Raw genomic sequence first — 101,847 nt, 5'->3', positions numbered from 1 at the left:
CGTTGAGTAATGCCATTTGTGCTAATTTTTCTTTTTCGGCTTGTTCCATTGCATGATGAGCTTCTGAACGTGCCACTAATGTTTTTAAATCGACACTTGCGGCATTAGAACGTCCACAGCCCACAAGAAAAAGGGCAACCAATGCGATTGCACTAAAACACCATGCTTTTACATTCATCTTTTGCATTTTAATTCCTCACTTTCATATCTCTCCATAAATCTTGTGATAAAAATAACAGACTGCCCTATTTACTTCATTTTAACCACCCCTTTCATAAATTGCAAGGCTTAAATAAAAATATACTCACTTCTGTTCTTTTTCAGCGATCTTTTATTCCAACAAAATATCGGGATTATGGATAAGCTCCACCAGATCTGCCGACAGTTCCGACTGCCCCATCGACTGCTGGGAACGTCCATAGTCTAAAAATAAACGCTTGAATGCCATAAAGAGATAGTCGTTCGGACGCTGCACCTGCCCTTGACGAATCTGATACATGCATGATTTAAACGTTTTCGCCAGCATTTGGTGTAAGTATGACCCGCTAGGATCAATCTCAAAGCCCACACCCAAACTATAGCCCAAGTCTTTCTCCGCCGACTGCTGTGCAAACATCACCTTATCCGCATAAAGCTTCAACGCTTCCGCATTGCCGTAGGCAAAATTCTCAAGAAGTTTTAAAAGCGTTTCGCCATAAAAATGTTTAAAACTCATATTGTCTAAATACTGGTGCACTAACTCTAAATTAAGCGTTTCTGAATTTTGACTCTCGGACACATTTTTCCAGAGGATGGAATTTTCATCGCTTGGGCGATCTTTAATCTCTTTAAGATCTTTATAGTTATCTTTATATATATAGGGCGCAAATTTTGCTAGTCCGCTTGTATCAAGGGGTTTGGTCACTTTCTCTCGAGGCGCAAATTTTGCTAGTCCGCTCGTATCAAGGGGTTTGGACCCCTTTTTAGCGTTTTTCACCATTTTTTCAGGGGGCGACACTTTTTCGTCTGCCTCATTTTTTGAGGACATTTCTTCTGAAAAATCCTCTGATTTTTCGTGTAAATGTTCCGAAGAATTTTCTAAATCATTGGATAAATGATCGTCTAATAAATTTTCTAAAGGATTTTCTTCCGCTAAAAATTCACGATCTTCATCAGTCAACCCCTCATCGATCCAATGATCGATCGCTGCCGATTCTAATACACGTTCTTCTTTTTGTAGTTTATAAACATCTGTGGCTTCCACATCTAAATCTGCTAAATATAAACGGTTAGGAAGATTACGTTTTTTCACAGGGTCAAATCCTCGTTGTTTTTGAAGCAATAACCCCTCATCAATCAACTCTTTTTTAATCCGTGAAACCGTTCGATCCGAACAATTCAATAAACATTCCAATTCTTTATTTGTAAAAACAAAAAAACTGTCCCACATCATACATACTCTAGTATTAGAGCATATTTGAAAGGTGGGACAGTTATGGTCGAACATATGATATTAAAATAGCGTGCCTTTAATATTGAAATAACGTTTGAAGAAGAATCTTCCAGCAAGTGAGAATGAACCCATTGCGATAATTACCCATGCAGGTAAAGCTGGATTAATGGCTGGAATCTTCAAGGCCAGATAGCGCATGGCACCCAGACCGACTACCCAGATTACCATGGCACCGATACTTGCCGCAAAATAAATGATAAAGCTATTTTTCTTGCCAGGTTTTGGAGCATATTTCGTGAAAATTAACATCACGACACCGCCAAGCACGAAATTCATAAGGATCTCTCCGAGACCTGCTGGTTCATATTTCAGTGCATTCGCATTCATGGCACCGACTCCATTAATCAATGCAAAGAGTCCGCCGAGTAGTAGCGCGCCATCAATATAGCGTTGCCAGATTGGTGAGGCGACACTTTCTTCTTCAGGTGCCAATTCTCCCGTTCGCAGCTTGCGCAAGAAGTCCGTTACCGTTCCAAAATGACGGCGTGCTGGAACACTTTCCTCTTGTAATGTCATGGTTTTTTCTAGCATTTCATGCAAGATTTGTTCACGTTCATCTTCGGGATATCCTTCCTCTGTCAAGCGGCGATCCAATTGGAAGAAATATTCTTCATTTTTATTAGTTAATTTTTTGTACATTAAATGATTTTCTTCTGCAATACTTAAAGTAGGCTGTGCTTGTTTTTCTTCTTGTTCTTTCATTCATTGACCTCCTATTGCATACTCTCTAGACATTAAAGCGGAAAAGCATGACATCACCATCTTGAACGATGTAGTCTTTTCCTTCTTGGCGCATACGTCCTGCTTCACGTGCTCCTTTTTCTCCATTGTATATGTCATAATCTTCATAAGAAATCGTCTCAGCACGAATGAATCCACGTTCAAAATCAGAATGGATAATACCCGCTGCTTGAGGGGCTTTCATGCCCTTAACAAAAGTCCAGGCACGCACTTCTTTTTCTCCTGCTGTAAAATAAGTGCCGAGGTTCAGCAACTCATAGGACTTACGAATCACACGGTTCAATCCCGGCTCACTTACACCTAGATCTTCCAAGAACATGTTGCGTTCATCGTCATCAAGTTCCGCAATTTCTTGTTCAATTTCGGCAGAAATACCCACGACTTCGGCTCCTTCTTTTTCAGCAATTTCTTTTACAATTTGGAAATAGTCACTTGCTTCAGGGTTAGCAATCAACTCTTCGTCAACATTTGCAATATAAAGTACTGGTTTGCTCGTTAATAAGAACATCTCGCGCACAATTTTTTCCTGCTCTTTTGTGAATTCTAGCGCCCGTGCTGGAATGCCGTCTTCAAGGGCTGGCTTTATTTTGTCATAGACTTCCAATACTTCTTTAGCACCGGGTTCATTGGCTTTCGCTTGCTTTTGAATTCGATCATATCGGCGCGTGACAGCATCTAAATCTGCTAAAGTCAGCTCAATATTAATAGTCTCAATATCAGCTGCTGGGTCAATTTTGCCAGAAACATGAGTAATCTCATCATTATCAAAGCAGCGTACCACATGACAGATGGCATCCACTTCACGAATGTTGGCAAGGAATTTGTTCCCAAGGCCTTCGCCTTCGCTTGCACCTTCGACAATTCCTGCAATATCTGTAAACTCAAAAGTTGTTGGATGAATTGCTTGAGGATGGACAATCTCGGCCAGACGTTCCAGCCGTGCATCCGGAACTTCTACGACGCCCACATTCGGGTCAATGGTCGCAAAAGGATAGTTTGCAGCCTCCACTCCCGCTTTTGTAATTGCATTAAAAAGGGTCGACTTCCCAACGTTTGGAAGTCCGACAATCCCAGCTGTTAAAGCCATTTTCTAATCACCTGAATCTTTCTCTGCTTCATTAATCATTTTTTTGAATTATTCTTTTCATTTTTTTGTTGAATTGGCGGCGCGGTAATAAGACGAGTTGACCACAACCGATACATTTGATACGAATATCGGCTCCCATGCGAATAATTTCCCATTCATTATTTCCACAAGGGTGCTTTTTTTTCATTTCGACATGATCATGCAAACCATAATCTCCTTGACTCATCTTAACCTCCCCATTTCATTAATCATCCAAGTTCAACTGCAATACATCCACTAGAATACGATGTAAATCGCTTGCGCTCGTATATTCAATTTGGATACGGCCGCTTTGCCCTTGTTCTTTAATCGTAACATCGGTGCCAAATTTATCCATCAGTTGTTCTTCATAGTGGCGCACAAAAATAGATTTTTTATTTTTCGTAGTTTTCGGTGCAACTTGAGGGCGATTTTTCATTTCTGCTACTAATTTTTCTAATTGGCGCACCGTTAAATTCTCTGCGGCTGCTTTTTTCGCTAATTTAATGATCGCTTTCTCATCAGTTAATCCGCGGAGTGTACGTGCTTGTCCCATTGAAATTCTCTCTTCATTCAACAACTGCTTCACTTCGTCTGGAAGTGTACGCAAACGTAAATGGTTAGCAATGTGTGAACGACTCTTACCCAATGCATCGGCTACTTTCTCTTGCGTTAAATCTAGTCGCTCCATCATTAAATGATAGGCATCCGCTTCTTCAAGTGCCGTTAGATCTTCACGTTGCAAGTTCTCTAAAATGGCATACTTGATCATCATCTCTTCGTCCATTTCACGAACGATTGCTGGAATTTTCTCCGCCTGAATAAGCTGGGATGCACGAAATCGGCGTTCACCCGCTACAATCTCGTAGCCTTTCACTTGAGAGCGGCGGACGATAATCGGCTGCAATACTCCATTTTCACGAATGGACTCTGCAAGTTCTGCCAGTGCTTCTTCATTAAAATGGCGGCGCGGCTGATAAGGATTGGGGCGAATTTCACGAAGTTCGATTTCGGTCACAGATTCGCCATGTGTCGGTGTTTCTTGAATTTCGATCTCTTGAAAGAGTGCTTGAATGCCTTGACCTAATCCTGTTTTTTTGCTACTCATTTGCTAACACTTCCTTCGCAAGGGCTTGATAGACTTCGGCACCTTTTGAACGAATATCATAATCAATAATCGTTTGCCCATAACTTGGTGCTTCAGAAAGGCGAACATTTCGAGGAATAATCGTATCATATACTTTTTCGTGGAAATATTTCTTCACTTCTTCTACTACTTCTGTTCCTAAATTCGTACGTGCATCAAGCATTGTCAGCAATACCCCTTCAATACGTAACGCTGGGTTGAAATGTTTTTGGACCAGTCGAATCGTATTGAGCAGTTGACTCAGACCTTCAAGTGCATAATATTCACATTGAACAGGAATTAGGACCGTATCTGCAGCAGTAAATGCATTAATCGTCAAATGCCCTAAAGATGGCGGACAATCAATTAGAATAAAGTCATACTGGTCTACCACTGATTCCAGCGCTACTTTTAGGCGACTTTCACGTGCTGGAAACTGTGTCAATTCGACCTCAGCTCCAGCTAATTGAATGGTCGCTGGAACGACTTGCATATTTTGCCGGCTCGTATCGCGAATCGTATCAACTATGGGAACATCATTTACGAGCACATCATAAATGTCTTGACCGACTTCTCCTTTTCGCACACCGACACCACTTGTCGAATTACCTTGTGCATCCATATCAATCAATAAAATGGAACGTCCTTCATAAGCGAGGGAAGCGCCTAAATTAACGGTCGTTGTGGTTTTACCCACGCCGCCTTTTTGGTTAGCGACTGCAATAATCTTTCCCATGACTTTCTCCCTTCCCAAGTAACCTTCTTTTTCAATGTTATATTTTTTTATTTTTATCTTTTAATTTTCGAGCGGTTTTTTGTTGACAAGCCCCGCCTGACGCGGATATTTTTTAGGCGTTTTTTGGATTTTTTTAATTTGAATCACGCTACGCTCACCCGCTTCTAGTGGCAATTCAAAATGTGCCACTTGCTCAACTTGTCCGCCAAATGTTTGAATGGCGCGTTTTGCAATTAGCAACTCTTCTTCACCCTTGTCACCTTTTAATGCTAGGAATGCGCCACCTACTTTTACAAAAGGCAGACAATATTCACTCAAGACACTCATGCGTGCCACAGCACGTGCTGTCGCCCAATCAAATCGTTCGCGAAAAGCCGCATTCTGTCCAAAATCTTCAGCACGTCCATGAAAAAGCTCCACATCATCCAGTGCCAATTCTTCAACTAATAACTTCAAAAAATTAATGCGTTTATTTAAGGAATCAATAATCGTTATCTGTAACGAGGGCAACAAAATTTTTAGTGGCAAACTTGGAAAACCAGCGCCGCTTCCCACATCAATTAGTGTATCCCGATCTTGAAAAGCCACATAACGTGCGACAACCACGCTATCATAGAAATGTTTTAAATAAATCTCTTCCGTCTCGTCAATGGCCGTCAAGTTGATTTTTTTGTTCCACTCCTGCAATAGTTGCACGTAGCGTGCAAATTGATCCATCATCTGCTTTGTAACAGTAAACCCTAGTGCCTCTAGCGCTTTTTTGAATTGTTCCGGTTGCATCATACCGCGCCTTTTATCTCTCGTGAAACAATCAAATGTTCCACATACACTCTCTAACTCTACTAGAAAACAGCATAATTTTCAACTATGATTATACATTTGAAAAATGCTTATAATGTGCAAATTGACCCATTATAAAAAGAGAATAGTCTCATTTAATAGGAGTAAATAAAATTACTATATCTAAAAATTTATCCCTTTTTCTCCATAAAAAAACTCGGAACACTGCCGTATTTTTACGAGTGTTCCAAGTTTTTATGATGTTATTCACTGTATAGCCTCTACTGCCTAAAACGCATAAGGATAGACAATGGCATCTTTTATTTCATTTGCTTTTTCTTTGCTTATCAATTCTTGGATAATGGTTAATGCTAGGGGAATACATGCCCCCATACTACGGCCGGTGATCGCTTTATCACTAATGACTACTGATTGATTATGATAATATGCGCCACCTAGTCGATCTTCCCAGCCTGGATAGCATGTTACTTGACTTTCTTCAAGCAGTCCGAGCTTGCCAAGTACTGTAGGGCCAGCACATACTGCTCCTAACCGTCCGCCCGCAGCGGAAAAATCTGACAAAATCTGTGAAAGTTTGGCGGATTCATACATACGTGCCACACCTTTCGCACCACCTGGAATAAATAATAAGTCATAGCCTTCTGCATTAAAGTTCGTAATAATCTGATCTGCCTTGAGCAAGATGTCATGCGCGGAATGAATTACTGCATCCGCTTCAATGGATACCGTCTGCACTGCGATACCTGCTCGGCGTAAGAGATCAATAACAATAATTGCTTCACTTTCTTCCGTTCCATGTGCTAAAAATACTGCAACTTTCTTCATATTTTTCCTCCTTATGGTGTTGACGGAAATTTCTTCTCTAAAATTGGGCGTAAAATCGGGACCAACAGACTAAAAAAACCAATATTTCCCAAACCATGCAACATGTCAAAGGGAATACCGCGCATATAATAAGCTAAAAAGCTTGGCATCTGATACATATAGACGGAAAATATAGAAATAATAAATCCATAAAGTAACCCAACTAGTCCGGCATAAAGGGTCAGTAGCATAAAATGAAGCGGGGTCTGTCGAGCATAAAGCGGGCGCAAAATTCCGGTCAGTGCCATCACGATCATATATGTGCCTATCTGGTGCAGTGTCCATGGCCCCATGCCTAGTAACATATTCGTCAACAAAATCGAAAGTATCGAGACAATGATTCCGTCCACAACACCAAAATGCAAGGTCACAAGCAACAAAATGGTGGTCATTGGCTGAATATTAGGTAAGAAGGGCACGGCAAATAACCAGCGACCAATACATCCTAACGCTGTCAAGAGCGCAAGTAAGGCAATACGCTTCGGTGTAAAATGTGATACATGAGAAGAAAGCACCCACGTGTAGGGTCCCCTATTTTGTGAATGCTTTTGTTTTTTGTTATGAGCGGTACATTCTTTGCCAGTGATGTCGGTTTTTGCGCTAGCTTTTGCTCGCTTGCTCTTTACATGGCGCTGAGAGTCCATGTCACCTTATCGCCATCTTTTAATGTCATCTCACCAGCATCCACTTCAGCCATTTTATCATTTACTGTATAGAGCCAGAATTTGCTTGCAGATGTATCTTCTTCAACGCCGTCAATGGCTTTGATATATTTTCCATAGTCCGTATCCTCAGCTTTTACTTCAAAATTAGCATCCAACACTTCAAATACTGTTGCACCTTCTTTGAATGTTACTTCTTTGTCTGCAAGTGTATCGTCACCATTTTTAATTTCAAATGTTGCTTTCAATTCTTCTTTTTGAACATCGGCGGTGGCAGGGGCTTCTTTATTTTGGGTCGCATTGTTTTTAATGTCTGTACCACAAGCGACTAATGCAAGCACAACAAAAGATGCAAAACCTAACTCTTTCCATTTTGAATTTTTCATGTGGGTCACTCCTTTAAATTTTCATTTTTTAAAATATGTCCCTCTCTTTCAATAGTAAGGGAAGCTTCTTCTTTATTTTATCAGCCTACAAAGTAGTGTCAAGTTGGAACTAAGGCTTTAAAATGAGAGATAAAAAAACAAGCAAGGGCGGGAAATAGATATTTCATTCTCGCCACTTTGCTTGTTCATCTGTTAGATCTTTATGCGCTGTCCTTTATTCTTCAATTTTAATCTTGTTTGCACTGCGGACAAATACAGCCCAAATCAAGAATGCTACGACAAAGTTCACTGCAGCTACTAAAGCGGCGGTGATGCTTCCACCTGTTGCTAAGAATGCATATAAAACAGGTGGCGTAATCCATGGAATAGATAAGAATACTGGTGGCGCAAAGCCGATAGCTGTTGCAAAGTATGCAATTCCAGCACAAATCGGTGCCACAAATAGCCATGGAATAATGTAGACTGGGTTCAACACCATTGGGATACCAAATGTTACAGGTTCATTAATGTTGAAGATACCCATTGGCAGGGACAGACGTGCGATAGTACGGTAGTCTTCACGTTTTGAGAAGACAAAGATTGCAATCAACAGGGCCAAAGTCATTCCACTACCTCCAAGTTGCGCATAAGCATCAAAAGAGCCACGCGTCCAAAGATATGGTAAGTTTGCTGTTGATTTTGTTGCTTCATAGGCTTCAGTGTTCGCAATAAGCGCTGGCATATAAATTCCGTCCATAATTGGTGCCAATACGTTATGTCCATGAAGTCCGAAGAACCAGAATAATTGAACTAGGAAGGACAGTAAGACCACGCTGAACCAGCCTTGGGATAATCCAAGCAATGGTTGTTGAATGTAGAAACTGATGAGGTCATTAATGCCTTGTCCGCTCAATTTAGTTACGATCATCGTAATCAGACCGACTGTATAAATAGCTAAAGTACCTGGAACAATTGCTGCAAATGCTTTATTTACAGCAGGTGGAACGCTATCTGGCAATTTAATAATTAAATCACGTTTGGTCACCCATACGAAAATCTGTGTCGATAAAAGTCCAATAATAAGTGCAGTAAATAATCCTGTAGCTCCTAAGAAGTTAACGGATAATCCGCCCCAGTCACTTGCAACAAGATGAGTTGCACCTTCTGCAGATTCAATCGTCAAGCCCAGTCCTTTTAAGGCTTCGATTACGCCTGCATCAGCAGCTGTCAAGTCCACATTAACATTGAACATTTGTGGAACTGTTGCAATGAATGAAGCAACGGAAACTAAACCACCTGAAAGGCCGTTCACTCCGTAACTTGTAGATAAGCTATGTCCTAAAGAAAAAGCAAAAACAAGTGCCATAATCGCAATCGTACCGAAATAAACATAGCCATTAATTTCGATAAGCGGTTGCATCGTTTCAACAAATCCTGTCATTTCAAAGGTATTTGGAATATCGCGGAAGAAAACGTTTAAAAGTACTGCAATAGATCCCGCCATTGTTAGAGGCATCAATGCAATAAATCCGTCACGAATCGCAACTAAATGACGTTGGCTTCCGACTTTTGTCGCAAAATCCATGAAACGACTTGTTAAATTACGATCATTAGACATTTTGTTCATCTCCTTTATTTATTTTTTGTTTTTTTATATTGTTCCCTAAATTTAGATGAGCAATTTGCTCAATTTTTCGCTGCACGCCTTGTTTAATTTTCTTCTTAAACAAAGTACCAATCAATAGTTCATTCCATCGCTGAAAAATATTGGCGCTCTCGGTCGTTTCCCGATATGTAATAAGTGCGCCATTATCATCCGGTGTCGGTTCAATTTCATAAATAATATGTGTCCGACCGCGATTGGAATAGATGACGGTTTCGTAGCGTTCATTCGGAAGTAATTCATGCAACTCAACGCGATAACTGCCCGCTTCGCTCTCTACTTGATAAGACATTCCTGCCTCCAATGACAGCTCTTCAGGTGCATCAGCCATTTGTCCATGATGATAAGCATATTCTAGTTGAATAGAATGCAACAAATTTTGATAAAAAGTTGCAGCAGATACATCGACATGTTGTTGAAATTGCATGAGAAATTCCTTTCTATCTCTTAACGATCAAAGCCGTTATTTTCGGAGAGTTTTTTGAACCATTCGCCTGATTTCTTAATGCGGCGCTGTCCTGTTTCAAGATCCAACTCAACTAGACCATAGCGATTTTTGTAGGCATTGAGCCAGCTCCAGCAATCAATAAAAGTCCATACAAGGTAGCCATGGCAATTAGCACCTTCTTGAATGCCGCGGTGCAGTTGTTCAAGATGTTCTTTGAAAAAGTCAATGCGATAATCATCTTGAATCTGACCATTTTCAAAAAATTGTTCTTCTCCTTCAACACCCATACCATTTTCAGCAACTACCCAGTCGATATTACCATAATTATCTTTCAAATTGAGTGCAATATCATAGAGGCTTTCGGGATAAATTTCCCAGCCGCGGTGAGGATTCATGCGGCGTCCTGGCATTTCCCATGGTTCAAATGGCAAGACTTGCGTAGTATCTGTCGGAGCTTTGACACGAAGCGGTTGATAGAAATTCACACCTAAAAAGTCAATCGTGTTCTCTTTAATAATGGTCAGCTCTTCTGCTGTATATTCAGGCATCCAGCCTTTTTCTTTTACCCAATCCACGAGTTCTTGCGGATATATACCTTTTACAGAAGGATCTAAAAAACTGCGTGCTTGGAGAAGTTCCGCCATTTTTGCTGCATGCTGATCGGCTTCATCTTCGCTTCTTGCATATGCTGGTGTCAAATTCAAGATAATACTCATTTTATTGCCACCTAGCAGTTCATGATATGCTTTGGTTGCATAAGCGCTCGCCACTTGTGTATTGTAGGCTACTTGAATGGCACGCTTCGGATCGAAAACTGCTGGCAAGTGGAATTGTCCAAGATAGCCAGCTTCGACTGGAACGATAGGTTCATTAAAGGTTGCCCACCAATCGACTAAATCGCCAAATTCCTCAAAACAAATGCGTGCATAACGATGATAGTGGTCGATTGTTTCTTTTAATTCCCAGCCGCCGCGTTCCATCAATGCCATAGGCAAATCAAAGTGATATAAGTTGACATATAAGGTAATTCCTTCTGCTTTAATTCGTTTGAAAACATCGCGGTAAAAGGCTACAGCTTTTTCGTTCACTTCGCCGTCACCAGTCGGAATCAGGCGCGACCATTGAATCGAGGTACGAAAAATGGTATGACCTGTCGCTTTCAAATAAGGAATATCTGTCTTGTAATTCTCATAAAAAGTTGAGGCTTTTTGTGGACCTACTTGATCGAAAAATTTCTCAGGCTCTTTCTCAAACCAATAATCCCAAACATTATCGCCTTTCCCGTCATCTGCTAGACGACCCTCAGATTGTGGCCCGCTTGTTGAGCTGCCCCATAAGAAATCTGATGGGAATTGAATGTCTACCATAAGACCATCTCCTTTATATCGCATAATGTAACGCTTACATTCATTATAGTGACTCTAGCATAAAAAAGGAAATCATGTTACTATTTATGTAAAGGTTTAGTTTTACATAAATAAAGCAAATGTCCCCATAAAGGAGAAAGACGATGAGCCGCTACCTAAAGATTGCCAGTGATTTAAAACATCGGATCGTCCATCAAGAATTTGATTGCCTATTGCCAACGCATCATGAATTAGCCCAATATTATAATACGAGTCGGATGACCATTTCAAAGGCTATTCAAGTATTGAAAATTGAAGGGTGGCTGATGACAGATAGAAGAAATGGGACCTTTATCCGCCCGCGAAAAATCGAACGCTATGCATATGATACTCCTATTGATCATTATGATGGTGGGACAGCTTATTATGGCTCACGCGGAACATTATCCACACGAGTAATTGCCTTTGCTATTCAGCCCGCGGAAGACCACGAGATTGACCACTTACAACTTGATGAGGGAGATCTAGTCTACAATATCATCCGTCTTCGTCTGATGAATGATCAGCCTATTGTGCTAGAATACACTGTTATGCCAGTCGATTTAATTCCGAACGTTACCGAGGAAGTATTGCACCACTCAATCTATCGCCACATTTGTAATAATCTAAACTTAATGATTGGTGCAGCATCGCGCCGAATACGTGCAGATCGTTCGGATGTCTATGATCATATGCACTTAAAATGTGCCCCCAATACGCCAATTCTTGAAATTGAGCAAGTTGTCTTTTTGGAGGACGGTCGCCCTTTTGAGTTCTCTCAGACGCGTTATCCCTATGATGTGACAGAATTCACTTATACCACATTTCACCATAATTAAAAGAGCCACGACAAATGAGATTTCTCATATATCGTGGCTCTTTTTTTATTTATTTTATTTAGCGTTTTGATTTTCTCTTTTAGCAAATTGTGGCATTACCAATCCTAACCCGATTAAAAAGAGTGGAGTCAAGATATTCATAGCAAGTTTGAATGGATCATCTGAGACCATTCCCATGACACATGCAAAAAGTGTAAAGGCAAAGCACCAACCTGCTGCCAAATAACCGGCCCATTTTTTCTTCGTGAAACGATACTCCGCTTGCGCATCTTTTGCACTTCGTTTCAACATAAAGTAAGCAAAAAATACCCATAAATAACGCAGTGGCATCACGACAGAGTTCAAACGAACAAGCCAGCGCACCAGCTCATCCATATTCGAAATACCAAAGGCTGGCAAGATAATCAAAATCGAAATAATAACAGCAATCAATTTATGACCATTTGTATAAGCCCCATATTTATTTTGTTTACGCAGTGCTGATGGAATATATTTACCGTCAGTCGATTCGATCAAAATACGAAGTGGCGCATCAATTGACAAGACCATAACAGATACTTGGCCAAGAAATTCACTGATCGCATAGATGATCATGAATAATTTTCCAACACCATAATAATTCCCTAAGCTGGCAAAGGCGTAATAGTCCCCATTTGTCATCAAGTCAGCAGGCACATTATTTGTATCATAAAAACGTGCCAATGCAATCGTTCCTAACACGGCCGTTGTGGCGACCATGACCACAAGTGCAATCATTCCAATTGGAAAATCTTTGGAAGGATTTTTCATATTGTTAACATAAGGCGAGATTTTCTCACAGCCCCCGACAGCAAATACTAAAATAGATAAGTTCAAAAAGAAGGACGAATCAAATTTAGGAATGAGATGTTCTGCCGTAATAGATGCATCATAAAGTTGTGTTGAATCGCCCAAGGCTGGTGCAGCAATGGCTAAAAGAATAAATAAGAGCGACATAACAAATGACGACATTCCTGCAACACTTGAAATGGCCTTAACGAAATTAACTCCACGACTTGATAAATATAATACGACAAAGAAAATAGCTAGCGATGCTATTTGCACTAATTTAACATTTGCCTCGCTAATGCTCGGATCCCCATTGATAATCCAACTCAACGCAATAATAATACGCGATGGTTTTTGTGAGATATAAGGCATATGGACAATCCAATAAGTCCAGCCTGCATAGTAAGCTAGCTTCGCAGTGGTCGTCTCATTGACCCACGAACTCACGCCTCCTCCAGCATCTTTAAAGGCACTTCCCATCTCGCCGACCATTAATGAATAAGGAATAAAATAAAATCCAAAAATTAATAGCCACGATACGATCGCTTTCAACCCACCATATTCAGAAAAACCATTGACAATGTTTCCGAAACTCCATACGGTAGAGAATGCCATTAAAGCAAGCGTATACCACAAGATATTTCGCGTTTCTTTCTTCGGTTGTGAATCCATTGTTCTCCTCTTTCTATTTTTTCTTGGATATAATCCGCTTTCATTATAACGCTAAGCTATAGTACTGTCTAGGTAAAACCAAAAGACACCAGTTGCGCAAATTTTCCTCCTTGCATCTGTTAATCTTTCTACTGCTAAAGCGGTCAACGGCGGTCTTTTACCTGATAGCGCCTTAATATTTCCAAATAGATGCGGTATATTTCTTTGTTTGACTTACTATCCCATATGAATTGATAAAAAAAGCCCTTTAAAAAGGGCGCAACTGCACGAACTTCTTAAAGGGAGCTATTATTTATTGGCGTTCATAACCGACAATAAGTCCACCATCTTCGGCATAAAAAGCGGTCAAACCTGTACCTGGACGGATTGTAATTTCGGCATTTGGATATTTCGCTTGTACTGCTTTTTTGAAATCTTCCGCCATGGATGGATTTAAATGTTCCGCAAGCACAATGCGTCCTCCCACGTAACCTTCTTCTTCCATTTGGGCGATTGTTTTCTTAATGACGCGAGCATTGCCACGAACGCGATGGGCTAATTCGATCGTTCCTTCATCTGTGCGGCGACCAATCAAGCGTAAATTCAAAAGACCAACAATTGAAGCGGCCACACTACTGACTCGACCATTTGTCACTAAATTATCGATCGATTGCAAGATAAATACAAGGCGCGTATGTTGATGATAGGCTTTTAGAGCATCCACGACTTCATCAAAGTCATCATATGCATCAATAAACTCAACGGCTTTTTCTACTAACATATCCATCTCTGGACCTGTTGAGCGCGAGTCAAAGACAAAAATATTCTGCTCTGGATTATCTTCTAGTGCCATTGTACGTCCATTCACTGCACTATTGTAGCATCCTGAAAGGCCTCCTGTAATCGTAAAGCAAAGCACATTGTCTGCACCCGCAAAAGATTCCGCAAATGTAGCGGGAGATGGGCATGCTGTGGTACATTTGTCTGCGGTCTTAAATTTTGCAAATAAGTCCGCAAAATCAATCTCAGAATTATCAACAATCGTTTCATCATCAATTTGTAAGTAGAAAGGGACGACTTCAAGGTCAATAGCTGCTGATGTGTCGGGTAGCTTACGGATATTCGCTGAGCTGTCCACAACGATTTTCCATTTCATCATTACCACTCCTTTATTAAGCTAGCATTATTATAGCATAGTTACACTAAATATACTCCGTTTTATATTAGTCCCATCATTTGGCAAATATTTATTTTGAAGCATTCTCTGCTATATGATAAGCATTTTAGACTTCTCTAACAAAAAGAGCTGTCGTTGACCCTAATCAACGACAGCTCTTTTTATTTTAAATATTATAGCCAAGCGCCTGACTTAGCAAATTGATACCATACACCAGCAATTTTCTCCCAGCCTATAGCCATTGCGCCTGATGATTTGAGGTAGTACCATGTGCCATCTACTTGCGCCCAGCCCGTAGCCATTGCGCCTGATGATTTGAGATAGTACCATGTACCATCTACCTTCGCCCAACCTGTAGCCATTGCGCCTGATGATTTGAGATAGTACCATGTACCATCTACTTGCGCCCAGCCAGTGGCCATTGCGCCTGATGATTTGAGGTAGTACCATGTACCATCTACTTGCACCCAGCCCGTAGCCATTGCGCCTGATGATTTGAGGTAGTACCATGTGCCATCTACTTGCGCCCAGCCCGTAGCCATTGCGCCCGAAGATTTGAGGTAGTACCATGTGCCATCTACTTGCACCCAGCCCGTAGCCATTGCGCCCGAAGATTTGAGATAGTACCATGTACCATCTACTTGCACCCAGCCCGTAGCAAATTGTCCGTCCGCTTTTTTATATTTCCAAATATCGTCTGCTTTCTGCCACCCCATATCAACGGGTGCTTGGTCAGAAGAGCTATCGCTCACTTTAGGTTGCTCTCCTGCTAAATAATTCAGATAAAAATTTGGCATATGACGACGATCATCAAAATAATCTAAGTGATAAGCTTCAATTAATTGAATTAATTTCTTACCGTAGTAGGGATCGGTACAATATGTTCCAGCTAGCGCATTCGCTTGTGCCTGATAACTATCGGCCTGAATGACCGCTTGGTAATGGTCAATATACCACTGTCCACGACTTGTTAAAAAAATCGCATGATCTTGAACAGATTCTTCTAGTGAGGAATATTTTCTAAAGGTTGATTTAAAAGGCTGTAATTTCCCATTCACATATTCATCACTCACTTTGTCATAGGTCGCCCCATTCCATTTGGTCGCCTTAATGCCGAAGTGGTTGTTTGCATATTTTGCTAAATCTGATTTTCCCCAGCCTGTTTCTAAAATCGCTTGTGCAATTGTAACTGAAGGGTAAAATACATCATCATATTTTTGTGCATAAGTACCAATTTCTATAATGTAGCGCTGTTGTGCATTTGGCGTCTGTGAGACCGCACTCACATTTCGTGGCGCCACCAGTAAAAGTATGAGCAAGCAGAAAATAGCTGCTTTTATTTTTTTCATTGTTTCACCCCTCATGAATGGTTCCGAAATGGATTACTTTATTTTTTGGACAAGCCGAAATGTTTCGCAATAACTTCAGAGATATTTTTAACGAGTAAGTCTTCATTATCTAGCAATTTCTTACTTTCATCATAACTATCATGGAATATGTGTTCCACAAGCAGTGCGCACGCTGCTTTATTATCGCGAAGCTCACCATAATAATTTTTCATGTTCTTATTCACTTGGTTGACATTATTTGTAATGTTACCCGTATAATAATCTCTAAAGCGTACACCGCGGTTTGGAACATCTAATGTTTTAGAAATGACTTCACCTAATTCCTTGGCAAAATCATAATAATCTAGGCTTTGATAAGAGAGATAAATCTCTACACCGCGACCACCGCCAGCGTTGGTATGCCATGAATAGTATAATTTAGAGCCTGCGCCATAATCTGAACGCGTCTGTAAGCTCCAATCAATGTCGCCCATTTTCGTACGAATTTCGCTGAAGCTTCCTTGATAATGCGCCGTTAAATACGCGACCATCTTGTCAGTCATCTTTTTATTTTGGTCGCCCTCATTGAAGAGGACGCCTCCACGGTTGTGTGCAGGTCCTGGTCCATGACCAGCCGAGAAGTGAATGACATCTCCTATGAGTCGTTCACCACTTGGCGCAAATTCCATAATTGTTCCGTCAACATTGACGCGACCTGTCTGCATCACACCTGATTCATCAAGATAATATTGTTTGCCATTAGCAAGTGTAATGAGGCCTTTTTTCATTAAACTATTTTCGATATAGTACCATTTACCTTTATAGCTGAGCCACCCATTGTAGCCAAGACCCTCTTCATCGAAATAATACCAATCTTTAATCCAATAATTCCAACCGACCTTTGCAGCGCCTGATGTCTCATCGAAGTACATCCAGTTATCGCCACGTTCAAGCCAGCCTTTTGTCATAATGCCAGTGCTTTTTAGATGGTAGAGCTTCTGGCCGATTTTTTTGAAGCCGGTCTGCATAATTCCATCTTCAATATAATACCACTCATCTTTATGAGAGAGCCAACCTGTACGAGCAAGCCCATCACGGTTGAAATAGTACCACTTGTTGCCCGATCGCATCCAACCTGTTTCAGCGCTTCCGTCGGTATTAAGATACATCAATGCACCGCGTACTTTCTCCCAACCAATGGCCATAATACCTGAATCATAAAGATAATACACTTTTCCATCATCTTCAATAAGACCTGTCTCCATTAGACCATCTGTAAGATAGTACCAATTATCATTATATTTAAGCCAACCATTGCGCCCGGTTCCACTTGGATTAAAGTAATACCATTTTTGATCTAATTTCTTCCAACCTGTAACCATATGGCCACTTTCGTCCAAATAAAACATGCGACCATTATCTTGAACCCAGCCACGCATCATTAAGCCGCGGTCTATATAATACCATGCATTGCTTGCTTTTGCCCAGCCACTATAGCCAAGACCATCTTCATCAAAGAAATACCAATCTGATTTCCATGCCATCCAACCTGTTTCGGCACTTCCATCCGCATTGAAATACATCCACGTTCCGTCAATTTCTTCCCAACCTGTAACCATCATGCCAGACGCATTAAGATAGTAGGTATCTCCATCTACTTTGATAAGACCCACTTGCATCATGCCGCTTTTGATATAATACCAGTGACCACCTGACTTGATCCAGCCTGTTTTGCCAGAGCCTCCTGGATTGAAATAGTACCATTGATTGCCATCTTTAACCCAGCCCGTCTGCATAATGCCTTCACTATTGAAATAATAATGATCGCCATTAATAGCATAGACTCCGCCTGTTAATTTATGACCTTCATCATAGTAGACCCATGTATTATTTTCTTTTTCCCAACCTGTCATTTCAGCAGCTGCTACTTTTTGATTTGAATATACAAAAAATAAAGCAACTGTCAGGCATAATATTGCCACGATTTTCTTAATCGACTTCATAATTTTCTCCCGTCTAAACAATTGTTTTACTTACCTTTATTTTTTATTTTTATATTATACCAACTTCATAAAAATAACGGTAGATTTTTTTGCCCACAAGAAAAGAAAAACCAATCACGTCCCCAGCTTCATCCAGCAGCGGACTCATATTCGTCAGCTCACTTTCTAAAACATGAAAATGCTGGGCGATTTTTTTTAAAATAGGAGAACGTGTATCTTGTTGATAGGTCGGGTCAAATTGACGCAATTCTTCAATAGAATCGAATTCATGAATTACCCCATCAGGATATTTTCTAATTTTCATTTTCAATACATCGGTATGTTCTAAATAAATATCTTCCCAATATTTTTCTTTTGTTGCTTCTTCAGGATATGCTTCTTCCAAAAAGGCAACATATTGCTTGCTAAAATGCTCATCGAAAAAGACATGCCCATAAAATACCCAATGCGCATTTCCACCAATTGTAACTTGCACAATATTGCCTTTCTCATCGAGTGTCGGGCACCATTCATCCGTTGCCGCCGAATGATAGACGGTTGCATAGTAGCTTCCATCTACTTCTTTTTCAAAAGGATTCTCGCTAAAATAATTATCTGATGAACAAATATATGTATTCTTCAGGGCGTGGCGAACAGCATAGAGTGATGAATGATTATTTCTCGTAGCATAAGCTTCATTTTTCACTAATTGCACGTTGAATTTCGCTTTTAAATATTCAAAATCTTCACTCTTATAACCTGTTACCACAATAATCTCATCAATTCCAGCAGCACGTAACTGGCGGATTTGACGTTCGATTAATACCTCGCCGCGTACTTCAATGAGTGCTTTAGGTTTCTCATAAGAAAGTGGCGCAAATCGACTTGATTTACCTGCCGCCATAATAATGGCATTGTCTACAATAAAATGCATCTTTCGATATCTCCTTTACTCTACCACTCAATGGCTGCCATTAATGAGCCGCCAACAACAGCTGCACCTAGGATCACCGTCTTAACGTCAATGGTGCCGCCGAAGAATATACTGAATAGTACTGCCCATGCCACATAAGTAATATTCAATGCAACTGCCTTAGATAGACCAATCTTATAAATGGCACGATAATAAAGCAAATAAGAAGCTGTACCAAAAAGTGCCGCTAATATAATAATCCAAGAAGCAGCAGACAACACTGCTCCTTTAACAATAGGAAAACCATGAATCAGCGGAATAATCACTCCAGCATAGACAATAGCCGAGCTCAGCTGACGAATTTGAAGGGCATGTTCATCCTTAATCTCTTCTTCACGCATGCCATAAGAAACGATGACCCCTTCCAAGCTCCAGCCTAAACAAGCAAGCATTGCAAAAAATAATCCAAGCAGATGATTACTACCTGTTGCAGTATCTGAGCCAAGATTTAGCAATACGACACTTCCTAGACAAATGATAAGACCGATGATACGATTTCTCGACATTTTTTCTTTTAAAAAGACATAAGAGAAAAAGACGGACAAAGCAGGATAAATTGATGAAATAATCGCCGTTAATGAGGGACCAAGATACTTAATCGATAACACGTAGCCACTCATGCCGACAGGCCCGCCGAGCAATGAACCGATCACGATCGCACGTCCACTTGATGTTTTTAAAGCACGGAGGATAGGTTGCCACTGCTTGCGAATAGATGTATAAATAATCATCCAAATGCTTGAAAAAAAGTCATGCAAAAATGTGCTAATAAGCGATGCAATAAGTGGGGATCCTAAGCCCATACGTTCGAGGAATAGCCCAATCAAGAGCGTATCCAATCCCCACAATATTCCTGAAAATAATCCGCTGGTCATAGTACTTTTTTCTCCTCTTTTAGAATTTTGTAATAATCTTTCGCATAGCGATACTGAGCAATTGAATAATCGCCAAAATCGATTCCGAATTTGCGCTTATATTCACACCAGTTACTCCATAATAAGCCAGCTGCTGCAATATAAGCATAAATAAGCGTTCTTTTTTCTTCGGGAGTTTCCCCTTCATAATAAATATCAATCACGCGATCTGTTTCTTGACGATCTAGCATCGAATAAATTGCAAACATTGCAATGTCAACCGCTGGGTCATGCATTGCAGCATATTCCCAATCAATAAGACGTACATGTTCTTTTCCGTCCGCATCGGAATAGATGAGGAAATTATCTGCATTAGCATCAATATGGGACAAGATTTTCTCGCCTGCATGGTGATCAATATAATGTTTTATTTCATAAATTTTGGCTTTTGTTTTTTCATAATCAGGATAAGCACTTGGCTGCCCCTCCCAGAGGTCCTCGTAAAATTCTAGCAGCTCAAAAATATCAAATGTATGATCGACTTTTAATGCTAATTGATGGAATTGGCGTAATTTCCCCATGCAAAGCGCTATTTGTTTTGGATCATGCGGATCGCAGACGTGGGAATCTTCCATAAAAGCAGTAATCTTATATCCACTTTCGGGCTGAATATACAATACCTCATCACAAATGCCTTGATGATTGATTTTCTCATAGACAGCTGCTTCTTCAAAGCGATTAATTAATTGATTGGATCCTTCGCCTGGCATCCGCATAATGTAACGTTTTCCATCAACTGTAAATAAGAAAGAACGGTTCGTCATACCCGCTTTCATGGTTGTAACGTCTTTAACTTCTTGTGGCGAAACATTGAACACTTCCGCAATTTTCAAAACAGCCTGTGTTTCTAGCGACTGTGAACGATCATCCGCTGCGCGCAAATCTTCATAAGTATTAATCTCTAGCACATGGTCATTAGGTGCTATATGTGCATATATGTCAAATGCTGTCTGCTCAAATAAAATCTCTTCCCAAAAAGAATGCGCAAAATCATTATCTTTTGTCGCAGCATGGATGGCATGGGCAAGCTGTTTGAATTCTTCTTTTGGGAAGTAAGCGACACCCGTTAAATAGTTACCTTCCTCTGTCAAAGTCGTTTCGATAATCTTTTGATTGTTTGCTACTTTAAATAAACTGCGCCCTTTGGCATCTGTTACAAGATACCATGCATAAAGTGCTTCTTGTAAGAAAGGATTGTCAGCCAACCAGACATCACATGGCACAACGAATGTATTCTTCATGTGGCTCATACCAGTTGCAAGTGAGTCAATATTGTTCTTATCTTTGTATTTTGTATTGACAAGTAATTTGACAGGATATTTATCCATAAGATATTCATATTTTTCTTTTTGAAAACCGACCACAATTTTAATATCACTGACTTGTGCTGCCAACAGTTGCTCAATTAATCGTTCAATCAAGCGTTGTCCTTTTACTTCAACTAAGCCTTTAGGAATTTCGTGGTTAATTGGGAGCATCCGTACCCCGAACCCCGCTGCCAAAATAATCGCCTGTTTCTCTTTAAGTGAACTGAGTGTGTCCTCAGCTTTTTGGGTCAAGGTTTGTTGCTTTAGATAATCCGCTGCACGCAACTGCTTGAGACCTTTATTAATGGCACCTAAGGAATGCCCTGTACGTTTGGCAATGTCGCGCTGATTTGTATAGCCATGTTTTTTTAGATTTATTAATAAATTGGAAGTTATAATGTTCACGATCATTCTCCTTTGGTTGTTCAGAATAATTATTTTTTTTATTTTCGTGAACATTGTACCAACTTTCATTCTCCCTTGCAATATTATTTTGTTATTTTTATATAAAAAAGGCGGCGCGCCTTCTTCATTCAACACATGAACGAAGAAGGCACCCCGCCTCTTTTAGCAATTAGTGTTCATTTGCAAATTTAACAATTTCTTTTCTAAGTTCTGGTTCAGGCATCTTAAGCAATTTCGCTGCGAAGTCCATGACCGTTTCCAATGGCACATGAGTTACGTTCCCAATAAATATCTTCTCAAAAACTTGATTGGAAACTTGTTCAGTGTTAGTCAACATTTCTTCATACAATTTCTCGCCTGGGCGAATTCCTGATTCGACAATTTCAACTTTTCCTTGTTTGCCACTGAGGGAGATCATTTTCTTCGCCAAGTCATAAATGCGTACGCGCTCGCCCATATCTAGCACGAAGATCTCGCCACCACGCGCCAACGCTCCCGCTTGAATCACTAGACGACTCGCTTCAGGAATGGTCATAAAGTAGCGGGTCATCCGGAAATCAGTAACGGTTACTGGGCCGCCATTTGCAATCTGACGTTTAAATAATGGCACAACGCTCCCGCTTGAGCCAAGAACGTTCCCAAAACGAACAGCTGAAAAAGTTGTCTCACATGTTTCATCATTAAGGCTCGTTACAATCATCTCTGCCATACGCTTCGTAGCTCCCATAACATTTGTCGGGTTAACGGCCTTATCTGTCGAAATCATGACGAATGATTTCACGCCATTAGCTTTTGCCGCTTCAGCCACATTTTTCGTACCGTAGACATTATTTTTAACGGCTTCACGTGGATTATATTCCATTAAAGGAACATGTTTATGGGCTGCTGCATGGTAGACGACAGAGGGTTGATAGCGTTCCATTACTTCAAACATACGCTCCCGATCTTTAATATCGCCAATAATAGGCACCAAATCAACGCGGTCAGCGTAACGATGTTTGAGCATTTCTTGATGAATCGTATAAATGGCAAACTCATCTTGACCTAAAAGTAAGATTCTTTTTGGAATGAATTCCATGATTTGACGTGTAATCTCAGAGCCGATCGAACCGCCCGCACCCGTTACAAGAATGGTCTGATTAATAATCTTATCTGAAATTTGTTTCGTGTCTAATTTGACTTCGGAACGTCCAAGCAAGTCCATGACGCCAATTTCTTTCATTTCATTGACTTCATAATTTCCAGAAATAACATTCTCAACGGACGGCATCTGGTTGACTTTCACATTGGCTGCACCTGTATGCTCTAAGACGCGTTCCAGATCTTTTTTCGCAAGCGATGGAATTGCAACGGTTACCTGATCCACGTTATATTGCTTGATAATCTTGTCAATATCTTCAAATGTTCCAAGTACTTCAACGCCGAAGACTTTCGTATGCAATTTGTCTACATTTTCATCGACAATACCAATAATATCCATCTCTGGTTCATTTTTCATATGTCGAATGAAGAGTGAGCCTCCCTCTCCAGCACCGACAACTAACGTCTTAATGGGATGAACGTGTGTATTAGCAAAGCGGCGTTCGCGGTCCATATGTTCGACAATCAAGCGCCAAATGATACGCAAACCTGGAAGAACCATGGCAGCAATCAAATAAGTCAGTGCAGTAAAACGCAAGCTATTAATCTCATAACGCATATAATAGATGGTCGATGAGATTAAAAAGGTCAGCGTGACTGCCAAAAAATGTGACAATGTTTCTTTAACGCTCGTGTAGCGATTAATTTTCTGATAGACCTTGAACAAGTTGGCCACTAGCAAATAGATCGCAATATTGCTCAAAATGTGGAAAAACATGCTTCTTTGATTCAACCAAATCATCGGGCTCAGAAATAAATAAGAAAGATAGCCAGACGTTAAAAGAATAAAGCTGTCCACTATCATCCATATGATTTTTTTCGTTAAACGACTCATGCGAATTCTCTTTTCTGTTAATGTTTTATATATTTTTTGTATAGGATATTTTGATTATAGCACAAAAATGAATGGCATGTTTATCGAAGATGTTGTTTATGCATAGATGTTGGCCGCAAGAAGTAGACATTAACTAGCACTTAGCACATGATTTAGGGCTTTATTACGTCTACCACTTAAAAAAGTTTGCCACTTTTAAATTTTTCGCTTAGTAATGGAAGTTTCATTAATTTTTAAGTATAATAGGAGCTAACTTTAAAGAAAGTAATAGGTATATGTCATGACAGACCAATTCTCCTTACGTGAAGTACAACATATCGAACTGCAAATATTAAAGAAAGTAACCGAAATTTGTGACCGCCATGCTATCGACTACTGGATAGACTGCGGGACACTTTTAGGGGCCGTTCGTCATAAAGGATTCATTCCTTGGGATGATGATATGGATATCGCAATGCTGCGGGATGACTATGAACGTTTTGTCAAAGTCGCACCCGCTGAATTAGGCGATGAATTCTTCCTTCAGACACGAAAAACAGATCCGAATTATCCTTTCACCTTTGATAAAGTACGCAAAAATAATACGACCTTTGTCGAGTGGGCCACGCGCGGACTGGACATGCACCATGGTATCTATATTGATATCTTCGTCTACGACAAATTGCCTGAATATGGGACGGATCGTTATCTTGATGAATGTCTAGCATTGGATCGCAAAACGATTCGCAAATATGTTCCGACCGTCGATAAAGCACCTGCTTTTACAAAAGATTACCTCATCGGACTCTTGAAGAAAAAATTGGCATACATTTATTATATGTTCAAATCGTCTGAAGCGCTCGACCGTGAGCTGCTGGAGCTATTCACAAAATATCGCAACGTGTCCTATGACAACATAAAATATACGTGCTTAAGTTTTCGTGAGAAAGATATTTTTTATCATCATGATATCTTTCCTACGCAGCCGATTGAATTCGAGGGATTCACCTTCAAAGCACCGAACAATCCAGATAAATATTTGAAAGTCTTTTATAATGACTACATGCAAATTCCTGCAGAAGAAGACCGCGCTGGGCATGTGCCTGCGCAAGTGAATACACACCGTGGCTATGATGCAAAAAAAGACGCCTTTTTTAAGACGCCTAAATTCTAGTCCGCATAACTATCAAAAAAAGCGCCGTTACCCATGCATAGCCGGGTAACGTGCGCTTTTAATTTATTCACTTATTATCTCATTTTGGCAACTTCTGTCTGGATTGTCTCAATGATGAAATCCACTTCTTCATCTGTTAATAATGTATGAAGCGGCAAAGTAATTTCATTGATATATTGTTGATAAGCATTTGGATAGTCTGCCATTTCAAAACCTAAATCATGGTAAGCTGTCAACAGCGGTAATGGCTTGTAATGAACATTTGTAGCGATACCTTTTTCGGCTACACGCTTGATTAATTCATTTCGCTCTTCCAGCGTGAAATCTTTCACGCGTAGCAAATATAAATGACCGCTCGAGGCTGCATTTTCAGCCTTATGAACTGGCGTAATAAAGTCTTCTCCCGCAAATCCAGCATTATATTTTGCAATAATTTCATGGCGTCTGGCAATAAGTGCTGGGTAACGTTTTAGCTGTTCACGTCCCAATGCAGCATGAATATCTGTCAAATTCGCTTTGAAATAAGGGGCTACAATATCATATTCCCATGCTCCTGCTTTATTTTTCGATAAAGCATCTTTTGTCTGACCATGTAAGATCAAACGCATAAAATGATTATATATCTCTTCATCATCTACGCCTGGGATGGATTGCCACGTTACTGCACCGCCTTCTGCCGTTGTCAAGTTCTTAACGGCATGGAAAGAAAAGCAACTGAAATCCGCATATGCACCCGCCATTTTGCCATTGCGCTGAGCACCAAGAGAGTGGGCACTATCACTTAAAATGACGACACGATCAAAATGTTCTTGCAACGTGCCCGCTTTTGGATGATATAAGTCTTTTTTGGACTCGGCCACTTCAAAAATCTTATCATAATCACACATCACACCTGCAATATCAACAGGAATGATTGCTTTTGTCTTATCCGTTATTGCTGCCTCAAGGGCATCATAATCCATCTCGAGAGAATCTGGTGTCGTATCGACTAGAACAATCTTCGCACCCACATGGGCAATCACGCTAGCACTTGCCGTATAAGTATATGCCGATGTAATGACTTCATCTCCTGGTCCAATGTCCAACAGACGTAAGGTCATTTCCATCGCTGCTGTTGCAGAGTTCATCGTTGCCACACGTGCAGTCTTACAAAACTGTGCCAACTTCACTTCGAAATCTTTCGTTACTGGACCTGTTGTTAACCAGCCTGATTTCAAAACATCTACTACTGCATCAATTTCCGCTTGTGTAATATCTGGCGGTGAAAAGGGTATATTCATTTTTTTCGACATATTTGTCTCTCCTTTATTCCTTCAATCTCTATCTTCATCCACTATTAAACGATGCCCTGTGCTAACATTGCTTCAGCAACGCGTTCAAAGGCTGCTAAATTCGCTCCGACATTCAAATCATACGGTAGTTGATAAGCTTCACACACTTCAACACATGTCTGATGGATATTCTTCATCAAAATCTCCAGTTGCGCATAGACTTGCGCCTCAGCTGTCGGAATAAATGATGCATTTTGTGCCATTTCATAAACTGAACATGCCACACCACCTGCATTGGCTGCTTTAAATGGGGCAATCATTTTACCTGCTACTTTGAGAATATGAGTCGCTTCACGCGTTAAAGGCATATTAGAACCTTCAACAATATATTGCCCGCGACTTTTTGCGATCGCTTCAGCTTCTATTTGACCAATTTCATTTTGCGTGGCACATGGCATATAAATATCACCTGACACATGCCAAGGTTGTTCATTCGGATAAAATGTTGCGGATGGGAATTTCTCAACAAAATCAGCAAGTGTCTTGTCGCCGTAACGAATTTCACGCATGAAATCTACTTTTTCACCGCTTATACCCTCTGGATCATGAATAAATCCTTCAAGACCAGAAATGGTGATCACTTTAGCGCCTAATTCATTTAATTTTTTAGCGGCGCCCCATGCTACATTACCATATCCAGAGAGGACAACTTCTTTAGCTGTCAGATCATCCTGATGGTAGGCTAACATTTCACGAGCAAAAAAGACGACACCATAACCAGTGGCTTCTTCACGACCAACAAGTCCGCCATCTACTGGCGACTTCCCAGTCAATGTGCCTTCAACGCGATTTGTTAATTTTTTGTATTGACCATACATATAACCAATTTCACGCTTGCCAACGCCAATATCACCTGCTGGAACATCTGTAACTGGTCCAATATGGCGATACAATTCATTCATAAAACTTTGACAAAAACGCATGATTTCCATATCGGATTTTCCGATAGGATCGAAATCGGCACCGCCTTTTGCGCCCCCAATCGGCAGACCAGTCAACGCATTTTTAAAAGTTTGCTCAAAAGCTAAAAATTTCACTTCATCAACACTCACTTCAGGCGAAAAACGCAGTCCCCCTTTATAAGGACCAATCGCACTGTTGAATTGACAACGGTAGCCCGTATTCACATGTGTAACTCCTTCATCATCAACCCAAGGCACGCGAAAGCTAATGATGCGTTCTGGTTCAACTAAAAGAGGGAGAACATATGAATCAACCAAATCTGGACGTTTCTTTAGAATAGGTTCGACCGACTCTAGTACTTCTTCTACTGCTTGGGCAAATAGACTTGCTTCACCATTTTTTTCTTTTACATTTGCAATTACAACATCCACTATACTTCCCATGGTCATCTTCCTATTTAATAATTTTCAAATCTTTTCCTTTATGGAAGTCTTCTACAATTTGGGCAATTTGATAGGAGACTTGCGGATCAATAAAGGTATTCCCCTGATGATATGTAATCTCATTCACAAAAGCGACAAGCTCATAACGGATGCCTTCACCTTCTAATTGGTAGAAATAGCGTTTGTTCTGATTTTGGTTTTCAAAGCGTAACTCAAAATAATCCGTCTTCCACCACGGTGCAGGCACATAGATGTACCCTTGCGTTCCAGTGATGCGCAGGTCCCCTTCTGATTTGATCCCTTTTCCGACTTTCATCTGTGCAACGGCATTCGGATAGATAAAGTTCAGTTGGGTGAATGCATCAAAGCGCTGTGCTTCATTTAAGAATTGAGTAACCATCGTCTTATCACAGTACTCCGTTCCAATCATCTGGAAGATCGGCAACAAAGCGGTCGGTCCCCATGCCGTCATACTGTTCCATTTTTCGGAAAAATCACTCACATCCCGATAATCTTTCCAGCTGGTGCATGTCACATCAATCGATTTGATATCTCCGATTTTACCACTTTTTGCTAAAAGAAGTAAACGAGAATAAGCTGTCGAATAAGCTGTCTTAATCGCTTCCATCAAGACGAGTTTCTTTTCTTTTGCTAAGTTGAACAATTCTTTCGTCTGCTCAAGTTTTAACGTAATTGGTGATTCAACTAAGACATGCTTGCCCGCTTCAAGCGCTTGTTTTACATCGCGATAATGATGCGATGGATGCGAAATAATATAAACTGCATCGCTTGCTTCTAGTAGCTCTTCATATGCATTGAAATAGGGTAAAGTAGACATTTTATCTTCATGATAAGCTGATTGATCGGCACCATAAATGCCGCTCACTTCGATGCCATTTACCGCAAGACTTTCTTCGAAATATTTTTTTAAGATGCCAAGCTCTACACCGCCGACCAATCCAAGGTTGAGTGCTGATTTACTCGAACGCAATTCTGAGCTAGAAATGCCTTGCGTACGATCTAAATAAACGACTTCACAATAATCTTTCAAATAGTCGAAATAACCTTCCCAGTCAGAGCCTACTGTGAATATATCAATTCCCAGACGCTGAATATCATTAATCTTTTGGCCTTCATATTCTTCGATGATAATCTCATCTGCAAGACCTGTTTTGCGAACGGCTTCTACGCGCTCCATTAGTGGCTGTTCTACGTTAATTTTTCCGCGCATCGCATCGAACCCGTCAGATGTCACACCAACGACTAAATAATCGCCCAACGCTTTGGCTCTTTCCAACAAACGGATATGCCCATAGTGCAATAAATCATAAGTCCCGTAGGTAATGACTTTTTTCACAATACATCCTCCTAATTAAATCAATCCACGTTTTTTTAAATCGTTAAATGCTGCGATTAAGGTATCATTATCTGCTGGTGTCAAATTGCCAATATGTCCCACGCGGAATATTTTCTCTGCATATTCCCCACCATTAGGACAGACCCAAATATGGTATTCATCTTTTAGAATTTGGAAGAGATCTGTCGCTTTAATAGTTGTGGGCATCAAGGGAGTTACCGCATTAGGTAAGCTTCCAGATACAACCTCAAATGGAAGCCCTTTTATCTTGCTGCGGAAATCTTCTGCTTGATGTGCCACTCGCTCAATCTCAGCTTCTACACCGCCCGCTTTTTCAATATCTAGCAAGCGTTGATGAATTTGAAGTAAAATCCCAACAGCTGGTGTAAAAGGTGTCTGGCCACGTGCTCCATTATCGAGTGCAGATTGCAAATTAAAATATAAACTCTTCACTTCATGAGCATAGATACGGTCAACCGCCCGCTTAGAAAGGACCATAATCGATACTCCTGGAGGGCAAGCAAGTGCTTTTTGTGAACCTGTCAGCAAGACGTCAATGTGAGCATCCGCCATATGAATTGGATCGCACAAAAATGAGCTGATTGCATCGACAACGAAAATTAAATCATTTTTCTGACAGAAAGCACTTAGCAAATCCAAATCATAAAGAATTCCCATAGAAGTCTCGTCCACATTGACTAGCAAGCCGGTGTAACGGCTATCCCCATCAAAAGGCGCTAGATCTTCGCTTGTCACACCTTTACCAAAAGCAGGAACAATTTCTGTATAAGGAATGTCATGAATTTGACAAATCTCAACAAAACGGTGCCCGAAACTGCCACCATTAATTACTAGCAAATGGTCATCTTTCGTAAAAACATTCATTACACTTGCTTCCATAGATGCACTTCCTGAGCCAGTAATGAATAATGCACGCGCATCATCGGCAGCTTTAGCGAATTTCTTCATTAATCGCTCATTCTCAAGCATCACTTCAGAAAATTCTGGCGTTCTAAAGTAAGGCACATCTTGCGCCCCGATCGCTCGTACGCTCTCGGTTGAGTGCACGGGTCCGACTGTAAAATTCAACATTGCGGTTCCTCCTCTATTAATGCATCAGACGTGTTAGTTTTTTTGTATTCGTCTTATTATAAATCATTGGAATTAAAGTTAACAAATGTAATAGTGCAATATTGTAATACATTGGAGAATAGCTTGCTTCTACAATCCCACGCACGACAAAAGAAACAGAAGAGACAATAAAAGCAAATTCAAAGTATGTAATATTTCCACGTAAAAATATTTTGAATCCTTCAACAAAGCGCATCACCGTATAAATTAAAAAGAATGCTCCACAGATGATGCCTCCATCATATGCCATTTGAATCCAAATATTGTGCGCATGAATTGGGATTTTGTGCTTGCGTTTGTAGTCACGATCCAGTTCCCGCTGACCTAACAATTTCAAACGGCCCAAATAATCTTGCCAAATTTTCAAACGGCCACTTAATACACGGTCGGTCGATTCTTGCTCTTCTTCAAATCGTCCAAGAAAATTTCTATTCTTCGCATCTTCTTGCGTAACGACCGACTCATAAAATAGTGGTAACTTTCTACGGTTTAACGTACGAACCGTTTCAAAATAAGGATTATGTGGTGGGGCAAATTCATTAAAATAAGTAACCCCCTCATTTTTCATTTCAATAGCTGAAATCGTGCCTAATGAAATAAATAGAATAACAATTAATTCACCGCAGCGGCGCAATAATTTCTCTTTGCTCCACTCTCTAAAGGATAACATGACACTTGCAATGGTCAATGCCACAAAAGTAATAATGATAGTTCGCGTTTCTGCTAACAAGACAAATCCAAATGATACCCCAATTATCATATATAAAAATAAATTGAGCGTTCGATTGGCATTCCGATATTTCAAAATAACTGCACATGTTGCAAAAAATAATGCAAGTGCACCGATCACATTAGGGTTAAAAGATAGTGCAGGATAACGTGCCCCAACATAAGGCATCCAAAAAAAGGATAAGACATAATAAATAGCGGCCAGCACCACATTCATATATAAGTAGCGATTAAAGAGCTTGTCATAGTTTTTGAATTGGCGGCTTTGCATATAAATTGGTACGACAATAAGTGCCACAATAATGACAAATTTCACGCGGCCAAAACCAGCAGTGAATAAGGAAATTCCCCAAAATAAAATATAGCCAATAAGCGGGAGTATTAATTTCTTATTGATCTGCTGGGGAAGATTATGGTAGTGTTCGACTTTCTCGCGAAATATCGGAAGAAACATTAGCAACAATCCGACTGAAAAAGTACCCTCCCATAAAAAGCCTTGCATTGCCCCTAAAAGTGGAATGCCTTCCGTAAATAACCACAAAAAACTCATATTGTTAAAAATCAGTTGAATGGACAAAATAAACGTTCCAATGAACGAAAGTATTGTAACCGTTCTTTCCGAAAGAACCAGACTGAGGTCGTGGTATAACTGATTCAACCGATAATAAAATTCATTTATAAAAGCCAATAACATGAGCGCCTCCTATTTTTTGAATGGCCCACCAATATATTTGGCGGCATATTCTAATGTTGTTTTGAATTCTTGGCTACGGTAGGTTCCCGCAATCCAAATCAGTGGGAAAATCACAAGAACAACCAAAAATCGCAAAGCAAAAGATGCCAAGCCATAAGCTGGGCTAATCGTACAACTTACCCAGTATGATGTTACGACACCGAGAAATGTCACACCAAATAAATAGACAACTTTTGCAAAAAAATGTCTCAATGATTCATCAAATTCATTCTTGATGACCACTGCTGCTTCCCATGGAAAATAGACAAAGAAAAAGACAAAAATTGTTGGCACAAGCACCCCAATAATACTCTGCGTTGTTTTGACCATCCAGATGCTTCCAACTAAGTTGATAATCATCCCAACATATGGCTTAAGCCAGTCAATATTCCAAAGTCCTCCCGCATTGCGATATGTCATCATCATAATACGGAACATCCATGAATAGAAATAAAGTACGACAAAATAAACAATAAAATCATTCAAGATATATTCTGGACCTGCCCATGCATAGATGAAAGGCTGATACAGACTAAGCATAAAGGCTGCCGAAACTCCGACAAGTCCCATCCATACATAATTCATCAATAAGAAGAAATGATAATTATCTTCTTTGGAATCTGTAATCAATTTATTCCCGATAGCAGACAGGCTCCCACCAGTGAATACTTGGATCAGACCATTGACTGCCACGAGAATATAATTGTAGTTACTATAAATAGAGACTGTAATCAACCCTAAGTAGCTCGAAATAATAATGCTGTCTACACTCACTAAAAAAGTGTTCCCTACATTGTGTCCAAAAAGGGTCGCAACTTTTTGATAGACCGTCTCTTTTTGTTCGGCCGTCAGATCTCCTTCACATGTAATATGCGGATACATTTTTTTTGATTCGATCAGATAGCCGACACTATTAACCGCCACCATAATCGGTAGCAAAATGGCATAGATATAGTAATCTTTAAATATAGCAAGCACTGCCGCTTGCAATGTATATTGGATAATATAGCGCACTGTCTGAATTTTTAGTATGACATCATCGCGCTGATGTGCCGTAAATAGCGCCGTATTATAGGAGAATAGAATATAATCGAACACAACTTCCATTAAGAAAATGAAAAATAGCAACTGTAAGTTGAGATCGCTAGGAACATCTCCTTTGACAAGCACATTAAGAAATGGAATGAGTGCCACGCCCATTGTCAAAATGATGAATCCTACTGTACGGTGAACTTTTTTAAAGTAGTTCAACATTGCCGATAATGCTTGGCTATCATTATCGGCCACCGCTTGATACATCATATAAACTAATGATGAGCTAAATCCTAAGTTCGTCAAGTTCAGGACAGTCAATATCGACGTAAATAGCCCATTCAGCCCATTGTATTGAATCCCTAACTCGCGGATGATAATAGTTTTAATGACAAAAGGGCCGATCAGGGTAACAATGCGATAAATGATCCCCCACAGGCTATTCCTTATGGTGTTTTTTGTTCGATTCATTACACTCTTCCTTTAACTCAAATGCAGAAGGATACGGAAATTTCTCATGTAGCACGCGCTGCATTTCTTTTTCTTTTTGTTCAAAATCAAAATCTCCTGGATCATCATTAATACAGACCGTTAGATTATGTTCATCTGCCAGCATCGCTTCAATCTCTTCAATAGTAACTTTTCCAATATTGACATATTTTGAATCGACCGCTTTCGGCTCGAACTTGCCACTTGCCAGTTGCCAGTAGCGGATTAGATATTGATTGACATCTTCCTTGCTGCGGAATTTGTTGCGACAGGTGCGGTCGAGAATGTCTGGATATTCCTCCCACAACTCTTCCAGCGTACTCTTCAAATAGCTATGTGCCGTATGAAAATTGCGAAATCCTGTAAACCCAGGCCAGACACTTAGATAGAGGTTGTATAATAAATATTTACCATATTTAATATTGAACCACTTGCCAAGGTTGTTTTTTAGCATTTCTTTTTTAGAGAAATGCTCGCTCACCATGCCTAGCATATTAAGCATAATATAAGGCATAAAGTTCTCTGTCCCATCATTTTTGATGATGCCAAATACTGCCGAGTCACAAGGTAGTCCATTTTTGAAGAAGTCTTCATCAGTCGCTGGATTCGCCAAATAAATATCATCATTAAAGTAGATGAATTGCTCAGACAAGTCTGGGATACGGTGTAAGTTCAGCTCTAGCGTATGTGAGCTGAATGTCGGTAAATATTCTTCAGAAATAAAGTCTTCATGTTTGACAATATGCAACTTTGGATGGTTGACATTCAACCACTCCGGAATATGTCCAAAGGTCACAAAATGAATGGTACGCACCCAAGGGGCATTCCATTCTATTGCACGAAACCAGTAGCGGAAGCAATCCCACGTCCGATAACGCGCCTCATCCGCATCCATCATGCTCGTTGGTTGGTACTGCTGCAAACATTGTCGCCACTGCGGATCATCGCCGTCCACCCAAGGGATGACAATGTCAATGGGTCCTTTCATTTTTTACACTCCTTATGATTTGTAAATATCAATTCCACGTTCTAAATCTTCTTTCACATTAACACTGAATCCGACAGAGAAATGCTTCTCGCGGTCTTCTACTGGCGGAATTTGCATATAATCGCCATATTGATTTTTTAAATATTCATGCGGGTTGTGTGGCATCTGAATCATCATATCTTCAAACTTCGCCTCACTTGTTGGATAATACACATCTTTTGGCATCACATGACCAAAATAATGCCCAATATCAGTCGGTACCGCCCACAAGTTGGAGTCCGCTGGCCCTTGAACGAAGCGATCAAAAAGATTCGCCCACGTTTCATAATGTGCAAATGAAAAGATAAATCCAACAAAGCAGCGCAGACGATAATTAAAGCGTCCTGCTGGTGTCTGGTAGAAGAAGTCTTTTTTCTCGGGGCTTCTAAATGTATAAAATAATGATGACACTGCAATAAATTGCAAAATAATCGCAATGCTTCCTTTGATCGCCCGCATAACCTTATTCTCAGGGACGGCATCGATCGCAAAAATATCGATATGAATGCCCTTTGGAAAAGGTGTATTAAAGGCACTGAAAGTTGCTTTTAAAGTATTCTTTTTATAGATAGCTGTAATTAAGCTCTCAATAGGATATTTTGAATTAGGGGACGTCATTTCATACTCTTGTCCAAGTGTTTCTTCGAAGATTTCCACAAACTTCTGCAAATCTTTACGTGGCATAAGGATATCAATATCGTCATCCCATGGAATAAAACCTTGGTGACGAATAGCACCTAGTGCCGTTCCACCTGCTGCCATATATGTAATGTTATGCATCTTGCAGACATGATCGATATCTTTCAATATTCCCAAAAAGCATGCTTGTAGTTGCTTCAATTCCGCATCTGTCAATTCATGAACGATATCAGTTGGCGGATTTTGTTGCAAAACTTTTCGTGTATATAGTGCATTTTTAATTCGCTTGATCATGTTTTCCCTCTTTTACTGCATAATATTTCCCGCGGTAAGCTGGGTATGGTGTGTGCATATCATAAAAATAAATATCGTGGCGTAAAACGCGCTCCTCTTCTGGTGGCAGCTGCATATAATCGCCATAAGACATTGTAAGCCACGCATCATAATCACGCGGCACGGGCATCTGTTCACCTTCAAATGTTACATATGCTGGTTGTTCGATCCAGTCTTTTGGAAAAGTCTGTTTCATAATGGTCGGTCCTTCAATAATTGATGCAACATGACCATTTGAATGGCGCCCTGCTTTAATCATCTGATCTTCGCAATATTTCCAAATCGCATAGCGTGCCTGAAAAGATGGTACGAGTTTCAAAGCAATCTTAGTCATCTCATAGATGAGTTTACTTTTATGGTTTGGCAGACGCTGGAAATTATAGCATGCAAAAAGCATTGCATGAATTTTTTGGTACAGCTGCATAAAGCGCGAAGCAGGGACATCATCAAGTGGAATGATATCAATCATCAATCCCTGATTCATATCCAAATCCTTGCTATGATCATTGATAAATGTTGTGTAATTATCACGCACTTCTGTCGCTGCATGGTGAATATTCAGTTGATCATTTGAACGCAAGATGGTATATCTGTCCGTATCGGCATACTTATTCCATAATGGAATAAGCTTCTCATAGTCCTCACGCAACATAAAAACATCCAAGTCATCATCCCAAGGAATAATGCCCCCACTACGAATAGCACCCAAGCAAGTTCCGCCAGCCAGCACAAAGCGTAAATCATGTGCTTGACAGAAATCGCTAAAATAAAGCAAGATTCCCAGTAGCTTCTCTTGAATGTCTTTAATCCCATATTTATTTTCGTGATCCATTTTCTCACCTAATCGTTTTTTCGTCTTTTTTATTATTTTAAGTGCAACATCATTTTGTTGATGGACACTTACATTCTATTCATTTTATCACACTTTTAGCATTTTAGGCTATTCATTATATTTTTTAGCCTTTTTTGCAGGGGATACTATGAGTCTTCATTGATTTTTGGCAATTTTTTTGATAGCATGAGGAAATAACGCGCGCCCTTTTTTGGCCGTATAGTAAAGGATTATGCAATATGTTAACTTCGTGGAATGCTTTGCCAAAAGCCATGCAAAATGACAATGTACGTCCCTATTACCAAGCACTTAAAAAGAAACGCTTCGCCCTCTTCATTAAAAGAATAGGCGATATCTTATTGTCACTGCTGCTATTAGTACTTCTTTCACCACTTTTTTTAATTATTAGTCTTATGATTAAATATGATTCTAAAGGGCCCATCTTCTATCGCCAAACACGTATCACGCGCGATGGCAAACCCTTTAAAATCTTCAAATTCCGGACAATGGTTACAGATGCTGACAAAAAAGGTAGTCTTGTAACGACCGATCACGATACACGCATTACACATGTCGGCCACAAAATTCGCGACTATCGCCTCGATGAAATTCCACAACTTTTGAATATCTTGCGCGGTGAGATGACTTTTGTTGGCACACGCCCAGAAGTCCCCAAATATGTCGACAGCTACACTGACGAGATGCTTGCAACGCTTCTGCTACCTGCAGGCGTTACTTCTATCGCCAGCATCTATTATAAAGATGAAAATAAATTGATTGCACAAGCATCTGACGTGGACCGCGTCTATATCGAAGATATATTACCTCAAAAAATGAAATATAATTTACACTCCTTATTAGATTTCGGGTTAATGTCCGATTTGCGCATTATGTTCTTGACCATTTTTCATGTTGTGCGCTAACGCTTAGCAGATGTTATTCACTGAATGGGCTTGCCGCCTATTTTAAGTGGCCTATCGTACTATATCATGCATCAGAAAGTAGGGAAGAAATGTCTATATTAATCACAGGTGGAGCTGGGTATATCGGTTCACATACAGCCATTAAACTCTTAGAGGCTGGTTATGATATTGTGATCATTGATGATTTTTCCAATTCACATCCCATCGTCTTAGATCGCATTCGTGAAATTACTGGAAAAGATTTTACCTTTTATGAATTTAACTTGTGTAATGCACAAAAAATTGAACAGGTCTTCGCAAAAGAATCGATCGAGGCCGTCATTCATTTTGCTGGATTTAAGGCAGTGGGAGAATCTGTCAAACAACCTATCACCTACTATCAAAATAATTTAATCGCCGTCTTGAATGTGCTACATGCCATGCATCAATTCCACGTCAACCGGATTATTTTTAGCTCAAGCGCCACTGTTTACGGTTATGATAACCCCGTACCATTTACTGAAGAAATGCCTATTTCAGCAACCAACCCCTATGGTTATTCCAAAGTATTTACAGAAATTATGCTCGCAGATATTGCTAAAGCATCCCCTGATTTTTGTGCCGTCAGCCTCCGCTATTTCAATCCAGTTGGAGCACATGCCTCTGGAAAAATTGGAGAATCACCTGTCGGTACACCGAACAATCTTATGCCTTATATCTCACAAGTTGCCGCTGGAAAACTTGACCATCTCGCCATATTCGGCAATGATTATGACACCATTGACGGGACAGGCGTACGCGATTACATTCACGTGGTCGACTTAGCACGTGGTCATCTGAATGCACTGAATTATACATTGCAACATACTGGAAATATCGCCATTAACTTAGGTACTGGCCAAGGCTATTCCGTACTTGAGATGGTTCATGCTTTTGAAAAAGCAAACCACGTAACTATCCCCTACACCATTCAGCCGCGACGTGCTGGCGATATTGCCACTGGCTATGCAGACCCAACTAAAGCAAAACAACTTCTCCACTGGGAAGCTACCCATACATTGGAAGAAATGTGCGCCAGTGCATGGCATTGGCAAAAAAATAATCCCAACGGTTATAGCGAAAATCATACCAACTAACTACCGCCACTTGACAACTTACTGCTTATCTGTCATAATGATAAACGCTTATGGGATCTTAGCTCAGTAGGGAGAGCGCCAGCTCGACAAGCTGGAGGTCGCTGGTTCGAGCCCAGTAGGTCCCATGATATGAAAACCCTTATGGTTATCATAGGATGCGATGAGCCGCAAATGAAGAGCCGCCTGACGGTTCTTTTTTTATGCACAAAAACAAGACGCTAAAGTTAAGCGTCTTGTGGTCATCATATATGATATTTATTCTTTAAACGGTATGATATGCCTCTATTTTTAGTTGCTCATTATGGATTCCCTCTGAAGTTATAAATTCTAAAGTGGGACAGTCCATTAATATTTTGCTTATTTTTCATAATTGCCTTAAATAAGTGGCTGCATCGTCCATAATATTCATTTGCATTAGAGCATTTGCTACCATGATATGGGACCGACAATTCATCTGAAATAAAAGCTATTCATACTACTGCAAGATATAATACATTTCATGCCAGACTTCATTCCCCCATGTTGACTGGGCAAGTCCTTTATCATGAAATCCCATATTTTTGTACATATTCACTTTATCATCGAGGCATGTTAATGTGAGTGTTTTTCTTTCATTATTCTTTGCTCGCACCTTATATTCTTCTACTAATCTTCTTGCAAGACCATTTCCTCGATATTTCGGAAGAACTGCCAATCCTAAAAGCATCACATGCTCTCCTTGATGGTCATGTAAGGTACTATCTGTAAAGAATTCATCTCGAAAAGCCGTCTCAGCAGTGGCGATACCATTTAAAAAGCCAGCAATCTCTCCTGTCTCACAATGCTCTGCTACTAGACACATCTGTGGTGCAGCTTTTATTGTCGCTTTCACATCATCTGGTTGACACGCTTCATGCGGTGGAAAACAGGCCGCTTCAATGGCACTAATGGCCTGCCATTCAAAGCGTTCAATATTTCTCAAGTTGAAAGTGTCAGTTGTATTGCTCATAAAAATCCTCCATATTCTTACTCCAAATGTGCTAGAACTTTTATATTCAAAGTTCTAGCACATTTGTTTTTGTCATTATTTATTATAGCACATTCCCAGCTTTCCCCTCTATTCCTTCTTAAGATTTGTGCTACCTTTAGCGTTAGAGGCTACTCCACTATAACTTTTGCATTTGTTTCTACTATTATATAAGATGCCTTTTCCTCTATAAAAAAGCAGCCGCAATATGCGGCTGCTTTATAGTTGCATTTTTTAAATATATTCTTTTTCAACATATTCGGATTGTGTCGTCATCAACATGGTTTCATACATCAGATGAAATTCCATAATGTCACCCAATTTATATTCGCGGTCACTATCTGTAACATCAATGATTGTATGGTCACTGCTGCCACCGATAACATCAATTTTTTCATCAAGTGGGCGTAAATGGCCGTAGTCTCCAATGTCTTGTTTGCCAACAGCAATCAGTGCACGCTTACGAATTCCTTTATCTTCATACTCTACTTTATCTCCAAAAGCGTTGACAGCAATTTCACCGATAGGATGACTTGGTTTGTCTCGCAACTCGACAATTTCAGCTTGCAAGGTAAGTGCTTCTTTTTCTAATGTTTCAAAATTGAAGCATTCATCTAAATCATTAATATATAAACCATCACCGATACGTAATTGTGTAATTCCTTCAGGCGTTTCCCCACGACCTACAAGTGGATAGCTAGTCGAAGCACCTCCTGAAACCACTTCAATTTTTCGTCCAATGGTTTCACTTACTAGATCTGCTAATGCAATCAATTCATTCATTTTTTCGACCGTTGGCATGATCGATCCATAACAGCCAAGGTTCGTTCCAATACCGAGTAAGTTCAAAGAGGTGAGATCTTCCTCTACTTCTTTCACAACTTCCAACAGCTCTTTCTGATCGTAGATGCCTTCACGTAAATCGCCAAGTTCGCACATAATGATCACATCATGTGTGATACCTTTTGCTTTACATACAGCATCAATTTTTTCAAGGACTTCAAGTTCAGAATTCAAGCTGATGTCGGCACTTTCAACTAATTCTTCAATTTCGCTAAGCATTGGAATGCGCAAGGCATAGGTTTTGATATGTGGGTTCATTTCTTTTGCTTTGCGCAATTGACTAAGACGCGAAGAGGCAATCGTTTTTGCACCAGCTTCCATTACAACTTCCATAATGCCAGGTAGTCCATTTACCCCTTTGACGACTGCTACCACCTCAACGCCGGATTTTTCACATGTATCAATAATATTTTTAATATTATCTCGCATGGTTTGACGATCAATCACTAACTTCGGATAACTCATATCATCTCATCCCTTTTCTATTTTACATTGTTGCAAGATCTATTGTTCCATTTAAGATTAATACCAGACTAATAATCGCTAAAGCAACAATTCCCAGAGCTATTGCTTTTTCGTAACCGACTAAGAATGCGCGATTGTTTTCTTTTCTTGCAATGTAATAAATAATCATACATGGCGCAAATAATAGTGCCGTAATGATGATATAATTCCATCCCGTTGAATACATGAGATAAGCCATGGCAATCGTTGAAATAATTCCCATCCAAGCATTTATTCCAAATTTGCCTTCAATTTCTTGTGATTGTTTTACCATTGTTAAGCTAACAAAGAAATATGGAACAAGCATTGTACTAGAAGCAAAAAGAGCCATGACATTATATATGGATTCATTAATCAAAATGGTAATAAAGAATGCTTGTTGAATTAAAGTCGAAACAAGCAGTGCATTGGATGGTTGATGATTTTTATTTTCTTTTGCAAAAAATTGTGGAACAACACGATGTTCTGCTGCAACATCCAATACTTCTCCAGTGAACATTACACAACCAAACCAGCAACCCGCTGCGGAAAGGAAGATTGCAAAATTCATCAATACTGCACCCCAACGCCCAACAACAGCTTCAAGAATTCCTCCAAGTGCTGGAACGTCCATACCAGAGATATCCATTTGGCTAAGTGCACCAAACGATAGTAATGTAATTAAAATGTAAGTGACACAGATCACAATATAAGAAACAACGATTGCTTTAGCAGCATCTGCTTTCTTTTTGGCGCGAGCAGAATAAATAAGGGCACCTTCTACCCCAACATATACCCAAATTGTCGCAGCCATCGCGGTACCGATTTGTCCGCTTGGAGAAGCTGGAAGGCCATCACCTGCAAAGGCATTCGTCCACAAATCATTAGTAAATAAATCTGTCTTGAAAGCTAGTGCCATTGCCACAATAAAGACTAAAATTGGTACCATTTTAGCAATCCAAATGAGTGTATTAACTGCCGAAGCCGTTTCTGCACCACTTGTACAAATAAAATGAAAGACCCATAACATAATAGAAGCTAAAATTAAAGCAGGCACCGTATTCCCACCGCGAAGTGCTGGGAAGAAATAGCCAAGTGAACTTACAGACAATACACCAAGGGAGACATTCCCAACAACAATTGACAGCCAATATCCCGTTGCAGATAAAAATCCAATAAATTGGCCAAATCCTTTTTCAGGGAAGCTGAAAATTCCAGCATCTAAATGAGGATAGTTGTCTTGTAAATATTTCAAACAATAAACAAAGACTGCAAAAGCAATACTTGCAATAATAAGTGCGATAAGCGCAGGACCAGCAGCAACTTGTCCAGCTAAGTCTTTAGGCAAGTTGAAGACACCTGCTCCCACAACAGTCGTAACAGTTAGCGCCACTAAACCTAACAAACTAACGCCCTGTTGTTTTGCATCGCCTTGTGTACGTGATGCACTATCTTGGGACATAATAATTCCTCCTTATTCTATGTAGGGTATCTTAAGTGTAACGCTCAATTATAAAAAAAATGAGGAAAGAACATAAATGCTCTTTCCTCACCATTCATTCAATTAAAAACGTAAGGATAAGCAGCTTAGTCCACCGTCAATTTTGCAATATTCTGAGGTATCTACTACTAATACTTCATATCCTAAATGTTCCACTGCTTTTTGTACTTTTGGATATCCTGCAGGAACAATTACTTTCCCATTAACCCAAATACAGTTTGCGGCATATGCTTCATCAGGATCTACAACAATTTTATTGAATTTTGCAAAAAGTGGATTGTCAATAAATTCCCCAGAAATGAGTAAGTTATTATCTTCGATATAGTTTACGCCCGTTTTGAGGTGTAATACTTCATTTAGCGGAACTTCAATGACTTCTTTTCCATAACTTTCAAGAATTTCACGCATTTGTTTGATACCTTCTTTATTTGTACGTGCAGATTCACCTACATAGAAAGTATCGCCAACCATCATGATATCGCCTGGTTCCACTGTTCCTGGTGCTTCAATTTCATGAATATTGGTATAGAAGCTTGATAGAAGTTCTCTGAAGTCTTCTAATTTTGTTTCATTTTGACGAGTAGCGGCTCCCGGGCGAGAAATAATAGCACATTTATCTGTACATAATGCGGTGTCTTCCATGAAGCAAGAATCAGGGAAATCATCATTTGGTTGTAAAATATTTACTTTAACGCCACATTTTGTAAGTGCAGAAATATAATGTTCATGTTGTACCAGAGCTTTTTCATAAATTGGTTTGCCTAGTTCTGGGTTTGATGTGATACCTTCACTAATTCCATGACCTGGGATACGTACAATAACATTTTTGAAGTGTGTCATTTAAAATTCCTCCTATATCTAAAATTTAATGTCTACTTACACACTAACTTACACAACGTTGTGCTAAAATTCTCCTCCTTTTTATTAATAGAGTAAGCGCTTAATTCCCCTTTAATATAGTACTTAATAGATGAGATTGCAACCTTATTTCTTCAAAAAATCATTCGATTTTTTAATATATTTTCTTTGTGAAATGTCGAAGACGTTATATTTTATGTGAGAGATTATCCTCTTAGGCAGTGTGAGTGATTTCACATTTGTAGTTAACAAATATCACAAAGGAATTTTTGATATAAAAAACAAAAACTCCCGCTGGACATTTATAATTAATTGTCCTTTTTGGGAGTGTTAGATGCATTTGGTTTTAAATATTAGCGATGATATTCAGAGTCACAATAAATACAATGATACTCTTTTGTGTCAGGATTGACGAGTTTGAATTTTTGGACGATGGATGGTTCTACAGAAGTAATGCAGCGCGGATTGTTGCATGCGATGATGTCTACGAGTTCATGCGGTAATTCAAGATGCAATTTTTCAACTAATTCATGGTTATGAACTCTGTTGACAGTGATTTTGTTGTCAAGGTAGCCTAATGCAGCAAAATCAAGCGGGATATCTTCGTCAATTTTGATAATATCTTTTTTGCCATATTTAGTACTATCCGCATTTTGGATAATGGCAACACTGCAGTCTAGGCGGTCCAATTTCAACAATTCATAAATTTCCATACTTTTTCCAGCTTCAATATGATCCAAGACGATACCGGTTGTTACACCATCAATATTCATTTAATTGTTCCTTTCTTTTTAGCCAATGCCTATTCTAGACATTTTGTGTGCCGCCTGTTGTGATACCTAAGAGGAATAAAATGAGTGCCATGCGAATATGTTTTCCACAGAGCGCTTGGAAGAAGTAGCATGCACGCGGGTCATCGTCCACTTCGGTTGCGATTTCGTTCACTCGTGGAAGTGGATGCATGATGACAAGTTCTTCTTGGGCATGACGGAGTTTGTCCAGATCCAAGATGTAGCTATCTTTCAGGCGGATATAGTCAGCTTCATTAAAAAATCGTTCTTTTTGAACGCGGGTCATATAAAGAATATCCAGCGCTGGTAATGCAGTCTCTAGATCGGTCGTTTCGGACCATTTTACTTGTGCTTCATCCATTAAATGTTTGAGATAGTTAGGAATCTGAAGCTCATTAGGTGAGATAAGTACGAATTCTACGCTGTCATAACGGGTCATAGCTTCGATGAGAGAGTGAACCGTTCGTCCGAATTTCAAGTCCCCACATAGCCCGATGGTCAGGTGGTCGAAGCGCCCTTTTTTGCGATGTATGGTGAGCAAATCTGTCAGCGTCTGTGTGGGATGAAAATGTCCGCCATCTCCTGCATTGATAATAGGAACGCTCGTACGTGAGGCTCCAACAACTGGCGCACCTTCTTTAGGGTGGCGCATCGCGATAATGTCGACATAATTTCCTACCGTTTGAATGGTATCACTAACACTTTCACCTTTTGCTGCAGAGCTGGAGTTCGCTGATGAAAAGCCTAGCACCGATCCGCCTAACTCTAGCATAGCTGCTTCAAAACTGAGTCGCGTGCGCGTACTTGGTTCAAAAAATAAAGTGGCTAATTTCTTATGCTGACAAATATCTTGGTAATGTTCTGGACGGGCTACGATATCGTCCGCCACTTGAATAAGTTCTTCAATTTCTTGAGTTGATAAATCGGTGATATTAATTAAGTTGCGAAGTTTTTCCATTGGCAAGTGCTTCCTCTCTACGCATGATGAATCCAGCGGGTATCTTGGGGATTGTCGCGGAATTTCAAGATTCTTTCGATATCTATTTCTTTTATATAGCCTTCAATATGTGCCACTTGAACAAGCGCATCCAAATTCGTCAGGCTACGCAATTGTACATGATGTTTGGCCATATTCTTTTGTGCTAGTTGCATACCATAGGTAAAGATACTCACAATTCCTAATACTTCGGCGCCAGCATCGCGTAGTGCTTCGACTGCATCTAGACTTGAACCCCCCGTTGAAATGAGATCTTCAACGACCACAACGTGTGCCCCTTTTGGTAGGCGACCTTCAATCTGGTTGACGCGACCATGACTTTTTGCTTTGCCACGTACATAACCCATCGGCAACTGCAATAAATGACCCACAATGGCAGCATGTGGAATCCCAGCCGTTGCTGTTCCCATTAAAAGTTCAACTTCTGGGAACTCTTTCATAATGAGTGCAGCTAATTGTTCTTCTATCACTTGACGGACGCTAGGACTGGTCAGCGTCAGACGATTATCACAATAGATTGGGCTTTTTATGCCAGATGCCCATGTGAAAGGCTCATCTGGGCGTAAAAATACCGCTTCAATCTCGAGCAGGTCCTTGGCAATGCGTTGTTCTACAGTTTGTTCCATTTTATTGCCCCCTTAGTATTTTTTATCATTACATTTCATCGACAAATTCTTGCACACAAAAATGGTATGCCGCTAGTGGGTCAGCACTTTGTGTAATTGGACGACCGACAACGATATAATCGGCACCGCCAGCTTTGGCACGTGCAGGTGTCATTACGCGCACTTGGTCATCCGCAACCAATGTCTGCGCTTCAAAGCGGACGCCCGGGGTGATGGTTAGGAAATCTGTGCCACAATGTTCATGAATAAGATGTGCTTCTTGTGGTGAACAGACGACCCCATCTAGCCCCGCTTTTTTCGTATTTTTCGCATAAGTGGCGACAACATCTGGTAATGGATGTGGAATTAGTAATTCTTCTTGCATTCTCTTTTCATCGGTAGATGTCAGTTGTGTGACAGCAATCAGGAGTGGTCCATCTTGACCGAGCGCTTGTTTTGCGGCGCGCATCATTTCGATCGTTCCTGCTGCATGCACATTGACCATATCAATATCCAACCGCTTCAGTGAATGCATGGCCTGAGCAACAGTGTGCGGGATGTCATGTAATTTCAAATCGAGAAATATACGCAATCCTCTTTCTTTCAGTTCATGGATAATTGCTGGTCCTTCTTTATAAAATAATTCCATCCCAACTTTTACATAAGGACGTTCTGGCAATAAGCGGTCCAAAAAGTTAAATGTTTCTTCTCTTGTTGGAAAATCAAGTGCAATGATGACATCTTTTCCCATAGTTGCCCTTCTTTCTTTTTTATCCTATATGGTCTTATATTCTACGTATTATAAGGGTATCCCAATAATATCCGTCAGCTTCTTGATTCCTAGCGCTTCCATCGTCTTTGGCAATTCTTCGATAATCTCTTGACATGCCCATGGATTGACCAAGTTAGCGGCTCCAACTTGAACTGCGGAAGCACCAGCCATCATCATCTCAATAACATCTTGTGCAGAAGATACTCCGCCCATACCAATAATGGGGATATGGCAGGCTTGACCCACTTGATAGACCATACGAATGGCCACTGGGAAGATTGCAGGCCCTGAAAAACCGCCAACTTTATTTGCCAATACAGACTGACGTGTCCGAATATCAATGCGCATTCCTAACAATGTATTAATTAAGCTCAGACCATCTGCTCCTGCTGCTTCACATGCTTGAGCAATTTCGACAATATTCGTAACGTTCGGACTGAGTTTAATGTAGACAGGCTTTTTGGCGACAGCTTTTACAGCACGTGTAACTTCGGCAGCGGATTGGGCGCTGACCCCATATGACATCCCACCATTTTTGACATTAGGACAGCTCACATTAATTTCTAAAATGCCAACACAATCCACCTTATCAAAAGCGGCTGCCAACTCTACATATTCATCAATCGAAAAGCCGCTAATATTGGCAACGACAGGTTTATGATAGACCTTCTCAAGTGCTGGAAGTTCCTGATCAATGACATGGCGATAGCCTGGATTTTGGAGACCAACCGAATTGAGCATGCCTTGCGTACATTCGGCAATACGTGGGAGTGGATTGCCTAGTCGTTCATCGCGGGTCGTGCCTTTGAAACTAATAGAGCCTAGAATATTTAAATCATATAAGTCTTTGAATTCTTGACCAAATCCAAATGTTCCACTAGCTGGAATGATAGGGTTATCCAAATGGATGCCACTGAGATTAACACTTAAATCAACCATTGCAAATCCTCCTTCCAAAGTACTGGCCCTTCCTTGCAGATGCGTTTGTAGCCGGTGGTCGTCTGCTGTGAACAGCCCATACATGCACCAAAGCCGCATGCCATCCGCGCTTCAAAACTATATTGCCCTGGGAGGGCGCCACCCATTTTCACAACTGCTTCAAGCATCGGAATTGGACCACAAGCAAAAATATAGTCATAAGTTAAATGTTCCATCACATGCGTAACGAAACCTTTCGTCCCCAATGTTCCATCAACTGTTGCAACATGGACAGTTACTTCTGGATGCATCTTTTGAAAAGTGTCAACTGCAAATACATCTTCTTCTGATTGAAAACCGAGAACAACTTGAGGAATCTTCCCACAAGCAATAAGCTGTGCTGCCAATGCAATAAGTGGTGGTGTTCCTACACCACCCCCGACAATTAAAGGGTGCGTAGTGTCGACATTAATATCGAATCCATTCCCTAAAGGCACTAATAGATCCAAAAACTCTCCTGGTGCTATCTTCGCCATCTCAGCTGTTCCGCCTCCGACAACTTTATAAATGATTATCAATTTTCCTGTTGTTTCATCGCCTAACTTCCAGTCTGCAATCGACATCGGCCGCCGTAAATAGTAAGAAGCCACTTCAATGTTGACAAATTGTCCAGGACATTTTATTGCGCGTGTATCGCCCAACAACTCCAAGCAGTAGACATCTTTGGCAATGCGCTTATTATGCAATACCTTGAATTTTTTTCGGTCAAAAGCCATACTATTCTCCCCCTCTGGCACAATTCACATAGACAATCTCACCATCACAAATGGTCATAACAATTTGTGCGCTTACTTTTTCGCCGTCAAATGGTGTTGCCTTCCCTTTTGATAAGAAATGCTTTGCACAAATGGTATCGCTAGTGCTTGGATTAAATACTACCAAGTCCGCAGGTTGTGGCTCAGGCGAGAGTGCAATAGGGCCTGACAAGTTGAATATTTTTCGCGGAGCAACGGCCATTAGTTGCACCAATTTCTCAAGTGTGATGATCTTTGTGTCAACTAAATGCGTCTTCAAAAGGGCAAATGCGCTCTCAAGCCCTACAATTCCAAAGGCACTGCCTTCAAGGCCGCGTGCTTTCTCTTCAGCACTGTGCGGAGCATGGTCGGTTGCGATCATATCAATTGTCCCATCTAAGATCCCCTCGATTAGCGCCGCTCGATCTTCTTTTGCACGAAGAGGTGGATTCATTTTGAAACGCCCATCTTCTTGTAAATCCTCATCGCATAAGATGAGATAATGTGGGGCCGTCTCACAAGTAACAGGTGCACCTTTTGCTTTTGCTTCACGAATGATCGCCACTGATTCTTTTGTCGAAACGTGGCAAATGTGATAAGGACATCCTGTTTTTTCGGCAAGTTTGACATCGCGTTCTATCTGTACCCATTCACTCTTTGAGCAAATTCCGCGATGCCCATGACTTTTAGCATAAGTGCCATCATGAATATAACCTCCATGTAGCAATGTTTCATCTTCACAATGGGCAACAATTGGTCTATTTAGCGTGCGTGCTTTATTCATCGCTTCTTCCATCAACTCTTGTGCCTGAATGCCGACCCCATCATCTGAAAAACCTACAACAAATGGTGCCAACTCTTCCATGTCGGACAGTTGTGAGCGCCCATCTTGTTGTGCTGTAATTGTGCCATAAGGGATAACATGAATGAGTGCATCCTGTTCAATAATCGCTAACTGCTGTGCCAATGCTTCTTTATTGCTTGGAACAGGATTCAAATTCGGCATAGTGCACACTGTCGTATAGCCGCCCGCCGCTGCAGCTTGCGTTCCTGATTTAATTGTTTCTTTATAAGAAAAACCCGGCTCTCGCAAATGCACATGAACATCTGTGAAACCCGGGGAAATATATTGACCATTACATTGAAAAATGCGATCAAATGAAAAAGAATCATCCGCCGCAACACGTGTTGCATCTGGCGAAATCAAATAAGCTTTATTGCCATCTATCATGACATCATATCTTTCAAATTGCTGACCTGTAAAAACATAACCATTTGCTAATAAAGTTCTCATTGCCGCTTATCTCCTTTCAATTTATACCTAAACTTCCAACATTATAATGGACGACTTTTTGCCTGTCAACGAATAACCTACCAATTTATAAATTTTTTTGTTGCCGTCATTTTTGCTCACTTCTTTGTGCTTTTTTAAAGCTTTTGGCATATTTAAAGGCACACCTATAGCTACCATCTACCAAACCCTCTATAATAAGATTAATATCGAAAAAAGAAAGAAGGGAAGAGATGTCACTCATTCGCCATTATATTTATTTGTGGAAAGATGCATTCAATTTCAAGACGGTCAATCAAATGTATGATTTATTCATTTATATCGGTGGCACATTGGCACTTTATTTTATCGTTTCGCTCATCGGCGCAATCGTTCCCAGTGCAATTCAGAGCATCTTGCGCTTTGCCACGAACATTTTCTTATGTGCTGCTATGGTGCCACTCATCTGCATGCTCATTAAGATCTTGCGGTCATAACGCTATGCACCACCTGGTTCAAACTTGCTATCTATAATAAAAGTGGACCCCTTATATGTGGTCCACTTTTTTATTTTTTCTATTAATTAATCACTGAATTTCAGTGCCAAATCATCCATAATCTCCACCAACTTGCGGAACATATGCGCTTCTGAGGCATGACTAGACTCTTCCAAAATGGAAAAACGTGCATGCGGACATGCTTTTGCTAAATCATAAGCACCCGATGGACGACAAATCGTGTCAAAACGTCCATGAACGATCGCCATCGGAATATTTTGCAACTGATAAGCATGATCCAAAATGAAATTATCGCTTTTTCCTGGGAAGAAGCCATGCGCAAAATAAGCGGCTTCAAGCAGTCCAATTGTTTTCTGCCATTCAAGCGCTACAGGACTGCCTGAGAAATCTGGTTGTAATGTAACTTGCCCACTTTCCCATTCTGCCCAACGCTTCGCTGCTTCATCGCGTTCTTGTGCTGTTCCTTCGGTCATCATCTTAAAGTAGGACTGTACCAATTGATGGCGTGATGTTTCGGGTATAAGCTGGGCAAATTGTTCATACTCTTCAGGATAGAACTCACTAGCGCCCCCTTTTTCAATCATCCAATCAATATCGCTTTGACGTCCAAGGAAGATTCCACGCAACACAAGTGCCATGACAAGTTCTGGATGCATGATGGCATAAGTCAATGCTAAAGTTGATCCATAACTGCCTCCAAATACAATCCAGCGATCAATCCCTAAGAACTTACGAATTTTCTCAAGATCTTCAACGGAATGGAAGACTGTATTGTCTTTTAATTCACGTGTCGGCGTGCTTGCCCCGCATCCGCGCTGATCAAATAATATAATGCGATATCTTTTCGGATCAAAAAAACGGCGCGACTTCTCTGAGATACTTCCACCTGGTCCACCATGCAAAAATACAACAGGAATCCCAAAAGGAACACCACACTCTTCAATCATCAGCGTATGGAGCTTGCTAACTTTCAACTGATAGGTCTTTCTTACTGGCGTGTGAAAATATCCAATCATACCATCACTCTTCCTTATTTATATTTCTCTTATAGTATAAGAAAAAAAGCTTAAATAAAAAAGAAAAATGCCAAAAGACTCCACTTCAACTGCAATATTTCAAAGTCCACCTACCCCAGCAAAAAGCAAAGAGATGCCATAAGCGACTACATTTAGCACACCGGAGAAGATAATTACCGCTATGGGGTGCCATTTCAGCCGCACTAAGGCGAACACACAAAAAACAAAAATCCCCAATAGGTGCCATGACATATGATCAAGTGCTACTACGTCTGTTGGCCATAAGGCATGTTCCATAATAGATACACCCGCTGTCGCAATCATAGCTACAACTGCCGGACGTAATGTACTCAACACGGATTGCAAACCAGCAAGGGAACGATATTTGAAATAGAGCCAACTGATACATGACACAAGTATAATGGCAGGCAACACACTGGCCACGCTTGCCAATACACCTCCAACTGGACCTGCTACACGAAGCCCTACAAAAGTCGCCGAATTGACTGCAATCGGTCCTGGCGTCATTTGCGAGACTGTTATCAAATCGGTAAATTCGCCCATCGTCAGCCACGCTCTTTGTGTTACGATCTCTTCTTGAATAAGTGGCACTGCTGCATAACCGCCTCCGAAACTTAATGCACCAATTTTCAAAAAGGCGATAAATAGCTCCCAATAAATGCTCATGCTCCGTCACGCCCTTTCTGATGCCAGTAACGAATAATCCCTAATATTATTGCACCGCCGATAATGAATAATACATTCACTTGAAAGATAGCATTCAAAATAAATGCAACGCCCATTAATAATATGAGCAGTCCATCGCGACTTTCAAGCACATTGCCGCCCATTTGAAAAACGACTGCCGCAATAACTGCCCCAACGCCCGCTTGCATCCCTTCTAAAAGCAGCGCAATCCAGAAATTACTGCGAAAAGCCGTATAAAAAAGCGACAAGACTCCAATAATGACAAATGGGGGAATAAGTGTCCCAACAACTGCTACGACAATGCCGAGAAAGCCAGCAAGTTTGTAACCAACGACTAATGCACCATTCACTGCAATAGCCCCTGGAGCAGACTGTGCAATGGCGATCAAATCCAACATCTCCTCTGCATCAATCCACCCTAGCTCATCAACGAATTTCTTTTTCATCAGGGACACAATCACATAGCCACCCCCAAACGTAAAGGCACTTAAAAAAAGTGTCGAGAAGAACAGCTGCCATAAAATATGCGAATATCTCTTTTTATGACTGTCCTCTTTTTTATTTGTGATATCTGAGGAGGTACTCCCGCTAGAATTCGAGAGTTCTAACTGTTTTGCCATCTTTATTGCTCCTTTATTCATATGAATGTCCACTCTTAGATTCGCCCGATAATAAAGGGGTGCATCATGCTGTCACCATATCTTCACCTTTTTATATTCAGCTTAAAAATAATATATATGAAATGCATCATGCCACCCTTTATATTTCTATTATACTTATCATATCACATCACACCTTGCCAAATGCTTGAATTGATGAAGGTGCTGAAGATGCAGAAGTTCCCCATATAAATTGGAATTTCAACACATAAGTGATCACCATCTGGTCAATATTTGCATTCTTTTCACTTTTGAGATGATCGCCTTTTATTATCTCAGGCTTTTCTTAAGATATTTAAAAAGCACTCACCCTTTTATCAGGCCAGTGCTTTTAAAATGATAGATATATTTAGATCCATTTGCCATATTTTTTAATATAAAGGTCTTTGATAAGTTGGACAGTGACCATATAGCCGAGCAAAAGTAAGATGAGCCATGGAATAAAATGAAGCGGTAAAATGGCCATATCTAATCCGATCGCTAATTGTGAGCAAGCGATAATCATGGCAATAATGCCGATGCTAACCGTTGAGATAATCAAGCGTTTGGAGGCGATACTTTGAATAAATGGTCTCTTCTCAGTTCGGATCATATGGATAATAACAATCTGCGATAAAGTACCATAGATGAACCAGCCCACTTGGAAATTAGCGGCTTTTTCGATGCTATTTGCTCCCATAACAAACCATAAGATCGCAAAGCATAAGATATCAAAGAGCGTACTGACCGGGCCGAGCCAGTGCATGAAATGTCTGACACTCTTAGTGTCCCATGCTTTAGGTTCTTTTAGATAGTCAGCATCTACATTATCGTAAGGCATGCCCAGCTGCGAGAAATCATTCAGCAAATTTTGCGTCAGCAGTTGGACGGGCTTCATTGGAAGAAATGGCAGGAAAATACTAGAGAGAATGACGGAAATAATATTTCCATAATTACCACTCGTTGCCATTTTGATATATTTCATAATATTGCCAAATGTTTTGCGCCCTTCGATGACTCCGCGGTCTAAGACCATTAAATCTTTTTCGAGCAAAACAATATCAGCGGTTTCTTTTGCGATATCAACGGCCGAGTCGACCGAAATGCCGACATCTGCTTGTTTTAATGCTGGGGCATCATTAATGCCATCTCCTAAGAAGCCTACAGTATGCCCTTTTCTTTGATAGGCAGTCACAACGCGAACTTTTTGTTGCGGAGAGAGCTTGGTAAAGAGTTGACTTTTTTCAACGGCTTGCCCAAGATCTTCATCTGTCATCTTCTCAATGTCACTGCCAGTATAGATGGTACCTGTATCAATTCCAACAGCTTGGCAGACGTTAATGGCGACACCTTCACTATCGCCTGTTAAGACCACTGTGCGCACTTTATATTCTTCCAAAGCACGAACAGCTGGCGTAGCACTTTTTTTAGGAGGGTCAAGGAAGCCCATGAATCCAATAAGCACCATGTCCGATTCATCTTGGATACTGAAGTGGTCGCTGTCTGGAATATGGTCTTTTTGGGCAATCGCAATCATGCGCAAGCCTTGATGATTATATTTTTCATATGTTTTTTGGGCAATGGCTAATTTCTCATCGTCCAGTGGTTGAACTTGACCATCTAATAAGATGCTTGATGAGATAGCCATCATTTCTTCGACTGCGCCTTTTGTGATAAGTTGGCGTTTGCCTTTTTTATCTCTTAAGACGACACTCATGCGGCGACGGTTGAAGTCAAATGGCACTTCATCAACAATCTTATAATCAGCAGCAATCGCATTAATCCCATAACTGTCTGCACGCCGTATAATGGCATTGTCCATCAAGTTCTTCATACCCGTTTGGAAATAAGAATTCAAATAAGCTTGTCTTAAGACTTCACGGTCATCATCGCCATACAAGTTCATATAGCGTTCGACAATAATCTCATCTTCGGTCAATGTACCTGTCTTGTCTGTACAAAGAATGTCCATCTCGCCAAATGATTGAATAGCACTTGTGTTGCGGACGATAACTTTCTCTTTGGCCATATTCTGTGCCCCAACAGCTAGTGTGGAGTTCGTAATAACAGGAAGTATTTCAGGTGTCAATCCGACAGCGATACTCACAGCGAAGATGAGTGAATCGGTTACGTTGCCCTTGTCAAGGACATTCAAAATGAAAACAATCGGAACCATAATGATCATCATGCGAATAAGCATCTTACTGATGTCTTCAACTCCACGCTCAAAACTATTCTTGGCACGGTCCCCTTGCAATGAACCGGCCATTGCTCCGAAATATGTATAGTCCCCCGTTGCAATAACGACACCGCGGGCGCTACCACTAATGACATTTGAGCCCATAAAGCCGATATTGTTCAGATCAGTTAAGCTCGTGTCTTGACGTGTAATCTCATCGGAGAATTTCTCAACAGGTACAGATTCCCCCGTAAGTGTCGCTTGGTCAATAAATGTATCTTTCGTTTGGATAAAGCGCAGATCGGCTGGCAACATATCACCTGCACCTAGATGGACGATGTCGCCAGGAACAAGCTCTTTTTGCGATATTTCGATGAGCTCATTGCCTCGATAGACATGACTCGTATTATTAATTTGGCGTGTTAGCTTCTCAACTGCTTGGCTAGAAGTCTGACTCTGAATAAATGAGATGGCACTAGAGACTGTTACAAGCAGTAAGATCACGACAAAAGTAAAGTAATCCTTCTCCTGACTGACGAGCACATCCGTTACGAGTGTAATGATTGCAATAATTATCAGAATAATATTAAATGGATTCACAATGGCATCGAACAGTCTAGACCAGACCGTATCTTTAAAGTCCTGTGAGATTTCGTTACGCCCATAGGTTTCATATCTATCTTGTACTTCTTGTTCTTCTAAGCCTGCCAGACGTGTGCGATATGCGGCAAGCACTTGGTCGGTTGTCATTCTTGCATATTCTGCACTATTAATATGCATTCTTTTCATATATATCTTCCTTTCTCAATCTTTCTGCCTCAAGAGGTAGCGTCATTTGAAAGTCTAGATGTTCCGTAACAACCGCTCTACCCGACAAGAGGCTATCTGTTTTGTTGTGATTATTTTGTGCTTCTTACAATTTGAAAAATCATCCATCCCTGTAACCCCTTTCGTAAAAATAAAAAAATCTACTCAAATGTCTAAAGGTACACACTTTAAAAATTTGGTAGATGTTTATTCAATAGTATTCTTGTTACATCGATCCGTCCAAGCTTTAACTTCGCTAGACATGAACTTACTCTAGTTGGAACCTTCGTCGATAACAACTGCTGACCAGTGCATAATGTCTCCATTATTTTACGGCGGTAATCTTAATTCTAGCGGTAGCCTCACCTACCCTCAAAATCAATACTCACTAAGTATAGGAGCCTTTAGAAGCTTTGTCAATTTTTTCATTTGCTAACTTTTGCTACCCAAACTTTTTTATCTATTCCAGATGAGACATTGCGCTATGATATGTCGCAAAATGTCATAAGAAAAATAGAACCACACCATCTTCAGCAACCGCAATGTGCATCCCTTCCATAAAAAATCCCTCGACCATTCACGGTCAAGGGATAGGTGGTATCTATATTGATAAGCTTTCTTTGTTAATATATCGCGCAATACCCGCAAGAACTCCGATACCTAGCGCTATTAAAAGTGTGCCATTCATTAATGATATATGCATCATACCAGTCTTCGGTAATTTTTTGCTAGGAACATTGCCATTTGGTTCATTTGGCTTTTTGGGTTCATGTGGCACATTTGGTTCATGCGGTACATTGGGTTCGTGCGGTACATTGGGTTTATTTGGAGGACAAGCGCTGTTCACGATTGTGTATCCGTCTTTCATTGTGCCAGTAATTGCCACATGATACCAGTTGTCGGCAATTTTTATTGTATCTTTATCCGTTGTGCCAACTTCTTTGACTGTATAGTCATAATCTACTGGATGTGCAACTGCTTCATAGACTGGCAAGTCTTTAAATGTAACGCTCCAATTATTCGCCGCATTCAATTCTACCATTTGACCCGTTGATGCACCATTACGATAAAGTTCGACTTGAATTGCATCTGTCGGCGCAACAATCGTCTGACCTTTATCATCATGCCACTGCTTAGTAACATGAAGGTCTCGCGTTGGAGGAGCAAGTGGCGTCAGTGGCTCTGATGGAACCACCGTATTCGTTAATACAAAGCCATCCGCTGCATTGCCCTCTACCGCACTTGTATAACCTTCAATCTTTTCTTCTTGAATTGAGTAATGAATTGCTTCGCCATCTGCTTGCGTTGGAAGGTCGGAAAATGTCGTCTGCCAATTATTAGCTTCATTTAATTCACGCATTTCGACAACCTTATCATCATTGGCAATCAATTTGATTGTAATAGCTGCTGGGCGTGTATGTTCAGCATTTTCATTATCTTTCCATTTCTTCTGCACAGTAACTTGCGTCTCTTCATCTTCGACTCCAATCGTTACCGTTCCATTACTGCCAATACCGCCGCCGCGCGTTGCGGAAGTGTTGCCAGAAATAATAACTTTTGCAAGACTTTGTGTGAAAGCATTGCCAGCAGAGTCTGCATATAATGAAAGGCTGGTGCCCATTGTCAGCTTCCCTTCATATTTGTCATCTTCAAGCAATGTGCCATCTGATTTAGTCCAGCGATAAGGTACACCACCAAGCATACGTTTGGATAATTTATACTCTGGAATGCCTCCATGAAGACCGCGGACTGGATCAGATAATAAGTAGAAATCTTTTCCAGCAATCTGTGTATGATTGCCATAGATGGCACCACCATCATTGACATACATTTTAGTCTTGGCAATTGGGCAAGCTGCTAGTCCTGCACCTTGCAATTTGGCAGTGTTGTCAGTGATGAGTACATTTTTTAAGTATAATTCACCATTAGCACCATTGACCCCGTACAAATTATTAGCACCATTGACGTAGATGCCGCCACCGCCGAAGTCATCATTAGTCACTCCTGTGCCACTCATCGTATTGTTTGTAATCTTACCGCTAGAGATATAAGCTTTAGAAATTCCACCTTGGAAATATTTCGCTTGGATAAATAATCCCCCGCCAGCAGCTCCTGCAGTGTTACCATCAATTGTGCCACCTGTCATATTAAATATATTGCCAGCGCCCCACTGGTTAGAGCCGATACTGATACCGCCACCGATCTCATGAGAGAAATTGTTAAGAACCGCTGCATCGCCTGACATATTGAGCGTTGAGGCTGCCTCTGCAGCAATTCCACCACCAGCAGCATAATATTGTGTTCCACTTCCAGAATTATAGCTCACAAGCTCACAACGATTATCTCTAACAATTCCGGACGAGAAATTCATAGTTGACCGATTTAAATAGATGCCTCCGCCATAAGTGCTTGGTTGCCTTCAATCAGTCCACCCATCATATTGAGGGTTGCACCAAAAATACCAAGTGCTCCACCTCTTGTTGGTAAGTCGACTGATGTTTTATTTTTATTATTTTTCAAAATGGTTCCTTCATTAATATCAACAACTGCGCCATCTCTGGCTTCAATCAACGGTTTAATTGTCGTTGTATTACCCTCAGAATTCCCATCAATCACAATATTAGTAAAAGTTGCATGCTGACCAGCATCAACTTGTAATAATTGAGCATTAAATTGATCGCCTCGCACTAATATCGCATTAGTCCCTGCAAGGCTGACCTCACCTGAAACAGTCGTTATCCCTATAACGATAATGCGCTTAACTGTCTGATGCGCTGTCGCTAATTCTTTTGCTTTGGCAAAGGTCTTGACAGCTTGTGCTTGTGTCGTGCCATCAAAAGTGTCTTGGCCTATTGCACCATTCAGATATATAACGTCAGAGATTTCGCCTGCTTTTTGAGCATCTGGCACTGTCTCTTCTTCCATCTCTAAAGCAATAGGTGCGATATCTTTTTCTTCTGTCTCTTCGGTCGCACTATCTATTTCTGACGCCTTAGCTTCTTCGCCTGCATTATCTGCTTCGGTCGCTATCGGCTTTTCTACTGTAACAGCTTCATGGTCTTCATCAGAGTTAACAACTTGTGCTACTTGTTCTGACTCTACTTGCTCATCTACTAATGCTGGCACTTCTTGTTGTGATACCATCTGATCAGTCAATGTACTGGCTGGGTCAGTCTGTGCAAAAGCAACAAGTCCAGGTAAGACTTGACTGAGCAGTAGCGCGAAAAATGCTACAATAGAAAGCAACTTGCTCTTACCATTCATACGTATCCTTCCTCTCTAACACATCTTTCACACAATAGCTATCAAAAATTAAAAGCGGTAACCATTATTCATGGTTACGCTCTTTTTTTATGATAGCTCATTGCATGCGTGCATTATATCACAAACTTTTTTCATTTACTACCTCGCATAGCATAAGAAATTGAAGAAGAATGCGTCATCACACAAAAAGGCCACTACATCAACAAGTAGCGACCATGCGCCATACATTGTGATATAGGACCTTTTGGGAAGGATATTTAAGCATAATTTGGCCAAACAATCATCTTATAAGCTTTCTGCGCTACGAGATAAATAACTAAATAAACAACGACAAACACTGCTGACACGACAGCCAGATGTTCCAAATAAACCATATGAGAACGCACTAAGAAAATGCGTAACATCACCGACAACATATGACTGGCGAACAAATTATGAACAACCGCTACAAGAATTGGCGACAAAAAGACGGACCGCATCTGTTTTTGGATCGTATGGGTCGCCATTTTCTCGCTGACTCCTAATTTTTGTAAAATGAGATAGCGGCGGCGATCTTCTTCTGCTTCATTCACTTGTTTGTAATAAAGAACAAAACTCGTAATAACTGTAAAGATAATGGAGAGCAAGATACCAATGAAGAGCAAACCTCCTGAAAAAATTTCCAAAAATTGAGCCAATTCTTTTTGAGAAACATATTCCATCTCATGTGAAGCAGCAAATGCTTGCAAAGTTTCCGATAGATGTTGGCCTGCCTTTTCGTCAATGAATAAGTCATAACGCAAAGCATTGCCGAACCCTTCATTATTTGCATTTTTAGCAATGATCTCGCCCATAGGATCATAAGTATCAAACACGAGGAATATTTTTTCAAGTGCCATATTCTTAGCGCTCTTATCTTTAATCGGTCGGGTCATATAGGTCTTGCCCCCAATACGGATGGACTGCAAGTGGCGAATTTCAGGGCGCGATGCATAGTAGTAGACTTCACCAGCTTGCAGATCAGGCAATTTTACATCGAAGGCCCGCTCATAGTAATCCTTAGTCGTAACTGTTAAATAGTTGACATGCTCAGCAGAGATCTTTTCCTGCTGCAGATCATAATCAATTACTCCATCCTGATCGATCTTAATTAGTCGTGAAGCAGTAATAAATGGACGATATGAGATATCCGCATCCAATGTCTGGGTAATGGATTGTTCCTTTTCCTCAATCATATCTTTTGTCGGAATCTCCTCCTTAGAATAATCAGGAAAATAATAAGTTAGCTCATAATCACTCTCTAGATTCGCATCTTTCAAGCCGATACCAAGACTGTAGCTTCCTGTGATCGTTAGAATAACGGCCGAACATAAGATAGCAATGGTTGCAAGGCTTATGCTGCCACTTTTCATGCGATACATTAAGTTGGATAGTGATAAGAAATTTTCTTTCTTATAGTAGATATGGGAATTAGCCCGTAACATTTTAAGGACAAAGATTGAACCTGCAATAAATAAACAATAAGTCCCTATCACAACTAACACAATGGCCACAAATAGTGTTACAATTGCTTCGAGCGGATTTTTGATTGTGAGAGCCAAATAGTAGCCTCCCCCCAATGTCAATAGCCCGAGAATAAAGAGCAGTACATTCACTTGAGGTTCTTTTTCAGCTTTTTTATCATAAGACATCAATTCTGCTGGCGACTTCCGTGCAACGTGCACAATATTCAAAAACAAATTTCCAATGCAGCCCAGCATCAAGACACCTAAGGTAATAAGTAGTGCTTTGGGATCAAATTTGAAGTGGGTCAAAGACTCTAATGTCATATGCAAAAAGCGTGTCAGTGATAAAAATGAAATGACCCCTATCACATAGCCTGTCAATGTTGTTAAGGTAGCTGTCACTAAAAAGAGGCAGAGTGATTCTTTTCCAAGCATTTCTATAATATGCTTTTTCTCAAGGCCAAGCACTTGATATAGTGACAATTCACGTGCACGGCGTTTGAATAAGAAACGTTGAACATATAATGTGAAGATTAGTGCAATAACTGAAGAAACTACAGCCCCAAAAGTGATAAAAGAGACCAAATGTTCATTGCGCGTGCGCACATATTCATTGTCAATCAATGAATAAAAGACAAAGATCAATGCATAGATAACAGCACTTGCAACGATGAAGATCCAATTATTTTTGCGGTTAGCACGCAAATTTTGGGAAACGAGTCGATTAATCATTTTCTTCGCCTCCCCCAGTGCGATTAAGTAACGTGAGCGAATTGGCAATTTTTTCGGCAAAATCAGCCGACGATAATTCCCCGCGATATATTTCGTGGTAGATAATGCCATCTTTGATAAATAGAACACGTTTGGCAGAAGACGCTGCTTTAATCGAGTGCGTAACCATCAGCAATGTATGTCCTTCTTCATTTAAACGCGAAAAAACGTCCATCACAGCATTAGCTGATTTACTATCAAGCTGTCCCGTTGGCTCATCCGCCAGTAGCAATGTTGGATCGTTAATTAAAGCGCGTGCAATAGCGACACGCTGCTTTTGGCCACCAGAGATTTCATTGACTGATTTTTCCAGAAGTGGTTCGATATTTAATTTCTGAGCGATACGGTCAATTTTCTGATCGAAGCTTTTAGGATCGACATCTGACAAGACTAGCGGCAATAAGATATTATCGCGAACATTAAAGGTCTCAATTAAGTTGAAATCTTGAAAGACAAAGCCGAGCCGTTCTCTTCTAAAGGTCGCAATCTCTGTTGGATTCATAGCTTCGATATTTTTCCCGTCAATAAAAATCTGCCCAGACGTTGGTGTTTCGAGCGTTGCGATACTATTGAGCAATGTACTTTTTCCTGAGCCACTTTCGCCCATAATGGCGACAAATTCATGAGCATCGACCGTGCAATTCACATCGCGCAGCGCTTCGGTTTGTGTCTTAGGATAGACTTTTCTTAAATGATTAACTTCCAATACTTTCATAGTCGTTACCTCCTAATATTTTAGCTATGCTTATTATAGATAACGCCCATTCTGTTAGCTTTTATCTAACCTTACAATATTGCGAAGCGAACCTTACAATTTTGAAAGCGTGGGAAAATGAATGCGAAATTCGCTAAAATGCTGTTCAACTGAAGAGAATACTTCCACTGGATGATCTAATTTTTGTGAAATTTGCTGGACCACATACAACCCAATCCCTGATGATTTATGCGAATTCATCTGATTGCCTGCTGAATATCCACGCGAGAAGATGATGGCCTGCTTTTCTTCGGCAATGCCTAGCCCTTTGTCCCTAATAAAGAAATAATCTGCCTCAAATCCGATCGTAATCTCTGTACCAGATGCATATTTCAAGGCATTATTCAATAATTGTTCGATCATAATCTCCAAATAATTCGCATCTGTTACAACCTTTTGGCAAAAAGGCTTATAGACAAGCTTAGTCCCTGATGAAATAAAATGGGTGCGATATTTTTTTAAGAGTTTGTTGACAATATGCGATATTTCAACGCTTCTAATTTCCATATCTGCAGAAAAATCCGACAATTTTAAATAAGTAAGCGCCATTTCTGTATAATTTTCAATCGCAATAATGAGCATCTTCAATGTTTCTTTTTCTTTTTGGCCTAATGATTCTGCAAGCAGTGCCAAAGATGTGAGCAGTGTCTTAATCTGATGAAGCCAAATAAGAAAATAGTCGCGTAAATCATTGCGATAGCGGATCTTTTCCTCTTCTTCTGTGCGCACTTGTCGCTTTAGCTGCACAATTTCGGCACGATAGTCGGCTTGTCGCTTATAAAAAGAAAATGAAAGGAGCGTATAATATGTCGCAATCAGTCCATAAAGGAGGAGCAACACAAAATAAGCATCTGCTGGCATCTCAAATAAATATAATATGCCCATCGTTGATAAAAGAAGCAGTGCTAGTAAAATATATTCGCCTTTTTTCTCTTTAAAATAATTAGAGATCTTCTTCATTGAATTTATACCCTACATTCTTTTTGGTTTCGATCACATCAGGTAATCCAATACTTGCCAGTTTTTTGCGTAAACGACTCATATTGACAAAGAGCGTATTATCATCAATAAATTGTTCACTTTCCCAACAAGTGTCAATAAGATCATTGCCTGAGACATAGTGATTTTTCTTCGTCCACAGTGCATTTAGTAGCAAATTTTCTGTCTTCGTTAATTCCACCTTCTTATGATGATAGGTAAGTGTCAATTTTGTTTCATCATAGTCAATTTTACTTTTTAAATCAGACGCACCATCATACATATAAGTTCGCCGCAATAATGCTTTAATTTTGGAAATAACAAGACTCATCGCAAAAGGTTTAACAATAAAATCATCTGCCCCCATCTCGATCGCCATAATCTGCGTCATCTGATCTGCCTGCGATGAAATAAAAATAATGGGTACTTGGGAGATTTTGCGTATTTCTTGCGTAAAATAATATCCATCAAATATAGGTAATTTAATATCCATTAAGACTAGTTGCGGACATTCTTGTTGGAACGTTGCCAATGTCTGATGAAAATCGTCCACTTCCGCCACTATAAAGCCCCATTTTTCTAATTCGTCCCCTAGCATCTGGCGGATAAAATGATCATCTTCAACAATTAATATTTTCATCAGGGTCCCTCCTTTATTGGCTAATTTTTGCAATATATGATTTTACTCAGGTGCCAAGCTCCTTGTGGCATTTTAATTCATAAGTTATTTCTATTTTATTATGTTTTAGCGAAATGGCAAAACTTTCTCTTATTTTTGAGCAAATAAAAAGGATTTCGCATTGAAATCCTTTGTTCTCTTATTTATGTTCAGTTTGTGCAGAAGTACTTAGTGCTAGCGCGGATGCATTGTCCCAAGCAAAAAATAGCGCAACTGCTAAAAGTAATATAATAGAGCAAGCATGAAATCTGCTATAATGTGCCATAATTGCCATTTGAGGCTGTGTCTTTATTGGCAATGTATGCGTAGGGATAGAAGCTGAATATTTTGTCGATGTCAACGATTCAACAGGGGCAGCCACTGCTTTTTGAGTCTGCACTTCAGATGAGGCAGAAAAGTCTGACACTTCCTGAGAATTCATCGCCAAACTCGTAATCCATAGCACTAATCCCGCCGCGACTACAATAGGTAATACATAGATTTGGATATATTTTTTCATATTTTATGGCTCACTTTCTAAAGGAGTTAAGAAGATGCTTATTTCAGCATGCTCCTTCTCCTATCAGGTAGCTATTTTTAATATTTAGCCTTACCTTAATTATTAAATATCTATCTAAATTTTGCAACTTTTTTCAACACATTTGAATTTTTTTCGGTCACGGTCATCGAATGATTGGCAGCCTTTTATTTTATGGTATACTACAGATGAAATCTTAAAGAACAAGTGAGGGATTGTATGAAAAAAGCATGGCGTAGAGTGTTGCAAGTAATCGGAGTTGCCTTAATTCTTATTGGACTCTTTCAACTGGCAGCACCAAGTATCTCTAATTGGCTCATTGAGCATAATATTATTAAACAAGAAGAAGTCTATGACGGACTATCAGCGGATGACCTTGCAAAAAACAAAAAAACAAAAGCGGAATTCGACTTTGGAACAGTAACCGCTATTAATCCGTCCGAAACATTGCTCGATCCTAAGAATATTGATCCAAACCTAATTATTGGCAAGCTCTATATTCCAAGTATCAGCGTGAATTTGACATTATTTAAAGGACTCGATAATAGTATCTTGAATGCTGGGGTTGGCACTATGCGCCCAGATCAAGAGATGGGCAAAGGCAACTATCCTATTGCGGGACATTGGATGGGGCGTGATGATTTATTGCTTTCAGCACTTAAACATATGCGTGAAGGGGACAAAATCTACATTACCGACAAAGACAAAATCTATGAATATGAAATGTATGAGATGAAAGTCGTCCATGAAACAGAAATTGGCTGGATTGAAGACCAAGTAGCGGAAGAACATGGCTCCCCTATTATCTCATTAATGAACTGCGTCTACGAAAAAAATAAAGGCTTCGGCTTCAGTGATACAGGCAATCGCCGCTTCGTCTTCGGTGAATTAAAAGATATTCGCGACTATGACGCTTCTGAATTTGAGAAAAAAGCAAAAAAACCAAAGAAAAAACCGCAGAAAAAAGAAGGAGCTGTATCGAATCATCCGGCTCAGACATTCTCGGATGCTGCTTAATTTAAAGATTTAAAAAAATGTCAAACCTTAAAAGGTTTGACATTTTTTAAGTTATTGAATTACTGAATGCTAATTATTGAGGCAGCTACTTCTTAAGTGCTTGACGGTCAAAGATGCCAACTGATTCAATATACACCTTGTCGCGATCGGCGGGGTTGCGCGTCAACATAAAGCGATCAGGCACACGGTCAACACCCCCTTGGTGAAAAGGATGACAACGCAAAATACGGCAAATCGTCATGATACTTCCTTTAATAGCTCCATGCTTTTTGATAGCATCTCGCCCATATTGCGAGCATGTTGGATAGTAAATGCATGAAGGTTGCTTATGTATAGACACTTCACATTGATAGAAATGAATGGCTCTAAGCAAGCCTTTTTGTAGCAAATTCATCGCATTCCCTCCTTTTTCTCTCTTCTATTATCAAACAAAGACATGGCACAATCAATATTTGCCACTTGGTTTCATAACTATTATTCCAGTCCAAAAAAGCATAGCCTGAACTCAGGCTATGCTTTGAATCACTTGGGCAATATGTCACATTAGATCTCTAATTGAAAGATATTATCTACTGTACGTTTGACATAGCGTGCACCACGTATCGCATCATACAGATGGTCGCCCTCTTTTTTGAAGACTTTTTGATTAGAAATCGTGTCCATTGCCGCTCTGACCTGCGCCTCTTCTAATTCAAGAAGCGGGTGATTAATCGCTAATGTACGTTTTTTCCCTTCAGCAGTTTGAAATTGCAACTCTAATTTAATCGTTTCATTCATCTTTTAATTCCTCCTAATGCTTATAATACATCGTCAATGCGGTAGATCTCGGAAATTGTCATGCCATCCAATTTTTCTGGACATAAGGTTGCGATTGCTCTTCCTACGGCACCCATTTGATCGGCCGTTGCATCTTGCACCACATTCCCATACCCCATTCGACGACTATTCCCTTTCTCATCTACAAAATTTAAGTTCATGCGACTGGATTGCCAAATTTTTTCCATGTATATCATCCTTTATTTTGAATTTGTCAGGCCTTGACACCCTTAACAACGAAAGAAAGCTCTAAATGGGTCGCCTTTTCTGTAATATTTTAGAAACATTTGAAACCTTTTTGCAAAATAAGCTTTTAACGGTTGCCTTTTTTTGATATACTGACTCTACAGTTGACAAAAATGTTAGAAATAAGGAAGTGTCAGTCATTATGGAAAAGGCGAAGCGCATTCGGCTTCTGCTCTTAGTGCTTGGTGTATTATTAATGGCGCTGGGCATCTATTTTCATCAAAAAATGTTTACCATGAAAAAGTGCAAGCTCGTATCGCAGAAGTAACAGAAAAAACAAAACAGCAAGATGTTGTAGAAAGTGATTTTCCCGGAATTCATATTGCAACATATGCAACGGAGTCAGAAGATTTTCGCCGCTTTATTCAAAAGCCGCTCTTTGACGAAGAAATACTCAATGCACCCGTCGATGATTATATTGAAGAAGTGGTCGCTACTTTTAATGCATCCGTTACGGACACGCTTAAAGTGGCTGGGCTGGACGAATTGGACATGATACCGAACTTGTCCATTAATTTCGAAATTTATCCATTTGGGCATAACCTTTATTCCATTGTATTCACTATTCATGAATTTTTTGGTGGGAATACACAAGATTTACGCACCAAGATTTTTCTTGTAAATTTGAATGAAAAAGAAATGCTCAACCCTAAGGAATTAGTAACTGAAGATGCCCCCGAGGCTATTTGGCATCAAGTCAAAGAGCAACTGGTCGCACAAGATGAACTCGCTGATTATTTTATGGAAGAATTCTTTGATGAGAATATAACACCCGAAGATATTCTTGAGAAAATGTATATCACTGAAGATGCTATTCATTTTATCTTTGATAAATATACTGTAGCCGCTGGTGCAGCAGGTATACCCGAAGCAGTCTTTACACTGGATGATTTTCATACTCATTTCAATGAAGCATTCAATACAATGCTTGGCTACATTAAAAATGTTCCTGGACGCGTTGCCGTCAGCGGTGCTGATCGTTGGGATCACATTGATAAACCTCATATTATCACGCATCGGCCTGAAGCGGGCAAAAAAGTCGCTCTGACCTTTGATGATGGGCCACACCCTACTAATACGTTGGCGGTTTTAGATTTGCTCGCCAAATATCATGCAAAAGGTACATTCTTCATGATTGGTACATCGGTGAATTTCTACCCAGACCTTGTCGCTAAAGTCATCGAAAATGGACATGAAGTGGGGGAACATTCTTGGACACACCGCGATTTTACAACACTTGATGCCGCAAGCATCCAACAGGAATTCGATCAATCAGATGCCGCATTCCATAAAGTAAGTCCTTGGACGCCGACACTTTTCCGTCCGCCTTATGGTGCATATAATGATGCAGTCAGTCAAGCCATTGGCGAGCGCCATATTGTGCTATGGTCCATTGACACGCTCGACTGGCAATCACACAATCCACAAGCTATTTTAGAACATGTCAAAAATAACTTGCATGACGGTGCCATTATTCTAATGCATGATGTGCATGATACATCTGTGCCAGGACTAGCCTTAGTGCTTGAATATCTTCAAAGTCAAGGCTACGAAATGGTTACAGTGTCCGAACTTTATAATGATTAAAATAAAAAAGCCACGCTATACAGCGCGGCTTTTTTTATTTTAATGATGAATTAAGTTGCAGCGGCATTGCCCTGGAATACAATGACAGTCAACTTCTGTTGGAGCCATTTCCATTTTTTTCGCTACAATATCTTGGATGACTTTCACGTCAGATTTGCTGAGCGGATGTGTTTCAATGAGATATTGAATGAGCGCTCCTGCTTCTTTGGCACATATCATAGAAAATAGCGTGTCCGCTGCTTCTTGCGCCATTTCTTCTTCTGAAATGATTGGTGTATAAATAAAGCTACGTTTTTCTTTCGCAATCGAAAGCACTTGTTTATCCACTAAGCGGCGCAATAAGGTCTTAATTGTTGCGGGCTTCCAATTCATCTTATCGCCTAAGATTTCGATAACTTCTCTACTTTTGACATGGTCATGCGCCCATACAACGCGCATCACTTCCCATTCTGCTGGACTTATAGAATGATGACTCATGACACTCCCCCCATTGATTTCTTTATTGGATTAAATTTACAAGCTATTCCACACCCTGTCAACTGTAAAACACAAATGCATTTTTTGGATCGCTCTTTTTGATTTAAGGATGCAAATAATTTGCATCTTGCAGATATCCTTCATTGACACCATGGACTATTAGAATAAGAGCAATTCTTTCAATGAATGAAAGGCACTCAGCGGGACTTTCTCAGACAAAAGACTGATTTTAAGAAAAAGGTTTGACAACTAAGTGTATTAATCATATAATACAGAAAAGAAATGTTAGAATGCATTGATTGAATTCTATTGAGGAGGGGAGCTCTAAGTTATTTTTATTATATTTTTTTGTTCATAGTGTATTAAGAGGTTGATACATTATATTATGGAATGAAGGGAGTGTGTGCAATGGCAAAACCTACATTTAATATGCGTGAACCCATCTATCAACAGATTATTCAGTACATTAAAAAAATGATGATCTACGGTCAAATCAAACCCGGCGATGAATTACCATCGCGGCGTGAATTAGCACGCTATCTCGATGTCAACCCCAATACAGTACAACGAGCATTCAGCGAAATGGAAGAACGCCACTGGATTTATACGGAGGCAGGACGCCCAAGTCGCGTGACAGAAAATCATTCATTAATTGAAGAGATGAAAGCGGAGTGGCTAAATTTAACAATTCATGAATTTTTTGAAGCGTTGCGCCGCGTGGACATTCCATTTGAAACGGTGGAACGCCAATTACAACAAGAAATGAATTGTCTAATTAAAGAGGAGGATTCACATGATTGAAATAAAAAATGTTCATAAGTCATTTGGGCGAAAACATGTCTTAAAAGGTGTGAACTTTGAAGTACCCAAAGGACAAATTACCGCACTTATCGGCGTAAATGGTGTCGGAAAAACGACCTTACTCCAACATATTATGCGCCTCACCCCAATGGATCAGGGCGAAATTCTCATTGATGGTCGCAAAATGAAATCTGATCTTTTTGAGAAAGTCTGCTTTATTCCAGACAGTCCTGTTATGTTGCCCGAAATGACCATTCGCGATTCAATGAATTTCATGGCGGATTATTATGACTGCTGGAATGAAGAGCGTGCACTGGATATCTTACGCTTTTTCAACTTAAAAGAAACGGATCGTCTTAGCGACTTATCAAAAGGGAATGTGGCAAAAGCGAATATGCTCTTTGGTTTTGCGCTTGATACAGACTATATTCTGATGGATGAACCTTTTAGCGGTGTCGATATCTTTACCCGTGAAGAGATTACCAATATCTTCTCTTCTTATCTTGTCAAAGATCGCGGGGTGCTCATCACAACACATGAAATTAATGAAATTGAAAAAACTGTTGATCGCGTAGTCATTATCGAAGAGGGACAAATTGTTACGACATTTGATGTCGAAGATATGCGTGCCGAAAAAGGAAAATCCATTGTTGATGTCTTGAGTGACTTGCACCACCGCGGGGACACACTGGCGGAGTTCGATCAGCACCTCGTCGATCCAAAAGCAAAATCGCCCTTCCCAATGGAGAACTTCTTAGATGATGACGGCTTTGAGGCATCTGCCGAAACTGATGATGCATCTCCTTTTGAGCAATCATTAGAAAAAAGCAAGCAAGAAACGATGAAAGGAGAGAAAAAATAATGAAAAAGTTTTTCAACCTTTTTGCATTTGAATATAATCGTCTGACAAAAATATTATTTCCTGGACTTTTGATCGCTTTAGGCATTGAAGGGGCTGCTTTATGCACGAAGGTCTACCAATATACACGCTCAGTAAAGCATGTCTTGCTTAGCAATCCGACACTTTCAACAGATGAGGTGCTCACACAAGTAAATGGACAATTCAGTGTAGGCGGCTTTTTTGAATCACCTTTTCTTTTCTTTCCACTTTTAGGAATTGCTGCTATTTTTGTCTTTTATGCCATTTATACATGGTATCGTGACTGGTTCGGCAAGAATACATTCATCTACCGTCTGCTCATGTTGCCAGTGCCTCGCCTTTTTGTATATTGTGCAAAAGTCTTAGCATTTCTAGTCGGTGGTTTGACGGCACTAATGGCACAATTCTTAGCCTTTTATCTTTTTGAAAAGATAGTTATATTACTCGTTGCACCAGAATATTTGGATCCTACACCGATTACGCTATTTATCACAAGCATTATGCCAAGCGCTTTATTTTATTCCAATGAGGTCATAGATATTGTTAGCTTATTCTTATCATCTATTTCATTTTTATCTGTACTCTTTACGATGATCTTGGCAGAACGCAGTTTCCGTATGAAAGGACTGTTAGCGGGCGCTTTATTATTCGGCGCTTACCTTGCGTCTTACGTATTCGTTAGCACACATTCGCTATTTTATACGGTCTTTCACTTTTATCTGTTGCCAAGTGAACAGCTGATGGGTACTTTATTGGTACATACAGTCTGGTTGATACTATCGGCATTTATCAGTCGCTACTTGCTTGAACAGAAAGTAACCGTCTAGTAGAAAGGATGACAATTATGAAACAATGGAAACTTATATTAAGCGGCGCTTTGGTCGTCAGCGGTCTATTCTTTTATCAAAAAGATATTTTTTCGGCCAATAATACGCTGAAAAACTTCACGCTAGACGTGACTTCTGGTGATGCGGCACCTATAGAGAATTTGGCGCTTTCATTTAATGATATGGGAAATACCTCTTTTTATTATCTTAATGGTAAAGCTCATTCCTCTAGAGAAAGCGGTCCTTTTAAACGTGCCGACTTAGATCTAACAGGTGGAGATCCTGACTTAATTACCATTTTAGATAAGAACCCTGGATTTTTCCGTGGAACACAAGGGGATGCCTGCATGGTAACGGATCAATATGCGATTATTTTCTATACCACTTATGACAGTCAAACTGCTACTTTAATGAGCAACATTTATAATAAGGAAACAAATGAAGTCAAATCGTTGCCACTTTCATCTGCAGCAAATGTCTTCCGTGAAATTTATAATGTGTATATCGAAGGTGATACGGCATATCTACTCTTTTGTTCGAGTGAGTTCTCTAATCAGCAAACCCATGAACAATTCATCATTGAACCGCTCAACCTTAAAACATTTGAAAAAGGAGAAGCTATTACCTTTGAATTCCCAAATTATGTTTATCCTGAATGGTTTGGTAGCATTAGACAACAAAATAATCCCTTCGTTATCTTGAAGGCAGGATGGAATGATGAAAATAATAAGGTTAATATTGTAGATGGTCGTACTGGTGAAGTACTTATTACTGAAACACATGATGCTGAAAGTAGCGATTGCTGCTACTTGCGTGATGCACAGAGCATTTATCGCTTTAATTTCTCAGGAACGCCAGAAAATACGCACATTGAAGTTGATGTTGCTCATTTATCCGAAGGGCAGACAAGTTTTGAAAAACAAGTAACACTTGAAGAGGCACCATTTTCTTATGTACAACAAGGCCCAATGGTTCCTGTTACATATGACACATCTTATAGCGAGAATGGCGAGCAACAACAGCAGCTCGCGGACAAATTCTTCTCTGCTTATTCATCTTATATAGACAATGGTATCTTATATCTTTTCCCAACTCACTTGGATCCTGCCGAAAAAGAAGGCTTAAATGGATATATCTTCGATTTGTCAAGCGGGAAATTATTGACAACTACGCGCTTAACACTTGAGACGCGTAACATTGATATCCAATATATGCTCACACAATTGAAAAAAGTAACACTTGTTACGCCATAAATATTAATGGCTGCAAAGGATCTGTCTAGTCCATCATAGGCAGATGCCTTTGCCATTTTCATATACATCTTTACGATATTGTGCTAACATGGACACTATCGAATATTATTTTAAGAGGTGACATCATGAAGAAACATATGAAAAAAATTATTTTGGGCATTGTACTCGTTGCAACCATCGCTGTCGGTGGATATTACATTTGGCACGCCTTCTTTTCTGATGCAAGTCACGAAGCCGATCCAGCAGAAGGAGGACGCGAACTCTACACCTTACATGAACAAGATCCGATCTCCGCTAAAGGGGTCGTAACACTTGAAGTCAACGATAGCTACACATTCAAAGAAGACTTAGGTAGCATTGATACTGTCCATGTGGAAGATGGCCAGTCCGTTGAAAAAGGACAAGCGCTCTTCACCTATCGTAAAACAACTGGTCCTGAACAAAAAGCAGTTAATGAAGCATCGCGCCAAGTGGATGCACTTGTTGCACAAAAAGATCGCTTAGTAGCACGTGGTCCTGCCACTGTGTCTGTCCCTAATGATGACAAGAATCCTGAAGCACAAAAAGCTGCGACACAAGCCAATCAGTCAGCACAAGATGAATTCAATTCACAAGTTGCCGACTTAAAAGCACAAATTGATTCCGCTAGTGCTGCATTGAATGATGCAACAGAGGCACTGACGACTACTATTGTCGCAGCACATCCAGGCGTTGTTAAAATAAGTGAACAAGGCCGTACCAATGCTGCTACGCCATTTATGCGTATTACTGGAAAAGAAGTCTATATTCAAGGAAGTGTCGACCAATTCGGTTTCTTCGCTTTAGGAAAAGATCGTAAAGTGACCATTAATGTCGATGCAACAGGTCAATCTGTTGAAGGCTTAATTACCGATTATGACGAAATCCCACCAGCCCAAGAAGCGGGCACTACCTCTGGAAGTGCTACTGCCTTAAACGCTCTTGGAGGAGAGGCAAATGCTCCAGCAGCTAGTGCGGGAGGTAATGCTGCTCATTTCAACTTTATCGTTCGTCCAAATGAATATTTACAGCCAGGATTTTCTGTTGAATTGTTAATTCACATTCCAGGAATCGCCATCCCAGAAGAATCTCTCGTTAAAGAAGGCGACCGTTACTTTGTCTTTGTCTATGAAGAAGGCAAAGCTAATAAACGCGAAATTAACATTCAACGCCAAGGTCTGAATTATGTCACAACGGATGATGCTTTCCAAGATGGCATGCAAATTATCATGCATCCTGAAGGGCTAAAAGATGGCGATGACATTCAAGCACCAAAAGATGCGAATATGGAAGGCCAAATGCCTGAAGAGCCTGAAAAAGAAAATGGAAAAGAAAAAGAAGAAAATAAAAAAGATGAATCATCGGAAGAAAATGAATAGAAACTGGGTGGTATAGATGACCGAACAGATGAATAAAAAACACCCATTAATTGCACTCCATAAAATAAATAAATATTACCAAATGGGTGAAAATACACTACATGTATTGAAAGACATTGATCTTACCATTCAAGAAGGCGAATTTGTGTCCATTATGGGGCCGAGTGGCTCTGGAAAATCGACACTCATTAATGTGCTCGGTTTTTTGGATAATGACTTTGCGGGAGAATATTTCTTCCAAGGGAAGACCGTTACACACCGCACCGATCGCCAAATTTCCGAGCTACGCAATCGCCGCGTAGGATTTGTCTTTCAAGATTTCAACCTTATTGAAAATATGACCGTTGCTGAAAATGTTGCACTCCCGCTTATTTATAGCGGACTCTCATCGCATGAAGCACGTCCGCGTGTACAAGAGGTCCTTGACCACATGGGAATCGGTCATAAACTCAATGCTAAACCTTATGAACTCTCAGGGGGTCAGCGCCAACGTGTCGCTATTGCACGCGCTTTGGTGAATTCGCCTGATTTCATTATTGCAGATGAGCCAACGGGAGCGCTGGACACCAAAACATCGCGCAAGATTATGGACGTCATTGCCAAGATGAACCAAGAAATGGGCGTGACAACCGTTGTCGTAACGCATGACCCGTCACTTCAACGTTATGCGACTCGCCACTTAATGATTGTGGATGGCCGTCTTCGTGAAAGTGATGTTCATGAAGCGGAACAAGTCGCTGAACAAGTTCGCCAAGAACGACTAAAACGTGAGGAGGATGCACAATGAATCCAACCGAATTACTGAAGTCCGCCCTCACCACGATGCGCATGAACAAACGTCGTACCTTTTTAACGATGTTCGGGATTGTCATCGGGATTGCCTCTGTTATTACGATTTTAAGTCTCGGAAATGGCTTTCGCCAACAAACATTGACCGATCTAGCAAAAGATGAAGGGGGACGCCGCAATCAAGAATTTTTCTTTTCAAGCAACGATTTTACGACTGACCCAGCAAAACTAGATCCTTTTTCACACACGAACCTCAGCGACATTAAAAATATGGACGGGGTCGATGAAGTCAAAATCGGCGAAAGTCACAGTCGTGGTCCAGATGATATAACATATGCAACACTCACCAGCAAGAATGTTACTGAAATGTATTCTGGAAAAACTGTAGAGTCCTCCAGCGAAACGATAATCGCTGGACGTAACTTAACGTCTTTAGATAATGAAGGAAAACGCCGCTATGTGCTCATCGGCTCCAATGTTTCAGAGAAGCTTTTCCCTGGAAAAGAAGCCGAAGAAGTCTTACATCATGCCGTCAATATTGATAAAAATAGTTATACTATTGTTGGTATCTATCAAGCACAGAATAAAGCTGATGAGGAAAATAATCCATTTATGATGTTTATGGAAGAAGCGGGATTTTATGTGCCAGCGGCAGCCTTTAAGTTGGGACAAATCGAAGATGACTGGAAAGCTTCTATTGTCGTCTACTTTAAAGATGATGCTGACATGAAAAAAGTGTCAAAAGATATCCAAAAATATCTCACTGAAAATGGAAAAGAAAAGAATACTGGAACATATTCTTACTTTGATATGAGTGAGATGATGGAAGAAATTGGCAAACAGCTGAATAATATCACTTACTTTATCACTGCCATTGCGGGCATCTCGCTCTTTATCGCGGGTGTTGGTGTTATGAATATGATGTATATTTCTGTTTCTGAGCGTACCAAAGAAATTGGTATTCGCCGCGCACTCGGGGCAACTGCTCAAAGCATTCAAGGGCAATTCCTGCTCGAAGGTGTTACCATTTCGCTTATCGGTGGGCTAGTAGGCTATAGTCTTGGCATCGGGCTGTCTTATGCTATCGCTGCAGTCTTACCATTCCCTGCAGCACCTGATGTAATGACTGCACTCTTTGCAGTCGGTGTATCGACTTTTATTGGGATTATCTTCAGTGTCTTCCCAGCAAAAAGTGCCGCAAGCAAGAATGTGGTCGAAATTCTACGTTAAGCAAGATATGCGCTATCACATTCTTATACAAGGGCAGATGCTATATTATATGAACAAATCAAAACGCATACCACAAAAAGTGGTATGCGTTTTTTGATTGGGAGGGGGAAAGGTCTAATTAGGTCATCTGAAAAAAGTAAACATAAAGTGATAGGAGAGCGCCGAGACCGACGACCAACACAACGGCACTCGTCCAAAATTGAACGGAATACTTTTGTTGGGTACTTTTTTCACGAATATAACGTGAATGCCCAAGATGAACACTTGTCAATACTAAAAAAGCAACCCAAGTTAGAAACATCACAACATCTTGAATTAGAATATGGCCAAATATAAACCATAGGATAATATAAAAGATGACTAATTCACTTAAGCATTTTGTTGTCTCACGTTCGGTATTCTTGCGAATGATAATAGCATCCAATAATCCGATGAGTAACAATAAAGTAATGCCCCATGTCATCTTGACCCTCTCCTTTCATTATGGTCTGTCTCTTTCTTCACTTCTATTATAGCAACTGCTTTGAGACTTTTGGGAGGATTTACAATCCATTAACAATCTTAACTCAATCCATAAGCAATTAAACTTTAGCAGTAGATGATGGGAGGGGGTTGGAAGCTTTTGCGGTATTTTTCGTGCAATTTTTCCGCTTCATCGGTAAAATAGAATTGTACGTATGGCAAATAATAAAGGAGGAACTTGAATGAGAGCATTAGGTATTTCAATCTATCCCTCACACTCAGATCCAGCAAAAGACAAAGCATATTTAGAAAAAGCAGCGGCACTAGGCTACACACGCATTTTTACTAGTATGTTGGAACTTGATGGCGATCGCCAAGAGGCCCGCAACAAATATCAAGAGGTCATTGAATTTGGAAATCGTCTCGGTATGAAAACGACTTTAGATATTAACCCGGGCCTTTTTGAACAATTGGGCGTGAGCTATGACGACCTCGGCTTTTTCCATGAAATGGGAGCGGCAGGCATTCGTCTGGATTTAGGTTTTGATGGCAAAAAAGAAGCGTTGATGACCAAAAATCCATATGGTTTACACATTGAAGTGAATATGAGTAGTGGAACAAAATATATCGACAACGTGATGAGCTATGGCCCAGATACTGATCGCTTAATCGCTTCACATAATTTCTATCCTATGCGTTATTCTGGTCTATCTCGTGATCATTTTATGAAGACCACACAGCAATATCAAAATTATTATCTTAATACGGCGGCTTTTATCACAAGCCAGACGGGGCAATTAGGACCATGGCCAGTGCAAGCAGGTTTATGTACGCTTGAAGAACATCGCACCTTACCACTTGCTATACAAATTACTCATATGCGCGAACTCGGCGGTATCAGCGATATTATTATTGGGAATGCCTATGCAAGTGATGAAGAATTGAAAGCTGCTGCAGAAGCTTTCTTCAGCCCTCATCTCCAAATTCCAATTCACATTCATGAACAGGCAACGGCCTTAGAACGCCAATTATTATTGGAAGAGCTACATGCTTACCGCGGCGACCGTTCCGCTTATATGATTCGCTCATCCATGACCCGCGTGAAATTCAAAGACCACAACTTCCCAATTGGGCATATCCCACATCATATTCAACCCGGTGATCTCCTCATTGGCAACAACGCTTTTGGTCAATATAAAGGCGAAACACAAATTGCACTGCTGCCAATGGAACAAGAAGGACAATTAAATGTTGTCGGCCATATTGACGAAATGGCCATGGCTTTAATTCAAGATATGCCACCATTTAGCACCTTTGAACTCTATCACGCCAACGCCTAAAGAAAGAAGGATTTAGATGATTATTGTGAATAGTCCCTTAATGCATGACGAAATCAAAACTATTTTAGCCGAAAGTACGACACCTACTTTTACATTTGAAAAAGAAGCGGGCATCAAGCTCTACTTCCAGACAGACCACGATGATGTAGAAGAAGCTGCCGCCATCGCCAAAAAATTAATCAAAGAGGGCACTGGCAATGTGCTTTATTTCTCTGTTACAACGGAAGAATATATGTAAGAAATTTTTATCATATCTGCACACAAAAACCCGGCGAGAACTAAAAGGTTCTCGCCGGGTTTTGTTATTAAATTTGTCAATTTTTAAATAAGCGTTTTCAAGAGTACAATTTTAAAATGACCGAGAATAATTTTGGACTTTAAAGTGTTTAAGTATTTTTTTGCTTTTATGTATAGTTAATAGGAAAGGAGAGTTGCTACAGATGAATTATAAAATATCATATCTTATACACCCAGATACTATTAGTACACTTTCCATTCAAGAAGCTAGGGACTTAACTGGACTAGAAATCGAAAATGTCTTACAACAGCTTGATGCTTTCGATTATCAAATAAATGGAAACCAACTGTGCATCCCCCCTATACCAATTGAAAAATGGCTCAGCAAGTTACTTAATATTCAATCCAACAAATCAGAAATCATTTTGAAAACAGATGATCGACAAGCAATGATTTATTTAATGATCTATTCGCAATATCGTCATTTTACGGTCTATCATTTTCAGGACCTGCTAGATGTTTCTAGAGGAACTATTTTTAATGATATTGCCGAATTAAAAGAAAAAATTTCAGCAACAGGACTTGATATAAAATATGATCGCATAAAAGGATATCACATTGTCGGCCGTCACAATGAAGTTTTTAAATTAGCCAAGAATTTTATCTCCAGATTGTGCTATTCCGATGAAGGGCGCTATTTTCTTTTTTACTACATTTTCTCAATGAATTATACATTATATGGCCAAGCCCGCGACTTATTAAAAAAATATATTGATGATGAAGGTTACCGTTTTGTTTTAAGTCGAACAGATGAGATTGTTTTTTTAATGATTTTATCTAAGCATATGATGAAATCCTACGACTTCACTCCCATTGACTCCTTTGATAAAATTAAAGATTTGAAAATTTTTAAATTTTGCTGCAATCTGCTCCTTAATTTTTATGAATTGGAAGAGATTTCCACCTACAACACTTGCATATTTACTATTTGTGTATTAACAGTGCTACAAGGCGAAATTCATGAACCGGCTTTCGACTTTTTATTATATTTATCTGCGGATATCATTCACCGAGTCGAACAGCTATTAGTTGTTTATTTTAGTGACTTTAAACGTTTATTATTCGATTTTTATAATCATTTAGTTCCCGCTTTTTTCAGAATTAAATATGACCTTGAAATAACAAACCCCGCAATGGCTACTATTTATAAAAAATATGACACTTTGTATAAGATAACAGCACAAGCCGTACAACCCTTAGAACAAGTGACTAAGAAAAAAACACCAGAAAATGAAATTGGTTATTTTACTATTTTGTTCGGTGGAGCAATGAACTCATTAGGGCAAAAAGAAGAAACACCTGCCAATCCGCGCGCATTAATCGTTTGTCCAAATGGCGTAAGCTCTTCATTAATCTTGGAATCAGAACTCAAAAAAACATTTCCGACCATTACTTTTACTGGTGCAGACTCTTTTTTAGAATTAGGAAATTTGTCGGAAAGCAGCTATGATTTTATCTTTTCAACTGTTTATTTAAAACATACAAAACCTGTTTACCTCGTCAACCCCATAATGACCCAACAAGAAAAAAATCATTTAATTGAAAAAGTAAGAAATGATTGGAAAATTGACGGTTACAATTTCCCAAGTGCCAATGAAATCATACATGCTATCATGCCATATATTCATTTAAAATCTGGAGTTACTGAAGAAAAGTTATATGGCGTCATTTATCATCTAATCTATGACTTTAATCACCAAAAAAATAATGACAAAAGAAAACCAACCCATTCTTTTTCCAAGCTAATCACAGAGGATAAATTTATTACATTAGAAAAAATAGATAACTGGGAAGATGCTATAACATTAGCATCTGAACCCTTGCTCAAAAATGGTTCTATCGAAAAAAGATATGTCAACGCCATGATAGAAAATGTTAAAGCATTTGGTTCTTATATCTATTTGGGAGAAGGCATCGCAATGCCACATGCTCGTCCTTCAGATGGCAGTCATGCCTTAGATATTTCAATTTTAAAAATCAAGGTACCAATAAAATTATTGGAAAATGAAGAACATCAAGTAGATACCTTCATTATATTGTCCACGTTAAATAATCAAAGCCATTTTGAATTAATCGAAGAAATTAATACGATTATAAATGATCGAAAACTTCTCATGCGCTTTAAATCTATTAATAATTATGCTGATTTAAAGCAATTACTTAATGAAATATAAAATATTAAAGGAGGGGATGTTGATTTGTTAAAGAAGGTTATGAATAAAGATATGATTCGCTTAAAGGTCGATTTAAATTCCTGGGAAGAGGCGATTAAATTCGGAGGGGAATTACTGCAAAAAGCAGGCTATATCGAAAATGAATATATCGAAAAAATGATAGAAAATGTCAAAAAAAATGGAAGTTATATTGTTGTAGCACCAGGAATTGCAATGCCGCATGCTAAAGCGGATGAATATGTTTTGAAAAATGGTGTAAGCATTGTGACACCAAAAGTTCCTTTATCTTTCGGACATGACACAAATGATCCAGTCAAACTGATCATAACGCTTGCTAGTATTGATCCGAATATACACTTAGAAATCATACAAGATGTAGTAACCCTTTTAAGTAATCATGATGCCATAGCAATGATAGAAGCATCTAATGATAGTAATGAAGTCATTCAATTGATTAATACAATTTAAATAAGGAGGATCATAATGACTTTTTCTAATCAAATAACGCAAAGGATTTCTATTTTCAATGAGATCTTAAATGATAAAATCGACTCTATCCAACAAATAGCAGATTTAATAGTAGAAACTATTGCAAATGGCGGAAAAGTTTTAACGGCCGGTAATGGCGGAAGCGCAGCAAATGCTCAACATATTACAGGTGATATTGTCGGGCGATATAAGTTAGAAAGAAGAGCATATCCATCCATTACTTTGACAGTCGACCCTAGCCTTGTAACTGCAATAGCTAATGACTATGGATATGAGCAACTCTTTGCTCGTCAAATTGATGGATTAGGAAATAAAGGAGACTTATTAATCGTAACTTCTTCCAGTGCGCATTCTCCTAATATATTAGAAGGTGTACAGAAAGCGAAAGAAAAAGGACTCACAACACTAGGTGTCCTAGGAAATAATGGGGGCATACTAAAAAATGAATTGGATTACTCTTTATTATTTGACTTCAAAGATTCTGACTTAGTTGAAGAGATGACCATGGCAATTTTCCATATGGCCCTAATAGATGTAGAAGAAAGATTAAAAAGAATGGATGATGAAAATGAAAATTAATACAGTATGTGGAAATGGACTAGGCTCTAGCCTTATTTTAAAAATAAATGTTGATAAAATCCTAAAAAAATTAGGTTACTCTGCACAAGTTGAAGCAACAGATATTGGAACAGTTAATAGTAGCGATGCTGAATTAATTGTCACCACTTCACAATTTAAGCAGAATTTAGATCATTTAAATAAAGAGATTATCTATATTAATAATGTAATGGACAATGACATCTTGGAAGAAAAATTAAAAGAATATTTTGAAAAAGGAAAGGAGTAAAAAGACATGTTAAATTTTATTTATAGTTTCTTTAATCAGCCCGCTGTTATTATAGGTATCATTGCACTTATCGGATTAGTTGCACAGAAATCATCTTTTTCTGATACATTAAAAGGAACGGTAAAAACAGTTATCGGATTCTTAATTATGTCAGCAGGTGGTGGCATTATCAGTTCAACATTGAGTAGTTTAGCACCTGCATTTGAAAGTGCTTTTAATGTGCAAGGAGTTATTCCTAATAATGAAGCAGTTATTGGTTTGGCCCAAAATTTATTAGGAACTGAAATGACTTTAATTATGGGGCTTGGTTTTGTATTTAATATTATTATTGCACGTTTTACAAAATATAAATATATTTTCTTAACAGGGCATCATGTGTTATTTATGTCAGGACTAGTGACAGCTGTTCTGGGAACGATCGGTTTTGAAGGCTGGCAACTTGTGTTAATTGGATCATTTATCGTTGGCTCTACCATGGTATTAACGCCTGCTTTAGTTCAGCCTTACTATAAAGCAGCTACAGGGACGGATGCCATTGCAATGGGACATTACAATGCATTTTCTTATGTTGCATCTTCTTGGATTGCAAAAATCACAGGAAATAAAGAGAACTCTACAGAAGAGATTGAAGTTCCAGACAAATTTAGTTTTATTAGAGATAGTACAGTAACTACCGCAATTGTGATGATCATTATTTATGTCATTGTCTTTTTAGCTGCTGACCATCAATTAATTTCTGAGCTATCAGGTGGAGATAATGCCATTATGTTTGCGATTGTTGAAGGACTCAAATTCACTGCAGGTTTTGTTGTAACACTCCAAGGGGTTCGTATGATGCTTTCTGAAATCATCCCTGCTTTCCAAGGAATTTCTGAAAGAATCGTGCCAGATGCAACACCTGCACTGGATGTTCCTGTACTATTCCCATATGGACAAAACGCTGTAATTGTAGGATTCCTTTCCTCATTAGCAGGAGCTTTTGCCACATTCTTATTACTCCCACTCACTCATCTACCACTTATTATTCCTGGATTAATTCCAATATTCTTTGTGGGGGCTGGGGCTGGCGTATTAAATAATGCTCAAGGTGGCGTTCGTGGAACGATTATCGGAGGATTTATCAATGGGGTTTCATTAATTTTACTCCCTGCTTTTATGCTTCCTCTATTAGGCGATTTAGGTTTTGCTAATACTACGTTCGGAGATACAGACTTCGCTACTGTTGGCATCATTTTGGGATACGTTGGTAATTTAGTTAGCAAAACTGGTGTATATGCCCTAGTTGGACTGCTCATCGCTTTATACTTATTTTCTGCTTTTCGCGCAACAAAAGATGAATAAAGAGGGATTTCATGAAAAATTTTATTAATGAATACAATAAAGAATTTATTCAAGTCATTCAAGCACTCGATGATCAGAAAATGATTGAACTTTATCAATTATTAGAAGAAGCTATATCTAATGAACGTAACGTATTCATCATGGGAAATGGTGGCAGTTCCGCTTCAGCCTCCCATTGGGTATGTGACTTCAATAAAGGAATTAATTATCATTACTTTCCAAGAATAAAAATGTATTCTTTATCAGATAATACACCTATTTTTTCAGCTTTGGGAAATGATTTTTCATATGATGATGTATTCATCGAGCAATTAAAAAATTATCTCACACCAGACGATCTTGTGATCGGTCTATCCGTATCTGGCAACTCAAAAAATATTGTCAAAGCTCTCAAATATGCAAATGAAAGTAATGCGAAAACTTACGCTATTATCGGTGATTATGATGGTGAGATGGGCGATATTTCAGACCATGTTCTTTATGTTCCATCACAAAATTATGGAATTGTTGAAGATATTCATATGTACATATGCCATGTCCTGTCTCAATATATGCTTAAAGTACGCAAAGGATAAAATAATTATCAAAAAATATGCAGATTTTTATCATATCTGCCACACAAAAACCCGGCGAGAACTAAAAGGTTCTCGCCGGGTTTTGTTATTATTCTTCTGCTTCGGGGTCGTCCATGTGATGTACGAAAAGGCGTGCGGTATTTTCCGTAAAATTGAAAATCCCGTCAGATACATGAACAACTTTGCGGTCGCGCTTATTAATAAAAACCACATTGCCCGCTTTAATCGGCATCACTGCGTCCATATGGTGTGCAAGAAGTGTGCGCGTTCCATCCGTTGTAGGAATTGACAGACGTTCAACTTCTTGCTCATAGTGAGCGCCGCCCGGTGTAATAATTTTCGCTATAAACATAATCCATCCCCCTAAAATCTATGATTTATGGGATGCAATGACATCATCAATGCTTGCTTTATAGATGAAGTGGCTTTCCGAAATATGGTCGACTTCGCCATCCAAAATTGCTTTAAAACTGCGAATGGTGTCTTCAATTGGCACAAATGCGCCAGCCATACCGGTAAATTGTTCCGCAACGTTAAATGGTTGACTCATGAAGTTACGAATTTTACGTGCGCGGTTAACGATTAATTTATCGTCATCACTTAATTCATCCATCCCTAAAATTGCGATGATATCTTGAAGTTCGCGGTATCGTTGCAAGATGCTTTGAACGCGTCCAGCAACTGCTACATGTTCTTTTCCTACATGTTCTTCAGTTAAGAAGTTAGAGTTGGATGCAAGTGGGTCAATCGCTGGATATAGCCCTAGTGAGGCAACTTCTCGGCTAAGGACAGTGCTAGCATCCAAGTGGGTAAAGGTAACAGCAGGGGCTGGGTCTGTCAAGTCATCCGCTGGAACGAAAATAGCCTGAATAGATGTAATAGATCCATCTTTTGTCGTGGCAATTCGTTCTTGGAATTGTCCCATTTCAGTAGCTAATGTTGGCTGATAACCTACTGCACTTGGCATACGTCCTAATAAGGAAGATACTTCCGAACCCGCTTGAACAAATCGGAAAATGTTATCAATAAATAATAATACATCTTGTTTTTGTTGATCGCGGAAATATTCTGCCATTGTTAGCGCAGTAAGTCCTGCACGCATACGTGCTCCTGGCGGTTCATTCATTTGACCATAGACAAGTGCTGTCTGATCCAAAACGCCCGCTTCTTTCATTTCATAGTACAAGTCATTTCCTTCGCGGCTACGTTCTCCGACACCGCCAAATACGGAAAGTCCATCATGTTCTTTTGCAACGTTGTGAATAAGCTCTTGGATAAGCACCGTTTTTCCTACACCGGCACCTCCGAATAAGCCAACTTTTCCTCCACGAGGATAAGGACAAAGCAAGTCAATCACTTTAATTCCCGTCTCAAAAATGGAACTGGTGGTTTCTAAGTCTGCAAAATCTGGTGCTGGCTTATGAATTTCTGACATTTTCACGCCGGCTTTTTCAAAAGGCTTCTCATCAATTGCTTCGCCTAATACGTTAAACATGCGGCCTAAGGTTTCTTTTCCTACAGGCACTGAAATACTTTTGCCTGTGTCCGTCACTTCCAGTCCACGTTTTAGACCGTCCGTTGACTGCATTGAAATACAGCGAACGCGGTCGTGCCCTACGTGTTGCGCAACTTCTAATGTAACGGAGGGTTCCGTTTGAACAATTAATTCATTGTAAAGACTAGGAATATGACTTCGATCAAACTTAACCTCTACGACAGGGCCAATAATTTGACTAATAATTCCTGTATTCATTTATCTACTCTCCATCCCAGATGAAAGTTCTAAAATTTCTTGTGTAATCTTCTCTTGACGCAGACGGTTATATTGCAGCTTCAAGCTGGCATGTAAGCCTTCTGCATTATCCGTTGCAGTATCCATCGCCAGACGTCGAATCATATGCTCGGTTGTTTTTGATGAATAAAGTGCATCATATAGTGTCAATAACATATTCATTTCAACAAAACGCGCATTAGCTTCTTCATAATTAGGGTAGAATTCTGTGCCGCTGAGATCTGTTAATGTTTCATCAGCGATTTTCCATTCGACTTCTATCGACTCTCCTGAAACGAGATGAGGACGGGCCACAAAAATCTGATACGTTTTCATCCATTTTAATACCTGTTGAAATAATGCTTCCACATCAACATCTTCACTGGACATCATTTTCTCGTTCACCATGTTGAAATGGGGGTCTTTTTTAATGCGGTCATACATTTTCTTACCAATCCATAAGACATTTTCAATGCCGGATGACTTCAACTCTTTATAGAGCGTATTCTGATAGAGTGAAGCGAGTCCCAAATCTGCGGAAAAACAAATCGCAAGTCCGTTTTTGGTGTCCAAGGTATCCCAGTCTTTGCTTTGGCTTTGGATGGTTTTCATTTCCTTCATAAAAGCTTCAAAACCACCCGTTTTGCGCACATACTGCTGATACTTACTCATCGACACTAATTTCATGGCGTTTGTAATCTGCGAGGTACTCTTGACCGTATTCATCCGATTTTGAATGTCTCGCATATTATTCGCCATCTATACGCATCCCCTTAAAGTCATCATAAATTTGTTGCATTGCTTGTTGAATTTTGTTGACTAATTCTTCTGTTAAATCATAGTCTTTTGCTAATTCGTCCAGTAAGTGTGAATATTCATTTTCAAATGCACGATGCATATATTCTTCAAATGGACGGACTTCATCGATTGCTAACTTGTCAATCCAGCCATAACGGTTAAGATAGATACTTAATACAAGCAATTCATGTTTTTTAGTTGATATAGCACCTTGTTTCAGCAGTTCTGTTAGGCGTTTTCCATGATCGATAATTTCTTGCGTTTCAGGATCAACATCCGTATCGAACTGTGCAAAACTTTCCAATTCAGCATAGTTAGTCAGCTCAATTTTCAAGCTTTTTGATACTTGTTTCATCGCTTTTGTCTGGGCATCGGACCCTACACGTGAGACCGAAAGTCCAGAATCAATCGCTGGACGATGACCTGAGTGGAAAGCAGATGTATCAAGGAAAATTTGACCATCTGTAATCGAAATCACGTTGGTTGGAATATATGAACTGATATCTCCTTGCTGGGTTTCGATGACTGGCAGTGCAGTAAGACTTCCGCCACCATGTTCTTCATTCATTTGTGCAGCACGTTCCAAAAGACGTGAGTGAAGATAGAAGACATCCCCTGGATAAGCTTCACGTCCACTTGGGCGGCGCAGTAGCAATGAAATGGTACGATATGCAACAGCATGTTTAGATAAGTCATCATAAATAATGAGTGCATCTTCACCGCGTTCCATCCAATATTCTGCAATTGAGCACCCTGCATATGGTGCAATATATTGTAATGCAGCCGAATCATTAGCAGAGCTATTCACCACAACGGTATAATCCATCGCGCCATGGTCTTTCAAGCTTTGAACCATACGAGATACCGTTGATGCTTTTTGCCCAATGGCTACATAGACACATTTTACATTTTGACCTTTTTGGTTCAAAATCGTGTTCAATGCAATACTTGTTTTCCCTGTTTGTTGGTCGCCGATAATCAATTCACGTTGACCTTTTCCAATTGGAATAATTGCATCAATCATTTTAACACCGGTAAATACCGGGCTGTCCACGCTTTTACGTGACATAATACTTGGTGCATTTCGTTCAATGTCATAATACTCAGACGGAATAATTTCGCCCTTGTTGTCAACGGCACGTCCTAATGGATCAACGACTCGCCCGAGCAATTCATCCCCGACACCGACACGTACAATCTCTTCTGTACGATAGACAATATCATTTTCTTTAATATTATCGTCACTTCCTAAAAGAATGACTCCGACTTGATCATCTTCCAAGTTCATCGCCATTCCCAAGGTATCATCATTGAAACGCACTAATTCATTTGCTAATACATTTTTTAGTCCATCGACAAAGACGATCCCGTCCCCTACAGAGATTACGCGACCTGTTTCTAGCGCACTATAATCCCAGTCGATTTGTTGAACTCTTTCTTTTAAAGACTGAATGATTTCTTCACTTCTAGTATCCATATTACACCTCTCTTAATATTTGATCGATGCGTGATTTGTATGTCGCGTCAAAGACTGCTTCGCCTACTTCTAAGCGAATTCCTCCGATTAGGCTCTGATCGACAACATATTTCACTAGGTAGTGAGGACCCCACTGTGCTTCAACTTTTTCCAGAACATGTGCTTTCATTGCATCAGAGAGTGGTTTGGCACTATAAATTCTGACATCATAATATAGTCCTGCACGAATCAGGCTGTCCTCATAGTCGTGGACCAGTTGATGCACACGATCTGAAAGTTCTTCATAAATTTGTTGAAAAGCGGCGGGATCATTTCTTAAAACGTCAAAATGCTCGCCCAGTCCGTCTACGACTTCACGAATCACTTGCAAATCATTGAGATATTTGACCGCAATATCTTTTGGTAATGATTTGATGAGTTCATCGGAAATACGATCATTACTTCGCGTCATGAATCACACGGTCCATTTCCGCTTCAAGGGACTTCAATGTAGCTTCTTCGCTCACATCAACATCTTGAAGGGCACGTTTGGTAATATTTACAGCTAAATCGACAGCGTGTTCTTCGATGTCTTTTAACATCGTTTCGCGACTGGCTTCGATTTGTTCGCTAGCACGTTCAATAATACGGTCACTTTCGGCACGTGCTTTTTTAAGCAATTCTTGTCGTTCTTGTGCAATGTCTTTTAAAGTCTGTTCACGCAAACGATCGACATTTTCGAGAGCTTTTCTATGTTCAGCTTTCAATTCTTCTTGTCGCGCTTTTGCTTCTTCTTCTACTTTTTCAGCATAATTCTCAGCTTCTTGCATTTTTTGTGCGCGAGCATCTAAGTAATTCACCACAGGTTGGTGTAAGAATTTTTTATAAATTAAGTAGATGATAAATGTTGCAACAAGCTGTACCAAAATCGTCATCGGATTCGGTATAAGTTTTTCTAAAATATTTGGCATTACACTCACCTAAATTCTACTTATTCTTAAAGCACAAACAAAATAATAATCGCAATTAATAATCCATAAATAGCGGAAGTTTCAGCAATCCCAAGACCTAAGATCATCATTGTACGGATTGTGTTCTCTGCTTCAGGGTTTTTTCCAACCGCTTCAAATGCACGACCTGCTCCAAGTCCTTGTCCAATTCCTGTTCCAACACCTGTAAATACTGCAATAGCTGCACCAATTGCTTTTAATCCTGTTGCTAAATCCATTTTTCTATTCTCCTTTTAAAGTCATTTATTAAATTAAAATTATTCTGTTACATTGGTTCCAATAAAAATAATTGAGAGTGAGAAGAAAATATATGCTTGCATAAGTCCTGAGAAGATGTCGAAATAAAGATGTAAGACACTTGCCAAGACGGGTCCTATAAAGTCAAATTGTCCGATCACCGGAACAAAACTACTCAAATAGGCTGTAAACATATATACAAAGCTCATAATAATTGACCCTGCAATCAAGTTTCCAAAAAGACGCAGTGCCATACTGAGCAATGTTGCCACTTCACTCATAATGTTCATTGGTAAAAATAGTGCGAACGGTTCAAGATATCCTTTAAGATAATTCTTAAAGCCGTTATGTTTGATACTAAACGTCTGAATAAGAATCCATGTGATGGCAGAGAAAACAAGTGTGACGGATAAGTTTGTCGTCGGTGCTTCAAGTCCGAGAAGCCCACTTAAGTTAGCCGTTGCTAAATAAATGAGGACACTTCCCATATATGCCGATAAAATACGTCCATATTTTGGACCCATCGCATTTACGACCATCTCATCAATCGTTTTCACCAGTTGCACAGCTCCCGCTGTAAATCGACTAAAGCTGCCTGTTTTTTGGCCTTCTTCAATTTTTTTCCCTGCGACAATCATCACTAGACTTAAAGCAATTGTAATAATGACAATTGAAAGTTGTTCAGCTTGTAAATATTTTGCCAACTCACACCCTCCTTTTCTCATTGAAATAGTGCGAGACTATCCAGTAAATTCGCTCACAAAAGAACGCTAAAAAAATGGCAAGTATACTATACTTCTGTCCATGCTTAATGCTCAAAGCAAAAGGCATCAACACAATTAATAGGACCAAAAATTGATGCGACATCACATCAAGAATAACACGTCCTTTATTCCTTAAATTATTGAAAATTCGTGGATACATCCATTTGCGATAAAGCTGCAAGATTGTCACAAAGACCATTCCAAGCAGCCACCCTTGTGCAAACGATTTCCCGAAAAGCCAATAAAAAAAAACGGCCATCAAACTAATGATGCTAGCAAGGAGTCCCCATTTAAAAAACTCCTTTTTCGGTATAGATTTTTGCATCTTCTAGTGCTCCATTCTAGTCATTTTTCCTGATTAGTCACTAGTATATTATAGCAAAAGCACAACAAATAGTCATCTTCTAACTTAATTGTGCTTTAATTTTTTGGTGTTTCTGTTTCATGTTTTTTAAAGCTGTCTTTCAGTCCACGAATATTATCATGCACGATCTTACGTGCATCGCCATGTCCTTCATCTGCCACTTGTTTTAATTCCCAGTGCAACAAGACGGTAATAATGATACGAATAATGACTACGGCTGATAGCACCACTAATTCATACGTGTCGCGAACGGTTACCGTTTTAATAATTTCGGCACCTAAGTTAAAAGTCAAACTCAATGACAACGCTTCGCCAAAGTTAATCAAAACATCGCGATCAGAATAATTCAAACGTGACTTAAATAACAACAAAAGGGTCTCGACAGCGGCATATACGATAATCGCAATTCCGATAATTTCGAGTACATGAATGGCAATATAACTAGAAATATATAATATTTCTTCAAGCGCTGCTTCCATAATATCCTCTCCTTTTTATTCCAAAAAAAGAAAGGGAAGAGGCTCCTCTTCCCTTTGCTCTCTTAAATTGTTACATCTTTTAGTTTTTCAAAGCTAGAAAAAGGTTGGCTAGTCCCATTAAGCCTAGACCTACCCAAGCCATCGTTTCATTTCCGGTTTGAAGTAGGGCATATAAAACTGCAAAAGCAATCCAGACAGAAAGGATAGCAAATACTTTACCTTTTAATACACTATCTAGTTTTTCCATAATTCTCTGCCTCCTTTATTATAGACCCATACCGGCACTAATGAGTAAGTATCCCATAATACCGATCACTAGTGATTGAATGACGTTGATAATTCCGGTAACTTTAAGAATTTCACCTTCACGTCCTGAAAGTCCTGATACACCAGTACCAAGTGCTGCGTTACCTGGTGAGAAGGAGTTGGATAGTGAACTTGCAGTTGTTTGTAATGCAAGAATGATAAATGGTGAAATTTTCAAGATGTCTGCTACTTCATATTGCATGCTTGTGAACAAGATGTTAGATGAAGTTCCAGAACTTGTTACGAATCCACCTAAAAGACCAATGAATGGTGACAAGATTGGGAAGAAGTTACCTGCTACAGAAGCAATTCCATATGCTAAGTAAGTGGTTAATCCCCCTGCTGTCATAGTAAGTGCCATCATAGTCATTGGCATGATGGTTGCAGTAGATCCGATCGATTGTTTTAGGGTTTTATTCCATGCAATGCCTAGTGCATTTTGTGGAAGTAAACCTTTTGATTTGTAATAAGCTGCTGCCAAGAAACTTGACAGAACGATTAAGCTTCCTGGAGTGGTCAAGATTTTAAGTGGTGAATATTTAGCAACTGCTGCTTCGGTATAACCGAATGTTGTTGCAATCTCATCAAATGCCAAGCCCACTTGGAAGATATCTTGTTCCAAGAAGTTTTTGACAGGTGGGATAAGATATACGGCAAATACGACAACGATTAAGATAACATAAGCGCTAAATGCATCGCCGAATTTTTTGCCTTTAACTTCTTCAGGTTCTTCAATCGCATCAGCATCAGCAGCTGGACGATATTGTGGGAATTTCGGTAAAACGAAACTTCCAAAAGCAAGTCCTAAAGCACCTGCGATAAAGGTTGCGATATATGGGGATACAAAGCTTGTAATTGCCATTAATGAAACGCCCATGACAAGTGATAATGAAATAACTGCCACGATACCTTCTTTAAGTGCTTTAAGTCCGCCATAGTTAAGTAAGATCGCAAATCCAGTTAAAACGCCACCAACTGCGATGAATACACCGCCCCAAACTGCCATGTTATGAGGATCAACTGGGCTTAAGTTAATCAATACAGAATAACTTGCACCTAAAGAACCAAATGTGATTCCCCATGAGTGTCCAAGAAGTGAGGTGATGGTTGCGGTCATTGGATCAAAACCAAGACCAATTAAAAGTGGTGTTGCAACTGCAACAGGAACACCAAATCCACAAACACCTTGAACAAATGTTGTGAAGCACCATCCAATAAGTAAAAGTTGTAGCATTTTGTTGCCATTGGTCAATTTCGTAAAGGTGTGGGCAATCACTTTAAAACTACCCGTCACTTCTACGATGTTGTAGAGGAACATCGAGCTCCAAACAATAAATAGAACGAACAGCGTCGACCATAACCCTTTAAGAGTACCGGTAGCGAGAACATGCACGTCTCCGCCAAATGCAAATAAAATAACTAGAACTGAAACAATCCACGCAATAACTCCAGAACGTGATCCAGAAACTCCCAAACCAATCATAAGCCCAAGTACTACGATAATTGGGAGAGCTGCTAGCATCCATGTAAGTCCGGACATTGGCGGCAGTCCAGCTTGTGACATTAACTGTGACATACCTTCTAACATAATAAACCTCCTATAATTTTAAATAGAAAGTTCTGCATCTGCTAAAGTGTTAGTCAATGGCAGATGTGTTTGGGCTTAGTCGCATCTGCTAGTCAATTTACGAATAATAGCTTGCTGATACACTTTAAATTTTAGATATTCTAAAATTTGAACGATGTAGAACCTTTTACTTTAACTTTTTAGAAGCTAAAATGAGAAAAATTTCTCATTTCAGACTCCACTTCTATATTATACGTTTTTAAAAAATACTATCCTATAGCAAGTAAGTATAGTTTTTGGATGTTTTTTTATCCATTATGGTAAAAAGCAATAGGAGATTCTTTTATTTTTAAAAGTTGCTTCTTATTTATTATGTTTTGCCTTTTTTCTTGTTTATTTTATGAAGGATTATTTGGCATGCATGTTGAATTTTCCTTGTTCAATATAGACCGACAATATTGCAATATCAGCCGGAGTTACGCCGCTGATTCGGCTCGCTTGGGCAATCGTTTCAGGCCGGATTTTTTCAAGGCGCTCGACTGCTTCGGCTTTTAGACTATTGATTTGGTGATAATCGATAAAAGATGGAATAGTTTTATCTTCCATGCGTTTCATCTGTTCCACTTTTTGCAAAGATTTTTCGATATAGCCTTCATACTTAATACGAATATCAATTTGTTCTTGTTCATGGCGATCAAGTGCTACTTCTGCTGGGAAAAGTTGTGCAATTTCAGCATATTGAATATTAGGTCTACGTAAGAAATCATAAGCTAAGATACCATCTTTTAATGGTTTTTCTCCTTTTTCTTCCAACAAAGCAGCGACATCTTTCGGACGCAAACGTAACTGTGTCAGTCGCTCAAGTTCCGCTTCAATTCGTTGTTTTTTTAGCAAAAAGCGTTCATAACGTTCATCAGAAACAAGTCCTAATTCATGACCTTTTTCTGTTAAGCGGAAATCTGCATTGTCATGACGTAAAAGCAGACGATATTCAGCCCGGCTTGTAAGTAGACGGTAAGGTTCAACCGTTCCTTTCGTTACAAGGTCATCAATCATCACACCAATGTAGCCTTCATTACGTTTCATAACATATGGTTCTTTTCCTTGTGTGTAGCGTGCAGCATTAATTCCTGCAATAATACCTTGTCCTGCTGCTTCTTCATAGCCACTCGTTCCATTAATTTGACCTGCACTAAATAAACCATGCACTAATTTAGTTTCAAGAGAAGGGCGCAATTGGTGCGGCAAAATAATATCATATTCAATCGCATAACCCGTCCGCATCAATTCCACATCTTCAAGTCCTTTAATAGAGCGCAAAATGTCCAGTTGCACTTCTTCAGGCATTGCGGTAGACATACCTTGAACATAGATTTCGTGGGAATTATCGCCTTCTGGTTCTAAAAAGAGTAGATGGCGCGGTTTATCATGAAAACGGACAATCTTGTCTTCAATCGTTGGACAATATCTTGGACCCACTGCGAATTCTCCAGAATAAGTATAAGTACGATCTAAATTATCTTGAATAATTTGATGCGTCTGCTCATTTGTATAAGTTAACCAGCATGATAATTGATCTTGACGATATGCTTTATCTGGTGTCTCAAAGCTGAAATGATTCGGCTCTTTATGTCCAGGTTGCTCTTCAATAGCTTCATAATGAATTGAACGGTCATGAATGCGTGGTGGTGTACTCGTTTGGAAGCGATCCAATTCAAATCCTAATTCCAATAAATTCTCTGATAAGCGAACAGAAGGCAATGTATTATCTGGACCACTGGAATATTTTAGTTCGCCAATTACAATCTCACCTCGACTTGACGTGCCAGTCGTTAAGACGACTGCTTTTGCTTGATGACGTGCCCCTGTACTTGTAATAATTCCTTTAATCACACCATCTTCAACAATTAATTCATTGACAAGCCCTTGACGAAGTGTCAGATTTTCTGTCTCTTCTAGCACTTTTTTCATATTTCTTGAATAATAATTTTTGTCAGATTGTGCACGTAAAGCACGCACTGCTGGTCCTTTTGCAGTATTGAGCATGCGCATTTGCACATAGGTTTTGTCGGTATTGCGTCCCATTTCGCCACCTAAGGCATCTACTTCACGCACCACGATACCTTTAGCGGGACCTCCAATGGCGGGGTTACATGGCATAAAAGCCACTTTATCTAAATGAATGGTCATAAGCATCGTTTTTTGTCCCATTCGCGCTGCCGCAAGTGCCGCTTCTACTCCTGCATGACCTGCTCCTACGACAATCACGTCATAAGGTTCTGATGGATAAATTTTTACTTTGTCTTGCATGGCTTTCCTACTTCCTTTTAGGTTAGATTTATATTTTATGAATTGTTTTAATGCACTATTTGCACCTTTTGGGGTCATTTGAGTTGTATTATATGCTATTTCCCAAGGCAAAAACGACTAAAGAGTTGATCGAGCAACTCATCTTGAACCGTCTCCCCTGTAATATTTCCCAACAATTCCCAAGCACTCGTAAAATCGATTTGAACAAGATCTACTGGCATGCCTTGCTCTATTCCCAACAAGACATCATCAAGTGCTTGGTTTGCTTTTTCAAGCAATGCAATATGGCGAATGTTAGACACTAGCTGTGCCCCATGAAGCGCTGTTTTTCCACTGAAAAATAAAGCAGCAATTTTCTCTTCTAAGCGGTCTACTCCTGACTTTTTCATTAAGGACAATTCAATCACTTCTGCTGGTTCAACATATGACATAAGCGTGTCAAGATCCAACTGTGGCGCAAGATCCTGCTTATTCAAAAGCACCAGACGCTCCATCTTTTCAGTTTGTTCTAATAGTGCAATATCTTCAGCTGTTAGCGGGCTACTTTGATCAATTACCAATAAAATAAGATCTGCTTCTTCAATAACTTCACGACTGCGCTCGACACCAATTTTTTCTACAATATCTTCTGTATCGCGGATACCTGCTGTATCAATAAGATGCAAAGGCACTCCTTTAATATTAATGAATTCTTCAATCACATCACGTGTTGTCCCTTCAATATTCGTAACGATCGCTTTTTCTTCTTTTAATAATGTATTGAGCAGACTGCTTTTTCCAACATTAGGTCGGCCTACAATTGCTGCTTTTAAGCCATCGCGCAATATTTTTCCTTCGCGTGCCCCTTGAAGCATGTCATTGATTTTTGCTTGAACATTTCGTGCTTCTTTTTCGATTAGTGCTGTCGTCATCTCTTCAATGTCATCATATTCAGGATAGTCAATGTTAACTTCCACTTGAGCCAAGGTCGCTAAGATCTGTTGACGCAAAATTCGTATTTGTTCTGCTAGATTCCCTTGTAGTTGCTTCATTGCAACTTTCATGGCACGATCCGTTTTAGCTTGAATAACATCCATTACCGCTTCTGCTTGCGATAAGTCAATCCGTCCATTCAAAAAAGCGCGCTTAGTGAATTCACCAGGTTCTGCTAATCGTGCCCCCGCTTTCAAGCACAATTCCAACACACGCTGCGTTGCAACCATTCCTCCATGTGTATTAATTTCTACAACATCTTCCACTGTATATGTTCTTGGAGCTTTCATAATGGAGACCATCACTTCATCGACACGCTCATCACCGTCCATAATATAACCATAATGAATGGTATGAGAATCCTGATTTTTTAATGATTTTCGTCCCATATGATACAATTTGTCCGCAATCGCAAGCGCATCGCCACCGCTTAGACGAACGATACTAATGCCCCCTTCTCCTGGAGGGGTCGAAATAGCAGCAATGGTATCATCCACATATTGATTGGTCATTGTCTCTCTCCTTCCTACATCAATTCATAAAAAAAACACTACATCTACTCTCACACACAACTGGTGCAAAAAGTAGAGGAGTGCTTTCACCACTTCTCTGATTTATTTATTTTTATGCAAGCTTATTTTATCATGTTTGGCAAAAAAGGCAACCCTAAAATGCCTAAAGTCTAGGCTTATTTTTTAAAAGCCTTTTTTAAGGCGCCTACCAAATAAAGTGAGCCAAATTGAATCCAAATAGCATCTTTATTAATATCTTGTTCAATCATTTGGCGAACTTCCTGTGCATCTTGGGCATAGATAGCTTCTTTTCCACGATGTGCCAATTGTTGCGCTACTGCTTTTGCATCAAATCCACGAACTTCATCTGGACTAACAACAATAAAGCGGTCCGCCATCTCCCAAACTAAATCAATCATTTTTTCGTACGCTTTATCTTTCATCATACCAATAACAAAAGAAAAATGATCTATTTCAAATTGTTCTTTTAATGTTTCAACTAATCGTCTCACAGCAATTTCATTGTGTGCCCCATCAATAAAGAATAAGGGGTGATCAAGTATTTTTTCCATGCGTCCTGCCCAAAATGCTTGGCGCAGTCCTTTTTGAATTGTTGATAATTCCAAGTGAAATCCATGATGTGCAAGATAATCCGCCACAATAATTGCTAGTGCAGCATTTTCTGTTTGATGGATGCCAAGTAGCTGAATTTCATAAGGGACTTGTGCATAAGTAAATTTCTGGGTGAAATATGGCGTAATTTTTGGCGCAAGTACTTTTTTAGAAGAATCTACTTTATAAAGCGGAATATTAAGTGCTGCGGCACGTTCAGCAAAGACAGCATAAATGCTTGGCTTGAAGTCCCCAATAAATGCTGGAACTCCCGCTTTAAAAATTCCTGCCTTTTCAAAGGCAATCGCTTCTTCAGTATCTCCTAACACGCCCATATGATCTAGCCCAATTGATGTTACAACCGTTGCATAGACATTTTCAGCAGGAATAACATTTGTTCCATCTAAGCGTCCGCCAACACCAACTTCAAGTAGCACGACATCAGGGGCTTTTTTTGCAAAATATAAAAAGGCAGCCGCTGTAATAAGCTCAAATGCCGAGTAACGTCGATTAACTTCTGCTTCAATTTTAAGAGCAACCATTCCGACTTTTTCCATCAAATGCTCAAATTCTGCTTCATCAATCAACTCACCATTCAAGCGAATGCGTTCGCAAATACTTTCTAAGTGCGGCGAAGTAAATAAGCCGACAGAATATCCTGCTTCTGTCAAAATTGAAGTTAAAAAAGCGCTTGTTGACCCTTTGCCATTAGTGCCTGCAACATGAATATAGCGCGCTTTTCTTTCAGGATGGTCCAATGCATCCATTAACTTCTTCATCATTGACAGATCTTTTCTGCCATGTGTCCCGCGACTTTTTTGTACCATCTCTAGCCATTTTTTTTTGCTCATTTAGTCTTCTCTTTTCTTATGTTTATTAATGGGTGATACCAAAAAACTTAAAACACGATCTTCCACCATTTTATTCACAGTTAAGCTGACAGGACCATAAGTGATTTGATCGCCTTTTTCAGGAATGCGGTCAAGAAGTTCAATAAAGAAGCCACTCACGCGTGTCGATTCAAACGTACGATCTGGCACAATGCCGAATTGTTTCATAAATTTCTTCAAATTCATATCCGCTACAACTTCATAAATATTTTCTTTGATTTGGACAACGTCATCATGGCGTACATCGCCCTCATCCCAGATCTCGCCCACAAGTGCTTCAAGCACATCTTCCATTGTCACAATTCCAACTGTTCCCCCATACTCATCTTTGATCACCGCCATATGCAAATGCGTCCCTTGCATCAATGTAAGCAGCTTACTAATGCGTGTTGTTGGCGGTGCATAAATGACTTCCATAATCAAATCTTGCAAGCTGACCTTTTCTTCCAACAAATTAAGCATATAACGGCTGAATGTTTTTTCATGAATAAATCCTAATACATCATCAATTGTTTCATCATAGACAATGAGGCGAGAATGATTATTTGAATAGACAACTTCTTTTATTTTCTCTAAATCATCATGAATACTGAATCCTTCAATGTCCATTCGCGGCGTCAAGACACCAGACACTTCCATATCGTCAAAAGCAATGGCTGAACGAATAAGACGCCGTTCATAATCGCTCAAATTACCTGTCTGCTCTGCACGGTCAACTAATGAGAAAAGTTCTTCATCACTGACAATATCTTCTTGTTCTTTTTTGAACAAAGATACAATTAAATTCGTCAACTTTGAAAGCACCCAAATAAATGGCGACAAAATAAGTAAGATTAATCGTAAAAATGGCGCAAAAGTTCGTGCTACACCTTCTGAATGTTCAGTCGCAATCGTTTTCGGCGTAATTTCACTAAAAATTAAAATTAAAATAGTCATGGCAATAGTAGAGATGACTCCGCCATATTCTGGCGATAATTGTAAAAATAAAGTCGTTGCCACTGCGGACGCGCCAATATTGACGATATTATTACCAATTAAAATACCCGACAATAACCAGTCAAACTGTTCGCGCAATTTTAATATCAAAACCGCTTTTTGGTCGCCTTTATCTGCTTGAGATTTTAAGCGTATTAAATTAATAGAAGTAAAAGCACTTTCGCTTGCTGAGAAAAAAGCAGACATTAATATAAAAATTAAAATCAAGAAAGCATTCAGTGCAATATTGTCTTTCAAGGGTGATATCCTCCTTAAATAGCCAAAATAGGCAACGCTTCATTCATTCGTCTTGAACGAGCGCGTTGCCCTTTTCGTTAATTATTCTTCATCGTCTAATGGCTCAACGACGAGATAACGGTAAGGCTCTTTGCCTTCTGAGTACGTTTGAACTCCCGTATAATGATTTAAATAGCGATGAATTTGTTTACGTTCATGTGCTGGCATCGGGTTGAGTGATACGCGTTGACCTGTTTGGACAACTTTTTCTGCTGTACGATCAGCTAATCTTTCAACCGTACTTTTGCGACGTTCACGATATTTTTCTGCATCAACTTTTACAAAAAGTTTGCTATGTGCTAGTTGGTGCATATGATTTTGGGCAAGAATTTGTAGACCATTCAATACTTTCCCATGGCGACCAATGACAAGCCCCGCGCTTTCCGTTTCAATATCATAAGTTACAAAGTTGTCAACGCGACTGACAAATACTTCAACATCATCAATCTTCATTGCGCGGACAATCATTTCTAAATAATCAGCAATTGCCTCAATTGCAGCTTGATCTTGTTCAGCTGGAATCATTGTTTCTTCATATTCTTCATTATGTAGATTATCTGTAGCTGATTTGGCACTTTGCACCTCATCTTTTTTAGCTGTTTGCGCATGTTCTGTAGCTTGTACCTTATCTTTTTCTGGTGCAGGTGTTAGATTTTCAGCTGCTTTTTTTGTTTCATTTTCTTTTTTTGCAGTTACTTGAGGTTTTGAAGGGGCAACATCTAGTGGTTTAATAGGTTCCAAAAGATCAGACACTAAGTCTTTCTTCTCGAGACGTTCCACCACAACAATTGCATCACGTTGTCCAATTCCTAAAAAACCTTTTTTTCCTGGATCTTGAACTGTAATTTTTGCTTCTTCTTTCGTAATGCCTACCGCTTCGAGCCCTTTTTGAATGGCTGCTTCTTGTGTAGGAGCTTGTGCAACATATTTATCAATCAATTCGGAAACCTCCATGATTATTTTTTCACGCTGCGGCCTGTCTTTTTCGCTTTGCGAATAGCTTGACGACGGCGGCGTGCTTCTTCTTTTTCTGCTTCTTCTTTTGCTTGGCGTTTTTCTATTTTTTTGAATGGATTATCAAAAACTAAAGTTGTAACCACAGTATAAATATTACGTGTCGCAAAATAAAGAGATAATGAACTTGATAAGCGGAATGTAATAAAGAAAATAAGGACTGGCATGAAATAAATCATAAAGCTGCCGCCTGGATTTTCGCGACCAATTTGCATCAAATAAGCATTCAAGAGCAAGCTTAAGGCTGCAATAATTGGAATAATCATATAAGGATCAGGCTGTCCTAGTTGCAACCATAAAAAGTCTCCTGTTGCCAATTCTGGTGTACGAACAACTGCTTGATAGAGCGCAATAAAGATTGGCATTTGAATAAATAATGGCAAAAATTGCGACGACATACTGACGCCCGCTTCATCTTGAACGCGTTTGATTTCAGACTGTAACTTTTCTTTAGTAGCTGCATCTTGCGCTGAATAGGTGTGTTGTAATTCTTTTATTTTAGGCTGCAATGCCATACTCTTGTCTGCATTTTTTTGTTGATAAATGGTGAAAGGAATTAATAAAGTTTGTGTAATCAATGTAAAAGCAATAATTCCTAAACCATAATCATGTCCGCAGATTTCTGAGAGTTTAATAAGAAATTGTGACAAATTATAAATAATCATTCTATCCCAAAATCCAGTGCTATCTGCCGTAATAGGCGCTTGTGGTTGCGGATTTTTTGCACATGATGCTAGAACAAATACAAATAAAATAAGTGCAAGCATTTGAAGCGGTTTTTTATATTTTTTTATAAATTCTTGCAACGTTCTCTCTCCTTTATTGTAGACTACCGTCTTATTATAACTTAAATTTCTGAATTTGTAGACTCTTTTTTTATAGGCGGATGTAGGAATAATTCGCCCAACATTAGGACATGTGTCAAACTAGAAGTCATCTGCTCAAAGGTCATATGAGAAACTGACTGGCGTGCGATAATCACCATATCATACATTGGTGCTAGCTGATAACATTGATCCAAATGACGCATAATGTGGCGCATTCTTCTTTTGATCCGATTGCGCATGACCGCATTTCCTAAGCGTTTACTAACCGATAGTCCGACGCGATAATGATCGCAGTCTTTTCGGCGAACAAAATGAATTACGAATTGGCGATTAGCAACTGATGCCCCCTCTTGGAAGACGCGCTGAAAATCGCGATCACTTTTCACACGATATTCTTTTTTCATTTTTTCACCCTCCGTCATATGATGACGTCCTTAAATCTTCAAAAAAAAAGTAACAGCGCATGAGCGTCTGTCACCTTTCATAGTTCATTAATGCGTTAAACGTTTTCTTCCTTTACGACGACGATTTTTCAAAACGTTTCGGCCGTCTTTCGTGCTCATACGTTTACGGAATCCATGGACTGTTTTTCTTTTACGTTTTTTAGGGTTATAAGTTAATCCTTCAGACATCTCTGCACCTCCTGGTAATCTTAAACTATTCTTTTATTTAAAAAATGTGTGACCTACTATCAAACAACATAGACAAGCTACAATATTATAGAAAAAAAGCGACACATTGTCAACTCCTGCTCTAAAATTCACTTGAAATATTTTAAGATGCTTTCAAGCATTCTCCTACATGATGAAAAAAATTAGTTTATCTTTTTTTGATTGCATTCAAAATATTCTAAAAATATAAGGCAACATCGTTGTCATCCAAATGGTTGATTACTATTTTGATGACTGTTTCACAGAAAAAAAGGAGAGGTTTTTTTGATTTTTTTTAGCTACCATATATGGCGGTCATTATCCAAGAGTTATCCACATATCGAGGGATAACTCTTTTTTTTTTTTTATTTATACACATCTTTTTTCCACAAAATAGCACTTATTCACAGTAGTGGGAGAACTTATCCACTTATCCATAAAAAATGTGCAAAACTTTCTAAAAGTGTTGCTATTATTGCATTATAATTGTCTGCTTTTTCCCACATTTTATAAAAAATCTTACTTTTTCACAAGAGTTATCCACAAAATTAACAAGATGTGTATTTATTGTTTCACAACTTTTTGATAGTGCTGTGCACATGTTGCTCCTTCTGTGGAAAACTTTTATTCGATATGGTAAAATTCCTTTGTATTGAAAGAAAGTGAGGGACTGGAATGAATGAACAAGAGATTTGGAATTTTTTAACACAAAAATTTAAAAATACCTTATCAAAAGTGAGCTATGATACATGGATTGGCAGCGCTGATTTATTAGAAGCTAATGAGCAGCATGTACGAATCAAAGTGCCAAGCACACTTCAAAAAGATTATTGGGAGCGCAATTTAATCACAAAAGTAGTGGAATATTTATATGAATTTACTCAAAAAGAACTTACACCACAACTAGTGACTGAAGATGAATTAAAAAAACAACTTGCTCCCACACCTTCTGCTCAGACTTTGCCCCCTTCAGAAAAACCGCAACTTGTGGAAAATTATACATTTGATCGTTTTGTGATTGGCAAAGGCAACCAGATGGCACATGCTGCCGCACTTGTTGTTTCAGAAGAGCCCGGCGAAGTCTACAATCCGCTTTTTTTCTATGGCGGGGTTGGCCTTGGAAAAACACATTTAATGCATGCTATTGGGCATCAACATTTGCAAATTAATCCGCAAGCCAAAATTAAATATGTTACAAGTGAAAAATTTGCCAATGATTTTATTAATTCCATTCAAAATCGTACGAGCGAACAATTTCGTCAAGAATATCGCAATGTTGATTTATTATTAGTGGATGATATTCAATTTTTTGCAGATAAAGAAGGCACACAGGAAGAATTCTTTCATACCTTCAATACGCTCTTTGATCACAAAAAACAAATTGTATTAACGAGCGACCGGTTGCCTAATGAAATTCCAAAATTAGAAGAACGTTTGGTGTCACGCTTTGAATGGGGGCTTTCTGTAGATATTACACCGCCAGATTTAGAAACACGAATTGCTATCTTGCGCAAGAAAGCAGACGCTAACTTGCTCGATATTCCCGATGATACACTCAGTTATATTGCAGGACAATTCCAATCAAATATTCGTGAATTGGAAGGAGCCCTTGTGCGTGTACAAGCTTATGCCACTATGCAAGGCAGCGAGATTACGACCAGCCTTGCCGCTGATGCACTCAAAAGCTTAATTCGCTCCAGCGACCGCAAAGTAACGATTGATAAAATTCAAGAAACAACCGCAAAATATTATCAAGTGAGCATGGACGAGATTAAAGGAAAAAGTCGCGTACAGCGGATCGTCATCCCTCGTCAAGTGTCCATGTATCTTGCAAGAGAGATCACCGATCTTTCCTTGCCAAAAATTGGAGCTGCATTTGGTGGAAAAGATCATACAACTGTCCTTCATGCACATGATAAAATTTCAGAATTAGAAAAAACTGATCGACAAATTAAACAAGCCATTCAAGAAATTAAAGATCGTCTATAAAAAATGGTAAAAAAAGACATGTGGATAAGTTCAAAGTTATCCTAAAAGTTATCCCACACTTATCCACATATAAAAAGAGAAGCTATCATTTATTTGTAGGAGTTTTCCACAATATACACAACCCCTACTACTATT

The 101,847-nt window shown here is 39.6% G+C and carries 101 protein-coding genes, 1 tRNA gene, 2 pseudogenes and 1 riboswitch; of the genes and pseudogenes, 24 read left to right on the top strand and 80 right to left on the bottom strand.

Annotated features, from left to right (window positions below; all coding sequences use genetic code 11):
- The 14 genes from C231_RS0103025 to C231_RS0102960 form a co-directional block, all read right to left on the bottom strand.
- Window positions 1-187, bottom strand: a 187-nt coding sequence (locus C231_RS0103025; protein WP_026314324.1) for a hypothetical protein, incomplete at its 3' end; no start/stop codon positions are given.
- A gap of 144 nt (window positions 188-331) precedes the next feature.
- The gene (locus C231_RS0103020) at window positions 332-1,432 is read right to left on the bottom strand and encodes a hypothetical protein (RefSeq protein WP_156808092.1); all 1,101 of its coding nucleotides are present in this window, start codon (window positions 1,430-1,432) and stop codon (window positions 332-334) included.
- 60 nt (window positions 1,433-1,492) lie between these two features.
- Window positions 1,493-2,194, bottom strand: a complete 702-nt coding sequence (locus C231_RS08220; RefSeq protein ID WP_018659180.1) for a DUF1129 domain-containing protein — start codon at window positions 2,192-2,194, stop codon at window positions 1,493-1,495.
- Between the two features lie 25 nt (window positions 2,195-2,219).
- Window positions 2,220-3,320, bottom strand: coding sequence for a redox-regulated ATPase YchF (gene ychF, locus C231_RS0103010; protein ID WP_018659179.1), 1,101 nt, complete (start codon window positions 3,318-3,320; stop codon window positions 2,220-2,222).
- Between the two features lie 31 nt (window positions 3,321-3,351).
- Window positions 3,352-3,546, bottom strand: a complete 195-nt coding sequence (locus C231_RS0103005) for a DUF951 domain-containing protein (RefSeq protein WP_018659178.1) — start codon at window positions 3,544-3,546, stop codon at window positions 3,352-3,354.
- Window positions 3,547-3,564: 18 nt separating this feature from the next.
- Window positions 3,565-4,446 (bottom strand): ParB/RepB/Spo0J family partition protein, encoded by an 882-nt coding sequence (locus C231_RS0103000; RefSeq protein WP_018659177.1) that lies wholly within the window; start codon window positions 4,444-4,446, stop codon window positions 3,565-3,567.
- Entirely contained in the window at window positions 4,439-5,200 is a 762-nt protein-coding gene (locus C231_RS0102995) for a ParA family protein (protein WP_018659176.1), read from the bottom strand. The genes C231_RS0103000 and C231_RS0102995 overlap by 8 nt, the downstream gene beginning before the upstream one ends.
- 60 nt (window positions 5,201-5,260) lie before the next feature.
- Window positions 5,261-5,980 (bottom strand): 16S rRNA (guanine(527)-N(7))-methyltransferase RsmG, encoded by a 720-nt coding sequence (gene rsmG / locus C231_RS0102990; RefSeq protein ID WP_026314323.1) that lies wholly within the window; start codon window positions 5,978-5,980, stop codon window positions 5,261-5,263.
- Between the two features lie 288 nt (window positions 5,981-6,268).
- On the bottom strand, window positions 6,269-6,826 hold the full coding sequence (locus C231_RS0102985) for a DJ-1 family glyoxalase III (RefSeq protein ID WP_018659174.1): 558 nt from the start codon (window positions 6,824-6,826) through the stop codon (window positions 6,269-6,271).
- 11 nt (window positions 6,827-6,837) lie between these two features.
- Window positions 6,838-7,509 (bottom strand): ECF transporter S component, encoded by a 672-nt coding sequence (locus tag C231_RS0102980; protein WP_156808091.1) that lies wholly within the window; start codon window positions 7,507-7,509, stop codon window positions 6,838-6,840.
- The gene (locus tag C231_RS08215) at window positions 7,488-7,913 is read right to left on the bottom strand and encodes a DUF4430 domain-containing protein (protein ID WP_018659172.1); all 426 of its coding nucleotides are present in this window, start codon (window positions 7,911-7,913) and stop codon (window positions 7,488-7,490) included. Before C231_RS08215 ends, C231_RS0102980 begins: the two co-directional genes overlap by 22 nt.
- A 214-nt stretch (window positions 7,914-8,127) precedes the next feature.
- Window positions 8,128-9,510, bottom strand: a complete 1,383-nt coding sequence (locus C231_RS0102970; protein WP_018659171.1) for a PTS sugar transporter subunit IIC — start codon at window positions 9,508-9,510, stop codon at window positions 8,128-8,130.
- Window positions 9,503-9,982 carry a DUF3284 domain-containing protein gene (locus tag C231_RS0102965; protein ID WP_018659170.1) on the bottom strand — a complete coding sequence of 160 codons (480 nt, stop codon included), beginning with the start codon at window positions 9,980-9,982 and terminating at the stop codon, window positions 9,503-9,505. Before C231_RS0102965 ends, C231_RS0102970 begins: the two co-directional genes overlap by 8 nt.
- Before the next feature lie 20 nt (window positions 9,983-10,002).
- Window positions 10,003-11,370, bottom strand: a complete 1,368-nt coding sequence (locus C231_RS0102960; protein WP_018659169.1) for a glycoside hydrolase family 1 protein — start codon at window positions 11,368-11,370, stop codon at window positions 10,003-10,005.
- Window positions 11,371-11,513: 143 nt separating this feature from the next.
- Here C231_RS0102960 and C231_RS0102955 point away from each other — a divergent pair, with 143 nt between their 5' ends.
- Entirely contained in the window at window positions 11,514-12,227 is a 714-nt protein-coding gene (locus C231_RS0102955) for a GntR family transcriptional regulator (protein WP_018659168.1), read from the top strand.
- 54 nt (window positions 12,228-12,281) lie between these two features.
- On the opposite strand, the gene C231_RS0102950 is transcribed toward C231_RS0102955, so the two are convergent.
- The 9 genes and pseudogenes from C231_RS0102950 to C231_RS0102915 form a co-directional block, all read right to left on the bottom strand.
- Complete coding sequence (locus tag C231_RS0102950; RefSeq protein WP_018659167.1) at window positions 12,282-13,706, bottom strand: amino acid permease; 1,425 nt, start codon at window positions 13,704-13,706, stop codon at window positions 12,282-12,284.
- Window positions 13,707-13,998: 292 nt separating this feature from the next.
- The gene (locus tag C231_RS0102945) at window positions 13,999-14,844 is read right to left on the bottom strand and encodes a DegV family protein (RefSeq protein ID WP_083912500.1); all 846 of its coding nucleotides are present in this window, start codon (window positions 14,842-14,844) and stop codon (window positions 13,999-14,001) included.
- 200 nt (window positions 14,845-15,044) lie between these two features.
- Window positions 15,045-15,575: pseudogene (locus C231_RS08715) on the bottom strand (hypothetical protein); the annotation flags it as partial.
- Between the two features lie 120 nt (window positions 15,576-15,695).
- Window positions 15,696-16,211 (bottom strand): annotated as a pseudogene (locus tag C231_RS08710) (glycoside hydrolase family 73 protein); the annotation flags it as partial.
- 38 nt (window positions 16,212-16,249) lie between these two features.
- Window positions 16,250-18,193 (bottom strand): N-acetylmuramoyl-L-alanine amidase, encoded by a 1,944-nt coding sequence (locus tag C231_RS08210; RefSeq protein ID WP_018659164.1) that lies wholly within the window; start codon window positions 18,191-18,193, stop codon window positions 16,250-16,252.
- A gap of 49 nt (window positions 18,194-18,242) precedes the next feature.
- Window positions 18,243-19,106 (bottom strand): NTP transferase domain-containing protein, encoded by an 864-nt coding sequence (locus C231_RS0102930; protein WP_018659163.1) that lies wholly within the window; start codon window positions 19,104-19,106, stop codon window positions 18,243-18,245.
- Window positions 19,107-19,126: 20 nt separating this feature from the next.
- Window positions 19,127-20,020 (bottom strand): DMT family transporter, encoded by an 894-nt coding sequence (locus C231_RS07685; RefSeq protein WP_018659162.1) that lies wholly within the window; start codon window positions 20,018-20,020, stop codon window positions 19,127-19,129.
- Complete coding sequence (locus C231_RS0102920) at window positions 20,017-21,771, bottom strand: NTP transferase domain-containing protein (protein WP_018659161.1); 1,755 nt, start codon at window positions 21,769-21,771, stop codon at window positions 20,017-20,019. The genes C231_RS07685 and C231_RS0102920 overlap by 4 nt, the downstream gene beginning before the upstream one ends.
- 169 nt (window positions 21,772-21,940) lie before the next feature.
- Window positions 21,941-23,746, bottom strand: coding sequence for a polysaccharide biosynthesis protein (locus tag C231_RS0102915; RefSeq protein ID WP_018659160.1), 1,806 nt, complete (start codon window positions 23,744-23,746; stop codon window positions 21,941-21,943).
- Between the two features lie 280 nt (window positions 23,747-24,026).
- Here C231_RS0102915 and C231_RS08205 point away from each other — a divergent pair, with 280 nt between their 5' ends.
- Window positions 24,027-24,899: a LicD family protein gene (locus C231_RS08205; RefSeq protein ID WP_018659159.1), complete on the top strand. Its 873-nt coding sequence runs from the start codon at window positions 24,027-24,029 to the stop codon at window positions 24,897-24,899.
- A 74-nt stretch (window positions 24,900-24,973) separates the two neighbouring features.
- Here the strand turns inward: C231_RS08205 and C231_RS0102905 are convergent, their stop codons facing one another.
- From C231_RS0102905 to C231_RS0102865, 9 genes are read right to left on the bottom strand one after another with little or no spacing between them, the layout of a single operon-like run.
- Entirely contained in the window at window positions 24,974-26,191 is a 1,218-nt protein-coding gene (locus C231_RS0102905) for a DegT/DnrJ/EryC1/StrS family aminotransferase (protein WP_018659158.1), read from the bottom strand.
- Window positions 26,192-26,235: 44 nt separating this feature from the next.
- A complete protein-coding gene (gene gdhA / locus C231_RS0102900) occupies window positions 26,236-27,582 on the bottom strand; it encodes an NADP-specific glutamate dehydrogenase (RefSeq protein WP_211214229.1) in 1,347 nt (448 codons plus the stop codon).
- 4 nt (window positions 27,583-27,586) lie between these two features.
- A complete protein-coding gene (locus C231_RS0102895) occupies window positions 27,587-28,933 on the bottom strand; it encodes a Gfo/Idh/MocA family oxidoreductase (protein WP_018659156.1) in 1,347 nt (448 codons plus the stop codon).
- Between the two features lie 15 nt (window positions 28,934-28,948).
- The gene (locus C231_RS0102890) at window positions 28,949-30,025 is read right to left on the bottom strand and encodes a pyridoxal-phosphate-dependent aminotransferase family protein (RefSeq protein ID WP_018659155.1); all 1,077 of its coding nucleotides are present in this window, start codon (window positions 30,023-30,025) and stop codon (window positions 28,949-28,951) included.
- Between the two features lie 16 nt (window positions 30,026-30,041).
- Window positions 30,042-31,487 carry an O-antigen ligase family protein gene (locus C231_RS0102885; RefSeq protein ID WP_018659154.1) on the bottom strand — a complete coding sequence of 482 codons (1,446 nt, stop codon included), beginning with the start codon at window positions 31,485-31,487 and terminating at the stop codon, window positions 30,042-30,044.
- Between the two features lie 9 nt (window positions 31,488-31,496).
- Window positions 31,497-33,029 (bottom strand): lipopolysaccharide biosynthesis protein, encoded by a 1,533-nt coding sequence (locus tag C231_RS0102880; protein WP_018659153.1) that lies wholly within the window; start codon window positions 33,027-33,029, stop codon window positions 31,497-31,499.
- Complete coding sequence (locus C231_RS0102875; protein WP_018659152.1) at window positions 32,998-34,035, bottom strand: stealth conserved region 3 domain-containing protein; 1,038 nt, start codon at window positions 34,033-34,035, stop codon at window positions 32,998-33,000. Before C231_RS0102875 ends, C231_RS0102880 begins: the two co-directional genes overlap by 32 nt.
- Window positions 34,036-34,047: 12 nt before the next feature.
- On the bottom strand, window positions 34,048-35,007 hold the full coding sequence (locus tag C231_RS0102870) for a LicD family protein (protein WP_018659151.1): 960 nt from the start codon (window positions 35,005-35,007) through the stop codon (window positions 34,048-34,050).
- Window positions 34,991-35,878 (bottom strand): LicD family protein, encoded by an 888-nt coding sequence (locus C231_RS0102865; RefSeq protein ID WP_018659150.1) that lies wholly within the window; start codon window positions 35,876-35,878, stop codon window positions 34,991-34,993. The genes C231_RS0102870 and C231_RS0102865 overlap by 17 nt, the downstream gene beginning before the upstream one ends.
- A gap of 239 nt (window positions 35,879-36,117) precedes the next feature.
- On the opposite strand from C231_RS0102865, the gene C231_RS0102860 reads away from it, so the two are divergent.
- From C231_RS0102860 to C231_RS0102850, 3 genes are all read left to right on the top strand, one after another.
- Window positions 36,118-36,801: a sugar transferase gene (locus tag C231_RS0102860; RefSeq protein WP_018659149.1), complete on the top strand. Its 684-nt coding sequence runs from the start codon at window positions 36,118-36,120 to the stop codon at window positions 36,799-36,801.
- An 89-nt stretch (window positions 36,802-36,890) separates the two neighbouring features.
- Window positions 36,891-37,916, top strand: coding sequence for a UDP-glucose 4-epimerase GalE (gene galE / locus C231_RS0102855; RefSeq protein WP_018659148.1), 1,026 nt, complete (start codon window positions 36,891-36,893; stop codon window positions 37,914-37,916).
- A gap of 52 nt (window positions 37,917-37,968) precedes the next feature.
- Window positions 37,969-38,041, top strand: a tRNA-Val gene (locus C231_RS0102850).
- Window positions 38,042-38,391: 350 nt separating this feature from the next.
- Here C231_RS0102850 and C231_RS0102845 read toward each other — a convergent pair.
- The 12 genes from C231_RS0102845 to C231_RS08540 form a co-directional block, all read right to left on the bottom strand.
- Window positions 38,392-38,904, bottom strand: a complete 513-nt coding sequence (locus C231_RS0102845; RefSeq protein ID WP_018659147.1) for a GNAT family N-acetyltransferase — start codon at window positions 38,902-38,904, stop codon at window positions 38,392-38,394.
- Window positions 38,905-39,156: 252 nt separating this feature from the next.
- Window positions 39,157-40,230, bottom strand: coding sequence for an alanine racemase (locus C231_RS0102840; RefSeq protein ID WP_018659146.1), 1,074 nt, complete (start codon window positions 40,228-40,230; stop codon window positions 39,157-39,159).
- A gap of 22 nt (window positions 40,231-40,252) precedes the next feature.
- Window positions 40,253-41,710: an amino acid permease gene (locus C231_RS0102835; protein ID WP_018659145.1), complete on the bottom strand. Its 1,458-nt coding sequence runs from the start codon at window positions 41,708-41,710 to the stop codon at window positions 40,253-40,255.
- Window positions 41,711-41,812: 102 nt separating this feature from the next.
- On the bottom strand, window positions 41,813-42,589 hold the full coding sequence (locus C231_RS0102830) for a dimethylarginine dimethylaminohydrolase family protein (RefSeq protein ID WP_018659144.1): 777 nt from the start codon (window positions 42,587-42,589) through the stop codon (window positions 41,813-41,815).
- Window positions 42,590-42,960: 371 nt separating this feature from the next.
- Entirely contained in the window at window positions 42,961-43,380 is a 420-nt protein-coding gene (locus tag C231_RS0102825; protein ID WP_018659143.1) for an aspartate carbamoyltransferase regulatory subunit, read from the bottom strand.
- Between the two features lie 34 nt (window positions 43,381-43,414).
- Entirely contained in the window at window positions 43,415-44,356 is a 942-nt protein-coding gene (gene pyrB / locus C231_RS0102820; protein ID WP_018659142.1) for an aspartate carbamoyltransferase, read from the bottom strand.
- 17 nt (window positions 44,357-44,373) lie between these two features.
- A complete protein-coding gene (gene pyrE, locus C231_RS0102815) occupies window positions 44,374-45,021 on the bottom strand; it encodes an orotate phosphoribosyltransferase (protein WP_018659141.1) in 648 nt (215 codons plus the stop codon).
- Window positions 45,022-45,049: 28 nt separating this feature from the next.
- Window positions 45,050-45,751, bottom strand: coding sequence for an orotidine-5'-phosphate decarboxylase (gene pyrF / locus C231_RS0102810; RefSeq protein ID WP_018659140.1), 702 nt, complete (start codon window positions 45,749-45,751; stop codon window positions 45,050-45,052).
- Between the two features lie 48 nt (window positions 45,752-45,799).
- Window positions 45,800-46,711 (bottom strand): dihydroorotate dehydrogenase, encoded by a 912-nt coding sequence (locus C231_RS0102805; protein ID WP_026314321.1) that lies wholly within the window; start codon window positions 46,709-46,711, stop codon window positions 45,800-45,802.
- Window positions 46,699-47,466: a dihydroorotate dehydrogenase electron transfer subunit gene (locus C231_RS0102800; RefSeq protein WP_018659138.1), complete on the bottom strand. Its 768-nt coding sequence runs from the start codon at window positions 47,464-47,466 to the stop codon at window positions 46,699-46,701. Before C231_RS0102800 ends, C231_RS0102805 begins: the two co-directional genes overlap by 13 nt.
- A 1-nt stretch (window position 47,467) precedes the next feature.
- Entirely contained in the window at window positions 47,468-48,778 is a 1,311-nt protein-coding gene (locus C231_RS0102795) for a dihydroorotase (RefSeq protein ID WP_018659137.1), read from the bottom strand.
- 27 nt (window positions 48,779-48,805) lie between these two features.
- Window positions 48,806-48,955 (bottom strand): hypothetical protein, encoded by a 150-nt coding sequence (locus C231_RS08540; protein WP_018659136.1) that lies wholly within the window; start codon window positions 48,953-48,955, stop codon window positions 48,806-48,808.
- A 53-nt stretch (window positions 48,956-49,008) separates the two neighbouring features.
- On the opposite strand from C231_RS08540, the gene C231_RS0102785 reads away from it, so the two are divergent.
- Window positions 49,009-49,251 (top strand): hypothetical protein, encoded by a 243-nt coding sequence (locus C231_RS0102785; protein WP_018659135.1) that lies wholly within the window; start codon window positions 49,009-49,011, stop codon window positions 49,249-49,251.
- 86 nt (window positions 49,252-49,337) lie between these two features.
- Here C231_RS0102785 and pip read toward each other — a convergent pair whose 3' ends face one another.
- From pip to C231_RS0102725, 11 genes are all read right to left on the bottom strand, one after another.
- Window positions 49,338-50,288 (bottom strand): prolyl aminopeptidase, encoded by a 951-nt coding sequence (gene pip / locus C231_RS0102780; RefSeq protein ID WP_018659134.1) that lies wholly within the window; start codon window positions 50,286-50,288, stop codon window positions 49,338-49,340.
- A gap of 99 nt (window positions 50,289-50,387) precedes the next feature.
- A complete protein-coding gene (locus tag C231_RS0102775; RefSeq protein WP_018659133.1) occupies window positions 50,388-50,975 on the bottom strand; it encodes a chromate transporter in 588 nt (195 codons plus the stop codon).
- A complete protein-coding gene (locus C231_RS0102770; protein ID WP_018659132.1) occupies window positions 50,972-51,616 on the bottom strand; it encodes a chromate transporter in 645 nt (214 codons plus the stop codon). The genes C231_RS0102775 and C231_RS0102770 overlap by 4 nt, the downstream gene beginning before the upstream one ends.
- A 388-nt stretch (window positions 51,617-52,004) precedes the next feature.
- Window positions 52,005-54,602 (bottom strand): magnesium-translocating P-type ATPase, encoded by a 2,598-nt coding sequence (gene mgtA / locus C231_RS0102760; RefSeq protein ID WP_018659130.1) that lies wholly within the window; start codon window positions 54,600-54,602, stop codon window positions 52,005-52,007.
- Window positions 54,603-54,846: 244 nt separating this feature from the next.
- Window positions 54,847-55,001, bottom strand: a riboswitch (M-box (ykoK) riboswitch).
- A 220-nt stretch (window positions 55,002-55,221) separates the two neighbouring features.
- Window positions 55,222-56,991, bottom strand: coding sequence for a Cna B-type domain-containing protein (locus tag C231_RS07670; protein WP_018659129.1), 1,770 nt, complete (start codon window positions 56,989-56,991; stop codon window positions 55,222-55,224).
- A gap of 11 nt (window positions 56,992-57,002) precedes the next feature.
- Window positions 57,003-57,884: a hypothetical protein gene (locus tag C231_RS08200; protein WP_018659128.1), complete on the bottom strand. Its 882-nt coding sequence runs from the start codon at window positions 57,882-57,884 to the stop codon at window positions 57,003-57,005.
- 257 nt (window positions 57,885-58,141) lie between these two features.
- A complete protein-coding gene (locus C231_RS0102745; protein ID WP_018659127.1) occupies window positions 58,142-60,100 on the bottom strand; it encodes an ABC transporter permease in 1,959 nt (652 codons plus the stop codon).
- A complete protein-coding gene (locus C231_RS0102740; protein ID WP_018659126.1) occupies window positions 60,093-60,854 on the bottom strand; it encodes an ABC transporter ATP-binding protein in 762 nt (253 codons plus the stop codon). Before C231_RS0102740 ends, C231_RS0102745 begins: the two co-directional genes overlap by 8 nt.
- Window positions 60,855-60,947: 93 nt before the next feature.
- Complete coding sequence (locus C231_RS0102735; RefSeq protein ID WP_018659125.1) at window positions 60,948-61,853, bottom strand: sensor histidine kinase; 906 nt, start codon at window positions 61,851-61,853, stop codon at window positions 60,948-60,950.
- Window positions 61,837-62,511 carry a response regulator transcription factor gene (locus C231_RS0102730; RefSeq protein WP_018659124.1) on the bottom strand — a complete coding sequence of 225 codons (675 nt, stop codon included), beginning with the start codon at window positions 62,509-62,511 and terminating at the stop codon, window positions 61,837-61,839. Before C231_RS0102730 ends, C231_RS0102735 begins: the two co-directional genes overlap by 17 nt.
- A 178-nt stretch (window positions 62,512-62,689) precedes the next feature.
- The gene (locus C231_RS0102725; RefSeq protein ID WP_018659123.1) at window positions 62,690-63,049 is read right to left on the bottom strand and encodes a hypothetical protein; all 360 of its coding nucleotides are present in this window, start codon (window positions 63,047-63,049) and stop codon (window positions 62,690-62,692) included.
- Between the two features lie 237 nt (window positions 63,050-63,286).
- Here C231_RS0102725 and C231_RS07665 point away from each other — a divergent pair, with 237 nt between their 5' ends.
- A complete protein-coding gene (locus tag C231_RS07665; protein WP_018659122.1) occupies window positions 63,287-64,084 on the top strand; it encodes a class A sortase in 798 nt (265 codons plus the stop codon).
- An 85-nt stretch (window positions 64,085-64,169) separates the two neighbouring features.
- Here C231_RS07665 and yidD read toward each other — a convergent pair whose 3' ends face one another.
- The 3 genes from yidD to C231_RS0102705 form a co-directional block, all read right to left on the bottom strand.
- The gene (yidD, locus tag C231_RS0102715; protein WP_018659121.1) at window positions 64,170-64,478 is read right to left on the bottom strand and encodes a membrane protein insertion efficiency factor YidD; all 309 of its coding nucleotides are present in this window, start codon (window positions 64,476-64,478) and stop codon (window positions 64,170-64,172) included.
- Between the two features lie 149 nt (window positions 64,479-64,627).
- Complete coding sequence (locus tag C231_RS0102710; RefSeq protein ID WP_018659120.1) at window positions 64,628-64,861, bottom strand: DUF2922 domain-containing protein; 234 nt, start codon at window positions 64,859-64,861, stop codon at window positions 64,628-64,630.
- Window positions 64,862-64,881: 20 nt separating this feature from the next.
- Window positions 64,882-65,088, bottom strand: a complete 207-nt coding sequence (locus C231_RS0102705; RefSeq protein WP_018659119.1) for a DUF1659 domain-containing protein — start codon at window positions 65,086-65,088, stop codon at window positions 64,882-64,884.
- A gap of 301 nt (window positions 65,089-65,389) precedes the next feature.
- Here C231_RS0102705 and C231_RS08195 point away from each other — a divergent pair, with 301 nt between their 5' ends.
- Window positions 65,390-66,733, top strand: a complete 1,344-nt coding sequence (locus C231_RS08195) for a polysaccharide deacetylase family protein (protein WP_018659118.1) — start codon at window positions 65,390-65,392, stop codon at window positions 66,731-66,733.
- Between the two features lie 39 nt (window positions 66,734-66,772).
- Here C231_RS08195 and C231_RS0102695 read toward each other — a convergent pair whose 3' ends face one another.
- Window positions 66,773-67,210: a CopY/TcrY family copper transport repressor gene (locus tag C231_RS0102695; protein ID WP_018659117.1), complete on the bottom strand. Its 438-nt coding sequence runs from the start codon at window positions 67,208-67,210 to the stop codon at window positions 66,773-66,775.
- 408 nt (window positions 67,211-67,618) lie between these two features.
- Between C231_RS0102695 and C231_RS0102690 the strand changes: the two genes are divergently transcribed.
- The 7 genes from C231_RS0102690 (at window position 67,619) to C231_RS0102660 (ending at window position 74,387) form a co-directional block, all read left to right on the top strand.
- Window positions 67,619-68,011, top strand: a complete 393-nt coding sequence (locus tag C231_RS0102690; RefSeq protein ID WP_018659116.1) for a GntR family transcriptional regulator — start codon at window positions 67,619-67,621, stop codon at window positions 68,009-68,011.
- Window positions 68,004-68,873 carry an ABC transporter ATP-binding protein gene (locus tag C231_RS07655; RefSeq protein WP_018659115.1) on the top strand — a complete coding sequence of 290 codons (870 nt, stop codon included), beginning with the start codon at window positions 68,004-68,006 and terminating at the stop codon, window positions 68,871-68,873. Before C231_RS0102690 ends, C231_RS07655 begins: the two co-directional genes overlap by 8 nt.
- Window positions 68,873-69,718 (top strand): hypothetical protein, encoded by an 846-nt coding sequence (locus C231_RS08190; RefSeq protein WP_018659114.1) that lies wholly within the window; start codon window positions 68,873-68,875, stop codon window positions 69,716-69,718. The genes C231_RS07655 and C231_RS08190 overlap by 1 nt, the downstream gene beginning before the upstream one ends.
- A 17-nt stretch (window positions 69,719-69,735) precedes the next feature.
- Window positions 69,736-70,971 (top strand): hypothetical protein, encoded by a 1,236-nt coding sequence (locus tag C231_RS0102675; RefSeq protein ID WP_018659113.1) that lies wholly within the window; start codon window positions 69,736-69,738, stop codon window positions 70,969-70,971.
- 125 nt (window positions 70,972-71,096) lie between these two features.
- Window positions 71,097-72,368, top strand: a complete 1,272-nt coding sequence (locus tag C231_RS0102670) for an efflux RND transporter periplasmic adaptor subunit (RefSeq protein WP_018659112.1) — start codon at window positions 71,097-71,099, stop codon at window positions 72,366-72,368.
- 16 nt (window positions 72,369-72,384) lie between these two features.
- On the top strand, window positions 72,385-73,155 hold the full coding sequence (locus C231_RS0102665; protein WP_018659111.1) for an ABC transporter ATP-binding protein: 771 nt from the start codon (window positions 72,385-72,387) through the stop codon (window positions 73,153-73,155).
- Complete coding sequence (locus C231_RS0102660; RefSeq protein WP_018659110.1) at window positions 73,152-74,387, top strand: ABC transporter permease; 1,236 nt, start codon at window positions 73,152-73,154, stop codon at window positions 74,385-74,387. Before C231_RS0102665 ends, C231_RS0102660 begins: the two co-directional genes overlap by 4 nt.
- A 118-nt stretch (window positions 74,388-74,505) precedes the next feature.
- On the opposite strand, the gene C231_RS0102655 is transcribed toward C231_RS0102660, so the two are convergent.
- The gene (locus C231_RS0102655) at window positions 74,506-74,850 is read right to left on the bottom strand and encodes a hypothetical protein (RefSeq protein ID WP_018659109.1); all 345 of its coding nucleotides are present in this window, start codon (window positions 74,848-74,850) and stop codon (window positions 74,506-74,508) included.
- A gap of 241 nt (window positions 74,851-75,091) precedes the next feature.
- On the opposite strand from C231_RS0102655, the gene C231_RS0102645 reads away from it, so the two are divergent.
- From C231_RS0102645 to C231_RS0102610, 8 genes are all read left to right on the top strand, one after another.
- A complete protein-coding gene (locus C231_RS0102645) occupies window positions 75,092-76,189 on the top strand; it encodes a DUF871 domain-containing protein (protein WP_018659107.1) in 1,098 nt (365 codons plus the stop codon).
- 16 nt (window positions 76,190-76,205) lie between these two features.
- Window positions 76,206-76,427, top strand: coding sequence for a hypothetical protein (locus tag C231_RS0102640; RefSeq protein WP_018659106.1), 222 nt, complete (start codon window positions 76,206-76,208; stop codon window positions 76,425-76,427).
- A 202-nt stretch (window positions 76,428-76,629) separates the two neighbouring features.
- The gene (locus C231_RS0102635; protein ID WP_018659105.1) at window positions 76,630-78,660 is read left to right on the top strand and encodes a BglG family transcription antiterminator; all 2,031 of its coding nucleotides are present in this window, start codon (window positions 76,630-76,632) and stop codon (window positions 78,658-78,660) included.
- A 24-nt stretch (window positions 78,661-78,684) separates the two neighbouring features.
- A complete protein-coding gene (locus C231_RS0102630) occupies window positions 78,685-79,128 on the top strand; it encodes a PTS sugar transporter subunit IIA (protein WP_026314319.1) in 444 nt (147 codons plus the stop codon).
- Between the two features lie 15 nt (window positions 79,129-79,143).
- Window positions 79,144-79,728 (top strand): D-sedoheptulose-7-phosphate isomerase, encoded by a 585-nt coding sequence (locus C231_RS0102625; protein ID WP_018659103.1) that lies wholly within the window; start codon window positions 79,144-79,146, stop codon window positions 79,726-79,728.
- Window positions 79,718-79,996, top strand: coding sequence for a PTS sugar transporter subunit IIB (locus C231_RS0102620; protein ID WP_026314317.1), 279 nt, complete (start codon window positions 79,718-79,720; stop codon window positions 79,994-79,996). Before C231_RS0102625 ends, C231_RS0102620 begins: the two co-directional genes overlap by 11 nt.
- A gap of 6 nt (window positions 79,997-80,002) precedes the next feature.
- Window positions 80,003-81,337, top strand: a complete 1,335-nt coding sequence (locus C231_RS0102615) for a PTS ascorbate transporter subunit IIC (RefSeq protein ID WP_018659101.1) — start codon at window positions 80,003-80,005, stop codon at window positions 81,335-81,337.
- Between the two features lie 11 nt (window positions 81,338-81,348).
- A complete protein-coding gene (locus C231_RS0102610) occupies window positions 81,349-81,912 on the top strand; it encodes an SIS domain-containing protein (protein WP_018659100.1) in 564 nt (187 codons plus the stop codon).
- An 88-nt stretch (window positions 81,913-82,000) separates the two neighbouring features.
- On the opposite strand, the gene C231_RS0102605 is transcribed toward C231_RS0102610, so the two are convergent.
- The 20 genes from C231_RS0102605 to rpmH all read right to left on the bottom strand — a co-directional run bounded on the left by C231_RS0102605 (window position 82,001) and on the right by rpmH (window position 99,705).
- A complete protein-coding gene (locus C231_RS0102605) occupies window positions 82,001-82,264 on the bottom strand; it encodes a hypothetical protein (protein ID WP_018659099.1) in 264 nt (87 codons plus the stop codon).
- Between the two features lie 18 nt (window positions 82,265-82,282).
- Window positions 82,283-83,665 carry a F0F1 ATP synthase subunit beta gene (gene atpD, locus C231_RS0102600; RefSeq protein ID WP_018659098.1) on the bottom strand — a complete coding sequence of 461 codons (1,383 nt, stop codon included), beginning with the start codon at window positions 83,663-83,665 and terminating at the stop codon, window positions 82,283-82,285.
- On the bottom strand, window positions 83,666-84,442 hold the full coding sequence (locus tag C231_RS08185; RefSeq protein WP_018659097.1) for a F0F1 ATP synthase subunit gamma: 777 nt from the start codon (window positions 84,440-84,442) through the stop codon (window positions 83,666-83,668). It lies immediately after the preceding gene.
- A complete protein-coding gene (gene atpA, locus C231_RS0102590) occupies window positions 84,432-85,958 on the bottom strand; it encodes a F0F1 ATP synthase subunit alpha (protein WP_018659096.1) in 1,527 nt (508 codons plus the stop codon). The genes C231_RS08185 and atpA overlap by 11 nt, the downstream gene beginning before the upstream one ends.
- Before the next feature lies 1 nt (window position 85,959).
- Complete coding sequence (locus tag C231_RS08180; RefSeq protein WP_018659095.1) at window positions 85,960-86,409, bottom strand: F0F1 ATP synthase subunit delta; 450 nt, start codon at window positions 86,407-86,409, stop codon at window positions 85,960-85,962.
- Window positions 86,396-86,908 (bottom strand): F0F1 ATP synthase subunit B, encoded by a 513-nt coding sequence (locus C231_RS0102580; RefSeq protein WP_018659093.1) that lies wholly within the window; start codon window positions 86,906-86,908, stop codon window positions 86,396-86,398. Before C231_RS0102580 ends, C231_RS08180 begins: the two co-directional genes overlap by 14 nt.
- 26 nt (window positions 86,909-86,934) lie before the next feature.
- Window positions 86,935-87,165 carry an ATP synthase F0 subunit C gene (atpE, locus tag C231_RS0102575; protein ID WP_018659091.1) on the bottom strand — a complete coding sequence of 77 codons (231 nt, stop codon included), beginning with the start codon at window positions 87,163-87,165 and terminating at the stop codon, window positions 86,935-86,937.
- A gap of 39 nt (window positions 87,166-87,204) precedes the next feature.
- Complete coding sequence (locus C231_RS0102570) at window positions 87,205-87,888, bottom strand: F0F1 ATP synthase subunit A (protein WP_018659089.1); 684 nt, start codon at window positions 87,886-87,888, stop codon at window positions 87,205-87,207.
- 1 nt (window position 87,889) lies between these two features.
- Window positions 87,890-88,273: a hypothetical protein gene (locus C231_RS0102565; RefSeq protein ID WP_018659087.1), complete on the bottom strand. Its 384-nt coding sequence runs from the start codon at window positions 88,271-88,273 to the stop codon at window positions 87,890-87,892.
- Window positions 88,274-88,368: 95 nt separating this feature from the next.
- Window positions 88,369-88,791 carry a DUF1622 domain-containing protein gene (locus C231_RS07635; RefSeq protein ID WP_018659084.1) on the bottom strand — a complete coding sequence of 141 codons (423 nt, stop codon included), beginning with the start codon at window positions 88,789-88,791 and terminating at the stop codon, window positions 88,369-88,371.
- A gap of 79 nt (window positions 88,792-88,870) precedes the next feature.
- Window positions 88,871-89,038 (bottom strand): hypothetical protein, encoded by a 168-nt coding sequence (locus C231_RS08535; protein WP_018659082.1) that lies wholly within the window; start codon window positions 89,036-89,038, stop codon window positions 88,871-88,873.
- An 18-nt stretch (window positions 89,039-89,056) separates the two neighbouring features.
- On the bottom strand, window positions 89,057-90,685 hold the full coding sequence (locus C231_RS0102550) for an L-lactate permease (RefSeq protein WP_018659080.1): 1,629 nt from the start codon (window positions 90,683-90,685) through the stop codon (window positions 89,057-89,059).
- Window positions 90,686-91,072: 387 nt separating this feature from the next.
- Window positions 91,073-92,974: a tRNA uridine-5-carboxymethylaminomethyl(34) synthesis enzyme MnmG gene (gene mnmG / locus C231_RS0102545; RefSeq protein WP_018659079.1), complete on the bottom strand. Its 1,902-nt coding sequence runs from the start codon at window positions 92,972-92,974 to the stop codon at window positions 91,073-91,075.
- 95 nt (window positions 92,975-93,069) lie between these two features.
- Window positions 93,070-94,458: a tRNA uridine-5-carboxymethylaminomethyl(34) synthesis GTPase MnmE gene (gene mnmE, locus C231_RS0102540; protein ID WP_018659078.1), complete on the bottom strand. Its 1,389-nt coding sequence runs from the start codon at window positions 94,456-94,458 to the stop codon at window positions 93,070-93,072.
- Window positions 94,459-94,634: 176 nt separating this feature from the next.
- Window positions 94,635-95,921 carry a bifunctional folylpolyglutamate synthase/dihydrofolate synthase gene (locus C231_RS07630; protein ID WP_018659077.1) on the bottom strand — a complete coding sequence of 429 codons (1,287 nt, stop codon included), beginning with the start codon at window positions 95,919-95,921 and terminating at the stop codon, window positions 94,635-94,637.
- Window positions 95,922-97,193 carry a hemolysin family protein gene (locus tag C231_RS07625; RefSeq protein ID WP_018659076.1) on the bottom strand — a complete coding sequence of 424 codons (1,272 nt, stop codon included), beginning with the start codon at window positions 97,191-97,193 and terminating at the stop codon, window positions 95,922-95,924. It abuts the gene before it with no gap.
- Window positions 97,194-97,274: 81 nt separating this feature from the next.
- A complete protein-coding gene (jag, locus tag C231_RS0102525) occupies window positions 97,275-98,171 on the bottom strand; it encodes an RNA-binding cell elongation regulator Jag/EloR (RefSeq protein WP_018659075.1) in 897 nt (298 codons plus the stop codon).
- 17 nt (window positions 98,172-98,188) lie between these two features.
- Window positions 98,189-99,052 carry a membrane protein insertase YidC gene (yidC, locus tag C231_RS0102520; protein ID WP_018659074.1) on the bottom strand — a complete coding sequence of 288 codons (864 nt, stop codon included), beginning with the start codon at window positions 99,050-99,052 and terminating at the stop codon, window positions 98,189-98,191.
- Between the two features lie 41 nt (window positions 99,053-99,093).
- Complete coding sequence (gene rnpA, locus C231_RS0102515) at window positions 99,094-99,477, bottom strand: ribonuclease P protein component (protein WP_026314313.1); 384 nt, start codon at window positions 99,475-99,477, stop codon at window positions 99,094-99,096.
- Window positions 99,478-99,564: 87 nt separating this feature from the next.
- Window positions 99,565-99,705, bottom strand: coding sequence for a 50S ribosomal protein L34 (gene rpmH, locus C231_RS0102510; RefSeq protein ID WP_018659072.1), 141 nt, complete (start codon window positions 99,703-99,705; stop codon window positions 99,565-99,567).
- Between the two features lie 693 nt (window positions 99,706-100,398).
- Here rpmH and dnaA point away from each other — a divergent pair.
- Window positions 100,399-101,712, top strand: coding sequence for a chromosomal replication initiator protein DnaA (gene dnaA / locus C231_RS0102505; RefSeq protein ID WP_018659071.1), 1,314 nt, complete (start codon window positions 100,399-100,401; stop codon window positions 101,710-101,712).
- The last annotated feature ends 135 nt before the right edge of the window (window positions 101,713-101,847 follow it).

It is taken from the genome of Allofustis seminis DSM 15817, from assembly GCF_000374325.1.
Taxonomy (GTDB): Bacteria; Bacillota; Bacilli; order Lactobacillales; family Carnobacteriaceae_A; genus Allofustis; species Allofustis seminis.
Note: the sequence above shows the minus strand (reverse complement) of the source record. Positions and strands in the feature narration are given on the sequence as shown.

Coding starts and splice junctions, on each gene's coding strand:
- C231_RS0103020 (WP_156808092.1), bottom strand. CDS start 1,432: ATGATGTGGGACAGTTTTTTTGTTTTTACAAATAAAGAATTGGAATGT.
- C231_RS08220 (WP_018659180.1), bottom strand. CDS start 2,194: ATGAAAGAACAAGAAGAAAAACAAGCACAGCCTACTTTAAGTATTGCA.
- ychF (WP_018659179.1), bottom strand. CDS start 3,320: ATGGCTTTAACAGCTGGGATTGTCGGACTTCCAAACGTTGGGAAGTCG.
- C231_RS0103005 (WP_018659178.1), bottom strand. CDS start 3,546: ATGAGTCAAGGAGATTATGGTTTGCATGATCATGTCGAAATGAAAAAA.
- C231_RS0103000 (WP_018659177.1), bottom strand. CDS start 4,446: ATGAGTAGCAAAAAAACAGGATTAGGTCAAGGCATTCAAGCACTCTTT.
- C231_RS0102995 (WP_018659176.1), bottom strand. CDS start 5,200: ATGGGAAAGATTATTGCAGTCGCTAACCAAAAAGGCGGCGTGGGTAAA.
- rsmG (WP_026314323.1), bottom strand. CDS start 5,980: ATGCAACCGGAACAATTCAAAAAAGCGCTAGAGGCACTAGGGTTTACT.
- C231_RS0102985 (WP_018659174.1), bottom strand. CDS start 6,826: ATGAAGAAAGTTGCAGTATTTTTAGCACATGGAACGGAAGAAAGTGAA.
- C231_RS0102980 (WP_156808091.1), bottom strand. CDS start 7,509: ATGGACTCTCAGCGCCATGTAAAGAGCAAGCGAGCAAAAGCTAGCGCA.
- C231_RS08215 (WP_018659172.1), bottom strand. CDS start 7,913: ATGAAAAATTCAAAATGGAAAGAGTTAGGTTTTGCATCTTTTGTTGTG.
- C231_RS0102970 (WP_018659171.1), bottom strand. CDS start 9,510: ATGTCTAATGATCGTAATTTAACAAGTCGTTTCATGGATTTTGCGACA.
- C231_RS0102965 (WP_018659170.1), bottom strand. CDS start 9,982: ATGCAATTTCAACAACATGTCGATGTATCTGCTGCAACTTTTTATCAA.
- C231_RS0102960 (WP_018659169.1), bottom strand. CDS start 11,370: ATGGTAGACATTCAATTCCCATCAGATTTCTTATGGGGCAGCTCAACA.
- C231_RS0102955 (WP_018659168.1), top strand. CDS start 11,514: ATGAGCCGCTACCTAAAGATTGCCAGTGATTTAAAACATCGGATCGTC.
- C231_RS0102950 (WP_018659167.1), bottom strand. CDS start 13,706: ATGGATTCACAACCGAAGAAAGAAACGCGAAATATCTTGTGGTATACG.
- C231_RS0102945 (WP_083912500.1), bottom strand. CDS start 14,844: ATGATGAAATGGAAAATCGTTGTGGACAGCTCAGCGAATATCCGTAAG.
- C231_RS08210 (WP_018659164.1), bottom strand. CDS start 18,193: ATGAAGTCGATTAAGAAAATCGTGGCAATATTATGCCTGACAGTTGCT.
- C231_RS0102930 (WP_018659163.1), bottom strand. CDS start 19,106: ATGCATTTTATTGTAGACAATGCCATTATTATGGCGGCAGGTAAATCA.
- C231_RS07685 (WP_018659162.1), bottom strand. CDS start 20,020: ATGACCAGCGGATTATTTTCAGGAATATTGTGGGGATTGGATACGCTC.
- C231_RS0102915 (WP_018659160.1), bottom strand. CDS start 23,746: ATGAGTCGTTTAACGAAAAAAATCATATGGATGATAGTGGACAGCTTT.
- C231_RS08205 (WP_018659159.1), top strand. CDS start 24,027: ATGACAGACCAATTCTCCTTACGTGAAGTACAACATATCGAACTGCAA.
- C231_RS0102905 (WP_018659158.1), bottom strand. CDS start 26,191: ATGTCGAAAAAAATGAATATACCCTTTTCACCGCCAGATATTACACAA.
- gdhA (WP_211214229.1), bottom strand. CDS start 27,582: ATGACCATGGGAAGTATAGTGGATGTTGTAATTGCAAATGTAAAAGAA.
- C231_RS0102890 (WP_018659155.1), bottom strand. CDS start 30,025: ATGTTGAATTTTACAGTCGGACCCGTGCACTCAACCGAGAGCGTACGA.
- C231_RS0102885 (WP_018659154.1), bottom strand. CDS start 31,487: ATGTTATTGGCTTTTATAAATGAATTTTATTATCGGTTGAATCAGTTA.
- C231_RS0102880 (WP_018659153.1), bottom strand. CDS start 33,029: ATGAATCGAACAAAAAACACCATAAGGAATAGCCTGTGGGGGATCATT.
- C231_RS0102875 (WP_018659152.1), bottom strand. CDS start 34,035: ATGAAAGGACCCATTGACATTGTCATCCCTTGGGTGGACGGCGATGAT.
- C231_RS0102870 (WP_018659151.1), bottom strand. CDS start 35,007: ATGATCAAGCGAATTAAAAATGCACTATATACACGAAAAGTTTTGCAA.
- C231_RS0102865 (WP_018659150.1), bottom strand. CDS start 35,878: ATGGATCACGAAAATAAATATGGGATTAAAGACATTCAAGAGAAGCTA.
- C231_RS0102860 (WP_018659149.1), top strand. CDS start 36,118: ATGTTAACTTCGTGGAATGCTTTGCCAAAAGCCATGCAAAATGACAAT.
- galE (WP_018659148.1), top strand. CDS start 36,891: ATGTCTATATTAATCACAGGTGGAGCTGGGTATATCGGTTCACATACA.
- C231_RS0102845 (WP_018659147.1), bottom strand. CDS start 38,904: ATGAGCAATACAACTGACACTTTCAACTTGAGAAATATTGAACGCTTT.
- C231_RS0102840 (WP_018659146.1), bottom strand. CDS start 40,230: ATGAGTTATCCGAAGTTAGTGATTGATCGTCAAACCATGCGAGATAAT.
- C231_RS0102835 (WP_018659145.1), bottom strand. CDS start 41,710: ATGTCCCAAGATAGTGCATCACGTACACAAGGCGATGCAAAACAACAG.
- C231_RS0102830 (WP_018659144.1), bottom strand. CDS start 42,589: ATGACACACTTCAAAAATGTTATTGTACGTATCCCAGGTCATGGAATT.
- C231_RS0102825 (WP_018659143.1), bottom strand. CDS start 43,380: ATGAATATTGATGGTGTAACAACCGGTATCGTCTTGGATCATATTGAA.
- pyrB (WP_018659142.1), bottom strand. CDS start 44,356: ATGGAAAAACTTCGCAACTTAATTAATATCACCGATTTATCAACTCAA.
- pyrE (WP_018659141.1), bottom strand. CDS start 45,021: ATGGAACAAACTGTAGAACAACGCATTGCCAAGGACCTGCTCGAGATT.
- pyrF (WP_018659140.1), bottom strand. CDS start 45,751: ATGGGAAAAGATGTCATCATTGCACTTGATTTTCCAACAAGAGAAGAA.
- C231_RS0102805 (WP_026314321.1), bottom strand. CDS start 46,711: ATGGTTGATTTAAGTGTTAATCTCAGTGGCATCCATTTGGATAACCCT.
- C231_RS0102800 (WP_018659138.1), bottom strand. CDS start 47,466: ATGGCTTTTGACCGAAAAAAATTCAAGGTATTGCATAATAAGCGCATT.
- C231_RS0102795 (WP_018659137.1), bottom strand. CDS start 48,778: ATGAGAACTTTATTAGCAAATGGTTATGTTTTTACAGGTCAGCAATTT.
- C231_RS08540 (WP_018659136.1), bottom strand. CDS start 48,955: ATGGTAGCTATAGGTGTGCCTTTAAATATGCCAAAAGCTTTAAAAAAG.
- C231_RS0102785 (WP_018659135.1), top strand. CDS start 49,009: ATGTCACTCATTCGCCATTATATTTATTTGTGGAAAGATGCATTCAAT.
- pip (WP_018659134.1), bottom strand. CDS start 50,288: ATGATTGGATATTTTCACACGCCAGTAAGAAAGACCTATCAGTTGAAA.
- C231_RS0102775 (WP_018659133.1), bottom strand. CDS start 50,975: ATGAGCATTTATTGGGAGCTATTTATCGCCTTTTTGAAAATTGGTGCA.
- C231_RS0102770 (WP_018659132.1), bottom strand. CDS start 51,616: ATGGCAAAACAGTTAGAACTCTCGAATTCTAGCGGGAGTACCTCCTCA.
- mgtA (WP_018659130.1), bottom strand. CDS start 54,602: ATGAAAAGAATGCATATTAATAGTGCAGAATATGCAAGAATGACAACC.
- C231_RS07670 (WP_018659129.1), bottom strand. CDS start 56,991: ATGAATTTCTCGTCCGGAATTGTTAGAGATAATCGTTGTGAGCTTGTG.
- C231_RS08200 (WP_018659128.1), bottom strand. CDS start 57,884: ATGAATGGTAAGAGCAAGTTGCTTTCTATTGTAGCATTTTTCGCGCTA.
- C231_RS0102745 (WP_018659127.1), bottom strand. CDS start 60,100: ATGATTAATCGACTCGTTTCCCAAAATTTGCGTGCTAACCGCAAAAAT.
- C231_RS0102740 (WP_018659126.1), bottom strand. CDS start 60,854: ATGAAAGTATTGGAAGTTAATCATTTAAGAAAAGTCTATCCTAAGACA.
- C231_RS0102735 (WP_018659125.1), bottom strand. CDS start 61,853: ATGAAGAAGATCTCTAATTATTTTAAAGAGAAAAAAGGCGAATATATT.
- C231_RS0102730 (WP_018659124.1), bottom strand. CDS start 62,511: ATGAAAATATTAATTGTTGAAGATGATCATTTTATCCGCCAGATGCTA.
- C231_RS0102725 (WP_018659123.1), bottom strand. CDS start 63,049: ATGAAAAAATATATCCAAATCTATGTATTACCTATTGTAGTCGCGGCG.
- C231_RS07665 (WP_018659122.1), top strand. CDS start 63,287: ATGAAAAAAGCATGGCGTAGAGTGTTGCAAGTAATCGGAGTTGCCTTA.
- yidD (WP_018659121.1), bottom strand. CDS start 64,478: ATGAATTTGCTACAAAAAGGCTTGCTTAGAGCCATTCATTTCTATCAA.
- C231_RS0102710 (WP_018659120.1), bottom strand. CDS start 64,861: ATGAATGAAACGATTAAATTAGAGTTGCAATTTCAAACTGCTGAAGGG.
- C231_RS0102705 (WP_018659119.1), bottom strand. CDS start 65,088: ATGGAAAAAATTTGGCAATCCAGTCGCATGAACTTAAATTTTGTAGAT.
- C231_RS0102695 (WP_018659117.1), bottom strand. CDS start 67,210: ATGAGTCATCATTCTATAAGTCCAGCAGAATGGGAAGTGATGCGCGTT.
- C231_RS0102690 (WP_018659116.1), top strand. CDS start 67,619: ATGGCAAAACCTACATTTAATATGCGTGAACCCATCTATCAACAGATT.
- C231_RS07655 (WP_018659115.1), top strand. CDS start 68,004: ATGATTGAAATAAAAAATGTTCATAAGTCATTTGGGCGAAAACATGTC.
- C231_RS08190 (WP_018659114.1), top strand. CDS start 68,873: ATGAAAAAGTTTTTCAACCTTTTTGCATTTGAATATAATCGTCTGACA.
- C231_RS0102675 (WP_018659113.1), top strand. CDS start 69,736: ATGAAACAATGGAAACTTATATTAAGCGGCGCTTTGGTCGTCAGCGGT.
- C231_RS0102670 (WP_018659112.1), top strand. CDS start 71,097: ATGAAGAAACATATGAAAAAAATTATTTTGGGCATTGTACTCGTTGCA.
- C231_RS0102665 (WP_018659111.1), top strand. CDS start 72,385: ATGACCGAACAGATGAATAAAAAACACCCATTAATTGCACTCCATAAA.
- C231_RS0102660 (WP_018659110.1), top strand. CDS start 73,152: ATGAATCCAACCGAATTACTGAAGTCCGCCCTCACCACGATGCGCATG.
- C231_RS0102655 (WP_018659109.1), bottom strand. CDS start 74,850: ATGACATGGGGCATTACTTTATTGTTACTCATCGGATTATTGGATGCT.
- C231_RS0102645 (WP_018659107.1), top strand. CDS start 75,092: ATGAGAGCATTAGGTATTTCAATCTATCCCTCACACTCAGATCCAGCA.
- C231_RS0102640 (WP_018659106.1), top strand. CDS start 76,206: ATGATTATTGTGAATAGTCCCTTAATGCATGACGAAATCAAAACTATT.
- C231_RS0102635 (WP_018659105.1), top strand. CDS start 76,630: ATGAATTATAAAATATCATATCTTATACACCCAGATACTATTAGTACA.
- C231_RS0102625 (WP_018659103.1), top strand. CDS start 79,144: ATGACTTTTTCTAATCAAATAACGCAAAGGATTTCTATTTTCAATGAG.
- C231_RS0102620 (WP_026314317.1), top strand. CDS start 79,718: ATGAAAATTAATACAGTATGTGGAAATGGACTAGGCTCTAGCCTTATT.
- C231_RS0102615 (WP_018659101.1), top strand. CDS start 80,003: ATGTTAAATTTTATTTATAGTTTCTTTAATCAGCCCGCTGTTATTATA.
- C231_RS0102610 (WP_018659100.1), top strand. CDS start 81,349: ATGAAAAATTTTATTAATGAATACAATAAAGAATTTATTCAAGTCATT.
- C231_RS0102605 (WP_018659099.1), bottom strand. CDS start 82,264: ATGTTTATAGCGAAAATTATTACACCGGGCGGCGCTCACTATGAGCAA.
- atpD (WP_018659098.1), bottom strand. CDS start 83,665: ATGAATACAGGAATTATTAGTCAAATTATTGGCCCTGTCGTAGAGGTT.
- C231_RS08185 (WP_018659097.1), bottom strand. CDS start 84,442: ATGGCGAATAATATGCGAGACATTCAAAATCGGATGAATACGGTCAAG.
- atpA (WP_018659096.1), bottom strand. CDS start 85,958: ATGGATACTAGAAGTGAAGAAATCATTCAGTCTTTAAAAGAAAGAGTT.
- C231_RS08180 (WP_018659095.1), bottom strand. CDS start 86,409: ATGACGCGAAGTAATGATCGTATTTCCGATGAACTCATCAAATCATTA.
- C231_RS0102580 (WP_018659093.1), bottom strand. CDS start 86,908: ATGCCAAATATTTTAGAAAAACTTATACCGAATCCGATGACGATTTTG.
- atpE (WP_018659091.1), bottom strand. CDS start 87,165: ATGGATTTAGCAACAGGATTAAAAGCAATTGGTGCAGCTATTGCAGTA.
- C231_RS0102565 (WP_018659087.1), bottom strand. CDS start 88,273: ATGCAAAAATCTATACCGAAAAAGGAGTTTTTTAAATGGGGACTCCTT.
- C231_RS07635 (WP_018659084.1), bottom strand. CDS start 88,791: ATGGAAGCAGCGCTTGAAGAAATATTATATATTTCTAGTTATATTGCC.
- C231_RS08535 (WP_018659082.1), bottom strand. CDS start 89,038: ATGGAAAAACTAGATAGTGTATTAAAAGGTAAAGTATTTGCTATCCTT.
- C231_RS0102550 (WP_018659080.1), bottom strand. CDS start 90,685: ATGTTAGAAGGTATGTCACAGTTAATGTCACAAGCTGGACTGCCGCCA.
- mnmG (WP_018659079.1), bottom strand. CDS start 92,974: ATGCAAGACAAAGTAAAAATTTATCCATCAGAACCTTATGACGTGATT.
- mnmE (WP_018659078.1), bottom strand. CDS start 94,458: ATGACCAATCAATATGTGGATGATACCATTGCTGCTATTTCGACCCCT.
- C231_RS07630 (WP_018659077.1), bottom strand. CDS start 95,921: ATGAGCAAAAAAAAATGGCTAGAGATGGTACAAAAAAGTCGCGGGACA.
- rnpA (WP_026314313.1), bottom strand. CDS start 99,477: ATGAAAAAAGAATATCGTGTGAAAAGTGATCGCGATTTTCAGCGCGTC.
- rpmH (WP_018659072.1), bottom strand. CDS start 99,705: ATGTCTGAAGGATTAACTTATAACCCTAAAAAACGTAAAAGAAAAACA.
- dnaA (WP_018659071.1), top strand. CDS start 100,399: ATGAATGAACAAGAGATTTGGAATTTTTTAACACAAAAATTTAAAAAT.